This is a genomic window from gamma proteobacterium symbiont of Scutellera amethystina, assembly GCF_059730845.1.
Window position 1 is genome coordinate 453,104 of sequence record NZ_AP035935.1, and the last position, 113,024, is coordinate 566,127.

Consider the following 113,024-nt stretch of genomic DNA (forward strand, 5'->3'; position numbering starts at 1 on the left):
CGGAAGAAGCACAGCAGGCGCGCGACGGCTGGCTGGCGGCTGGCGGCGTGATTCATGCCGCCGACGCTGCCTGGCCGGAACACATCGACGTGATTGTTGATGCGCTGCTGGGCACCGGGCTGAATCGCGCGCCTGCCGCGCCTTATCAGTCGCTAATCGAACAGATCAATGCGCACGCCGCGCCGGTGTTTGCCGTCGATATCCCTTCCGGGCTGGTGGCGGCGACCGGCACCACGCCAGGGGCGGCGGTCGTGGCGGACTGTACGTTAAGTATGATTGCGCTGAAGCCCGGTCAGCTAACCGGCAAAGCGCGTGACCACGTCGGCGTGCTGCATTGCGCGACGCTTGGTCTGGACGCGTTTCTGGCTGGCGAGCCGGCGCCGATTCATCGCTACGCGGCAGCGGATTTACCGCGCTGGCTGAAGCCGCGTAAAGCCACCTCGCACAAAGGCGATCACGGCCGTTTGCTGGTGGTCGGCGGCGACAGCGGCACGGCCGGCGCGATCCGCATGACCGGCGAAGCGGCGCTGCGCAGCGGTGCCGGGCTTGTGCGGGTGTTAACGCATGAAGATAATATTGGTCCGATTCTCAGCGCACGACCGGAGCTAATGGTGGATGCCCTGAGCGACGCGCGGCTGGACGACGCGCTGGCGTGGGCGGATGTCATCGCCATCGGCCCCGGTCTTGGCCAGCGTGAATGGGCTCAGAAGGCACTGAAAAAGGTGGCACTGAGTGAAAAGCCGATGCTTTGGGATGCTGATGCGCTTAACCTGCTGGCAATCAATGCAGATAACCGTCAGAATCGCATCATTACGCCGCATCCCGGCGAGGCAGCACGCCTGCTCGGGGTGAAAACCGCAGAGATTGAGAGTGACCGCTTACACGCCGCGCAAACCCTGGCAAACCGCTATGGCGGCGTGGTGGTGCTGAAAGGTGCCGGTACGGTAATTGCCAGCGCGACGGGCGACATGGCGATTGCGGATGTCGGCAATGCAGGCATGGCGTCCGGCGGTATGGGCGATGTGCTGAGCGGTATTATCGCCGCCCTGCTGGGCCAGCAGGCCACCCTGTTTGACGCCGCCTGTGCGGGCTGTGTCGCGCACGGTGCCGCGGCGGATGCGGTAGCGCGACAGCGCGGGACGCGCGGCATGTTAGCCACTGATTTGTTCGCACTGCTGTGGCAGTTTGTTAATCCAGAGATGATCCAACAATAAAGCATGAAGACCTGTGTTATTCCTTTGCCCGATGAGGCGGCAACCCTGAATCTGGGTGCGCAACTGGCCCGCGTTTGCAGCAGCGCGGTGGTGATCTATCTGTATGGCGATCTGGGTGCCGGTAAAACCACCTTCAGCCGCGGTTTTTTGCAGGCGCTTGGCCATCAGGGCAACGTCAAAAGTCCAACCTATACGCTGGTTGAGCCCTATCAGCTGGGCGACCGTAGCCTGTACCATTTCGATCTCTATCGCCTCGCCGACCCGGAAGAGCTGGAGTTTATGGGCATCCGTGACTACTTCAGCGGCGACGCGCTGTGCCTGGTTGAGTGGCCGCAGCAGGGCGCAGGTGTGCTGCCAGAGCCGGATCTGGCACTGACGCTAAGCTACGTCGCCAGCGCGCGCGCAGCGGAAATCAGCGCGCATTCGCCGCTCGGCGACACGCTGCTGCAGCAGTTTCAGCAGGGCAGGGAACCGGCATGATGTCACGCGTTACCGGGATGATGCTCGCCCTGCTGTGTCTGTTCTCCTCGTCGGCGCTGGCCGCGACACTATCAGATATCAAAGTCGATAACGGCGACAGCCAGGCGACGGTGACCCTGAGCTTCAACGGTCAGCCGGTGTATGGCTTCTTTCCGCTACACAACCCGAACCGGGTGGTGCTGGATATTCGCCAGAGCGGCAATATTCAGGGGCTGCCGCTCAACTTTAGCGGCGAAAACATCGTTAAACGGATTCGTAACAGCCAGCCGAAGGATAAGCAGAGCATCCGGCTGGTGTTTGAGCTGACCCAGGCGGCGAAAACGCGCGCCAGTACGCAGCGCGACGGCAATCAGTACCGCGTGGTCTTCACCATCAGCGGCACCCAGCCTGCCAGACGCAGCACCGCGGCGGCACCGGTGACGCGTGCGCGCCAGAGCGACAGCGCTACGACCAGCCAGGGCAATCCGTTCAACGCCAATCCGGTGACGGCGGTGACCAGCAGCAACACCACGGTGCGTCCGGGCGGTGCTGTCAGCCGTAATGATGCAGTGATCGTGGCGATTGATGCCGGACACGGCGGTCAGGATCCTGGCGCGTCGGGCCAGCACGGCTTACATGAAAAGAATGTCACCATCGCCATCGCGCGGAAGCTCAAAGCGCTGATGGATCAGGACCCGATGTTTAAACCGGTGCTGACGCGTAACGGCGACTACTTTATTTCGGTGATGGGCCGTTCCGAGGTGGCGCGTAAAGAGAACGCTAACCTGCTGGTATCGATTCACGCCGACGCCGCACCGAATCACTCTGCTACCGGGGCTTCGGTTTGGGTGCTGTCCAACCGTCGCGCCAACAGCGAAATGGCTAACTGGCTGGAGCAGAAAGAGAAACAGTCTGAGCTGCTGGGCGGCGCGGGCGATCTGCTGGCGAACAGCCAGGCCGATCCCTACCTGAGCCAGGCGGTGCTGGATCTGCAGTTTGGCCATTCACAGCGCGTCGGCTATGACGTGGCGGTTAAAGTGCTGCAGCAGCTGCGCGGCGTGACGCCGTTGCACAAACGTCTGCCGGAACATGCCAGCCTCGGCGTGCTGCGTTCGCCGGACATCCCTTCTTTACTGGTTGAAACCGGCTTTATCAGTAACGCCGGGGAGGAGCGGCTGCTAGGCAGCAGCGCGTATCAGGAAAAGATTGCCCAGTCGATTTACAAAGGACTGCGTAACTATTTCCTCGCGCATCCGCTGCAATCGGTCCCAAAGGAGGAAAACCGGCCGCTGGATCGCGCACCAGCGGTTAGCGTCGCCAGCAACCCGGCGACCGGCACCGTGCAGTACACCGGTGCTACCCAGCGCCATACCGTGACGCGCGGCGAGACGCTGTCCGGCATTGCCGCGCGATACGGGGTCAGCATGGCGACGCTGCGCGAGCTGAATAACCTGAAGCGCGATGTAGTGTGGGTCGGCCAGCGGCTGAAAGTGCCGGCCGGTTCCGGCGTCAGCACCGCGGCCAGCCGTCCGGCGCGGCACAAAGTGGTGCGCGGTGATTCGCTGACGGCGATTGCCGCGAAGTACGGCGTCAGCCCGAAAGCCATCATGCAGGCGAATAACATGAAGTCGAGCAACGTGATGCTGGGGCAAAATTTAAAGATTCCACAATCCTGATGAGGGGCTGCGCGCAGCCCATACCTGATAAGGATCACCACCATGCCAATACAGATTTTACCGCCTCAGCTGGCGAACCAGATTGCCGCTGGCGAAGTGGTTGAGCGCCCGGCCTCGGTCGTAAAAGAGCTGGTGGAAAACAGCCTTGATGCCGGAGCGACGCGCATTGAGGTCGATATTGAGAAAGGCGGTGCAAAGCTGATCCGCATCCGCGACAACGGCTGCGGCATTGCCAGAGATGAACTGGCGATGGCGCTGGCCCGCCACGCCACCAGCAAAATTGCCTCGCTGGATGATCTGGAGGCGATTGTCAGCCTCGGCTTTCGCGGCGAAGCGCTGGCGAGTATCAGCTCGGTGTCGCGCCTGACGCTAACGTCGCGCACCGCCGATCAGCAGGAAGCCTGGCAGGCCTATGCCGAAGGGCGCGATATGGCGGTGACGGTCAAACCCGCCGCCCACCCGGTGGGAACCTCGCTGGAAGTGCTCGATCTGTTCTACAACACGCCTGCCCGCCGTAAATTCATGCGCACCGAAAAGACCGAGTTCACCCATATTGATGAGGTGATTCGCCGCATTGCGCTGGCGCGTTTCGACGTTGCCATTTCGCTGACGCACAACGGCAAGCTGGTGCGTCAGTATCGCGGCGTGACGCAGGAGGCGCAGCGCGAGCGGCGTCTTGGCGCCATCTGCGGGACACCTTTCATGCAGCACGCGCTGCGCATTGACTGGCAGCACGACGATCTGGCGCTGCGCGGCTGGGTGGCCGATCCGGCGGGGTCGCGTCAGGTTACCGACCTGCAGTACTGCTACGTTAACGGTCGCATGATGCGCGACAAGCTGATTAATCACGCCATCCGCCAGGCCTATCAAACCCAGCTCGGTGAAGATCAGCAGCCAGCCTACGTGCTGTATCTGGAGATTGACCCGCACCAGGTGGATGTCAACGTGCATCCCGCGAAGCATGAGGTGCGTTTTCATCAGTCGCGTCTGGTGCATGACTTTATCTGGCAGGGCGTGATGAGCGTGCTGCAGGCCAGTCGCAGCGCCGAATTGCCGCTGGCCCATGCCGAAGAGCCGCCGCCGCAGTGGCAGCCAGAGAACCGCCAGGCCGCCGGGGCGAATCACTTTGCCCAGCCGGCAACCGGTGCGCGCAGCGGTGGCAGCGCGGCATCCGGCGGCACGGGCGGCCAGTGGCAGCCGAAAGAGCCGGGCTATCGCGCGCGTGAAGGGGCGGTTTATCAGCAGCTGATAAAAACGCCGGCGGCGGAAGCGCCACGCGCACCGGCCGCTGAACCCGCGCCCGCGCCACGCCCGGCACCCGCGCGTGAAGCGCCGCTGGCCGCCCACACGCAAAGTTTTGGCCGGGTGCTCAGCGTGATACGCGAGCGCTATGCGCTGCTGGAGCGCGGGGAGACATTGCAGCTGCTGTCATTAAGCGTGGCGGCGCGCTGGCTCAAACAGGCCCAGTTGCAACCCGGCGATGAGGGGCTCAAACCGCAGCCGCTGCTGATCCCGGTACGGCTGAAAATCGCTCACGAAGAGTTAAGCGTGATTGACGCCCAGTCGGCGCTGTTAAGCCAGATGGGCATTGATTTACAACGGGAAGGACAGCATGTGACGCTGCGCGCTGTCCCTTTACCGTTACGAACACAAAATTTACAAATCTTGATTCCAGACCTGTTAGGCTATCTCGCCCGGCAGCAAGAGGTTTCTGCTTCCGCACTGGCCCAGTGGCTGGCGCGACGCGACGATGCGGCAGAACCTCACTGGAATCACTCGCAGGCGATCACGCTGCTGGCAGAGCTCGAACGGCTCTGTCCGCATCTGCTGAAATCGCCGCCTTCAGGTCTGTTACAGACCCTTGAGATTGAGAGCGCGCTAAACGCGTTGAAGCATGAGTGAACTGAACCAGGCTAGCCGGCCAAAGGCAATTTTTTTGATGGGGCCGACCGCCTCCGGTAAGACGGCATTAGCCATTGCGTTGCGTCAGCAACTTCCGGTGGAACTTATTAGCGTTGACTCTGCCTTAATCTATCGCGGGATGGATATTGGCACGGCGAAACCGTCGGCACAGGAGTTGGCGCAGGCACCCCATCGCTTGCTGGACATTCGCGACCCGGCGGAGAGCTATTCCGCTGCTGAGTTTCGTCGCGATGCGCTGGCAGAAATGGCGGAGATTACCCAAAAAGGTAAGATTCCGCTGCTTGTTGGTGGAACCATGCTTTACTTCAAAGCGTTGCTGGAAGGATTGTCGCCGCTGCCCTCGGCCGATCCGGAAGTGCGTCAGCGAATAGAGCAAATGGCGGCGGAAAAAGGCTGGGAAGCCCTGCACCGCCAGCTGTGTGAAATCGATCCGGTCGCCGGTAGTCGTATTCATCCGAATGATCCGCAGAGACTTTCGCGAGCACTGGAAGTTTTTTTTATTTCGGGTAAAACTTTAACGGAACTGACAAAAACGGCCGGTGAAGCGTTACCCTACGATGTGTACCAGTTTGCTATCGCTCCGGCGAGCCGTGAACTGTTACACCAGCGCATCGCGTTGCGTTACGACCAGATGTTAGCGTCAGGTTTTGAAGCGGAGGCTCGGGCACTGTTTGCACGAGGTGATTTGCATACGGACATGCCTTCCATTCGCTGTGTTGGTTACCGTCAGATGTGGTCTTATCTGTCTGGCGAAATCGATTACGACGAAATGGTTTATCGGGGAATTTGCGCCACCCGGCAGCTCGCTAAACGCCAGATGACCTGGTTACGTGGCTGGCCCGACGTCCACTGGTTAGACAGTGACGCGCCAGAATTAGCGCGTAATGCGGTGCTTCAGGTTGTTAGTGCGTAGCAGGGATGATTGTGTACAATTGGTCCGTTATCGTGCGCAAATTTTTACGCAGTTTTTCTGAACCACGGTTCACAAAGTAACAAACAACAAGCATATAAGGAAAAGATAGAATGGCTAAGGGGCAATCATTACAAGACCCGTTTTTGAACGCATTGCGTCGTGAACGTGTACCGGTTTCGATCTATTTGGTGAATGGTATTAAGCTGCAGGGACAAATTGAATCCTTTGATCAGTTCGTCATTCTGTTGAAAAACACGGTAAGCCAGATGGTGTATAAGCACGCCATCTCTACAGTGGTTCCTTCTCGTCCGGTTTCGCACCATAGCAACAACGCGGGCGGCAGCGGTGGCAGTAACTACCACCATGGCGGAAGCAACCAGGGCGCTCAGTCGCAGCCACAACAAGACGGCGATAACGCAGAGTAATTCTGCACGGCCGTAAAGCCAGGGCTGGGGAGCGAGTGCGTTTTCCCGTCCTGGTTATTTTATTTTAGCGAGGTTATAGCTTGTTTGACCGTTATGATGCCGGTGAGCAGGCCGTACTGGTACACATCTGGTTCTCCCAAGACAAAGAGCTGGAAGATTTGCAGGAGTTTGAAACTCTTGTCTCTTCTGCGGGCGTCGATGCGCTGCAAGTGATTACCGGCAGCCGTAAAGCGCCACATCCCAAATATTTTGTCGGTGAAGGAAAGGCAGTTGAAATTGCCGATGCGGTGAAAGCGAGTGGAGCATCGGTCGTTTTATTCGATCATGCCTTATCCCCTGCTCAGGAACGTAATCTTGAGCGGCTGTGCGAATGTCGCGTAATCGATCGCACCGGCTTAATTCTCGATATTTTTGCCCAGCGCGCCCGCACCCATGAAGGGAAATTGCAGGTCGAGCTGGCACAGTTACGCCATCTTGCCACCCGTCTGGTGCGCGGATGGACTCACCTTGAGCGGCAGAAAGGCGGTATCGGCCTGCGTGGACCGGGTGAAACCCAGCTGGAAACCGACCGGCGCTTACTGCGCGGCCGTATAAGCCAGATTCTGTCCCGCCTTGAACGCGTGGAAAAACAGCGTGAGCAGGGACGTCAGGCGCGTGCGAAAGCCGATGTGCCGACCGTCTCCCTGGTGGGCTACACCAACGCCGGCAAATCCACCCTGTTCAACGCCATCACTTCAGCCAACGTGTATGCTGCCGACCAGCTGTTCGCCACGCTGGACCCGACGCTGCGCCGCCTCAACGTGGCCGATGTCGGCGAAGTGGTGCTGGCGGATACGGTAGGCTTTATCCGTCACCTGCCGCATGACTTAGTGGCGGCGTTTAAAGCCACCCTGCAGGAAACCCGTCAGGCGTCGCTGCTGCTGCACGTGATTGACGCCGCGGATTTGCGCGTCAATGACAACATCGACGCCGTAAACGAAGTGCTGGCAGAGATTGAAGCCGATGAGATTCCGGTGCTGCTGGTGATGAACAAGATCGATATGCTGGATGGCTTTGAGCCGCGTATCGATCGCGACGAAGAGAACCGGCCGACGCGCGTGTGGCTGTCGGCGCAGAGCGGTGCCGGTTTGCCGCTGCTGTGGCAGGCGCTGTCCGAGCGCTTAGCCGGTGAAGTGGCGCAGTATGATTTACGTCTGCCGCCGGAAGCGGGCCGCCTGCGCAGCCGCTTCTATCAGCTGCAGGCGATTGAAAAAGAGTGGAATGAAGAAGATGGCTGCGTAGGTTTGCAGGTGCGAATGCCGATTGTTGACTGGCGCCGCTTGTGCAAGCAGGAACCGCAGCTCGCCAGTTATATTGTTTGACCGTTGCCCAACTCATTTACCCCAAGACGTGCCCGGCACGTGGCAGGGTAAACTTATATACAATAAATGGAGTAGAGACATGGCGTGGAATCAGCCCGGAAATAACGGACAGGACCGCGACCCGTGGGGAAGCAGCAATAACCAAGGCGGCAACTCTGGGGGAAATAAAGGAGGTCGCGATCAGGGACCTCCTGATCTGGATGATATCTTCCGTAAGCTGAGTAAAAAACTCGGCGGACTGGGCGGTGGCAAACAGAGCGATAACGGCCAGCGCAGCGGCGGCAGCGGTGGCAAACTGGTTGGCATTGTCGCCGTGGCGGCAGTGGTCATCTGGGCAGCCAGTGGTTTCTACACCATCAAAGAAGCGGAACGCGGGGTCGTGACGCGTTTCGGCAAATTCAGCCATCTGGTTGAGCCTGGCCTCAACTGGAAACCGACCTTTATCGATCAGGTGCGGGCCGTCAACGTCGAAGCGGTGCGTGAGCTGGCGGCGTCGGGCGTGATGCTGACTTCGGACGAGAACGTGGTGCGCGTGGAGATGAACGTGCAGTACCGCGTGACCGATCCGGAGCGCTACCTGTATGCGGTGACCAGTGCCGATGACAGCCTGCGTCAGGCCACTGACAGCGCGCTGCGCGGCGTGATTGGCCGCTCGACCATGGACCGTATCCTCACCGAAGGCCGTACCGTCGTGCGTAGCGATACCCAGCGTGAAATCGACGAAACCATTCGTCCTTACAACATGGGTATTACGCTGCTTGACGTCAACTTCCAGGCGGCGCGTCCACCGGAAGAGGTCAAAGCCGCGTTTGACGATGCGATTGCCGCCCGCGAAAACCGCGAGCAGTACGTGCGTGAAGCTGAAGCGTACGCCAACGAAGTGCAGCCGCGTGCTAACGGCCAGGCGCAGCGTATTCTTGAAGAGGCGCGAGCCTACAAAGAGCGTACTGTGCTGGAAGCGCAGGGTGAAGTGGCGCGGTTCGCGCGTCTGCTGCCGGAGTACAAAGCCGCACCGCAGATCACCAAAGAACGTCTTTATATTGAAAGCATGGAGCGCGTGCTCAGCCATACCCGCAAAGTGCTGGTTAACGACCGTGGCAACAGCCTGATGGTGCTGCCGCTGGATCAGCTGATGCGTGGCGGCCAGGCAGGCGGCCAGAGCGGTCAGAACAATGCCAATCTGATGAAGTTACCGTCGTCACCGGGCAGCAATGCCGGCCGCGGCGACACTTCATCCTACAGTCCGGACAGCATCATGGATCAGCGTCGCGCCAATGCGCTGCGTAACGATACCCAGCGCGAAGGGAGGGAGTAATCGATGCGTAAGCCAATCATCGCCGTAATTATTGTTGTTCTGGTGGTGCTGTACGCCTCACTGTTCGTGGTGCAGGAAGGCCAGCGCGGTATCGTGCTGCGCTTTGGTAAAGTGCTGCGTGATGATGAGAACAAGCCGCAGGTGTACGCACCGGGCCTGCACTTCAAGATTCCGTTTATCGAAACCGTGAAGTCGCTGGATGCGCGCATCCAGACCATGGATAACCAGGCCGATCGTTTCGTCACCAAAGAGAAGAAAGACCTGATTGTTGACTCTTACATCAAGTGGCGCATCAGCGATTTCAGCCGTTACTACCTCGCGACCGGCGGTGGCGATGTGTCTCAGGCGGAAGTGCTGCTGAAACGTAAATTCAGCGACCGTCTGCGTTCAGAAATGGGCCGTCTTGATGTGAAAGATATCGTCACCGACTCGCGTGGCCGTCTGACTACCGACGTACGCGATGCGCTGAACACCGGCAGTGCCGGCAATGACGACGAAGTGCAGACGCCAGCCGCTGACGATGCGATTGCCAGCGCGGCTGCCCGCGTTGAGCGCGAGACCAACAGCAATGAGCCAGCGCCAAACCCGAACAGTATGGCGGCGCTGGGTATTCAGGTGGTCGACGTGCGCATCAAGCAGATCAACCTGCCGACCGAAGTGTCGGACGCGATCTACAACCGTATGCGCGCCGAGCGTGAAGCGGTAGCACGTAGCCAGCGCTCACAGGGTCAGGAAGAGGCGGAAAAACTGCGCGCCCAGGCCGATTATCAGGTAACCCGTACGCTGGCAGAAGCGCAGCGTCAGGCGCTGATCAGCCGTGGTGAAGGGGATGGTGAAGCGGCCAAGCTGTTCGCTGACGCCTTCAGCCAGGATCCTGATTTCTATGCCTTTATCCGCAGCCTGCGTGCCTATGAGAACAGCTTCGCGGACAATCAGGACGTGATGGTGCTGAGCCCGGATAGCGATTTCTTCCGCTATATGAAGGCGCCAACTAACGTCTCGCGTTAATAACTGTTATAACCTTGAGGCCGACACTGATGTCGGCCTTTTTTTTGGGAAAACAGAATGAACACAACCGTCTGGATGGCGCTGGCTTTGGTGCTGGTGCTGGAGGGATTAGGACCGATGCTGCTGCCGCGCCTGTGGCGTCGCATGATTCTGGCGATGACGCAGTTACCTGACCGTATACTGCACCGTTTTGGCGGCGGGCTGGTGGTGGCGGGCGTGGTGATTTACGCCATGCTGAGCACGCACGCGAATGGCTGAGCAAAAATCTGCGCGCTGCCGCACGGCTAAATTGTGTCTGCTGCAGAGCATTGCCCCCAACATGTTGTAGTGATCAAAACTCAGGCAAAAAACAGCGCAATCGTATGCTAAAAGTGCTGAAAGAGTGAAAATCCGATGGTAGAATCCATTTTTAAGCAATCGGTGATTTTAGAAAATGGGTAAGAACGTCGTCGTACTGGGCACCCAATGGGGTGATGAAGGTAAAGGTAAGATCGTAGACCTTCTGACTGAACGCGCGAAATATGTTGTGCGTTACCAGGGTGGCCACAATGCAGGCCATACACTTGTCATCAACGGTGAGAAAACCGTCCTCCACTTAATTCCCTCTGGCATCCTGCGTGAAAACGTCACCAGCATCATTGGTAATGGTGTTGTGCTGTCGCCTGAAGCCCTGATGAAAGAGATGAACGGTCTGGAAGCGCGCGGTGTGCCGGTACGTGAACGTCTGCTGATCTCTGAAGCTTGTCCGCTGATTCTGCAATACCATGTGGCGATGGACCTGGCGCGTGAAAAAGCGCGCGGTGCCAAAGCTATCGGTACCACCGGTCGTGGTATCGGCCCAGCCTACGAAGATAAAGTTGCCCGTCGCGGTCTGCGCGTCAGCGACCTGTTCAACAAAGAAACCTTCGCCGTGAAGCTGAAAGAGATCGTTGATTTCTACAACTTCCAGCTGGTGAACTACTACAAAGAAGATGCAGTAGACTACGATAAAGTGCTGAGCGATGTACTGGCGGTGGCCGACATCCTGACCGGCATGGTCGTTGACGTGTCTGAACTGCTGGACGGCGCGCGTAAGCGTGGCGACCTGATCATGTTTGAAGGCGCACAGGGTACGCTGCTGGATATCGACCACGGTACATATCCGTACGTGACTTCGTCCAACACCACTGCTGGTGGCGTGGCGACCGGTTCAGGTATCGGTCCACGTTACGTGGATTACGTGCTGGGCATCGTCAAAGCTTACTCCACCCGCGTTGGTGCCGGTCCATTCCCGACCGAACTGTTTGATGAAACCGGCGAGTTCCTGTGTGAGAAAGGTCATGAGTTCGGTGCCACCACCGGCCGTCGTCGTCGTACCGGCTGGCTGGATGCGGTAGCTGTGCGCCGCGCGGTGCAGATCAACTCCCTGTCCGGCTTCTGCATGACCAAACTGGACGTGCTGGATGGCCTGAAAGAGGTGAAAATCTGCGTCGGTTACCGTATGCCGGATGGCCGCGAGATGACCACCACGCCGCTGGCGGCAGAAGGCTGGGAAGGCATCGAGCCGATTTATGAAACTCTGCCGGGCTGGAGTGAAAACACCTTTGGTGTTAAAACACTGGAAGGCCTGCCGCAGGCAGCACGTGATTACATCAAACGTGTTGAAGAAGTGACTGGCGTGCCGATTGATATTATTTCAACCGGTCCCGACCGTAGTGAGACCATGATTCTGCGCGATCCGTTCGACGCTTAATCACGTTTTGCAGGCCGGACACTGTCCGGCCTTCGTTTATCTGCTCTTTGACTCCGCTCACTTCATTTTTTCCTGCTGGTTTCGGGAGTTGCAGGAAAAAAGCGCTCCGGGTTTTCCACACTGGTTTATCATCAATGTTAATCGAAGCGCTCACGGGCGTTATAACAACAATATCGATGATTCACTGAGGTACATGTGCAGCTAACAAGTTTTACCGATTTCGGTCTGCGCGCCCTGATTTACATGGCGACATTGCCGCAAGGTCAGCAGACCAACATTACCGAAGTCACCGATACCTACGGGGTATCGCGTAACCATATGGTTAAAATCATCAATCAACTGAGCCGGGCCGGCTTTGTTGCCGCGACACGCGGTAAAAACGGCGGAATTCGTTTAGGCATGGACCCGGAAAAAATCGTCATTGGCGATGTCGTGAGAAAAATGGAGCCTTTGCAGCTGGTAAACTGTAAAGAGTGTGCGATAAATCCCGCCTGTCGCCTGCGTAGCGCGCTGAATAATGCGGTCCAGCTATTCCTGCAGGAACTGGATAAATATACGCTCGCCGACCTGGTGCAAAACAACGATTCGCTTTACCACATCTTATTGTCCGAACCGCCGGTGGCAATTCCACATAAATGACATCGGAGGAACCGTAATGTCAAAAGATCCCTTTCAGGATAGAGAAGCTGAAAAGTACGAAAATCCTATTCCCAGTCGGGAATTTATCCTCGCGCTATTAGAAAAGCGTGAAAAGCCGGCGAGCCGCGAAGAGATCGCCGAAGAGTTAAACATCACCAGCGAAGATCAGCTTGAAGCGCTGCGTCGCCGCCTGCGCGCCATGGAGCGTGACGGCCAGCTGGTGTTCACCCGTCGCCAGTGCTACGCCCTGCCGGAGCGTCTGGATTTACTGCGCGGCAAAGTGATTGGCCATCGCGATGGCTACGGCTTCCTGCGCGTTGATGGTCAGAAAGATGACTTCTACCTCTCGGCGGAGCAGATGAAGTTCTGCCTGCACGGTGATGTCATCCTCGCCCAGCCAGGCGGCTCCGACCGCAAAGGGCGGCGTGAAGCGCGCGTGGTTCGCGTGCTGGAACCGCGCAACAGCCAGATTGTTGGCCGCTACTTCACCGATGCCGGCACCGGCTTCGTGGTACCGGACGACAGCCGTCTGAGTTTTGACATTCTGATCCCGGCGGAAGAGACGCTGAATGCGCGCATGGGATCGGTGGTTGTGGTGGAGATCGTGCAGCGCGCGACGCGCCGCAGCAAAGCCATCGGCAAAATTACAGAAATTCTCGGCGACAACATGGGCACCGGTCTGGCCGTGGATATGGCGCTGCGCACCCATGAAATTCCCCACTCATGGCCGGAAGAAGTTGAGAAAGAGATTTCCAGGCTGAAAGAGCTGGTACCGGAATCGGCGAAAAAAGGCCGTGTCGACCTGCGTGAACTGCCGCTGGTGACCATCGACGGTGAAGACGCGCGTGACTTCGATGACGCCGTTTACTGCGAGAAAAAACGCGGCGGCGGCTGGCGCCTGTGGGTGGCGATTGCCGACGTCAGTTATTACGTGCGTCCCGGCACCGCGCTGGATAACGAAGCGCAGCAGCGCGGCACCTCGGTCTACTTCCCGTCGCAGGTGATACCGATGCTGCCGGAGATTCTCTCGAACGGCCTGTGCTCGCTCAATCCGCAGGTGGATCGCCTGTGCATGGTGTGCGAGATGACCATCTCGGCCAGCGGTAAACTCACCGGCTTCAAACATTACGAAGCGGTGATGAACTCACATGCGCGTCTGACCTACAACAAAGTGTGGAGCATTCTGCAGGGCAACCCGGAGCTGCGTGAACAGTATGCGGCGCAGGTGAAGCACCTCGAAGAGCTGCACCGCATGTATGAGGTGCTGGAAACCGCCCGCGAACAGCGCGGTGGCATCTCGTTTGAAACCGACGAAGCCAAATTCATCTTCAACGCTGAGCGTCGCATTGAGCGCGTGGAGCGCACTGTACGTAACGATGCGCACAAGCTGATTGAAGAGTGCATGATTCTGGCCAACATCGCCTCCGCGCGTTTCGTTGAGAAACATCAGGAGCCGGCGCTGTTCCGCGATCACGATCGCCCGAGCGAAGACAGCATCACCAGCTTCCGTACCGTGCTGGGCGAGCTGGGCCTCAGCCTGCCGGGTGGGTCGAAACCGCAGCCGATCGATTATGCCGATCTGCTGACGCAGATTGCCGACCGTCCGGATGCTGAAATGCTGCAAACCATGCTGCTGCGTTCGATGAAGCAGGCGGTGTACGATCCGGAAAACCGCGGTCACTTTGGCCTGGCGCTGGCGTCGTATGCGCACTTTACCTCGCCGATCCGTCGCTATCCGGATCTGCTGCTGCACCGTGCCATCAAGTACCTGCTGGCTAAAGAGCAGGGCACGGTAAAAGGCAACACCACGCCAACCGGTGGTTATCACTACGATATGCAGCAGATGCTGCAGCTGGGTCAGCACTGTTCGATGACCGAACGCCGTGCCGACGAAGCGACGCGCGATGTGGCCGACTGGCTGAAGTGCGACTTTATGCAGGATCAGGTGGGTAACGTATTCAACGGCGTGATCTCCAGCGTGACCGGCTTTGGCTTCTTTGTTCGCCTCAACGATCTGTTCATTGATGGCCTGGTGCACGTCTCCACGCTGGACAATGATTACTACCGCTTCGATCCGGTGGGCCAGCGTCTGATTGGCGAATCCGGCGGTCGCACTTACCGTCTGGGTGATGCGGTGGAAGTGCGCGTTGACGCGGTGCACATGGATGAGCGCAAGATCGATTTCGCGCTGATCTCCAGCAAACGCGTACCGCGCGGTGAAGGAAAAACCGCGCGCGAGCGTGAGAAGCGTGGCGGCAAGCCACCGGCGAAGCGGCGTCGCGATGCGGGTCGCAAGGGCAACTTTGAGCCGGACGCCGCTTTCCGCGGTGAGAAGCAGCCGGCTGCGGCGAATAAAAGCGAGAAAAAAAGCAAAAAAGTCTCCGAAAAAACCCGTAAAATCGCCGCCGCAACCAAGGCGAAGCGCGCAGTGAAGAAGAAGGCCAGCGAAGCCTGATGGCCTCTTCATCCGCCAGCGGCCAGGTGCGTCAGCGCTGACGCACCTTGCTCAACCCTGTTTCGCAGGCTGCGCCCCAACGCGCAGCCTGATTAATGTTCTGTATTCAACGATATACATCCAACCTTGAGCAAAGTAATGAGTGAAATAATTTTTGGCATTCACGCCGTGCAGGCGCTGCTGGAGCGTGATCCCCAGCGTTTTCAGGAAGTCTTTATCCTTAAAGGCCGCGATGATCGCCGCCTGCAGCCGCTGATCGCCGCACTGGAAGCTCAGGGAATTGTGATTCAGCTGGCCAACCGCCAGTGGCTCGACGGCCAGGTCGAAGGCGGCGTGCACCAGGGCATCGTGGCGCGCGTTAAGCCGGGTAAAAACTATCAGGAAGGCGATCTGCCGGATCTGCTGGCCTCACTGGATCAGCCGTTCCTGCTGATTCTGGATGGCGTCACCGATCCGCATAACCTGGGCGCCTGCCTGCGCAGCGCCGATGCGGCGGGTGTGCATGCGGTGATCGTACCGAAAGACCGTTCGGCACCACTCAACGCCACGGCGAAAAAAGTCGCCAGCGGGGCGGCGGAAAACGTGCCGCTGATTCGCGTCACCAATCTGGCGCGCACCATGCGTCTGCTGCAGGAGTACAACGTCTGGATCGTCGGCACGGCTGGTGAAGCAGACCACACGCTGTATCAGAGCAAAATGACCGGCGCGATGGCGCTGGTGATGGGTGCGGAAGGAGAAGGCATGCGCCGCCTGACGCGCGAACACTGCGATGAGCTGATCAGCATCCCGATGGCCGGCAGCGTCTCTTCCCTCAACGTTTCGGTGGCCACCGGCGTTTGTCTGTTCGAAGCGGTGCGTCAGCGCCAGGCGTGATCGCCGCCGCAAAACCTCAGCTGTACCCGGCATAACTGCACATCCTCTCCATACTTATAGCCACATCAGTACGGGCAACAGGAGAGGAGCGTGCCATGGCCTGGACCACTCACAGCGTATTCAATCAACCATCTCCGCTCAGCAACAGCAATCTCTTTACCGGCGACAGCGCGCTGTGCGAGGCGGTGGTGCGTGAAGGGGCCGGCTGGGACCGCGAATGGCTGGCGTCCGTTGGCCTGCAGCTCGGCAGCGCGGAGTCACTGGAATTAGGTCGCCTGGCCAATGCACAGCCGCCGGAGCTGCTGCGTTACGACGCGCGCGGTGAGCGACTCGACGAGGTGCGCTTTCATCCTGCCTGGCATCTGCTGATGCAGGGCGTGTGCGCCAGCCGGTTACATAACCTGAGCTGGCAGCCCGACGTGCAGGGTAGCGCCATGGTGGCACGCGCGGCGCGTTTCATTCTGCATGCGCAGGTGGAAGCCGGTTCACTCTGCCCGGTAACCATGACTCACGCCGCGATCCCGCTGCTGCAAACCCATCTGCCCGCTCCCTACGCCGACTGGCACGATCGACTGCTGAGCGATCGGTATGATGCGCATCATCTGCCCGGCAGCCAGAAGCGCGGCCTGCTGATTGGCATGGGCATGACGGAGAAGCAGGGCGGCACCGATGTGCTGAGCAACACCACACGCGCCGAACCGCCTGGCACGCGTGCGCCGGGCGAACCCTGGCGCATCACCGGCCACAAGTGGTTCTTCTCGGTGCCGCAAAGCGACGCGCACCTGATTCTGGCGCAGACCGCCGCCGGGCTGAGCTGCTTCTTCCTGCCGCGCCTGCTGCCGGACGGCACGCGCAACGCCATTCGTCTTGAACGCCTGAAAGACAAGCTGGGCAACCGCGCCAATGCCAGCGCCGAAGTAGAGTTTCAGGATGCCTTCGGCTGGTTGATGGGTGAGGAGGGCGATGGCGTGCGGCTGATCCTGAAAATGGGCGGCATGACGCGCTTTGACTGCGCGCTCGGCAGCCATGGCCAGATGCGACGCGCGCTGGCGATTGCGCTGCATCACGCCGGTCAGCGTCAGGTGATGGGCAAAAGCCTTAGCGATCAGCCGCTGATGCGTGCGGTGCTGGCGCAGCAGGCACTGCAGCTGGAGGGACAAACCGCACTGCTGCTGCGTCTGGCGCGCGCCTGGTCAACGCCGGCCAGCGCGCATGAACGACTGTATGCACGCCTGTTCACCCCGGCGGCCAAGTTCGTTATCTGCAAAGCCGGTATGCCATTTGTGGCTGAAGCCATGGAGGTGCTGGGCGGCATTGGCTACTGCGAAGAGAGTGAACTGCCGCGCCTGTATCGCGAGATGCCGGTGAACAGCATCTGGGAGGGCTCGGGTAACGTGATGTGCCTGGATGTGCTGCGTGTACTGGGACGGCATGCAGAGGTGCTTAGCATGTTGCAGGATGAGTTTGATGCGGTGAAGGGCAGCAATCGCCACTTCGATCGCTGCTGGCGTCAGCTGCGGCTGCAGCTCGGCAACCTGCGCGAAGAGCAGGGACGGCAGGTCAGCGACATGCTGATTCGGCTGGCGAGTGCCGCGGTGCTGCTGAAAGCGGCAGAACCGCCGCTGGCGGACAGCTGGTGCGCGCGTTATCTCTCATCGCGCCCGGCACAGGCGCTGAGTGATGATCTGAGCGCACGCTTACTGCAGCGTGCTACTGCCGCCTGAGGGCGCGCCGTACAGAATGGCGGTGGCATACCAGAAGCCAGGCATGGTGGTCTCATCGACCATCAGGATCTGATAGTAAACCGCACCGCTCTGATTGGCGCGTGCAGCGATTGCGCGCTGCACATCATCCGGCGAGCCGCGTGAATGGGCGCTGACGGTGCCAAGCTTCGGCAGGCCATAGCTTTGCGCGCGGGTGATCTCCTGCGCCTGAGTGGTGGGCGCTGGCGGGGGTTGTGGCGTGGTGTGCAGTGTGGCACAGCCGCTCAGCAGCAGGCCCAGCAGCAGAATAAGCGTACGCATGGTGGCTCCGGAAAACAGGCAGATGACTCAAGTGTAAGCCATCTGCCCCGGCTCATCAGTCGTTGAGACGGAAAATACTCACCAGCTGGGTCAGATGATGGCCTTTCTGACTCAGGTGCTGCGCCGTGTGCTCGGACTGGTTAATCATGTCGCTGCTCTGATGGGTCGCATGGCTGATGTGGTTCATTGCCAGATTGACCTGACCAATACCCGCAGCCTGCTCCTGGGCGGCGATATTGATTTCCCCCATCAGGGTTTTCACCTGTTCGATATGGCTGACAATATGGCTCATGGCGTCACGCGTTTGTTCCGAGAGCGCATGGCCGGCGGCCACTTTATCGATCGAACTGGCAATCAGCCCGTCAATCTCCTTCGCCGCATTGGCGCTGCGCTGCGCCAGCGCACGCACTTCCGCAGCGACGACCGCGAAGCCTTTGCCGTGCTCACCGGCGCGCGCTGCCTCAACCGCAGCGTTGAGCGCCAGAATATTGGTCTGGAAGGCAATCGACTCGATCACGTGGGTAATGTCGGCGATGCTCTGCGAGGCAATGCGAATCTCCGCCATGGTCTCTACCGAGCGCGCCACGGTGCTGCCGCCCTGGCTGACGGTGCTGGCGGCTTCACCGACCAGCGCCATCGCCTGACGCACGTTAGCGGCGGTTTGCGCCACGGTTGCGCCAAACTGCTCCATGCTGGCCGAGGTCTCTTCAACGCTGCTCGCCTGGCGGCCAATCTGCTCGCTGATGCTGGAACTACTGGCCGCAATGGTGTCGGTGCCGTCGCTGATCTCACGCGCGGCGGCGCGCACCTGGCCCACCACTTTCTCCAGGCCGTCGCCAATGCCGTTAATCGCGCTCACCAGCTGACCGATCTCGTCGCGGCGCGCTGAGTCGAGGTGCGCCTGCAGATTACCCGCCGCATACTGCTCGGCCAGATGGATCACCTGCTGCAGCGGCCGGGTAATGGCGCGCCGGCTATACAGCACAAAGCCAATGGCAAAGGCGAGCACCAGCGCCAGGCCAATCAGCATGAACAGATTGCGGCTGTGGGTGATCGGTGCCAGCAGGCTGGCGCGGCTGACTTCACCGGCGATAATCCAGTTCCAGCCCGGCAGTTGCTGCCACGCCAGCAGGCGGGTTTCGCCCTGATGCGCGATCTCCAGCAGGCCGTGCGGCTGCGTCAGGATCTGCTGCTGTACGCTGCGATCCCAGTCCGGCAGCTTGCCTTCTGACTGACGGGCAAACAGATACTGGCCCTGTGCGCTGCCCGGCGTGCCGTTCAGCACGAAGAAGCTGCCGCTGTCGCCGAGACGTCGCGCCAGCACTTTGTCCCGCATCAGCGCGTACTGTTTATCAATCTGCACGCCAACAAACAGAATGGCGATCACTGCGCCGCTGTCGTCCTGCACCGGCTGGTATTGGGTGATGTAGCGATGGCCGAACAGCGTCGCCAGGCCGCGATACACTTCGCCCTTATTCACGCTGCGCCACGCCGCACTGCTGCGATCAAGCTGGGTGCCCACCGCGCGGCTGCCATCCTCTTTCTTCAGTGAGGTCGCGATGCGAATGTAATCCTCGCCGTCGCGCACAAAAATGGTGGAAACTGCACCGGTACGATCGAGAAAATCGTCCACGGCGATCTGATCGAGGTTGAGGGTTTTCAGCCCGGCACGCAGCGTCGGCGTGCTGAACGATCCCACCTGAATGCGTGAGCTGTCGTCACGGCTGAATCGCTTAGGTAAAAAGCTCTGAAACAGCCGGGTATAGTTCGCCACTTCTTCCGATAAGGTCGCGTTAAACATCGTGGCCATTTCATTAATGCCGAGCACCTGGTTTTGCATATCGTCGACAGCCAGCTGCTCCAGCTGGCGCGCGGCGTTATGGCTGAGCGTTAACGTCAGGGCAAACAGCACGATTGCCACACTGAAAGACGTCAATACAGACAGCTTAATTCCGAGACTCATGGCGCTGAGAGAGAGACGCTTCATAAAGTACCTTTAATAAATAACTGGAGGGGTACAGGATCAACGGCAAAATGCGGCAAATGTTTAGGGCAGAAATTAATCGAAATAAATGTGATGTGGCTCGCGTTTTGGCCGGCAGCACGTACACTGAGACCAGTGATAATCATTCTCAACGGAGACGGTATGATTGAGTTGGCAACGGAGAACCTGGCTGGCATTGAGTGTATTCACGCGGCACCGGCCGGACAGCGGCTGGCGCGCTTACCCACCATCCTGTTTTATCACGGATTTACCTCGTCGAAAGAGGTGTACAGCTACTTTGCCGTGGCGCTGGCGCAGGCCGGTTTCCGTGTGGTGATGCCGGATGCAGAGATGCACGGCGCGCGCTACAACGGTGATACCGACGCGCGCATGACGCACTTCTGGGAGATTTTGCGCCAGAACATCGATGAAGTGCCGCTGCTGGAAGCGGTGCTGCGCGACAACGATTGGGTGGCAGATGAGCGTTTCGCTATTGCCGGCGCCTCAATGGGCGGGATGACCGCGCTGGGCGCGATGGCGCGCTATCCACACCTGCACAGCGTTGCCTGTCTGATGGGCTCCGGCTACTTCATGCAGCTCAGTCAGACGCTGTTCCCGCCGCTGGTAGCGCACACGCCAGAGCAAAAAGCGGCGTTACAGGCGCGACTGGCCCCGCTGGCGGCCTACGATCCCTGTCAGCAGCTGGCGCAGCTGGCTAACCGACCGCTGCTGTTATGGCACGGTGAAGCGGATGAAGTCGTACCGTTTGCCGAAACGGTACGGCTGGAGAAGGCGTTGCGCGAGGCGCAGCTCGACAGCCGGCTCACCTTTCTGGCGGAAAAGCAGATCGGGCACAAAATCACGCCGCCAGCGCTCACCGCGCTGGTCAGTTTCTTTAAACATCATTTGTAAAACGGAACGGGCTGGCGGTGCGGAGCACGCCAGCCCGGGATAACAGGCCGGACTACAGTTGTGACGACAAGCGGTCGGCGGCGCTGGTGTTCGCGCTGACCGGGTTACCGCCTGGCGCATCCAGCCGGTTAACGTAGACATAGCCTGAAGCCGCTTTGCTGCTGTTACTTCTCATCTGCAGCGCCTGGTCAGCGGAGCTGGCAAGAGCGGGGGTAGACAGGAAGAGACCCAGTAAAGTGGCGATAATGACAGCTTTCATAATCGACTCCTCACTCCAGGGATTTCACTCTCAGGCGCGCTGATTAAGCCAAACCGTTGCGCCTGTAGAGAGTTTAGTTCTTCACCAGTACGACGCCAGATCGTCGTGCTGAACGCCTCGTTCAGGGATTTTGAACAATCTCTGACTAACCTGCTGAATCTCAATCCTTAGCACAAAAGGTGTCCCCGCCTGGCACGACAGCGACAATTTGATGAATTGTGCGCTTGAGTTTCCCCGGCGAGGTCAGTATGATTACGCGTCAATTTTTCAGCTGCATTCAGAGGTGTGTTTCATCTTTTGGGTGATTCGCAACCTATAACGTTCCTTGCTTCCGTGGGCCGCAGCTGACCCTGACAGGAGGCTGAATAATCCGTAAGGAGCTATCGATGCGTCATTACGAAATCGTATTTATGGTCCATCCTGACCAGAGCGAGCAGGTTCCGGGCATGATCGAGCGTTACACTGGTGCTATCACTGGTGCACAGGGCACGATCCACCGTCTGGAAGACTGGGGTCGCCGTCAGCTGGCTTACCCGATCAACAAACTGCACAAAGCACACTACGTTCTGCTGAACGTAGAAGCACCGCAGGAAGTGATCGACGAGCTGGAAACTAACTTCCGCTTCAACGACGCCGTTATCCGCAGCATGGTTATGCGCGTTAAGCACGCGGTAACTGAAGCTTCTCCGATGGTTAAAGCGAAAGACGAGCGTCGTGAGCGCCGCGAAGACTTCGCTAACGAATCGGCAGAAGACTCAGATGCTGGGGATTCTGAAGAGTAATCCACGATGACGGCCAATCGGCTGCGCCTGTCTGGCACCGTGTGCAAGACGCCAGTTCGAAAAGTCAGTCCGTCAGGGATTCCTCACTGCCAGTTCGTGCTTGAGCATCGTTCTGTGCAGGAGGAAGCCGGGTTTCACCGGCAAGCCTGGTGTCAGATGCCGGTGATTATCAGCGGCAGCGCCCATCAGGCGATTACTCAACATATAACGGTCGGCACGCAACTCACACTCGAAGGTTTTATTAGCTGCCATCAGGCACGCAATGGCCAGAGCAAACTTGTGTTACATGCCGAGCAGATTGAATTGATAGATTCTGGAGACTAGCCAAATGGCACGTTATTTCCGTCGTCGCAAGTTCTGCCGTTTCACCGCGGAAGGCGTTCAAGAGATCGATTATAAAGATATCGCAACGCTGAAAAACTACATCACTGAAAGCGGCAAGATTGTTCCAAGCCGTATCACCGGTACTCGTGCAAAATACCAGCGTCAGCTGGCTCGTGCTATCAAGCGCGCGCGTTACCTGTCTCTGCTGCCGTACACTGATCGTCATCAGTAATCGGCAACTGTCCATTAACGACTTTAAGAGGATAAGGTAATGCAAGTTATTCTGCTTGATAAAGTAGCAAACCTGGGCAGCCTGGGTGATCAGGTTAACGTTAAAGCGGGCTACGCTCGTAACTTCCTGGTTCCACAGGGTAAAGCTGTTCCTGCTACAAAGAAAAACGTTGAGTTCTTCGAAGCGCGTCGCGCTGAACTGGAAGCCAAACTGGCTGACGTTCTGGCTGCTGCTAACGCACGTGCAGAGAAAATCAATGCACTGGGCACCGTTACTCTCGCGTCTAAAGCAGGCGACGAAGGTAAACTGTTCGGTTCCATCGGTACCCGCGACATCGCTGATGCAGTTACTGCAGCTGGCGTTGAAGTGGCGAAGAGCGAAGTTCGCCTGCCAAACGGCGTTCTGCGCACCACCGGTGAGCACGAAGTTGACTTCCAGGTTCACAGCGAAGTATTCGCGAAACTGGTTGTGAATGTAGTAGCTGAGTAATTTTTTACTTAGTTTGAAAGCGCCGGCCTTGTGCCGGCGTTTTTGTTTCTGTTGCTTACTGCGCGCGGATAAAGCTGCCGTCCGGCTGGCGGGTAAACAGCACCGGGCCGTTACTGCTCTCGACCGTTAAGCCGGTCACCACGCCCTGCGCGTTCTGACGAATCTTCACCTGCTGACCACTCTGCAGCGCGCTCAGCGGCTGCCCATCGCCTTCCACCCGCGCCATGGCAAACACATCATTGACCGGCAGATTGTTGTCACGGAACAGCTGTGCCAGCGTCTGGCCCGAGGCCACGGTATAGCTGTGCCATTCGCCCTGGGCATCACTTTTCGGCGTCGTATTCTGCGGCGGCTGCGCATTGTTATCGTAGATTTCCGCCTGCATCGGCACCTCTTTGCCGCTGCTCTCTGCCGGACGTTCCACCGGATACTGCGGCGTGCTGGCAGGCCAGAGAAACGCCAGCAGCATCACCAGCAGGGCAATAACGATACCGCGTCGGTGCAGCGGCGGCAGCGGATCCATCCAGCGTACGTTATCCAGCAGATGCCAGATGCGCTGCAGCACAGCGGGTATACGCGACGGGGTTTCAGAAGCCATTCTTTCCTCCTCCTCGCTGGCGGTCGTGACGCGCCTGTCAGGCAGCCAGCGTTGCAACCGGGAAAATAAGGTACGCGGTGCGCGCGTCCTGCGACGTCGTGGGGCGATTTGGCCCATGGATGCTCTCTTGTTCTATAGTATGGGCAAAGCGGGCGCGAAGTGCCTGCCAGCATTGAAAAATTTGACCTGCATATTGTTTCTCTTTCCCCGGGAAATGTCATCCGCGGCGCGCGAGATTTTACGCCAGCCGCCTGCGCTGTTATGCTGCCGGTTCTATTTTCTCCGGGATTAAGGAAACAAGATGACGACCCCTTCATTTGACAGCGTCGAATCACAAGCAAGTTACGGTATCGGTTTACAGGTTGGTCAGCAGCTGCAAGAGTCTGGACTGCAGGGTCTGCAGCCAGAAGCGCTGCTTGCGGGCCTGCGCGACGCGCTGGAAGGGAACTCACCGGCAGTTCCGGTTGACGTGGTACACCGTGCGCTGCGTGAAGTCCACGAGCGTGCCGAAGGCGTACGTCGTGAGCGCGTCGAAGCCATGGCGGCCGAAGGTCAGCAGTTCCTCGAGCAGAATGCACAGCGTGAAGGTGTGAGCAGCACCGAATCCGGCCTGCAGTTCAGCGTCATCACCCAGGGCGATGGTCCGATCCCATCACGTCAGGATCGCGTACGCGTGCACTACACCGGTAAGCTGATTGACGGCACCGTGTTTGATAGCTCCGTTGCCCGTGGCGAACCGGCTGAATTCCCGGTCAGCGGCGTGATTGCCGGCTGGATTGAAGCGCTGACCCTGATGCCGGTTGGTTCGAAGTGGGAGCTGGCCATTCCGCACAATCTCGCTTACGGCGAGCGCGGCGCGGGTGCCTCTATCCCGCCATTCAGCACCCTGATTTTCGAAGTCGAGCTGCTGGAAATCCTGTAATAAACAGCGGGCGCCATATCTGGCGCCCGCGGTCACTACTTCTTCTCTGCCTGCTTCTGTAGATCTACCTGCCAGATTGCAAAGCCCGTTTCATCACTGCCGACGGCTTTCATCGGATAATCAGCATACTTCTCAATAAACTGCGTGGCTTTTGCGCCCGGCGCGGTCTCAAAGCGAATATCCAGCGGCGTTGCGCTGGCGATCGGTGCCAGCCGCCAGTTGTGATCGGCCTGTGGCTGCACCGCGCCGTGGGCGCGGGTTTCGCTGCTGATGTAGGCGGCCACCACCGAGCGGTTCTCATCCGGCGAAGCAAACGCGACATACTGCTCGCCGGTACCGGCAAATTTGCCGCCCCAGGCACGGTAATTATTGGTGGCAACGAGGAAGGTCGCTTTGGGATCGATCGGTTTGCCCTGCCAGCGCAGATCCTGGATGCGTGATGCCGCCGGGTTAATCAGCTGGCATTCGGCGTCGTAGCGCGCCGGTTGCGTCACATCGATCTGATACTGCACGCCGTCGATCACATCAAAATTGTAGGTGCGGAAATCCCAGTTGATCAGTGACTGCGGCTGACGACGATGCACATCGATCTGATTAAACTGCGCCGCCGAGCACTCCAGCCACTCTTTCACCTGTGCGCCGCTGATTTTCATCACCACCAGCGTATTTGGATAGAGATAGAGATCGGCGGCATTACGGAAGGTGAGATCGCCTTTTTCCACTTCAACGTAGCTGGCCGGATCGTTCTTACGGCCGCCGGCCTTGAACGGGGCCGCCGCGGAAAGCACCGGTAAGCGGGCCAGATCCGGATCGCCCTGAATGAAGCGTTCGACGTAAGCACGCTGCGCATTATTGACGATCTGCACGGTGGGATCGTCCTGCACCAGCGACAGGTAGCTGTACATCACATCCGCCGACTTGCCGATCGGTTTTGCCACAAACTCACGCGTAGCGCGATGATCGTCGGCCAGCACTTTCACCAGATCGGCATCTTCCGCCGCCAGCGATTTTTTCGCCACCGCATCGTAAACTGGCCGCGCTTCGGCTTTACCCTGGCTCACCTGCCAGTTGCCGCCGTCATTTTTCAGCACCAGGTCAACCACGCCGAGATGATCGCCCCACATGCCGGGCATCACCGCCGGTACGCCGTTAAGCGTGCCCTGAGCGATATCCGCGCCTTTAATCGCCGCAAACTCTTTGCCGGGAAACACCGCGTGCGCATGGCCGAACATGATGGCATTGATACCTGGCACCTGACTGAGGTAATACACCGAGTTTTCCGCCATGGCATGGTACGGCTCACTGCTCAGACCGGAGTGCGGAATAGCGATGATTATTTCAGCACCTTTTGCGCGCATTTCCGGCACATAGCGCTTCGCTGTCTCGGTGATGTCATCAACGCGCACTTTACCCTGCAGATTGTTGCGATCCCACACCATAATCTGTGGGGGAACGAAGCCGATGTAACCGATTTTCAGCGTGTGCGGCTTGCCGTCGCGGTCTTTTACCGTGGTTTCTTTAATTAAATAGGGAGTAAACAGCGGTTTACCACTGGTTTCATCGATAACGTTGGCATTGATGTAGGGAAAACGTGCCCCGGCAATCGCCTGCTGCAGATAGGGCAGGCCGTAGTTAAATTCGTGGTTGCCGAGATTGCCTACCGCGTAATCCAGCGTATTAAGGGCTTTATATACCGGATGGACTTCACCGGGCTGCAGGCCTTTGGCCGCCATATAATCGCCCAGCGGGCTGCCCTGAATAATGTCGCCGTTATCCACCAGCACGCTGTTTGCTACTTCGCCGCGCGCCTGCTGGATGAGCGTGGCGGTGCGCACCAGACCAAACTTTTCGGTCGGCGTGTCTTTGTAGTAATCGAAATCCATCATGTTGCTGTGCAGATCGGTGGTTTCCAGAATGCGTAAATCCACCGTGGCAGCCTGTACCGTGGCGGCTGCAATGCACAGTGCCAGTAACGACATGCTCGCTTTGAACATGGCTTGCTCCTTGTTCGCTTTAATGGGCCTCTCAAAATAATGTAAAACCATGACGAATTATCATTTCAATTTGTGATGGGGCTCGGGATTTTGCCTCTTTTCTGCGCAAGCTGTCGGAGTGCCGGCCATTCAGCATTGCGCCATAGCCGCCACGACCGAACTATGATATTGATAATAAAAGCGAATACGCTTAGCTGCGGCTGTCACAGCGCACCTGCTAAAATATCTGGAGACGGGCTGCCGGGGTTTCAGCGGCAGCATCAGCCGAAATGAGGTGAACAATGTTAGATAAAATTTGCCAGCTGGCGCGCAGCGCGGGCGATGCCATTATGCAGGTCTACGATGGCGCACAACCGCTGGACGTGACGCGTAAATCGGATGATTCACCGGTCACGGCGGCCGATCTGGCGGCACATCAGGTTATCGTGCAGGGCTTAGCGGCGCTGACGCCTGACGTGCCGGTGCTGTCGGAAGAGGATCCACCCGGCTGGGATGTGCGTCAGCACTGGCAGCAATACTGGCTGGTCGATCCGCTCGACGGCACTAAAGAGTTCATCAAGCGTAACGGCGAGTTCACGGTCAATATCGCGCTGATTGAGCACGGCAAACCGGTGCTGGGCGTGGTGTACGCGCCGGCGCTGGGGGTGATGTATTCTGCGGCCGAAGGCAAAGCGTGGAAAGAAGAGGGCGGCCACACCACGCAGATCCACGTACGTGAAGCGCGACCGCTGCTGGTGGTAGTGAGCCGTTCGCACGCTGATAAAGACGAAGAGCTGAAAGAGTATCTGACCCAGCTGGGCGAGCATCAGACCACCGCTATCGGCTCCTCGCTCAAGTTCTGCCTGGTGGCAGAGGGCAAGGCGCAGCTCTATCCGCGCTTCGGGCCGACCAATATCTGGGATACCGGTGCCGGCCATGCGGTAGCCATTGCCGCTGGCGCGCACGTGCATGACTGGCAGGGCAAAACCCTCGACTACGCGCCGCGCGAGTCGTTCCTGAATCCGGGCTTCCGCGTCTCGCTGTTCTGATACGCTATGCGCGCCACCTGCTGTGGCGCGATCACGCCTGCAGCAGCTGATGGATCAGTTTCATCGCCTGCTGCACTTCATCCTGCGTCAGCGGACCGTCTTTGGCGTAACGCACATGGCCGGTCTTGTCCAGAATCACAATCGCCGAACCGCCTTTCTCCAGCTGCCACGCCTTGCGCGCGTTGCCGTTGCTGTCGACAATAAACTGTGACCACGGATACTGCTGTTTATTGCTCTCAATGCTGCTGCGCACAAACATCCCGGTGCCGGGAATGGCATCATCGGTATTAACCACCGTGGTGGTTTGATAGCGGTCGTGCGGCAGTAGGGCGGCTTTGATGGCTTCAATCAGCGCGGCGTTCTGTTCTTTGGCTGACGAGCGTCCGGCAATATGCAGGATGACCCGCACTTTGCCACTCAGCTGGGCGCTGTTCCAGGGCTGGTAGCGAAACTTCTCCTGCTGATACAGCAGTTCTCCTTTGTCGTTAACACCGACTGCCGGTACGCGCTCGCCAACCTTAAACGCGTGGGCTGAGGCAAGGCTGGGCAGCAGCAGCGCTAGGGCTATCACGGAATGTGCCAAACGCATGGTAATGCTCCTTAGTGATCCGACCAGTTATTCATGTTTTTGCAATATTAGGCGTGGATGATGCGCCTGTCGCGATGAGATAGCAGCTTTGTAACCCATGCCACAATTCCTTAACCAATGAAGGTTTATACTGGATTTTGTGATCGTTATGACAGAGTTCTCTGTAATGATGTGTCAATTCAGTAAAAAATCCATTTTTTCGGAACATCGGCAAGGAATCATGTTCTATAGTTATGCCTCATTTGCGCTTCAAGGGCTCGTACCGAATTTGGCAACGGCGAAGCGTATTACATCTGTTCAGGAGTTAAACAGCATGAAGATCTTCCAGCGCTATAATCCGCTGCAAATTGCGAAATATGTAAAGACGCTATTTAAAGGAAGGTTGTACATCAAGGATGTTGGCGCGTTTGAGTTCGACAAAGGCAAAGTCATGTTGCCGCGCGTCAAGGATAAACAGCACCTTAGCGTGATGTCAGAAATCAACCGCCAGGTGCTGCGGCTGCAAGCCGAGTACAACTAAGCAAAAGAAAGGGCGCCGTGGGCGCCCTGAATTTTTCTGTAACCGCACGATCACTGCTACGCGGCAGGCCCTTCAGACTCATCCAGCGAACTCTTCGACACATTCAGCACCGGCGGGCGATCGTCAATGCGCGTCACCAGCAGCTGGTCGATGCGGTAGCTGTCGATATCCACCACCTCAAATTTGTAGCCGGAGAATTTGACGAAATCGGTGCGTTTGGGGATCTTACGCAGCATATACATCATAAAGCCGCCGATGGTCTCGTAGTTGCCGGACTGTGGGAACTCGTCGATATCCAGCACGCGCATCACGTCATCAATCGGCGTACCGCCTTCCACCAGCCAGGAGTTCTCGTCGCGCGCCACAATCTGCTCTTCCAGCCCCTGACCGACCAGATCGCCCATCAGCGTGGTCATCACGTCGTTAAGCGTGATAATCCCGACCACCAGCGCATATTCGTTCATGATCACCGCGAAGTCTTCGCCGGCGGTTTTAAAGCTCTCCAGCGCCTCTGACAGCGTCAGCGTATCCGGCACAATCAGCGCCGAACGAATCTGCACGCCGCTGTTGAGCGTCATGCTCTGGTTGCCCAGCACGCGCAGCAGCAGCTCTTTGGAATCAACGTAACCGACGATATGGTCGATATCGCCGTCGCACACCAGAAACTTCGAATGCGGGTGTTGCGCGATTTTAGTTTTCAGGCTGGTTTCGTCTTCGTGCAGATCGAACCACACGATATTTTCACGCGAGGTCATGGACGAAGGCACGGTGCGTGATTCCAGCTCAAACACGTTCTCGATCAGCTCGTGCTCCTGCTTACGCAGCACGCCGGCCAGCGCGCCCGCTTCTACCACCGCGTAAATGTCATCCGAGGTGATGTCATCTTTACGCACCATCGGCAGCTTAAAGATGCGAAAGAACACGTTGGCCAGGCCATTGAACAGCCATACCAGCGGGCGGAAAACCAGCAGGCAGAAGCGCATCGGATTGATGATGCGCAGCGCGATGGCTTCCGGCGCGATCATGCCGACGCGTTTTGGCGTCAGGTCGGCAAACAGAATAAACAGGCTGGTGACGATGGTGAAGGAGCAGATAAAGCTGAGCTGATCCGCCAGTTCCGGCTCCATAAAGCGGTTGAACAGGCTGCTGAAGGCGGGCGAAAACGCCGCATCGCCGACGATACCGCCGAGAATCGCGACGGCGTTGAGGCCAATCTGTACCACGGTGAAGAACATGCCAGGCTGTTCCTGCATCTTCAGCACGCGCTGCGCGTTGATGTTGCCTTCATCGGCCAGCAGTTTCAGTTTGATCTTGCGGGCAGCCGCCAGCGAGATCTCCGACAGAGAAAAAAATGAACTGATTACGATCAGTAAAAGAATGACAAGCAGGCTATCAAGCATAAAAGATCCGTTGGGTTAATCACTTGTCATTTTTGGCCTGGGCAGCGCGAAGAGGCGTACATCCGGTACTTACCCGTCGAACAGGGCTATCCGTGCCAAAAATGTCTGCGCCAGTTCGACAAAGTCACGTTAACGTCGGGGCAGAAATGCGTGCAGGCGAGGCCTGCTGGTCGCTGATTATAGCAGCAGCGCTATTGCTGCCGCCAGCGGCGTGATTGGCCGGCTCGGATTAATCCGAGTGGCGGCTGGCGGTGCGCAGAAGCGCGGCTTCGTTGTTGTATCGGTACGCACATTTACCGACAATAGCAGTCGATTTGGCTTAGCGGCCGTTTTTACGCAGCCGCTCGCAAAAAAGAGCGGCTATGCTGATGGGTATGCAAGGTGTGGTGATACCCTTTCCACCAGAGTTAACGCCCCTGCGGAATAGGGGCAGGCATTATTAACAGGAGTACGCGTGCCGCGATTTCATGCTTATTGCTTGGCCAGCCTGCTGCTTGCCGCACCTGCTGTTGAGGCAGCCAAAGTGCGACTGCAGCTGGAAGGCCTGACCGGGGAGTTACAGAAAAACGTCAGGGCGCGCTTGTCCACTATCGGCAGTGACGAGGTGTCGAACGACGGCCGTTTCCAGGCGCGCGTGGCTGCCGCGATCAAAGAAGGTTTGCGCGCGCTGGGCTATTACGAGCCGCAGATCGACTTTGAATCACGCCCGGCGCCGCCGCAGGGTGGCCGTCCGGTGCTGATTGCCCGCGTCACCGCCGGTGAGCCGGTGAAGATTGGCGGCAGCACCATCGTGGTGGAAGGCGCCGCAAAAGACGATCCTGATTATCAGGCGTGGGTGAAGCAGGGCAGGCCGAAAGTCGGCAGCCAGCTCAATCACGGCGACTACGATAAATTCAAAAACGGCTTCTCCAGCCTGGCGCTGCGTAATGGTTACTTCGACGGTGACTTTAAGCAGAGCCAGCTTGGTGTCTCGGTCGAACGGCGCTTAGCGTTCTGGGATATCGACTACGACAGCGGCCCGCGCTATCGCTTCGGCGATGTCAGCTTTGAGGGCTCGCAAATCAATGAAGCCTATCTGCGCAATCTGGTGCCGTTCAAAAAGGGCGATCCCTATAGCTCACGCGATTTGGCCGAACTCAATCGTCGCCTCTCCGCCACCGGCTGGTTTAATTCTGTCGTCGTGGCACCCGAGTTCGATAAAGGGCGCCAGACCAAAGTGCTGCCGCTCAGCGCCGCCGTGTCGCCGCGCGTGGAGAACACCATCGAAGCTGGTGTCGGTTACTCGACGGACGTCGGACCGCGGCTGAAAGGCACGTGGAAAAAGCCGTGGATCAACGACAGCGGCCACAGCCTGACCTCCAGCGCCTATATCTCCGCGCCGGAGCAGCAGCTTGATCTCAGCTATAAAGTGCCGCTGCTGAAAAGTCCTCTGGAGCAGTACTACACCTTCTCCGGCGGCCTGAAACGCACCGATCTCAACGACACCAAATCGGACACCACCACGCTGGCGATGTCGCGTAACTGGGACAGCAGCTCCGGCTGGCAGCGCGCGGTTAACCTGCGCTGGAGCCTCGACCACTTTACTCAGGGCAGCGTCACCAACACCACCATGCTGCTCTATCCGGGCGTCAGCCTGAACCGCACCCGTTCGCGCGGCGGCCTGATGCCGACCTGGGGCGATTCACAGCGCTACTCGGTAGACGTGTCGGACACCACCTGGGGCTCGGACGTCGACTTCCTGATCCTGCAAGCGCAGAACGTGTGGATCCGCACGCTGGGCGAGAAGCATCGCTTTGTGGCGCGCGGTAACCTTGGCTGGATTGAAACCAACAATTTCGAAAAAGTGCCGCCCGATCTGCGCTTCTTCGCCGGCGGTGACCGCAGCATTCGCGGCTACAAATACAAAGATATCTCGCCGCGCGATGACGAAGGCAAACTCACCGGTGCCTCAAAGCTGGCCACCGGCTCGCTCGAGTATCAGTACAACGTCTCCGGCAAATGGTGGGGCGCGGTATTCGTCGACTCCGGCGAAGCGGTCAACGACATCAAGCAGAGTAATGTTAAAACCGGTGCAGGCTTCGGCGTGCGCTGGTCTTCTCCGGTAGGGCCGATCAAGTTTGATATCGCGCGCCCGATTGGTGACGACAAGGAGCATGGATTGCAATTTTATGTAGGACTGGGGCCTGAACTATGAAGCTATGGAAAAAGGTCCTGATCGGTATCGGTATTTTCGTGCTGGTGCTGTTGGCCAGCGTGGCGTTTCTGGTGGGCACCACGCCCGGATTGCATCTGTTGTTTAAAGGTGCCGATCGCTGGGTGCCGGGCCTGTCGATTAACAAGGTGGAAGGCGGCTGGCGCGATCTGACGCTGAGCGGTGTGAAATACCAGATGCCGGGCGTCAGCGTGGATGCCGGGCGCTTCCATCTGGCGCTCAACCTCAACTGCCTGCTGCACTCCTCGGTGTGCGTGAACGATATCGCGCTGCAGGATGTCAGCGTGGTGGTCGACAGCAAAAAAATGACGCCCGCCAGTGCGCCGCCGCCGGAAGAGGAGAGCGGCAGCAGCAATCTCAGCACGCCATACCCGATTACCCTGAGCCGGGTCAGCCTGCATAACATTAACGTCAAAGTCGATGACACCGCCATTTCACTGCTCGACTTCACCAGCGGCCTGCAGTGGCAGGATCGCGCGCTGACGCTCAATCCCACCCATATCCAGAGCCTGCTGATCGCGCTGCCGAAGGCGGCGAAAGTGGCTGACGAACAGGTGGTGCAGCCTAAAGTGCAGCAGCCGCAGCCGGATGAGAAACCGCTGGGCGAAACGCTGCAGGCGATGTTTGCCGAGCCGCTGCTGCCGGCACTGCCGGATTTCCAGCTGCCACTCGATATCAACGTGCAGCAGCTGTTGGGTGAGCAGTTGCGCATCACCGGCGATACGGATGTGGCGATTACGCGTCTGCTGCTGAAGGCCAAAACTACCGACCGGCATGTGCAGCTGGAGACCTTTGACGTCGACTCGCCGCAGGGACAGCTCAACGCCAGCGGCGATGCCCGGCTGGCGGATAACTGGCCGGTCAATTTTGTGCTCAACGGCTCGCTGAATCTCGATCCGATTAAAGGCGAGAAGATCAAACTGAACCTCGCCGGGGCAATGCGCGACGAGCTGAAGCTGGGCCTGAACCTCTCGGGGCCGGTGCGTGCTCAGCTGGACGCCGCCGCGCAGCCGGCGGTAGCCGGTCTGCCGCTGTCGCTCAAACTCACCAGCCCGCAGCTGCGCTGGCCGCTGACCGGTCCGGTGCAGTATCAGGCGGATAATCTCGACTACCAGTTCAGCGGCAAAGCCACCGACTATGTGATGTCGCTGCGCACCGCGGTGAAGGGCGAAGCGGTGCCGCCGGCCACCATTACACTGGACGGTAAAGGCAACGTGCAGCAGTTCAGCCTGGATAAACTTCGCGTGGCGGCGCTGCAGGGCAACATTGACCTTAGCGCGCTGGTGGACTGGAGCAAAGCCATCAGCTGGCGCAGCGAACTGACGCTGGCGGGCATCAATACCGCTAAACAGTATCCTGACTGGCCGGCAAAGCTCGACGGTAAAATCACCACGCGCGGCAGCCTGTACGGCGGTAGCTGGCAGCTTAGCGTGCCGCAGCTGGCGCTGAAGGGCAATGTGAAACAGAACGCGGTGAGCGCCGAAGGCTCGCTGACCGGCAACAGTTACAATCAGTGGAAAATCCCCGGCATTGACATCGCGCTGGGGCGCAACCATCTGGACGTGAAGGGCGAACTGGGCGACGCGCTAAATCTGGATGCCAGTGTCGATGCACCGCATCTGGATAACGCGCTGCCGGGCCTCGGCGGCGTAGCCAAAGGCACCATCAAAGCGCGCGGTACGCTGCAGGCGCCCCAGCTGCTGGCCGATCTTACCGCCAGCGGCCTGCGCTGGCAGCAGTTGCAGATCCGCCGTGTCACGCTGCAGAGCGATGTGAAATCCAGCGATCAGGTCGCCGGTAAACTGCAGCTGCGCGTGGAGCAGCTACAGCAGGACGCGCTTAAGATCGGCCTGCTGACGCTCAACGCCGACGGTAACGAGAAGCAGCATCAGCTGAAACTCAACGTGCAGGGCGAGCCGGTCTCCGGCCAGCTGGCGCTCAACGGCAGCTTTGACCGCCAGACGCAGCGCTGGCAGGGTAATCTCAACAATACGCGTTTTGACACGCCGGTGGGCGAATGGCGCCTGACGCGCGCGATGACGATTGACTACCTGAACAGCAAACAGAGCGCCACCATCGGGCCGCACTGCTGGCAAAACCCCAACGCGCAGCTGTGCGTGCCGGAGCCGATCGAGGCCGGTGCCAGCGGCCATGCGCACGTGGTGCTGAACCGCTTCGATCTGGCGATGATCAAGCCGTTCCTCACCGATGCCACCCAGCTGAACGGCGTATTCAGCGGTGATGCACGCGTGAACTGGACCGCCGACGGCGCGCTGCCGACCGGCACGGTATCGCTTAAAGGAAACGGCGTAAAAGTGGTGCAGGATGTGCAGGGGAATAACCTGCCGATCGCCTTCGACACGCTCAACCTGAATGCGGCGCTGCGTAATGGACGCGCGCAGCTCGACTGGCTGATTCACATCGTGAATAACGGTCAGCTGAGCGGCAACGTGCAGATCGCCGATCCGGAGAATCGCCGCCAGCTGTCAGGCAACATCGGCATCAGCAACATTTCGCTGGCGATGCTCAACCCGGCGCTGATGCAGGGCGAGAAGATCAAAGGCAACCTCAACAGCAATCTGCGTCTCGGCGGCACGTTGCAGCAGCCGCAGATCTTTGGTCAGCTGGGACTGAGCGATGTTGATGTGGACGGCAGCTTTATGCCAGTCGATCTCACCTCGGCCAATCTCAACCTGGTGTTTAACGGCATGAGTTCCACGCTCAACGGCCTGATCCAGACGCAGCAGGGTAACCTCAATCTGGGTGGCAACGCGGACTGGAGCCAGCTGGATAACTGGCGCGCGCGCGTTACTGCGCAGGGCAGCCGTATTCGCGTTACCGTTCCGCCGATGGTGCGGATGGACGTTTCGCCGGACCTGGCGTTTGAAGCCACACCGGCGGCGTTCAATCTTGACGGCAAGGTTGATATTCCGTGGGCGCGCATCACGGTGCAGGAAGTGCCGGAGAGCGCTACCGGCGTGTCGTCGGATGAGGTGATGCTGGATGAGAACCTCAAGCCGATTCAGCCGAAAACCGCCGCGATCCCGATCAACAGCAATCTGGTGATCCACGTCGGCAACGATGTGCGCCTCTCGGCCTTTGGCCTGAAAGCGCGCCTCAACGGCGATCTCAAACTGGTGCAGGATAAAACCGGCCTGGGCTTAAACGGACAAATCAATATTCCTTCCGGCCGTTTCCACGCGTATGGTCAGGATCTGATTGTGCGTAAAGGCGAGCTGCAGTTCGCCGGTCCGCCGGATCAGCCGTACGTCAACCTGGAGGCGATTCGTAACCCGGAAGCCACCGAAGATGATGTGACAGCCGGTCTGCGCGTCACCGGGCTGGCCGACGAGCCGAAGGTAGAGGTCTTCTCCGACCCGGCAATGTCGCAGCAGGAGGCGCTGTCTTACCTGTTACGCGGTCAGGGACTCAGCAGCGATGGCGACAGCAACGCCTTAACCTCGGCGCTGGTTGGACTGGGGGTTGCACAAAGTGGTCAGGTTATGGGTAAAATCGGCGAGACCTTCGGCGTCAGTAACCTTGCGCTTGATACCACCGGTGTCGGCGACAGCCAGCAGGTGCAGGTGAGTGGTTATGTGCTGCCGGGTCTGCAGGTAAAATACGGTGTTGGCATATTTGATTCACTGGCGACGCTCACTTTGCGTTATCGCCTGATGCCCAAACTCTATTTGGAAGCCGTGTCGGGTCTCGATCAGGCACTGGATTTGCTCTATCAGTTTGAGTTTTAGCAATGCGAATAATTGTCTACGGCAGTTTACGGCGCAAGCAGGGAAATAGTCATTGGATGACCAATGCGCAATGGCTCGGCGACCATCAGATTGAAGGGTTTGCGCTCTACAATCTCGGTCACTATCCGGGCGTGGTTGAGGGGGACGGCACGGTGTACTGCGAAGTGTATCGCATCGACGCCAGCACCCTCGGCGAGCTGGATGCCTTGCGCAGCAAGAACGGCGAGTATAAGCGCCAGCTGATCCAGACGCCCTACGGCAGCGCCTGGCTGTACGTGTATCAGCGTTCGATTGCCGGGCGCACCCGCATCGCGAGTGGCGACTGGTTACGGCGCGATGACGCCGCAGAAGCGTAAATAAAAACACCGCCCAGTGGGCGGTGTTTTTTTATCTGCCGATCGCCATACATAGCGATGCGGCAGCGCTGACAGAAAACTTATTTCTTCTGTGCGCGCTCGAAAGAGGAGATGATTTCAGCTTTAGCCGCTTCCGCGTTGTCCCAGCCGTCAACCTTCACCCATTTGCCTTTTTCCAGATCTTTGTAGTGCTCGAAGAAGTGGGTAATCTGCGCTTTCAGCAGTTCTGGCAGGTCGTTCACATCTTTAATGTGATCGTACTCTTTGCTCAGCTTGGTGTGCGGAACCGCTACCAGTTTGGCATCTTCACCTGATTCGTCGGTCATCTTCAGCACGCCCACCGGACGGCAGCGGATGACTGAACCTGGCTGCAGCGGATACGGGGTTGGCACCAGTACGTCAACCGGGTCACCATCCAGAGACAGCGTGTGGTTGATGTAACCGTAGTTGCACGGATAGAACATGGCGGTAGACATGAAACGGTCTACAAACAGGGCGCCAGACTCTTTGTCCACTTCATATTTGATCGGATCGGCGTTGGCCGGGATCTCGATGACGACATAGATATCTTCTGGCAGATCTTTACCTGCAGGCACCTGGTTCAAACTCATCTGGCTTTCCTTCATTAGTCGTAAGTTGAGTGACGGCTATTATAGCCAACTGACTCTGAAAGTATGCCCCCTTTTTGGCGTTTCGGAATGGTCCAGCAGGCTACTTCGTGGTGACAAACAGCGACACAATCCCTGCGGCGATTAGCGGCCCGACCGGCACGCCGCGAAAGAACGCCACACCAATCACCGTGCCAATCAGCAACCCGCCAATCACCGACGGCTGCACGCTCATTAAACTGACGCCGCGACCGCCGAGCCAGGCAACAAATACGCCAACGATAATCGCCACGATTGATTGCCAGTTAGCAAAGGATTTCAGCAGCGACGAGGCCGGCAGCGTGCCGCTTGCCAGCGGTGCCATGACGGCCACGGTGAGGATAATGATACCAATCTGAATGCCCTGCTTTTCGACGTAGGGAAAGAACTGTGCCAGCGGCGTGAGCTTAATCACCAGCAGGATGAGAATCGAAATGGTGACGGCGCTGTTGTGGACGAAGTAGCTCAGGATGGCGAGGCAGATAAGAATGAGGGTCGAGGCGTAGGCAGCCATGGTTTCTCCGTGAATAATGGGCGCGCTGACCGTGGCCAGCGCTAAGCGTGTTTAACGCCCCCATTTATCAACAATCATCGGGATTGGCGCAACTGCCTTTGTTGATTGATTGCAGCATCAGTGCCTGGTTGCGCACCAGACTGACGCCCTGCGCGCCCACTGACAGCGCCGCCATGGAGCCCTGACTGCTGAGGAAATAGCTGCGGCTGGCATCGGTCCAGCTATCACGGTAGGCCAGCCAGGCGCGCTGCGCATTGCGCAGTTTGTCTTTGGGCTCACCGGTTAATTTCTTCATCAGCTGACTATATTGCGCATTCATCTCTTTGTCCCACGCCTTATTGGCCGTGCTGTAGCACTGCGACATGCCGGTGGTGCTGGACTCTTTATTCAGGCATTGATTGAGCTGCTGATCGATAGGGTTTTGCTGTGCCATTGCCACGCTGGACGCGAACAGACAGGCAAGCGGAAGCCATTTTTTCATCGTTACATTCCTTGCTTTTAGCGCTACGAACTTCAGGAAATCTGAAGCGTAGATGATCGTAATCAGGTTGACCATCAATGAAGGATAAAGTTTCCCCCGGTCACTGCCGATAATCTCTCCGTTTTAGGGCTACTGGATTCTCCCTTTTTTAAAGCGCACGGGAATTATCATGATCACACAGCTATCTATACGCACGGCTTTACTCTCTCTTCTGGCCTTTATGACGCTGCTGCTGCTGGCAGTGAGCGCTATGGGCATCTACGCCATCAATTCCGGCAACCAGTCACTTGACGCCATCAACCGTATTCAGGGCATTGAACTCAACAGCCTGTATCAGAGCAACGCCGATTTGATGCGTGCCCGCGCCAGCGCCGCGCTGGCGGTGCGCAAAATCGAAATCGGCCTGCTGGACGAGGGTGCGACCGTCACCAAACAGGCGCAGGCGGATGTCGCCAGCTCGCAACGCCATCTCACCGCGTTTATTGATGCCGGTACCGTTACCGCGCAGGGCAAAAGCCTCGCCGATGCGGTCGCGGCCGCGTTCAGCGCGTATCAAAAAGGTGCCATGGCACCCATGATGGATGCGCTGCAAAAGCAGTATACCGATGAGTATTACCAGGTGCTGGAAGGCAATCTGTCGCAGCTGGCGGCTAACTATTCGAAGGCAGTGAATGACTTCAGCCTGTATGCCGACGAGGTCTCTGCCGCACGTCTGGCGGCAGCGGCGCACAACGAACTGCAGATGAAGATCATGATTGGCGTCGCCGTCGCGCTGACTCTGTTGCTGATTGCACTGGCCTGGCTGCTGCTGCGCCGCGCGCTATTGCGTCCGCTGGACGGGGCAATCCAGCATCTGGAGCAGATTGCAGCCGGCGATCTGTCGCAGCCGCTGCCGGCAGCGGCCAATAACGAAATCGGCCGTCTGAACCAGGCGCTGACGGGAATGCAGCTGGCGCTGCGCAACTCGGTCAGCCAGGTGCGTGAAGCCAGCCTGCAGATTGACGTCGGCAGCCGCGAGCTGTCCGCGGGCACGGTGCATCTGTCGCAGCGCACGGAAGAGTCGGCGGCTTCGCTGGAACAGACTGCCGCCAGCATGGAGCAGCTCACGGCTACCGTCCGGCTTAACGCCAGCAACGCGCAGCAGGCCAATCAGCTGGCAAGTAGCGTGTCCGATACCGCCGACCGCGGCGCGGAAGTGGTGTGCTACGTGATGGAGAAGATGCGTGAGATCACCCACAGCTCCGATCGGATCGCCGATATTCTCAGCGTGATCGACGGCATTGCGTTCCAGACCAACATCCTGGCGCTCAACGCTTCGGTGGAAGCGGCGCGTGCCGGTGAGCAGGGGCGCGGTTTTGCCGTGGTTGCCAACGAAGTGCGCACCCTGGCCGGGCGCAGCGCCAGCGCCGCCAAAGAGATTCGTGAGTTGATCAGCGAATCACAGACGCGGGTCAAAGAGGGCAGCGACATGGCCACGCGCGCCGGCGAAACCATGGATGAGATCTCCAGCGAAGTGATGCGGGTTACCGCGCTGATGAAGGAGATCTCCATCGCCTCGGAAGAGCAGAGCCGCGGTATTGAACAGGTTAACCAGGCGGTGACGCAGATGGATGAAGCCGCGCAGCAAAACGCCGCGCTGGTGGAGCAGGCCAGCGCCGCTACGCAGTCGCTGGAAGCGCAGTCGCAGCAGTTGCAGGCATCTATGGCACAGTTCCGCGTGGCGACAGCATAATCAGGGTGGGGTCAGTGATGACCGGTAACGTTGCCTGCGTTCGCCCTGATGGATGGCGACGCGGGAGAAGATAACGCGGTAATTTACGCGGTGCGTCTTATGGTGCACCGCTGTTCAGACCGGCGGGAAATGCCAGAATCATGGCTGCCAGCCGATCATCTTCCGCCAGGAAATAGGCTGCCGGCACTTCCAGCACCTGCGCCAGTAATTGCAGCGTTAATAAATCCGGTTTATGCACGCCCAGTTCATAGCGATTAATACGCGCGCTGGCAGAAAACTCTTCAATCCCTGCGGCAATACCCAATCCTTTCTGCGACAAACCTTTCGCCAGACGCGCTTGTTTCAGGCGTCGACAAAAAGTGTCTTGCAGCGAGGAGGTCGGTTTCATGACTACGAGAATCGTAGATTTAGCGCTTGTCAGATACTACGAGTAACGTAGTATCGTTACGGGAATGGATAAGCGAACTAAGGAGAGTTGCGTGAATAATGCGAAGTCAGACTGGCATCCGGCCGATATCATTGCGGCGCTGCGTAAAAAGGGAACCTCAATGGCGGCGTTATCCCGACAGGCGGGATTATGTTCCACCACGTTAGCCAATGCGCTGGCGCGTCCGTGGCCGAAAGGGGAATTAATTATTGCCGAAGCAATTGGTATTTCGCCGGCTGAGATCTGGCCGAGTCGTTATTATGCGGAGAATGGTGAATTAATTAATCGACAGGCAAGAATCAGAAATAAAAAATAAGTAAGCCTGGGCAACGGCGTAGTGCCGATTTAATTGCAATTAATCTCTGTATGCCGGTGCGCATAAATGCGCACCCAACATAAACCGTGCCATCAACCTGTAGGGTCGCCATTAATGGCGACCGAAAATCATTGACTGGCAGGCATCACACGCAGGCATTTTAAATGCCCGCTTACTTATGCCTGATGTTCGTCCGGGAACTCACGCATAAAGCGTTCCACGTCGTCGACCATCGCATCATTACCGCAGAAGAACGGGCAGCGCTGGTGCAGCGTTTCCGGCTGAATATCGAGGATACGGTTTTTACCGTCGCTGGCTTTACCGCCCGCCTGTTCGGCGAGGAAGGCCATCGGGTTGCATTCATACAGCAGGCGCAGCTTGCCTTTCGGGTGGCTGGCGGTGCTGGGATAGAGATAAATGCCGCCTTTCAGCAGGTTGCGGTGGAAATCCGCCACCAGTGAACCGATGTAGCGCGAGGTGTAAGGGCGCTTCGTTGAAACATCTTCTTCCTGGCAGAACTTCAGGTACTTTTTCACGCCCTGCGGGAAGCGGATGTAATTCCCTTCGTTGATCGAGTAGGTGTAGCCTTTTTCCGGGAAGGTCATGCGTTCGTGGCTCAGGCAGAACACGCCGAGCGACGGATCGTAAGTGAAGGCATGAACGCCCACGCCGGTGGTGTACACCATCATGGTTGAGGAACCGTACACCACGTAACCTGCGGCAACCTGCTTGTGGCCCGGTTGCATGAAATCGGCTTCAGTGATCGGCGTGCCTGGCTCGCTAATACGATGATAAATCGAGAAAATGGTGCCGACGGAAACGTTAACGTCGATGTTCGAAGAACCATCCAGCGGGTCCATTAATACTACGTACTTACCGTTCTCCGAACCTTCAAAGATGACAAACTCATCTTCTTCTTCGGAAGCAATCCCCGCGACCACACCGCGCGCCTTCAGTGCCGCTTTCAGCTTTTCGTTAGCGAACAGATCCAGCTTCATCTGCTGCTCACCCTGCACGTTCTCTACGCCGCTGGCACCGAGAATATCCACCAGACCCGCTTTGTTGATGTCGCGGTGGATGATTTTTGCGCCCAGCTTGATGGAGGAAATCAGCGCCGTCAGTTCACCTGTGGCGTGAGGAAAGTCGTGTTGCTTCTCGACGATGAATTCGCCTAACGTTTTCATAACACATTCCCTGAATCTACGATGGAGTGGCAGCAGCTGTAACAAGCTACCAACGTATGCGTACGCAGTTTAGCCGATTGAACTTCAAAAACCATAGTCCTAATCCGTTTCTTCCCTCCGGACTCGGCGTTACACTGTGCGCCGAACTTTTGAGTAATGGATCTTTTTATGCGCATTCACATCCTTGGGATTTGTGGCACTTTTATGGGCGGACTGGCGATGCTGGCCCGCTCGCTCGGACACGAAGTGACCGGTTCAGATGCCAATGTCTATCCGCCGATGAGCACGCTGCTGCAACAGCAAGGCATTGAATTAACTGAAGGTTACGACGCCTCGCAGCTGGAGCCGGCACCGGACCTGGTAATCATCGGCAACGCCATGACGCGCGGCAACCCGTGCGTGGAAGCGGTGCTGGAACGCAACATTCCTTACCTCTCCGGACCGCAATGGCTGCACGATTTCGTGCTGCGCGATCGCTGGGTGCTGGCGGTGGCCGGTACCCATGGCAAAACCACCACAGCCGGCATGGCAGCGTGGATTCTCGAGGCCTGCGGCCTGGAACCGGGCTTTATTATTGGTGGGGTGCCGGGTAACTTCGACGTATCGGCAAAATTAGGAAAAAGTCCATTCTTCGTCATTGAAGCAGATGAGTACGATTGCGCGTTTTTCGACAAGCGTTCCAAGTTTGTACACTACTGCCCGCGCACGCTGATCCTCAACAATCTTGAGTTCGATCATGCCGACATCTTCGACGATCTGCGGGCGATCCAGAAGCAGTTCCACCATCTGGTGCGCATCGTGCCGGGTCAGGGCAAGATCCTGCTGCCGGAACACGATCACAACATTAAGCAGGTGATGGCGATGGGCTGCTGGAGCGAGCAGGAGAGCGTGGGCGATAACGGTCGCTGGCAGGCGAAGAAGCTGGTGCCGGATGCCTCGCGCTGGGAAGCCTGGCTCGACGGCGAGAAAGTGGCGGAAGTGAACTGGGCGCTGGTCGGCGAACACAACATGCACAACGGCCTGATGGCGATTGCCGCCGCACGTCACGTTGGCGTGAAGCCGTGCGATGCCGGTGAGGCGCTGAACAGCTTTATTAACGCGCGTCGTCGCCTCGAGCTACGCGGCGAAGTGAACGCGATTAAGGTGTATGACGATTTTGCCCATCACCCAACGGCGATTCTCGCTACGCTGGCGGCGCTGCGCAGTAAAGTCGGCGGCACCGCACGCATTCTGGCGGTGCTTGAGCCGCGCTCTAATACCATGAAGATGGGCGTGAGCAAGAACGAACTGGCCCCTTCGTTAGGGCGTGCCGATGAGGTGTTCCTGTTCCAGCCGCACCACATTCCGTGGCAGGTTGCGGACGTTGCGGACGCCTGCATTCAGCCGGCGCACTGGAGCGCGGACATTGATACGCTGGTGGAGATGGTGGCTAAAGCGGCGCAGCCGGGTGATTCGATTCTGGTGATGAGCAACGGCGGCTTTGGCGGGATTCATCAGAAACTGCTGGAGCGGTTAGGTAAGTAATGCGTGGCCGGTTTAGGGCCGAGAGGCGATCTGCCCTCATCCCAGCCTTCTCCCGCAAGCGGGAGAAGGGGTCGCCCGGTGCGGACGTCACATCCAGCGCTCGTCCTCAGCTACCTCAGCACTCTGCTTCTAACCCGGCACTGTACTTTATATCCCCTCTCCCGCTTGCGGGAGAGGGTTAGGGTGAGGGCAGGGCAGCCGTCCGCAGCGGACTTACGCTTCAGCCAGCTCGCGCAGGTACTGGAAAATCTGGCGGGCGGCTTTTGGCGGCTTACTGGCGGCTTTCTCTTTCTGCGCGTTGCGGATCATACTGCGCAGCTGCTGACGGTCAGCGTGCGGATAGAGATTCAGCACTTCCGCCACCGCGTCATCACCCTGTTCAATCAGCCGATCGCGCAGCTGCTCCAGCTTATGGAACAGCGCAACCTGCTGGTTGTGGCGGTTCTTCAGCTTATCCAGCGCCAGGCGGATTGGCTCTTCGTCGCGCTGACGCAGCATTTTACCAATCAGCTGCAGCTGGCGGCGGCGGCCTTCCTTCTTAATGCGCTGCGCCAGTTCAATGGCGTCACGCAGCTGTTCATCAAGCGGGATCTTATCCAGGGAGTTTTTCCCTAAATCCACTAACTCGGCGCCCAGGCGTTTCAGCTCCTCGGCGTCGCGTTTAATTTCACTTTTACTGACCCAGATAATCTCTTCGTCTTCTTCTTCCTGATTATCCGGCACATCGTCGAGCCAGTCTTCGGGCTGCTTCGTCATCTGTTGGCTCCCTAAAAAAAGAGGCTAATCCTACCAGTTTATCGGGCGACTGCGAAATTGTTCTCTGAGTCTGATAGACTCAATAAATTCATACTTAAGATTAGACGGCAGGTCGATGAACGTATCTACTCAGGTTGCAGAACAACGTAAAGTGTTGGAACAGGCTGTCGCGCAGGCGCTGGAACTGGCGCAAGCCAGCACCGACGGAGCAGAAGTGGCGGTCACCAAAACCACCGGAATCGGTGTCAGTACCCGCTACGGCGAAGTGGAAAACGTCGAATTCAACAGCGATGGCGCGCTTGGCATCACCGTCTATCACCAAAACCGCAAAGGCAGTGCTTCCTCGACCGATCTCAGCCCGGACGCGATTAAGCGCACCGTGCAGGCGGCGATCGATATCGCGCGCTACACCTCGCCCGATCCCTGTGCTGCGCCGGCCGAGCGCGATCTGCTGGCGTTCGAGGCGCCGGATCTCGATCTCTATCACCCGTGGGAGATCGACGCCGATCGCGCCATTGAGCTGGCCGCGCAGGCCGAGCAGGCCGCGCTGCAGGCTGATAAGCGCATCACCAATACCGAAGGTGGCAGCTTTAACAGCCACGTCGGCATCAAAGTCTTTGGTAACAGCCACGGCATGCTGCAGAGCTACTGCTCGAGCCGGCATTCGCTGTCGAGCTGCGTCATTGCCGAGCACAATGGTGACATGGAGCGCGACTACGCCTATACCATTGGCCGCGCGATGGGCGATCTGCAAAGCGCCGACTGGGTGGGCGCGGAGTGCGCGCGCCGCGTGCTGGCACGTCTTTCGCCGCGTAAGCTGCCAACCATGAAAGCGCCGGTGCTGTTTGCGCCGGAAGTGGCCACTGGCCTGTTCGGCCATCTGGTGGGCATGATCAGCGGCAGCAGCGTTTACCGCAAATCCACCTTCCTGCTCGACGCGCTGGGCCAGCAGATTCTGCCGTCGTGGCTGACGATTGAAGAGAAGCCGCACCTGCTGAAAGGGCTGGCGTCGACGCCGTTCGACAGCGAAGGCGTACGCACCGAAGCGCGCGAAATCGTGAAAGATGGCGTGCTGCAGAACTGGCTGCTGACCAGCTATTCGGCGCGTAAGCTCGGCCTGCAAAGCACCGGCCACGCGGGCGGCATTCATAACTGGCGCATCGCCGGTCAGGGCCACAGCTTTGACGATCTGGTGAAGCAGATGGGACGCGGTTTGATCGTTACCGAGATGATGGGTTCCAGCGTCAGCGCCATGACCGGCGACTACTCGCGCGGTGCGGCGGGCTTCTGGGTTGAAAACGGTGAAATTCAATACCCTGTGAGCGAGATCACAATTGCGGGCAACCTCAAAGATATGTGGCTCAATATGGTAACGGTCGGTAACGACATTGAAACGCGCAGCAATATACAATGCGGATCGGTGCTGCTGCCGGAGATGAAAATCGCCGGACAATAAAGACATCGCTTGATGAAAGCAGCCCACAGCGGCTGCTTTTTTTTCGCCTGATAATAATTAAAGGAAAACGTTATGCGTAAGCATGTGATTGCTGTGTTGTCTTTGTCGTTGCTGTTCTCTTCAGCCAGCCTGTTCGCGGCTGACCTGGAGCAGGATATGGATACTCTGAAAGACGGGCTGAGTGTCGTTAAGAAAACCTCTGACGCGCAGGAAATGCACGCTGCACTGGGCAAGATGCGTGCCGCTGCGCAGGATGCAAAAAAATCCACGCCGGAAAAACTGGAAGGTCAGGGCGCTGACAGCGCACAGATCAAGGATTACCACGCCGGTCTGGACTCACTGATTGCCCAGATTGACGTTGTCGACCAGCTGGCGCAGGCTAACAAGCTGGACGAGGCGAAAACCGAAGCGAAGAAACTGGAAGATATCCGTAACGCCAACCATAAGAAATTCCGCTGATAAACCGGGCCAGCCTGCAGGCTGGCCTTATTCCTGCCGCGGCCTCGCGTCATTCCACCGTTTTTATCCCGCTCTTTACCTCATTTCACGCATTTCGTGAGCGATCTCGCATAGTTCGTGCATCGTGCGATCTGGCGCACAGTCGCCCGTGGGATTTCCACTTTGAGGTGGAAATGTTGCGTCTCCACACCGCCAGGCGGACAGCGTAATTTCTTCTCAACGCGAATTATCTGACATTGTCCGCTGTAAACAGGAGTAACAAGGTGAGGAGTGATGCTGTCCCGCTGAAACCGAGCACGCCGGAGGCAATCCAGGCGCTGGCGGATAAGGTGATGAATCAAATCGCGGCGCTGTATGCCGCGCACCACATTGCAGCCAATGCGGTGCAACAGCAAATGCTGGCCTCACATGTCCGCGCCATGGCGGCTCGCTCTCTCACCGGAGAGGCGCTGCCGGACGTCGAAGCCGAACTGTTTGAGGACATCTCGCCTGAGACCATGGCGCTGGCGCAGCAGGTGGTGGATCTGTTTGGCAATTTGCCTGTCGAAGAAGCCTGGCTGCTGTCGGTGCATATCGAAGTGGCGAAATCGAACGAAGCATGAATTGAGAGAGGAACAGAATATGGTAACGGTAGTGATTGGCGATCGTCTGGGTAAAGGACAGAAAGTGGCAGCGGGCGTGGAAAAAGCCGGCGGCCGGGCAGTAGTGGTGCCGGGCGTGGCGGCGGATATGAAACTGGGCGATGTGATGAAGGCGGAAAACGCTGATTTCGGCATCTCCTTCTGCGGCAGCGGCGGCGCCGGTGCCATCACCGCGCAGAACAAGTACGGCTACAAAGCCAAACACGGCATGCGTTCGGTTGACGAAGGGGTAACCGCCATCAACGAAGGCGCCACCGTGCTCGGTTTTGGCTTCATGGATAAAGAAGAGCTGGGTGAGCGTCTGGTTCAGGCCTGGAATAAAAAACACGGCAGCTAAGCATGAAACAACAGTATGAGACGCAGGTCACGGTGCAGGGCAAAGGCGACAGCAAAGCAAAAGCCTTCGCCGATGCGCTCAGCAAGGTGCAGCAGCAGGTGCTGCGCACCAGCCAGAAAATTCTGTTGCGCATTGAACCGCTCGATGTGCGGGTGCTGCGCGCGCAGGAGAGCGTGCGGAAGGAGAAATTTCTGTTCTTCTTCCTCGCGCGTGAACGGCGGAATTACAGCGTGGAGCTGGAAATTACCGTCAGCGTCACTGTGATCGACACCGAGAGCGTGACCTTCACAGCAACGTAAGAATAACGACAACAAGGGTAACAATATGTTTTTAATCATTTTGTTTAAGTCGTTGATCATAGGTGGATTAGTCGGCGTGGGCGTTGGAGCGGGCGCGGCGCGCATGTTCCACGCGCCCGTCACGCAGGGGATGGGTGCCTTCCGTACGCTGGGCGAGCTCAACTCCTGCGAGGGCGATCCGGCTTCGCACTTCTCCTTTGGTCTCGGCTTCTTCTTTAACGCCTGGGCATCCTCCGTTGCCGCGGGCTCCTTCACGCAGGATGTGGATCACCGCATTCTGCCGAACTGGGGCGCGGCCGCACTGATGGTAAAGAACCGCAACGTCGCGGAAACGCTGCATAACCCGAAACGCATGGCGATTGCCTGCGGCATCATCGGCATGATCGTGGTGGCCTTCCTGAACAGTACTGCTTCCGCCGTACCGGCTGCGCTGCAGGTGACCGCGGTAAAAGTGCTGGTGCCGGCGGCGAATCTGCTGGTGAACACGGTGATGCCGGTGATCTTCTGGCTGGCGGCGATAGATGCCGGTAAGAAATCGGGCTTCTGGGCAACCATTTTTGGTGGTCTGGCGCAGTTGATCATGGGTAACGCCGTGCCGGGTCTGGTGCTGGGCATTCTGATCGGTAAAGGCGTGGAAGAGAGCGGCTGGAACAAAGTCACCAAAGTGATGATGGCTGCGATTGTTCTGCTGTTTGTGCTGAGCGGCTTCTTCCGTGGCTTCGATGTGAAACTGCTGCAATCCTTCCAGCTCGGCATCCCTGGCTGGCTCGACATGATCCACAACAGCCTGAGCGGCAAATAAGGAGCCTTCAGCATGAACGAGAACGAAAACAAAGGGTTCTGGTACGCCGACTGGTCTTTCCCGCTGTTTGTCGGCCTGCTCTCCTCCGGCGTATTCGCCGGGACGCACATGTACTACCTGTACGGCATCGGTGCTTTTAACGAAGTGGCATTCGTTTCGATGCTGCGCTCCGGCATGGAAACCGGCGTGTACGGCGCGGTGGCGGCGTTTGGTGCCAGCTTCCTGTTTGCGCGCATCATTGAAGGCTCGCTGGTAGGGATTCTGGATATCGGCGGCGCGATTCAGACCGGCGTCGGCCTCGGTGTGCCAGCGCTGCTGCTGGGAGCCGGTATCGTGTTTCCGGTGGCGAACTTTGCCGCCTCGCTGGCAACCGGGCTGGTGATTGGCGTGGCGATTGGCTACGTAATTATCCTCGCGCGTAAATTCACCATCAACCAGAGCGATTCCACCTACGGCGCGGACGTAATGATGGGCGCCGGGAATGCGTCCGGTCGCTTCCTTGGTCCACTGATTATTCTGTCCGCTATGGCGGCGTCAATTCCGATCGGCCTCGGTTCGCTGGTCGGTGCGCTGCTGTTCTACCTGTGGAACAAGCCGATTACCGGCGGCGCAATTCTCGGTGCCATGGTGCTCGGCGCTATCTTCCCGGTTTCGCTGTAAGTGCGAAATGGCTGCACAATCCCGTAGCGGCGCGATTTATCGCGCAATAAATTGCGCCGCTACGGCATGTGCGCTCTGTAAATGGGGGTTTTATGTTTGATCTGATTCTGCGCCGCGCGCGTCTGTGTGATGAACAGCTGGTGGATATCGCGATTCGCGCCGGCAAAATCGCGGCGGTCGGTAAGGTGGACGGCGCAGCGCAACAGGAGCGCGATCTCGGCGGCCGCTACTACGTCAGCGCCGGCTGGATTGACAGCCACGTACACTGCTATCCCAAATCACCGATTTACCACGACGAAGCCGACGCGATTGGCGTGGCGCAGGGCGTCACCACCGTGGTGGATGCGGGCAGCACCGGTGCCGATCACATCGACGACTTTTATCAGCTGACGCGCAGCGCGAAGACCGAAGTGCGCGCACTGATCAACATCTCGCGCACCGGCATCGTCACGCAGAACGAGCTGGCCGACATGGCGCAGATTGATGGCGAAGCGGTGGTGCAGGCGGTACAGCGTCGCCCGGACTTTATCGTCGGCCTGAAGGCACGCATGAGCAGCAGCGTGGTCGGCGACAACGGCATTCAGCCGCTGGTGCGCGCCAAAGCCATTCAGCAGGCGGCGGGCAATCTGCCACTGATGGTGCACATCGGTAACAACCCGCCAGTGCTGGAGGAGATCGCCGCGCTGCTCACTTCCGGCGACATCATCACTCACTGCTTCAACGGCAAGCCGAACCGCATTCTGTCACCGCAGGGCGAGCTGAAAGCGGCGGTAAAGCAGGCGATCGCGCGCGGCGTGAAGCTGGATATCGGCCACGGCAGCGCCAGCTTCAGTTTTGCGGTGGCGCGCGAGGCGATTGCCCAGGGCATTCTGCCGGACACCATCAGCTCCGATATCTATTGTCGCAACCGCATCAACGGCCCGGTGCACAGCCTGGCGCACGTGATGTCGAAATTTTTCTCCATCGGCATGACGCTGCCGCAGGTGATCGCCTGCGTCACCGTTAATGCCGCAGCGGGTCTGCGTCTGGCCGGTAAAGGGCATCTGACCGCCGGTTATGACGCCGATCTGACCATTTTTACCGTCAAAGAGGAAGCCCGCCCGTTCGTCGATGCTGAAGGCGAACGGGTCACGGGTGAGCAACATTTGCTGCCGCTGGCCGTGGTGATCGCGGGCCAGTGGCATCTGACTGAGGAAGGGAAAGCGCATCATGTCTTCGATTTATGAGAAATATGACCTGAAACAGGTGATCAACGCCTCCGGCCGTATGACCATTCTTGGCGTGTCGACGCCGTCCGCCGACGTGGTGGATACCGTCAGCTACGGCCTCAATCACTACTTTGAGATCAAAGATCTGGTCAACAAAACCGGTGCCTACATCGCGCGCCTGCTGGAAGTCGAAAACGCGGTGGTGGTGTCCTGCGCCTCGGCCGGTATTGCCCAGTGCGTAGCGGCGGTGATCGTTAAAGATAACGACTGGCTGCTGGATAACCTGCACGCCGCGCCGCTCAGCGTGCCGCACGACATTGTGGTGCCGAAAGGCCATAACGTGAACTACGGCGCGCCGGTGGGCAGCATGGTGGCGCTGGGCGGCGGACGCCTGATTGAGGCCGGCTACAGCAACGAGTGCTCGCCAGAACAGCTGGCGGCGGCCATCACGCCGACCACCGCGGCGCTGCTGTACGTCAAGTCGCATCACTGTGTGCAGAAAAGCCATCTCAGCGTCGAACAGGCGGCAGTAGTCGCGCGCAAACACGGTATTCCGCTGATTGTCGATGCGGCGGCCGAAGAGGATTTGCAGTGCTATTACCAGATGGGGGCCGACCTGGTGATCTACAGCGGTGCCAAAGCGATTGAAGGGCCAACCAGCGGCCTGGTGATTGGCCGCAGCCAGTACGTCGAGTGGGTGAAACGCCAGAGCAACGGCATTGGCCGCGCGATGAAAGTTGGCAAAGAGGGCATTCTCGGTCTGACTCAGGCGATTGAAAACTATCTGCTGCAGAGCAAAACCAGCGGTGCCGACATGGTGGCGAAGATGACGCCCTTTATCGATAACCTCAACACGCTGAACGGCGTCAGCGCGCGCGTGGTGTGGGATGCGGCCGGTCGTGATATCGCCCGCGCTGAGATCAAATTTGATGAAGCGGTGACGGGCTGGCCGACCGGCGAGCTGGTGCAGGCGCTGAAAAACGGCGACATCGCCATCTATTTCCGCGGCTATAAAGCCAACGAAGGCATTATCGAAGCGGATGTGCGCAGCGTCAGCGCGGAACAGCTGCACATCATCTTTAGCCGCATCCAGGCGCTGCTCAGCGGAGGAAAACGCGCATGAATCTTAACCCCAATTTCTATCAGGGCCGTCTGTGCCTCAACGTGCTGGCCGGTTCAAAGCAGAATGCGCAGGCGATCTGGCAGGCGGCAGAAGGGCATGTGCTGGTCGGCGTTTTGTCGAAGAACTATGCCTCGAATGAGGCCGCGATTGCCGATATGCGCGAGTATGCGGCGCTGATTGATAATGCGCTGTCGGTCGGGCTGGGCGCGGGCGACCCGAATCAGTCGGCGATGGTCAGTGAAATCTCGGCAGAACTGCAGCCGCAGCACGTTAATCAGGTCTTTACCGGCGTGGCCACCAGCCGCGCGCTGCTCGGACAGCCACACACCATCGTGAACGGTCTGGTTTCACCAACCGGCACGCCGGGCAAGGTGAAAATCTCCACCGGTCCGCGCAGTTCGCAGGCGGCGGACGGCATTGTGCCGATCGCCACAGCGATCGCCATGCTGCAGGATATGGGCGGCAGTTCGGTAAAGTATTTCCCGATGGGCGGCCTGAACGCGGTGGAGGAGTATCGCGCGGTGGCGGACGCCTGTGCGCGCCATGATTTCTGGCTGGAGCCGACCGGCGGTATCGATCTCAGTAATTTCGAAGAGATTGTGCGGATTGCTCTGGAGGCCGGGGTCAGTAAAGTCATCCCGCACGTTTACAGCTCAATTATTGATAGCGCCAGCGGCGACACGCGCATTGACGATGTGCGTCAGCTTCTGGCAACGTGCAAGAAACTGCTGTAACAAATGAGTAACAGGTGAGGCTCCGTGAGATTTCCCAATCAGCGTTTAGCTCAACTCTTCGCGGCGCTGCAAAGCGAAACGCTGCCACAGGATGAGCTGGCGCGGCGTTTTTCCGTTTCAACGCGCACGGTGCGCACCGACATCACCGCGCTCAATGCGCTGCTGGAACAGCACGGCGCTCAGTTCGTGCTGGCGCGCGGCGCGGGCTATCAGCTAAAAATCGACGACGCGGTGCGCTTCGGCCGCCTGCAGCAGGAGAGTGCGGCACCGCTGCGGGTGCCGCGCACCTCGCAGGATCGGGTGCGCTATTTGCTGAGCCGCTTTCTCACCGCCGCGTATTCGCTCAAGCTGGAAGATCTGTCGGAAGAGTGGTTCGTCAGCCGCGCCACGCTGCAGAGCGATATGGCGGAAGTGCGCGAGTGGCTGGGCCGCTATCATCTCAATATCGAAACCAAGCCGCGCTACGGTATGAAACTGTTTGGCAGCGAGGCGGCGATTCGCACCTGCCTGACCGATCTGCTGTGGCAAATCGACCAGCAGACGCCGGACAGCCCGCTGCTGACGGTCGAGGCGCTGCACAGCGGCATGCTGGCGCAGCTGCAGCCGCTGCTGGCGCAGTGCTTCACGCAGCACGCCATCCGGCTGAGCGATGAAGGCGAGCGCTATCTGCTGATTTACTGCGCGGTGGCGGTGCGCCGCATCAGCGAAGGCTTCCCGCTCAGCGATCCCGGCGCGGAGGATGTCGGCGAGGAGATACGCGAGGCGGCGCACGATCTGGTTAATCTGATGCGTCCGCTGGTGGGCAAAGGCATCTCGCAGGCCGAAGAGAACTGGCTGCGCGTTAATATTGCGGCGCGGCAGATTCAGGCGCTGGCCCCCAGCACCATCAACGCCGATGACGCGGATGCGCTGGTGGATTACCTGCTTAACTACATCAACACCCATTACAACTACCGGCTGCAGCAGGATGAGCAGCTGCGCGCCGATCTGCTCACGCACATCAAAACCATGATCACCCGTGTGCGCTATCAAATTCACATTCCCAATCCGCTGCTGAGTAACATCAAACAGCACTATCCGATGGCCTACGATGTAACGCTGGCGGCCGTCACCAGCTGGGGCAAATACACGCCGTATACCATCAGCGAAAACGAAATTGGCTTTCTGGTACTGCACATCGGCGTCGGGCTGGAGCGACATTACGATGTCGGCTACCAGCGACACCCGCAGGTGTTGCTGGTCTGCGACAGCGGCAACTCCACGCTGCGCATGATCGAGGCGCTGCTGCTGCGCAAATATCCGCAGCTGGTGGTGACGGCGCGGCTGTCGCAGCGCGACTACGAAGTGCGTGCGCACATTGATGAAGATTTTGTTATTTCAACCGCGCGGCTCAGCGAGAAGAACAAGCCGGTAGTGATGATGTCGCCATTCCCTACGGAGTTTCAGCTGGAACAGCTCGGCAAGCTGGTGCTGGTGGATCGCACCCGGCCTTACATGCTGGAGAAGTACTTCGACGCGCAGCATTTCATGGTGCTCGACCGGCCAATGAGCCAGTCGGCGCTGTTCCGCCTGCTGTGCGATCGGCTCGAAGCGGAGGGCTATGTCGATGCTGATTTTTATCCTTCGGTTGAAGAGCGTGAAGCGATTGTCAGTACCATGCTGGGCGAAGGGATTGCGCTACCACACTCGCTGGGATTACTGGCTAAAAAAACCGTGGTTTATACCGTGCTGGCACCGCACGGCGTGAGCTGGGGCGATGAGACGGCTTCGGTAATTTTTATGCTGGCGATCAGTAAGAGCGAATACGAAGAGGCGATGGCGATTTACGATCTGTTTGTCACCTTCCTGCGCGAAAGGGCGGTGACAAGACTGCGCGACTGCGCTGATTTCGTCAGCTTTAAAGCGGTGGCAATGGATTGTCTGAGCCGGTTGTGATGGGGATGGGTGCGGTTTGTCCCTCACCCTAACCCTCTCCCGCAAGCGGGCGAGGGGACCGATCCAGCGGCGTGTGAGTTCAGTTGCTGATCCTTAGCGCCCGGTGGATTGACTGAATTCTGGCCCTCAAACCACGTTCGGGCGGCTCCCTCTCCCGCGTGCGGGAGAGGGCTGGGGTGAGGGCGAAGTGCCGCCAGCCCACAAAATCAGCCGCGTTTCGCCAGCAGTTTTGGAATCTCACGCAGGCACCAGGCTTTGGCTTCACCCATGCTATCGCGGCGCCACGCCATAATAATATCCACCTCACGGGTATACTCGGCGCTGACGACGCGCAGGCGGCCTTCGGCGATATCTTTCTCTACCATCGGATAGGGCATGGTCGCTACGCCGAGACCGGCCAGCAGCGCGCGGCGTTTATCATCCATGCTGCTTACCGTCAGGCGCTGCTGTTTGTCCAGCAGCTGCACCGTCAATACCGGACGTTCGCGCGCGGTGTCCGCCACGGCGATGCCGCGATACTTAACGCGCGTGACCTCGGACAGCGGCTCGGCTTCCTGATGAATCGGGTGATCCGGACTGGCAACATACACGCTCATAATGCTGTACAGCTTGCGCGTGTTGATTTCGGTGGAGGCGCGAAAATGCAAATCCGGCGCGATCACGATGTCGGCGCGCCCCTGTTCCAGTCGCTCCCACGCGCCCGCCAGCACTTCGGTGACCAGCGAAATCTGCGTATTGGCTTTCTCGGCCAGCTTCTCTACCAGCGGGAACAGCAGCTCGGTCGGGATCAGCGCTTCGGCCACGATAGTCAGATGGGTTTCCCAGCCGCGCGCCAGCGCTTCGGCATCGGTGGTGAGTTTATCGGCGGCTTCCAGCAGCACGCGGCCGCGTTCCAGCAGCATTCGCCCGACGTTGGTGAATTTGGTGCGATGGCCGGAGCGGTCAAACAGCACCACATCCAGCTCCTCTTCCAGCTTCTGCATGGTGTAGCTCAGCGCCGATGGCACGCGTCCCAGCTCGTCGGCCGCCGCGGCGAAGCTGCCGCGCCGGTCAATCGCATCCATCACACGTAAAGCTTCCAGGGTTAACGCGCGCTCTTTAGCCATGCCGACTCTCTGTCAGTAAATTTGAATATGCCAGGCAGATTAACTGGCTAACAATCCGGCGTCCAGCCTTTTACCATTGACGTATAAAGCCTGTGGTGGATTCTCACCGCAGTGCGTCGGAGGTAAAGCATGATGACAACCCGCTGCGCGTCCGCATGTGGCCAGGCCGATTTCGGTTGGTTGCAGGCGCGCTATAGCTTCTCATTTGGCCACTATTTTGATCCCCAACTGATGGGCTACGCCTCGCTGCGCGTGCTGAATCAGGAAGTGCTGGCACCCGGTGCGGCATTTCAGCCGCGCACCTATCCGCAGGTAGATGTGCTCAACCTGGTGCTGCAGGGTGAAGCCGAATACCGCGACAGCGAAGGCAATCACCTGGTGGCGCGCGAGGGCGAAGCGATGCTGCTGTCGGCCCGCCAGGGCGTCAATTACAGCGAACACAATATCAGCAAGGATCGCCCACTGACGCGCATGCAGCTGTGGCTGGCCGCCTGTCCGGAACGGGAAAATCCGCTGCTGCAAAAACGCGCGCTGCCGCAGCAAACCCATGTGCTGATTGCGTCACCGGATGGCGCGGACGGCAGTTTGCAGCTGCGCCAGCAGGTGTGGGTACATCAGGTCACGCTGGCACCGGGCGAGCAGTACAGTCTGGCGCTGCACGGACCGCGCGCCTATTTGCAGTCGATTCACGGTGCGCTTGAGGTACGGGCCAGCAGTGCGCATCAGGAGCAGCTGCGCTGTGGCGATGGGGCGTTTGTCAGTGAAGAGGCGCAGATTACGCTGCAGGCGGAAACGCCGCTGCGTGCGCTGGTGATTGATATTCCGGTGTAAAAAAGGCGGCCCTGCTGGCCGCCTGTGGCATTATTTCAGAATGGTAAAGGCGGTGGTGACGTGCTTCACACCGCTGACACGGCTGGCGATATCCGCTGCTGCCTTGGCTTCTTCCTGCGTTACCAGACCCAGCAGGAACACTTCCCCGTTCTCAGTGGTGACTTTAACGTTGGACGATTTCACCTGATCGCTACCCAGCAGCTGCGAGCGGATTTTGGTGGTGATCCACGTATCCGACGAAGACGTGCCGAGGCTCACTTTCTGCCCGGTGCGAATCTCGTTATACACCTCTGTCGCGCCATCAACGCCCATGGCGATCTGTTTCGCCCGGCTGGCGAGATCGGCTGACGGTGCCTGACCGGTCAGCAGTACTTTGCCCTGATACGCGGTCACGACCACGCGCGCCTGATTTTTGATCTGCTCATCTTTTGCCAGCGCGTTAGTGACGCGCAGCTCCAGCGTGCCGTCATCAACCTGCGTGCCCACGGTACGCGGGTCGGTGGCGGTTTTGGTGGCGACCGCAGCGCCGCCGGCGACAACCGCCACGCAGCCCTGCAGCAGCATGGCGGTTAACAGAATGGCGATAGCGTTCAATGCTTTCATTTGAGCTCCTTCAGTCATTCCTGGTGTGGGAACAAGGTGTTATCAATCAAATCGCACAGGCAGTTCAGCGTCAGCATATGCATCTCCTGAATGCGTGCGCTGCGATGTGACGGAATGCGAATTTCCACATCGTGCGGACCGAGCAGGCCCGCCAGCTCACCGCCGTCATGGCCGGTCAGCGCGACGATAGTCATATCGCGGGTAACCGCAGCTTCCACCGCTTTAACAATATCGCGGGTGTTGCCACGGGTGGAGATGGCCAGCAGAACGTCGCCGGCCTGTCCAAGCGCACGAACCTGCTTGGCATAAATTTCGTCGTGCAGACGGTCGTTACCGATTGCCGTCAGCATCACATTGTCCGCACTCAGCGCCAGCGCCGGCAGGCTGGGACGCTCAGTCTCAAAACGGTTAATCATGCTGGCGGCAAAATGCTGGGCGTTAGCCGCCGAAGCGCCGTTACCGCAGCTGAGGATTTTGTTGCCGTTAAGCAATGACTGCACCAGCGTCATCGCGGCGCGGGAAATCGCATCTGGCAGCGCTTCGGCTGCGGCGATTTGCGTCTGAATACTTTCGGTAAAACACGCTTTAATTCTGTCCTGCACAAGACCACCTGGTTCTATCCATCCGCACGAAAGGCATCGGCCAGCCACACCAGTTCGCGCCCGGTGATGGCGATGATGTCAAAACGGCAATTCACCGTATCAAAACTGCCGCCGCGTGCCAGCAACCACAGCGCAGCGGTACGCAGCAGCTTTTGTTGTTTCTGGCGCGTCACGCTGGCAGCCGCGCCGCCAAAACGTGCATCGCGCCGATAGCGCACTTCAACAAACACCCAGCAATCCGCGTCGCGCATAATCAGGTCGATTTCCCCGCTGCGGCAGCGCACATTGCTGGCTTCCCACTGCAGTCCGGCGCGCTCAAGGTAGCGACGCGCCTGCTGCTCCTGCTCAGCGCCGAGGCGCTGGCGGTTTACTGCACCGGAACGATTTGTCCCTGACGATACTGGTTCCATGCCAACTTCCTGTTGATCACGCAATCCGTGTCGGCGCTCAGCTTGCCGGTATTGCCATCAATGGCGAAGCCCGGTACCTGACGCATCTGGTTAAACTGGTTCGCCAGCGTCCAGGCATCAATGCCCATCGCATAGAGGCGTACCAGCGAATAGTCGTTGTTGAAACTGCGCGCTGCCTGCTGCATCAGGCCTGGATTGGCGCCGGACAGCAGCGGAATATCGCTGAATTGCAGGCCATCCATCTCCAGCCGGAAGTCCGGACCGGCACCGGCCTGCGCACTGCGCGAGCTGGCATACAGGGCGATGTTATTGCGGCTGCTGGTGCGCATGGCAATCATCGGCTTGATCAGCTGCAGTTCGTCCTGAGTGGCAATAATGTAAACCGCATCAACGCTGCCGCTGCTGCTGGCGCTCTCAGGTGCCGGAGCGCTGGTCTGCGGTGCCGGAATCGTCAGACCGGCGACCGCCACGCCCTGCGGCTGGTCCGGCTGTACCGTCAATGGCGTGCCGCTCAGTGCAATACCGGCGCCGCTGTTGATGCCCTGTTTCAGCTCGCCCACGCCGCCGAAACGCTGTTGCAGCACGGTTGCGCCGCCCAGCTTCTGCCACTCCTGCGCAAACGCTTTGCCCACGCGGTCGCCATAGCTGCTGCGCGGCATCAGCAGCAACGGCTGGCGTTTGCCCTGATCCCAGATATGGTGCGCGGCATCGCGCGCTTCGTCTTCAGGAGAAAGCGCAAAATAGCAAATATTCGGATGGTTCTGGATCTGCTCTGGCTCGTTGAGCGCCAGCACGTTCAGCGGTGTCTGACTGTTGGCGACCTGTTCCACGTTATTTTTCAGCAGCGGACCGACCACCAGGGTGGCACCATCCTGCTGCGCCTGCTGCATCACCTGAGCAATCGGCTGGCTGCTGGTGTCATACACTTTCACCTGGGCGCTGCTGGCGGGCTGCGCGACGGCTGGCTGTGCGCTGTCTGACGGCGTGATGGCCGCGGCCGACGGACTGACTACCGCGTTGGCATCGCCATTGGCTGGCGTTGCCGTGCTGGCGGGCTGTTGCGTGGAGGCGCTGGCATCGCTGCTGGCCGGTGCGGCAGGGGCTGCCGGCACAGTCAGCACACCGTTTTTTGCATCGTTAAAGCCTTTCTGGATGGCACTGGCGAACACCTGCGCCTGACCATTAAGCGGCAGCAGCAGCGCGATTGTGCTGGTCGAGGCTTTAGTGAAGTTCTGCACCTGGCTGAGCTGGGTCGGCAGGGTTTTCGCGCCAGGGTTTTGCGGATAGCGCGTCTGCCAGTCGCTAATGGCGGCTTTCAGCATCTGGGCATCCTGGCTGTTGGCGTGCCAGGTATTCAGCAGGTCGAGCCAGCCCTGCAGCGTATTTTCGTCGGCGTTGATCACCACGCTGTTGAGCTGATCCTGGGTAAGCTGGGTCAGCGCCTGCCAGGTGGCGTCAATATTGCTCTGGTGATCGGCGCCTTTCAGCAGCGGTTCCTGAGCAATATAGGCGCGCAGCAGCGCGAGCGACGGACGATTTTGCGCAGCGGCAATCTGCAGCGCGTAGTAGCGCACCTGCTGATCCTGCGACAGATCAGCGGCTTTTATCTGTCCCAGCAGCTGCTGAGCACCGTTGAAATCCTGCTGGGCAATTTGCAGCTGGGCGCGCAGCAGCAGCAGTTCCTGCTGTTGTACGTCAGAGAGCTGCTGTGGCAGCTGGCCGAGCTGATTTTGCGCCTGCGGATACTTTCCTTCCTTCAGCAGGGCACGGATGGCAAGTAATTGCCAGTCGGTCTTGCTATCATCGCTGCTTTGCTGCACCTGCTGCAGATAATAGTCAGAGCGGCCCGTGGCAGGACTCTGCACGTTTACGCTTGAGGTTTGCTGCGGTCCCTGGCCGCTACAGGCGGCCAGAATCAGGCCCGCGAGCAAAACAGGGACCAGGCGTCCTGCTTTATGACGTACGACTTTCGAAGGAAGCATACTGTATCCAGTGATGTTTTTTTCAAGATGCTCAATATTAAATCGGCAATTCGGATGAAACAATGAAACAACTCGATCGGGCAGAGATTTCTGCCAGCACGCTCTATATCGTTCCTACCCCGATCGGTAACCTGGGTGATATCACGCAGCGTGCGCTGACGGTGCTTGCGAGCGTCGATCTGGTCGCTGCGGAAGATACACGTCATACCGGGCTGTTGCTACAACATTTCGCCATCAATGCGCGACTGTTCGCACTTCACGACCATAACGAACAGCAGAAGGCCGACGTGCTGTTAGCGAAGCTGCAGGAGGGCCAGAGCATTGCGCTGGTTTCCGATGCGGGCACGCCGTTAATCAACGATCCGGGCTACCATCTGGTGCGTCGTTGCCGCGAGGCCGGGGTGCGTGTGGTGCCGTTGCCCGGTGCCTGCGCGGCGATCACAGCATTGAGCGCGGCGGGATTACCGTCCGATCGTTTCTGTTACGAAGGGTTTCTGCCGGCCAAAAGTAAAGGACGTTGCGATGCGCTGCGTGCACTGAGTGACGAGCCGCGCACGCTGATTTTCTACGAATCGACCCATCGCGTGCTGGATACGCTACAGGATATGGTCAGCGTATGGGGCGCGGCGCGCTACGTGGTGCTGGCACGGGAGCTGACCAAAACCTGGGAGTCATTGTACGGTGCGCCGGTGGGTGAATTGCTGGCGTGGGTGCAGGCGGATGAGAATCGCCGCAAGGGCGAGATGGTGCTGATTGTCGAAGGCCATAAAGCGGATGAAGAGACGCTGCCGGCAGAGGCGTTGCGCACGCTGGCGCTGCTGCAGGCCGAGCTGCCGCTGAAAAAGGCGGCGGCGCTGACGGCGGAAATTCATGGGGTTAAGAAAAACGCCCTGTACAAGTATGCGCTGGAGCAGCAAGAGGCGTGACAAACGCGGGCGGATCGCCTATTATCCCGCGCCGAAGCTGACCAGACAGTCGCCGCTTTGTCGTCGTCCCTTTCGGGGGAGACGGGCAGAGGGGAGGAAAGTCCGGGCTCCATAGGGCAGGGTGCCAGGTAACGCCTGGGGGGCGTAAGCCTACGACCAGTGCAACAGAGAGCAAACCGCCGATGGCCCAGTAATGGGATCAGGTAAGGGTGAAAGGGTGCGGTAAGAGCGCACCGCGCGGCTGGCAACAGTCCGTGGCACGGTAAACTCCACCCGGAGCAAGGCCAAATAGGGGTTCACATGGTACGGCCCGTACTGAACCCGGGTAGGCTGCTTGAGCCAGTGAGCGATTGCTGGCCTAGATGAATGACTGTCCACGACAGAACCCGGCTTATCGGTCAGTTTCGACTTTTTTAATGAGCGCCCGCAGGTGAAAATCTGCGGGCGTTTTGTTTTTTGGTAAGGTGCGTGCTGTCCCTCATCCTAACCTTCTCCCGCAGGCGGGAGAAGGGACCGATTGTGCGTGTGGCAAGTCGAGTGCTCGCCCTGCCAGACCGCATCTGACTATTCCCTCATGTGGCACGAGGTCAGAAAACCGCAGCAGACTATTCCCTCTCCCCATGGGAGAGGGTTAGGGTGAGGGCAGAAAACCGCACGAAGCCAGATAAAACCGCACAAAAACCCCTTTCCCTGCGTAAAGAAAAGCAAATCCGCAAAAACATTCTTTTTCCTGTGCCAGAATAGGCGCGAGTTCAACTACTGAGGACAATTTTTCATCCACACCGGGAAAAGCAACAACGTGGATAAGTTGTAAAATTATGGATAACCATTTCGTTACACTTTACGTATTAACCTCTTCACCCACCTGCGTTTTCTGCTGCTCACTGAGCGATCGGCACTGGCGCTTCGCGCTGTAGTTTTTTCTCTCCTTCTTAGCTTTTTATCTTTTTCAGCTATCACGCTGCTGTTTGCGCGTGGATGGCGTTTATTTCTCACAGGAGAGAAATCATGCTGTACTGGATTTTATTAGCGTTAGCGATTGCTGCCGAAATTACAGGCACCGTGTCAATGAAATGGGCCAGCGTCAATGGCGGCAGCGCCGGCTATATTTTTATGCTGTTGATGATCGCCCTGTCATACATCTTCCTCACCTTTGCCGTTAAACGTATTGCCCTTGGCGTGGCTTATGCCATGTGGGAAGGCGTCGGTATTCTGTTTATCACCCTGTTCAGCGTGATGCTGTTTGACGAGGCGCTGTCAGTGATGAAGGCGGCGGGTTTGATCACGCTGATCGCGGGTATCGCGCTGATCAAAGCAGGGACATTCAGCCGTAAGGAGCTGCGTCATGACCACGCTTAACGTCGTGCATCTGGCCTGGCTGGCACTGGCCATCGTGCTGGAAATTGTGGCGAACATCGCGCTGAAATACGCCAACGGCTTCCGCCGTCCGCTGTATGGCGTGATATCGCTGGTGGCTGTCCTGGCGGCATTCAGTGCCCTGTCGCAGGCAGTGAAGGGGATCGATCTCTCGGTGGCCTACGCCTTATGGGGCGGTTTCGGTCTGGTGGCTACCGTAGCGGCAGGCTGGATCCTGTTCGGACAACGCCTGAACACCCGCGGCTGGCTGGGCGTGGCACTGCTGCTGACCGGGATGGTGTTGATCAAATTTGCCTGAGGCAGCGCAATACTGCCTGCCTTCCTTTCCCAATGGTGGGAGAGAAGGGCAGGCATGCGTAAGCCAGCCGTTAACCGCGGCCGTGCGGCTCATCCCAGTCAAAAGCCGGTCCCAGCGAAATAACGCCGTTCGGATTGATGGTCTTGTGGCTGCAGTAGTAGTGATGGCGGATGTGCGGCAGGTTTACCGTATCGGCAATGCCCGGCATCTGATAAATATCGCGCAGGAAGCCATTCAGGTTACGGTAATCACTGATGCGATGACGATCGCACTTAAAGTGGGTCACGTAGACCGGGTCAAAGCGCACCAGCGTGGTCCACAGGCGCAGATCGGCTTCGGTGAGGCGATCGCCGGTCAGATAGCGATGCTGACCCAGAATCTGCTCCAGCCGTGCCAGCGAATGGAACAGCGCGGTTACGGCTTCATCATAGGCCGACTGTGATGTGGCAAATCCACTTTTGTAGACGCCGTTATTGACGGTGTCATAAATCCAGCCGTTGAGTTCGTCGATCTTGTCACGCAACTCGGGCGGGTAGTAATCGCCGGCGCGAGCGCCCTGCGCGTCGAAGGCGCTGTTGAACATACGGATGATATCGGCGGATTCATTACTGACAATAGTGTGCTGCTTTTTATCCCACAGCACCGGCACGGTCACGCGCCCGCTGTACTGCGGATCGGCATGCAGATAGAGCTGATAGAGGAATTCGTTCTGATACAGCGAATCGCCGGTCGCGGCGGGGAAATCATCGTCGAAGGTCCAGCCGTTCTCCAGCATCAGCGGGTGCACCACTGACACCGAAATCATCTCTTCTAACCCTTTCAGCTGACGCATCAGCAGGGTGCGATGCGCCCACGGGCAGGCCAGCGAAACGTATAAATGATAACGATCGCGCTCGGCGGCAAAGCCGGCTTTCCCGGTTGGCCCGGCGCTGCCGTCTGCCGTGATCCAGTTACGCCAGACTGCTTCTGTGCGTTTGAAGCGGCCACCGGTTGACTTCGTATCGTACCAGGTGTCATGCCAGACACCGTCAATCAGTTGTCCCATAAGCCCTCCATAAAAAAAACGGGGCGAGGAAAATCCCCGCCCCTGCTATTCAGTATATGTGCTGTTGCACGGCTTGTGTGCTTAGCGTGCGGTTGCTGGCATAAAGCGCTGACGAATCAGGCGGTCAATGCTGTAAGCGCCCGGACCCACCAGACCCAGCACCAGGAAACCACCGGCGATGGACAGGTTTTTCATGAACATCAGCTGGTTAACGCCTTCCGCAAAGTTGCTGTGGAACAGGAACGCGGTAAGCAGCGTGAAGCCGGCGGTGAACAGCGCGGTGAAGCGCGTCAGGAAGCCGAACAGAATCGCCAGGCCGCCGCCCAGTTCCAGCAAAATTACCAGCGGCAGCAGGAAGCCGGGCACGCCCATCGCCTGCATGTACTGTGCGGTGCCCGCATAGGCGGTGATTTTGCCCCAGCCGGCAGTAATAAACAGGATGGTCATTAATACGCGTGCCAGCAGCAGGCCTGAGTCTTCGAATTTTTTCATCATTTACTCCAACAAGGTTTTTGGCGCAGGTTGTTGGCCTGCCGGGTTATTTTCCCGCTAAACCGCGTTAAACAGTTCGTCGGGCTGATGGAGGGAGATGATAGTCGCGCGCAGCAATAGTTGTAAGCGAGATAAACTGTCGATGTTATTCAGGAATTCTGAAGGAGGAAAACCGAACCTTTTCGATCCGGTTTAAAGTGGGAAAATTAGCGTGGCGGCATCGCCGATTTGATCATGCGCCAGGTGCTCCACAGGCCGAGTCCGCGTTTGGCCCAGCGCATGATGCGGTTGGGGCTGCGGATCGACCAGATGGCGAGCGCGCTGCTGCCAATCGCCAGATAGCGGCGCAGGCTGAGAAACGTCAGCCAGCCGCGATCGTACTGCGCGGTGCTTTCCAGCCAGTCGCGGCGCGCAGCGCTGAGATCCAGCCGCTGCTGCTGTACCTGATTAAGCAATTCATGAATGCGTGCTTCACGTTCACGCTGACTCATGAGCGATGCTCCTCGAGTAAGGTGCGATCGGTGTCCAGCTCTTTGCGCGTATGGCGCAGCAGCGTGGACTGCCGGGATTTACGCAACGTCCATAAACCAAAAATCAGCGCCAGCGCGAATAGCACGCCGGTGGTGATGGCAATCGCCATCAGCCGGTACTGCGCATCCACCGCCCAGATAATCAGCACCATCAGGCTCATCAATCCGAAAGCGGTAAACAGCATGGTCAGGCCTATCATGATCAACATCTGGATCAGATTGGCTTTTTCCTCTTCCAGCTCGGCAACGGCCAGCCGCACGCGTGTCTCGACCATGCCAACCAGCGTTGTCACCACGCGCTGACCTACATTGAAGACCCCTTTGCCTGGGCCGTGGCTCTGATTCTCGCTCATATCAACGACGTGAAATCAGGATGCCGATCAGCACGCCGACTGCTGCGCCGATACCCACGCCGTGCCACGGATTTTCACGCACGTAGACGTCCGCTTTCTCCGCCGCTTCACGCGTGGTCTGCGCGATGCGTTCGCCGGATTCGCCCAGCCGCTCGCGTGAACTCTCAATGGCACCGCGTGCTTTGTGACGCAGTTTATCCAGCTCGCTTTTCGACTTATCAGCCGAGCTGCTCAGCACTTCTTCCAGGGTGTCGGCAAGGTTTTTCAGTTCCGCACGCAGATGTTCAGATGTGGTGTCTTTAGCCATGGTGTTCTCCATTACATCATTTATTTAAGTCCGATTAATAAGGCTCGGCCTGCAGCTTTTTCAGCTCCTGGCGTGCCTCTTCCAGCTTCCGTTCGCGCTTACCGATCTTCTCCTGGTCTTTGCCTTCCTGGCGATCCTGCTGCAGTTCGCGCTCGCGCTCAGCCACTTTATGCTGCTGGGCTTCAATGCGTTCAGCGTGGGCGGATTTCAGTTTCTCGTCAGTGCAGTTGGCGCGGACTTCAGTCAGCGCGCGTTCCAGTCCGGTGACCCGGCGCTGGTTGTCGTGCTGTTTCGCCATCTCAATTTCGCGCTGAATATCCTGCTGTTTTTGCTGACACAGCGATTCCGCTGCCAGCAGTGAACCCGAGAGAGAGAAAAGAATCGCACCCAGCAGTAGTTGTTGTTTCATCAGGTTTTTACCTTCCATTGTTGACGACCTGTCGCAAACCGGACAGGAGGGGCATCCCAGCTTGTCGTCTGCTCGCGCTTACTTAAGAATAGACAGCAGACGAAAAAATTCAAAAAACACGCGGGGATAGCGAGGATTGAGGTGCCGCCGGGCGGTGAACCCGACGGCGGGGATCAGCTATAGGTGGGGCGATTAGCGTCCACCACCTGCTGTGACGCCTGCGGACCCGCCGCCACGACAAAGCCCTGTGGCAGCAGGCGGCGCAGTACTTTCTGCGCGGCCAGGCTCTGCTCTTCATTCTCAAAATGAATGACCAGCGCATCGCCTGCCGAGGTAATACTTTTAATCCGCACGCCCTGCGCCGAAAGCTGCTGATAGAGATAAAAGCCGTCCGGCAGATTGGTGCCGCTGTGTGCCACGCGGATCTTCACCACCGTTTCATGCTGCATCAGTTTGGGCACAATGCCGATAGCCAGCAGCGCCAGCACGCCAGCGCACAGCCAGGGGAGTAAACGCCTGGGAAAATTACGCAACCCTGTCATTACTGTGACTTCCCGTTCTGACCCGCCTGACGTTTACGCCACAGCACCACCAGTGAACCCACCAGACCGATGACCAGTAGCACCAGCGGCAGCAGCATCAGGCAGAACATCAGCTCATCTTCATAGCGGCGGAAAATGGGGGTTTTCCCCAGCGCAAAGCCGAGCACGGTAAGAATCAGCACCCACAGGAAGCCGCTCATCCAGTTAAAGAACTGGAAGCGGGCATTGCTCAGGCCAGAGAGGCCGGCAATGGTCGGCAGCAGGGTACGGACAAAGGCGATAAAGCGGCCAATCAGCAGCGCAGACAAGCCGTGGCGATGGAACAGACTGTGGGCGCGCTGATGATACTGCGCGGGCAGATGGGAGAGCCATTTCTGCACCGTCGGCGTATTGCCAAGCCAGCGGCCCTGAATGTAACTGACCCAGCAGCCAAGGCTGGCGCCGGTGGTCAGCACCAGCAGGGTAAGCGGGAAGCTCATGGTGCCTTTCGCGATCAGCACGCCGACCAGAATCAGCAGACTATCACCGGGCAGAAACGCGGCGGGCAGCAGGCCATTTTCGAGAAACAGAATCATGAACAACACGCCATAAATCGCCCACACCAGCGTGGGGTCGGAGAGCATTTCGTAATCCTGCTGCCACAGGGCATGCAACAATGCTTGCAAAATATCCATCAATCATTCCTGAACATCATTGTTAAACGTGCCCGTGAGGGGCTTAGGCGCAGGCGGGTTAAGTTATACATTTTAGGTATGCCACCTGAGCAGGATTTCCGGATCCATCCAGAATTGATTGTTAAATCAGCGACTTTTTATAGCCCTGTCGCAAAGGGTAAGAAAAGGGCGATAACTGTAACAAAAATCGCGGGATTCAGACAGTGTAAAGTCGCGGTCGCACAGGAGTTTTACCTTTTGACGCAGATGGTCAAAAGGAGCTTTACACGAGCTGACACTATTGCAGATTAACTGACTTTTTAGCCTGAAAATGCAGCGTTTCTGCCATTGCGGCTTCAGGGCAGGATCACCGGATTTTCTGCGAACATGTAGCGGTCGACGTTGAATTCGAAATCATCGGCGGTGGCGTCGAACAGCATCTGTTTAGTATTTTCCAGATGCTGCCACATCGCCAGTTTGCTGGCGGTGGGATCTTTGCGCATCAGCGCTTTTAAAATCTGGTCGTGATCGTCACACCAGCTGGTGATATGGCGTGCGTCAATGTGCTCGTGCAGCTTGAGCCAGTAAGGATTATGCAGCCGGTGCCGCCACATTTTCTCTACGATGGCGGCCAGCGCGCTGTTTTGGGTGGACTGCGCAATGCGCACGTGAAACTCCATATCCCATGTCGAATCGCGCGCGTGATCTTCCTGCCGGGCTTTTTCCTGAATTGCCAGCAGCGCCACGATGTCCTGTGGACGGATCTGCGTGGCGGCAAATTCGGCGACATTGCTCTCAATCAGCTGGCGCGCCTGCAGCAGTTCAAAGGGGCCATAGCTGGCAAAGTCCAGCTGATCGGCGGCGCTGTCGCGCGGTTGTGGCTGGTCGCTGATCACATGAATGCCCGACCCTTTGCGCACCTCGACGTAGCCTTCCACCTCCAGCATGATGATCGCTTCCCTTACCACGGTACGGCTCACCTGGTGCGCCTCCGCAATCATCCGCTCTGCCGGTAACTTTGCCCCCACGGCATAACTGCCCGCTTCGATGCGCTGCTTGAGTTCGCTGGCGAGTTGCTGGTAGAGGCGGCGGGATTCGTTCAGGTCCATGATTTTTCGGTTCTGTGAAAGACGGTAAGTTGTTATACCACTTACCCTGCGATGTCGCAAAGCGATGAAGCTGTTATACCATCTGGCAAGTTAAGAACCTGCGCGCCTGCTCAGGTTTGATGTTTAATTTATAGAATATACATATAGTTAATCTGATGGGAATAAGAGGTACGCCGGCTTTCGCCGTATGGCAATGATGGATAATGTGACGCAGTTGGCAAACAAATCTCCCTGTCGCTGAAATTGGTATGATAACTTTTGCGCATTAGCTGACCGATTTCATCTTCAAGGAAGCGACATGTTGCGACTCAACCGCCGCGATTTCCCCGGCGCACGCTATAGCGAACGCGTGATCCAGTTCGGCGAAGGCAACTTTTTGCGTGCCTTTATCGACTGGCAGCTCGACTGGCTCAATGAACATCAGGGCACCGATGCCGGCGTAGTGGTGGTGCGACCGCGCAACCGGATGCAGACGGAGACGCTCAATCAGCAGGATGGCCTCTACACCACGCTGCTGCGCGGGCTGAATGATGCCGGGGAAGCGCTCAGTGAAACCCGGCTGATCCGCAGCCTTAATCGTGAAATTCAGCCTTATCAGCAGTTCGAAGAATTCCTGGCTCTGGCACGCGCGCCGCAGATGCGTTTTGTGTTCTCCAACACCACCGAGGCCGGCATCGCGTATGCCGAACAGGATCGGCTGGAAGATCAACCTGCGTCGTCTTTTCCCGGCAAACTGACGCAGCTCTTGTGGGCGCGTTATCAGCACTTTGCCGGTGCCGCCGATAAAGGCTGGCTGATCGTGCCGTGTGAACTGATCGACCATAACGGCGACACGCTGCGCGCGTTAGTGCTGCGTTATTGCCAGCAGTGGCAGCTGCAAGCGACCTTTGCGCAGTGGGTGACGCAGCACTGCGCCTTTTACAACACGCTGGTGGATCGCATTGTCAGCGGCTATCCGCCGGATGGCGCACAGATCGCAGCGCAACTGGGCTATGACGACCGTTATCTGGTGGCCGGGGAGCGCTATTACCAGCTGGTGCTTCAGGGACCGGATGCGCTGATGCATGAGCTGCAGCTGACGGCGCTGGCGCCTGCCGTCAGGCGGGTGGATGACATCACGCCTTACAAGGCGCAGAAGGTGGCGATCCTCAACGGGGCGCACACTGCGCTGGTGCCGGTGGCGTTTCAGGCCGGGCTGGCGAGCGTGGGCGAGGCAATGAACGATGCGCAGCTGGCCGCTTTTGTCGACGCCCTGCTGCGCGAAGAGGTGATCCCGACGCTGGATTTGACGCGCGCCGAGCTGCACGCCTTTGCCGATGCGGTGCAGCGCCGCTTTCGCAATCCGTTTATTCACCATGCGCTGCTGGCGATTGCGCTCAACGGCATGACCAAATTCCGCACGCGCCTGCTGCCGGCGCTGTTACAGGCGCAGCAGCAGTGCGGCGACTGGCCACCGCGGCTCACCTTTGCCTTTGCCGCGCTGCTGGCGTTTTATCGCGGCCAGCAGGATGACCGGCAGTGGCCGCTGCAGGATGACGCGCACTGGCTGCAGCGTTTTGCCCGGCTGTGGCCGGCGGTCCTCACCGATGAACTCACCCCGCAGCAGCTGGTGAGCGACGTACTGAGCGACGCGCAGCACTGGGGCGAAGATTTAACCCAGCGGCCCGGCCTGGTTACGGCGGTCAGCCAGCAACTGCACAACATTCTCGTCCACGGCATGCGGACGGCCCTTAGCCAACTGAGATAACGCGATGCAACAGGCAATCAAAATACATTCACGCGACAACGTCGCCGTCGCGCTGCAGGATCTGGCGGCCGGCACCGAGGTTATCGTCACAGAACAGCGGATTACGCTGCAGCAGGATATCGGGCGTGGCCACAAGTTTGCGCTGCAACCGCTCAACAGTGGCGAGCAGGTGATTAAGTATGGGTTGCCGATTGCCCATGCCACTCAGCCGATCGCCGTCGGCGAGCTGATTCACTCCAGCAACGCGCGCACCAATCTGAGCGATGTCGATGACTATCACTATCAGCCGGAACACCTCACGCTGCCACCGCAGGCGGCGGATCGTGAGGTGCAGATTTATCGTCGCGCCACGGGCGAGGTTGGCATTCGTAACGAGCTGTGGATTTTACCGACCGTCGGCTGCGTGAACGGCATCGCCCGGCAGATTGTGTCACGCTTTCTCCGGGAGAGTGACGACGCGGCCGGCATCGACGGCGTGCACCTGTTCAGCCATCCCTTCGGCTGTTCACAGCTGGGGCAGGATCACGAAAATACCCGCACCATGCTGCAAAATATGGTGCGTCATCCCAATGCTGGCGCGGTGCTGGTGATTGGACTCGGCTGCGAAAACAATCAGGTCGATATCTTTCGCGACACGCTGGGCGGCTTTGACAGCGAACGTGTGCAGTTTATGGAGTGTCAGAAGCAGGATGATGAAGTGGAAGCCGGCCTGCAGCGGTTGCATGCGCTGTACAACGTGATGCGTCACGACCGCCGCCAGCCGGGCAAACTGAGCGAGCTGAAGTTTGGTCTCGAATGCGGTGGCTCGGACGGCTTTTCCGGCATCACCGCCAATCCGCTGCTCGGCTGTTTCTCTGACCAGATGATCGCCAACGGCGGCACCACGGTGCTGACCGAAGTACCGGAGATGTTTGGTGCCGAGCGCATCCTGATGAGCCGCTGCCGTGATGCGGCGATTTTCGACAAAACGGTGGCGATGATTAACGACTTCAAGCGCTACTTTATCGATCATCAGCAGCCGATTTATGAAAATCCATCGCCGGGCAACAAGGCGGGCGGCATCACCACGCTGGAGGAGAAGTCGCTGGGCTGTACGCAAAAAGCCGGGCAGAGTCAGGTGGTGGATGTGCTGAAATACGGTGAGCGGCTGCGCACGCCGGGGCTCAATTTGCTCAGCGCGCCCGGTAATGATGCGGTCGCCACCAGCGCGCTGGCCGGAGCCGGCTGCCATATGGTGCTGTTTACCACCGGGCGCGGCACGCCGTATGGCGGCTTTGTGCCCACCGTGAAAATCGCCACCAACACGCCGCTGGCGGAGAAAAAGCCGCACTGGATTGATTTCAATGCCGGACGACTGCTGGAGGGCACCAGCATGGAGACGCTGCTGGCGGAGTTTGTTGAGACTATTGTGGCAATTGCGAACGGCCAGCCGGCGCGCAATGAAGCTAATGATTTCCGCGAGCTGGCGATCTTCAAGAGTGGCGTGACGCTTTAAAGCGGCAGCGGTTAAAGCGCGGCACCGGTGGGTGCCGCGAAACGGGTTAACCGGCGGTACGTGGCTGACGTTCCGCTTCTGCCTGACATACGGCGGCGGTAAACAGAATGTCGGTCGAGGAGTTGAGTGCGGTTTCGGCGGAATCCTGCAGTACGCCGATGATAAAACCGACCGCAACCACCTGCATCGCCAGATCGTTAGGAATGCCAAACATGTTGCAGGCAACCGGAATCAGCAGCAGTGAACCGCCCGCCACGCCGGACGCGCCACAGGCACACAGCGAGGCGACAAGGCTCAGCAGAATAGCGGTGGGCACGTCCACGGCAATGCCCAGCGTGTGCACCGCAGCCAGCGTCAGTACGGTAATGGTGATTGACGCACCCGCCATGCTGATGGTCGCACCCAGCGGAATCGATACCGAATAAGTGTCTTCATCCAGATTCAGGCGTTTGGCCAGCGCCATGTTGACCGGAATATTCGCCGCCGAGCTGCGGGTAAAGAACGCCGTTACGCCGCTTTCGCGCAGGCAGGTAAACACCAGCGGATAAGGATTGCGGCGGATTTTCTGAAACACCAGCATCGGGTTGACCACCAGCGCCATAATCAGCATGCAGCCAATCAGCAGCGTCAGCAGGTGAGCATACTGCCACAGCGCGCCGAAGCCGGTTGAGGCCAGAATCGATGCCACCAGGCCAAAAATGCCCAGCGGCGCGCAGCGAATCACACAGCGCACCACCCAGGTTGCGGCATTCGACGCGTCATTCAGAAAGGCTTTGCTGCTCGGGCTGGCATGACGAAACGCCAGGCCAAGACCAACCGCCCACACCAGAATGCCAATGTAGTTGGCGTTCATCAGCGCTTCAATCGGATTGGCGACCATGCTCATCAGCAGGCCGTGCAGCACTTCGGTGATGCCGGACGGCGGGGTAATTTCGGTCGCGCCGACGTCCATCGACAGCGTCTGCGGGAACAGATGGCTGAAAATCACCGCGACCACCGCCGCGAAGAAGGTACTCAGCAGGTACAGCATAATGATCGGGCGAATTCTGGTTTTTTGCCCCTGCTGATGGTTGGCAATCGAAGAGATCACCAGCACCAGCACCAGCAGCGGTGCCACAGCTTTCAGCGCGCGCACGAACAGTTCGCCCAGCAGACCGACGGCTAACGCGGCATCGCGTGAAAGCCACGCCAGCGCCACGCCGGCAACCAGGCCAATCATGATTTGTTTTACCAGACTGCCTGAGAACAGGACGCCCAGCGGTCGAAGAAGATTATTTAGCATATTACGGTCTTTTTATCGCGGTATGAGTGTTGTGCGCGGTTGCTCCGCGCCAAACGGTTTGCCCGGCGGAGTATAAGGAAAAGTCCTGGCGAGAAAAGAGATAATTCTGTCGGTGCGCGCCAGATCGGTTTTTTGATCTGCTGATGACGGGAAGTGTGACAGAGATATGAAACGCGAAGGTTGGCACTGGCGAAACAAAGCAGGGGCGATTAGCGCCCCTGCAGAAGATTATCGTGAGATGCCTTTCTGGTCGTTTCTGTGGTTTACCCAGGCGTTAATCAGCAGCGTACCGCCGAGAATCACGCCGACCACCGTCAGCGAGATCGCCACCGGAATGTGATAGAACTCGACAATCAGCATCTTGATACCGATAAACACCAGCACGATCGCCAGACCGTACTTCAGCATCGAGAAGCGCTCTGCCACGTTGGCCAGCAGGAAGTACATAGCGCGCAGGCCAAGGATGGCGAACAGGTTAGAGGTCAGCACGATGAACGGGTCGGTAGTGACGGCAAAAATAGCCGGAATACTGTCGACTGCGAAAATAACATCGCTCAGCTCCACCATAATCAGCACCAGCAGCAGCGGTGTGGCAAACAGCACGCCGTTTTTGCGGGTGAAGAAATTTTCTCCGTGCAGTTCATCGGTCATGCGCAGATGCTTACGCAGCCAGCGCACCACCGGCTTATCGCCGACGGCAGCGTCATCGCCCTCTTTAGCGAAGGCCATTTTGATGCCGGTAAACAGCAGGAAAGCGCCGAAGATGTAGAGGATCCAGCTGAACTGTGTGACCAGCCAGCTGCCGGCAAAGATCATGATGGTACGCAGCACAATCGCGCCCAGCACGCCGTAAATCAGCACGCGGCGCTGCAAATTAGACGGAATGGCGAAGTAGCTGAACAGCATCAGCCAGACGAAGACGTTATCGACCGCCAGCGCCTTTTCCAGTACGTAACCCGTCAGGAAAGCCAGGGTTTGCGCGGTTGCGACTTGGCGCCCGGCACTGCCGTCGAGATACCACCAGAACGCGGCGGCAAACAGCAGAGAAACGGAGATCCACACCAGTGACCAGACGGCAGCCTGTTTGAATGACATGGTTTGTGCGCCGCGTCGTCCCTGTAAGAAGAGATCGATCGCCAGCATGATGAGCACGACGACAGCGAAGCTGCCCCAGAGTAACGGTGTGCCTACAGAGTGCATAGTCGTATCCTGTCCTGAAAATGAAAAAACGGCTGAGTCAGAAGACGTCAGCCGCTTTATAGAGCTGCAAGCAAACCTCGCCTTCCGGCAAGGTCTCACTTACAACACAGAATCAATTCCGGGTTGCCTGACGACCGGATGCGCTACGCATCGTAATGACGATCGGTCAGCTTACAAGTTACTCCCCTTTGCTGCGGCCAACATACGTGCAACCGCGAGCAGATTCAATGGGGGAGCTGTAATATTTTGCAATATTTACACTTCTTTCCGATCCGCCGGAAACACCACGCCGGTCTGGCGACGAATCTCTGTCAGCAACCGGGCGGTTATGCGTGACACCTCCAGCGCAGGGTGCTCCACCTGGCGCGTTTCCACCAGCCGGGCAAAGGTGTCTGCTTCATACAGCATAGTATTGATGTGCTGTGGCTGCGTCAGGTTCTGGCTCTCGCCGCCGCGCGGAATCAGGCGCAGCTGCTGGCACTCAGAAATTTTCTCTATCACCAGCGAGCCGGCTTCGCCCTGGATTTCGCTGGGAATCAGGGAATCACTGACTTTTGAGTGCAGCAGCGTGACGTCGAAATCGCCGTAGTCCATCACTACCACGCCGTGCGCATCGACGCCGCTTGCCAGCAGCGACGCCTCAGCTTTCACCTGCTGCGGCGCGCCCCACAGGGTAACGGCAGCGGCGAGGCAGTAATAGCCGATATCCATGATCGAACCGTTGGACCAGCGCGGGTTGAAGGTATTCGGGTTCTCACCGTCGAGATAGCGCTGATAGCGTGATGAGTACTGACAGTAGTTGAACAGCGCTTTGCGCGGCGTGCCCAGCTGCGGCAGCGCCTGTTGCAGGCGCAGGAACGTCGGCAGACTGGCGGTTTTGAACGCCTCAAACAGCACCACCTGATGCTGACGCGCACAGGCAATCATCGCCTCAGCTTCACGCAGGTTAGAGGCCAGCGGTTTTTCGCAGATGACGTGTTTGCCGTGCGACATGAACAGCAGTGCCTGCTCACAGTGCAGCGCATTGGGGCTGGCGATATACACCGCGTCGATTTCCGCACTTGCCGCCAGCGCCTCCAGTGAGGTAAAGGTCAGCGGACAGGGATAATCCGCGACAAAGGCGTCGGCCTGCTGCTGACTGCGTGAATAGACGGCGCTCAGTTTCATTTTGCCGCTCTCATGCGCGGCGTCGATAAACTGGCGGGTGATCCAGTTGGTTCCCACAATGGCAAAACGTATCACGGCTGGTTCTCCTGCACTCTGAAAGCGGCAGAGTAGCATGTTCCCTGGCGGCGCAGGCAGGCGAAATTTGATCCTGCGATCCGCATTCCAATATGATGATGCTAAACCCTTTTTTAACCGACATGCGGGGACGCCGGGTGAGCGGAAGCAAACACGCACTGAACTGGACCACACTGCTGATCGCCATTCCGGTGGGCCTGGTGGCCTCGCTGGTCACGCTGGCGTTTCGCGGCATCATCGATCTCATCAATCATTTGCTGTTTCACAGCGACAGCGAAATCACGGTCGCGATGCACGTCTGGCCGTGGATCTTCTGGCCGCTGCTGGTGGGGGCGGGCGGGCTGCTGGCCGGCTGGTTCCTGCGCTACGCGGTGGCGATTGAGCAGCAGGAGACGGTGAAAACCGATTACCTTGAAGTGATTAACGCGCGGCTGGATGCGGTGCCCACCAAAACCTCGCTGTTTCGCGCGCTGTCGTCGATTGCCAGTATCGGCAGCGGGGCGTCGATTGGTAAAGAGGGGCCGATGGTGCAGCTGTCGGCGCTGAGCGGCAGCCTGCTGGGGCGCTGGCTGCCAGCGTCCCTCAATATGCGCAACAGCGACATCGTCGCGATGGCGGCCGCCGCCGGTCTGTCGTCGGTGTATCACGCCCCGCTGGCGTCGGCGATTTTTGTCGCGGAAATTGCGTTTGGTATCTCTGCGCTACAGCGGCTGATTCCGCTGATTATCGCCTCGGCTGTGGCGGTAATGACCATGTGGTCACTGGGCTTTCGCAGCGCACTCTATCCGCTCTCCGACACGCTGTTTCAAATGGATCTCACCAGCCTGCTGATGACGGTAATCATTGGTTTTGCTGCGGGTGTGGCGGGCTGGCTGTTAATCAAGCTGATTGCGCGCAGCAAAGCGTTGTTCAGCCACGTGCGCTCGCTGCCGCTCAGGCTGGGCGCAGGCGGCTTTGCGGTTGGCTTACTGGCGCTGATCTCCACCGATATTCTTGGTAACGGCTATGAAGTGATCGTGAAAATCATTGAAGGCAACTATCTGCTGGCGGGTTTGCTCGGCCTGCTGGTGCTGAAAATGCTGGCGACCACGCTCTCGGTCGGCTCCAACGCGGTAGGCGGCCTGTTCACACCCTCATTATTGATTGGTGCGTTGCTCGGCGTGGCGCTGGCGCAGACTGGCGTGCTGCTGCATCTGCCGGTGGGCAATACGCTGCTGTATGCGGCGGTGGGCATGGCGGCGGTGCTGGCGGCGGTCAGTCAGGCGCCGCTGATGGCGATGCTGATGGTGCTGGAGATGACGCTCAACAGCAGCCTGCTGTTCCCACTGATGATCGCCTCGGTGCTGGCGTCAATGCTGGTCTACCGGCTGCAGTCCGCCAGCACCTATCCGGTGGTAAGCCATCACCTTAATCGTTCAGAAGCGAAATATGATTTTGATAATATGCGGGTTGATCAGCTGATCATCCCCGGCGCGGCGCTGCAGCCGGCGGAATCGGTCGGGCAGGCGCTGGCGGTGAGTTCGCTCAAGCGCGAGCGCTACGTCTACGTCATTAATCAGGCCGGTCAGTTTCTTGGCGTAGTATCAATTCATGATATTTCGCGCAAAGTGCTGGCACAGGAGATCACGCTGGATTCGCCGGTCAGCAGCGTGATGGATGATAATTTCCCCTGCATTTACCAGCACCAGAGCATGCGTGAAGGCTGGGAGGCGTTTGCACGCGTGACGCTGGAGCGTTTACCGGTGCTGAATAATGCGCAGGAGCGTCGCTTCCTTGGCGCATTGACCAAAACCAGTCTGATCCAGAAAGCGCAGGAGTTTCTTTAGGCCGCGTTGCCGCGCAGCGCCTGTTCGGTCATCCACAGGCGCGCGTCGAACTCCAGCTGGTGGTAGTCCGGTTCCATGTGGCAGCACAGCTGATAAAACGCTTTGCTGTGATCTTTCTCTTTCAGGTGCGCCAGTTCGTGTACCACGATCATGCGCAGAAAGGGTTCCGGCGCGAGGCGGAAAAAGGTCGAGATGCGAATTTCGGCCTTGGCTTTCAGGTTACCGCCCTGCACGCGGGAAATGGCGGTGTGCAGGCCAAGCGCATGCTTCATCACTTTGATTTTATTATCCCAGATGACCTTGCTCACCGGCGGCGCGCTGCGCATATAGCGGTTTTTCAGCGCCTGCGTGTAGTCATAGAGCGCCCGGTCGCTGACGACGTCGTGTGTATCGGGATAGCGCTGCTGCAAAAAGGCGGCTAATCGCTGATTATCAATCAGCAATTGCACCTGTTCGAGGATGTTTTCAGGGTAACCCTGCAGATAGATTAATGACATTGGGATTCCCGACGAAAGACAGTATACTGCGCCCCCTTTTCAGGGCGAAAATCGCGCAAAGTGTACCACGCCGGAGATTCCATGAGCCAACTTGAACTGACCGATCGCACGCTGACGCTTCAGCGCTTCCCGCCGATGCGCGAAGAGAGCCCGCTACAGGCGTGGGACGCCGCAGATGAATATTTGCTGCAGCAGGCGCTGCCGGCAGGCCCGGTGCTGGTATTCAATGACAGCTTTGGCGCGCTGACCTGCGGGCTGAACGATCGGGAAATCTGGCACGTCAGCGACTCGTGGCTCAGCCAGCAGGCCGCCCGGCAGAATCTGCGTCTCAACGGTCTGGATGAAGCGTCGGTACACTTTCTTGATAGCCTGGCGCCGTTGCCGGCTGCTCCGGCGGCGGTACTGATTAAGCTGCCCAAAGCGCTGGCGCTGCTTGAGCACCAGCTGCGCGCACTGCGGACGGTCGTCACGCCGGATACCCTGATTCTGGCGGCCGGCAAAGCCAAAGATATCCATAATTCCACGCTGCAGCTGTTTGAACGCATTCTCGGTGAGAGCAAAACCTCGCTGGCGTGGAAAAAAGCGCGTCTGATTTACAGCCATTTCAGCGCCCCGGCGCTGGCGGACGTGCCGGCGACCACCGTGTGGCCGCTCGACGAGACGCTGTATCACATCCACAATCACGCCAATGTGTTCGCCCGCGCCGCGCTGGATATTGGCGCGCGCTTCTTTCTGCAACATCTGCCGCACGATATTGAGGGCGAAATCGTCGATCTCGGCTGCGGTAACGGCGTGATCGGCCTGCAGGCACTGGAACAGAATCCGCAGGCCGAGGTGCTGTTCGTCGATGAATCTTACATGGCGGTGGCTTCCAGCCAGCTTAACGTTGAGCTCAACCGGCCACAGGATCTGGCGCGCTGCCAGTTTCGGGTTAACAACGTGCTGAGCGGTTTTCCGTCGGACCGGCTGCATGCGGTGCTGTGCAATCCGCCGTTCCATCAGCAGCACGCGGTGACCGACCACCTGGCGTGGCAGATGCTGCGTGACGCCAAACGCTGCCTGCAGTATGGCGGCGAGCTGCGCATCGTCGGCAACCGCCACCTTGGCTATCATCAGAAAATGAAGAAGCTGTTTGGCAACTGCGAGCTGGTGGCCTCTAACGCCAAATTTGTGGTGCTGCGTTCGGTCAAGCTGCGTTAATCACAGGCTGAGCGCCAGCTCAGTGGCCTGAGCAATGGCGCGCCGTGCGTCCAGCTCCTGCGCGACGTCGGCACCGCCGATCAGCCGCACGGCTTTGCCGCGTGCGGCCAGCGCCTGCGCCAGCGTACGCAGCGGTTCCTGACCGGCGCAAATCACGATGTTATCTACCGCCAGCGTCAGCGCTTCCCCCTGATGGCGCAGGTGCAGCCCGTCATCATCAATCTTCAGATACTCCACATCACCCCACATCTGCACGCCGTGCGCCTGCAGGCTGGCGCGATGGATCCAGCCGGTGGTTTTCGCCAGCCCGGCGCCCGGTTTGCCGGATTTACGCTGCAGCAGCCAGATCTGGCGGTCGGCAGGAGCCGGCTGTGGACGCATTAAACCGCCGCGCGCCTGAAGGCTGCGATCGATGCCCCAGTTTTGGTAGAAGTCTTCCTCGCGACCGGCGTGCTGCAGCAGAAACTCCGCGGTGTCGAAACCAATGCCGCCGGCACCGATAATCGCCACGCGCCGGCCAACCGGTTTTTTGTCGCGTATCACCTCGAGATAGCTCAGCACGCTGGGGTGATCGATGCCCGGAATCGCCAGCTGGCGCGGTGTGATGCCGGTCGCGATGATGACTTCATCCGCCTGTTCCAGTTCGTCGGCGCTGACGCGATGATTCAGGCACAGCGCAACGCCTGCGGCTGCCAGCTGATGGCGGAAATAGCGCAGCGTTTCGCTGAACTCCGCCTTGCCGGGGATCTGGCGGGCGATATTAAACTGGCCGCCAATCTGCGCATCGGCTTCATACAGGGTGACGTGATGGCCGCGCTGCGCCGCCTGCAGCGCGAACGCCATACCGGCCGGACCGGCACCTACCACCGCCAGGCGTTTTGGCTGCGCGGCGGCGATGACCGGCATCAGCGTTTCATGACAGGCGCGCGGATTGACCAGGCAGGAAGTGACCTTGCCGGCAAAGATTTGATCGAGACAGGCCTGATTACAGGCGATGCAGGTATTGATGGCGTCGGGCTGGCCCGCCTGCGCTTTGCTGACAAACGCGGCATCGGCAAGAAATGGCCGCGCCATCGACACCATGTCGGCAATACCGTCGCGCACAATCTCCTCCGCTACCTGGGGATGATTAATACGGTTGGTAGCGATAACCGGTACGCTGACGTGCTGGCGCAGATGCTGCGTGACCCAGGCGAAACCGGCACGCGGCACGCAGGTGGCAATGGTGGGAATGCGTGCTTCATGCCAGCCAATGCCGCTGTTGAACAGCGTCACGCCGCGCTGCTCCAGCGCCGTGGCAAGCTGCAGCGTCTCCTGCAGCGAGCTGCCGTTATTCACCAGGTCGAGCATCGACAGGCGAAAAATAATAATAAAGGCATCACCGACGGCGGCGCGCACCGCCTGTGTTACTTCCAGCGCAAAGCGCTGCCGGCGCGCCACATCACCGCCCCAGCCGTCGTCGCGCTGATTGGTATGGGCGACCAGGAACTGATTAATCAGGTAGCCTTCCGAACCCATGATTTCGACACCGTCGTAACCGGCCTGCTGCGCCAGCCGGGCGCAGCGCGCGAAATCCGCGATGGTTTGTTCAATCTGCGCTTCGCTCAGTACCTGCGGTGTAAACGGGTTGATGGGCGCCTGTAACGCCGAGGGCGCCACCAGATCGCGCTGATAGCTGTAACGTCCGGCATGCAGGATCTGCAGCGCAATTTTGCCCCCCTGTGCATGTACTGCATCGGTTATCTGGCGGTGCCAGCCGCACTGCGTTTCGTCCGTCAGCATGGCTCCGCCCTGCGCCACCACGCCCTGCGCATTGGGCGCGATGCCGCCGGTCACAATCAGCGCAACGCCTTCCCGGGCGCGCTCGGCGTAAAAGGCGGCGAGGCGCTGTGCGCCATCGGCATGCTCTTCCAGACCGGTGTGCATTGAGCCCATCAGGAAACGATTTTTCAGTTGCGTAAAGCCCAGATCCAGCGGGGCAAACAGATGCGGATAACGCTCAGTCATGATCACTTACTCAGTGAGTGGTCGGATGAGTGAATTCTAGCGGGAAAAGTGCGGGCTGGAAATTTGCGGCGCTCAGCCTGTGAGAAACATCAAAAAAAAGCAGGGCGGCAAGTCGCAGACGAAAGTATCGGACCACTTTCGCCAGGCACGGGAAGAAACCTGCGCGCCCTGTAATGGCATGAAGATTGGGCTAATAAATTAGCTCTGTGGTTATAAATTCCTGTATGACTCAATCTCTATAACAATCCCGGGTGAGGACGAGGTGATGATGCCATGCCTCAGTCGGATTAATCCGCAAGACTGGTCTTGATTTTGGCATCAGCAGGCACCATTTCGCCGTGCCAGTTCGATAATATCGACCAGATTCTTTGATTCGAGCTTTTGAAAAATTTTAGTTTTATAAGTACTGATAGTTTTGTTATTTAATCCTAATTCACAGGCAATGATTTTATTGGATTTTCCCTGCGCCAGCTGACGTAAAATAAGCGTTTCCCGCTCGGTCAGGCGCGACAGCATATCCTGTTCATTAACATAGCGCTGGCGCCGGTCAAGAATATCGCCGGGCAGATAATTTACATTGTTAAATACGCAGCCAATGGCGGCGATCAGCGTCTGAATTGGATCGTATTTCGACACGAAGCCGTTAGCGCCCTGACTAAGCGATTGTATAAGCAGGTGATTGTTACTGCTCTGACTGAGCAGAATGACTTTCATCCAGGTTTTAGATTTTACGATATCGCGTAAAAAGGCGATGCCATTTTTCTCTTTGAAATCAGGATCTAAAATCAGGATGTCGATGTGCTGATGAATAACATCGTCAATACCATCATTAATTGTGTTTGCTGTAGTGACACAATTAAAGCCATTCATTAATAATAAAGCCTGCACCCCAGCCGCAACAAGGCGATGCTCATCAACGATGAGAATTTTTGCATTAAACATAGATCTCCCTTTTACGACACCGATATGATGGCGCTGGCGGACATTATGTCTGGCGGCTTATCCCGGCGAACCGAGAAATGTCTTGATAAGATTATGTTTTTATAAAACCTGCTGATTTTTCAGCCGATATTGTTCAAAGATAATTAATGTTTCATTGACGGTGTTAATTTCGCACGCGATGGCGGCAATCAGTTGCGCGACATCGTGTCCTTCCTGCTGGTGTTTCTCCAGCTTGCGCCCCAGCTCCATCAGCGCGCTGGCGTTAAGAATGCTGGCACCGCCTTTCAGCTTATGGCCAAGCTGTGACAGCGCGTGAGTATCAGTGGTTTGCTGCAGTGCTGCCAGCAATTCATCGTGGCTGGTGCGAATGCTTTCCAGCAGGGTGATGCAGCTGGCAGGATCGCGCTCAGCCAGCTGCATCAGCAGCGGCGCAAAAGTCGGAACCGCCACAGGGCCCGGCAGCGCGGCGACGGCGGTATCAGCAACAGGTTGCCCGGTCACGGCTGCTGCCTCGTTGTCAGGCGCGTTTGGCGTGCGGCGCGGACAGTGGGTGATTTGCGCCAGCAACGTATCCAGATTCAGCGGCTTGAACAGACAGTCGTTCATGCCAGCCTGCAGGCAGCGCTGCATGATGTGCTGCTCGGCGGAGGCGGTCAGGCCGTATAGCGTGATCGGCGGCAGATGATGGTGGCGTTCATGCTGGCGCAGCGCCTGGGCAAATTCAAACCCGTTCATGCCGGGCATATTGCAGTCGGTAATGATTAAGTCAAAGCGCAGCGGATCCTGCTGCCACAGCTTCAGCGCTTCGACGGCGCTCTCGCTCACCACCACCTGGTGGCCCGCCAGCTCCAGCTGTTTGCCCAGCAGCAGACGATTAGGCGCATGATCATCAATCACCAGTACCGACAGCTTGTCGGTGACCAGCGGCTGTGACAGATGCGGTTGGGTTTGATCGCGCGGTTCGCCGGCCGGCGCGCGGAAGTAGAAGGAGAACACCGATCCTTCACCTGGCGTACTCTCCACAATCAGTTCGCCATCCAGCAACTCTGCCAGATTGCGGCAGATGCTCAGGCCAAGACCGGTGCCAATCTGCTGCTGCTGACGTTCCCCGACCTGGACAAATGGCTCAAAGATCGCCTGTTGCTGCTCCTCGGTCATGCCGCAGCCGTCATCGCTCACTTCTATGACGAACTCACAACCTTCCTCTTCCTGGCCAATCCCCTGCATCAGCACCACGGTTACGCTGCCGCGATCGGTAAATTTAATAGCGTTACTCAACAGGTTAGACAGGATCTGGTTGATCATCAGCGGATCGGTCTGTACCCAATAGGCCGCGATGTCCATCTCTACGCGCAGATCGATCCCTTTGCTTTCGGCTTTGTTGCGAAACAGCGTCACCGCCTGATCGATAACATCCGGCAGGTAAACGGTTTCCGGCGTGGGTTGATACTGGCCAGATTCGATCTTCGACAGATCGAGAATATCGCCAATCAGCGACAGCAGCGCGCGCGCCGAGCTGTAGGCGACGCGAATATTCTCTGACAGCGTCTCACACGGCTGCGAGCGGGTTTCCAGCTCCAGCAAACCAATGATGGCGTGCAGCGGCGTGCGGATCTCATGGCTCATGCTGGCGAGAAACTCACTTTTGGAGCGGTTGGCTTTGTCTGCGGTGTCCTTGGCCAGCTGCAGCTCCTGCAGCAGCGCGTTACGTTCGGTGACATCGACCCAGCCGCCGATCACCCCGGCAACTTCCCCCAGCCGATCGCGAAACGGCAGCGTCCAGTGATACAGATGGAAGGCCTGCTGGCCAAACATCAGCTGGACGTCGCGCATTACCGCTTCTCCATCCAGCAGCGTCTGCTGGTAACCATCTTCAATGGTATGAATGCTGGCGTTATTGGTGTTGAACACGTCCGACAGTCGTTTACCGATTACCTCGTCGCGTTTGATGTGCAAAAAGCGCAGATAGGCATTGTTACAGTCCACCAGCCGCGTTTGCTTATCGCGGATGTACATTGCCACCGGCGAGTCATTAAACAGCGTGTGGGTAAAATTGAGCTGATTTTTCAGCGCATTCTCTGCCTGCATACGCTGCTGAATCACTTTGCGCAGATGGTGGTTCCACAGCAGGATCAACAGAATCAATCCCAGCGATACCGAAACGATCAGCAGAATCGTTTGCTTGTAATTCTGCCACGAGCTGCTGAGAAACGGCGGTTCCGCCTGACGCCACTGCGCCATTAGCTTAAACAGCGTTTCCGGCGGGATGGCCAGCAACGCTTTATCGAGAATGCTGATCAGCGTCTCATTGCCGGGCTCTACGCGCATCACAAAGCGTGCGGGATCGGCGCCCAGCGTACCCTCGACGATCAGCCCGCTGCCAAAATGGTTGCGCAGATGGTAGTCGGCAAAAATTTTCGGCACGATCACCGCATCGACCTTGCGCGCCAGCAGCTGGCGCAGCGCATCCAGCGGACGATCGGTATCGCTGACCGACAGGTGCGGATAGTGCTCCTGCAGCCAGCTTTTCATCAGCGGATTTTTTAGCATCAGCGCCGAACCAAACGGAAAGGTGTCGCGCGCCATAATGTTTCCCGGCTGCTGATTGCGGATGATCACCCAATGCGAAACCAGCCACGGACGCGTAATCAGAGCCGGTTGTGCTTCGAACTGTGGCTCCAGAATTTCCAGCGGAAACAGCTTTGGCAAAGGACGTCCGCCGGGGTGTTCATGACTGGCGTGCGCTACAAAATTCAGGCCGGTCTGGCTGGTGATCAGCTCCAGCACGTCCGGCGCCATGCCGCGAAACTGCTCTGCCGGCGTCCGGCTACTGAGCGGTGCCTGCGCCAGCGGCAAGGTGGTCTCGATGTGAATGTTGTTTTGCAGCCACTGCTCTTCGTCGGCGGTGAGCGCCAGCGGATTGCGTTGCAGTACATGATGGGGATCGAGCTGCCAGCGTTTGGCAATCTGCATGCGGATAGACAGCGGAATCTGCGGCAGCGCCTGGTTGATGGCGTCGGCCAGCGCAGGATATAGCGGACTGATGCCGAAACCGACGTTAAGCGGAATTGTATGCTCGTCGGCCAGAATAGTGAGCGCGTTGGCAAACAGATAGCGATTGAGGTGCGTCAGCGTCGCCGCATTTCCCCAGACGCGCGCCGTCTGACCATAAACGGTGGCGGCGACGGCATCATAGTAGCCCGGGAAACGCACCAGCTGCGCGTTTTCGTACGTCTCTTCCAGATACTGGCGCTGCAGCGGCGTGCCTGACCAGGCAATTTGCTCGGGCATGCCGTTATTGAGAAAAAGGTCGCTGTCGGTCTTCAGCCCCATCACGCTGTAATCCAGCATCCACGGGGCGCTGGCCAGCAGCGGCTGCGACGGTGACGACGGCTGGGCGACGTAAATCGCCAGCATATGCATTTCGCCTTTCAGCACCGCCTGCTGCGCGGCGCTATGACTGGGGAAGTGATAAAGCTCAATGCTGGTCTCCAGCATGCTTTGAATCAGCGACAGGTAGTCGGCGCTCAGGCCTTCGAAGCGGCGCGTATCGGTATCCATATATATCGGTGGCTGTGATTTACCGGCCACTGCGACTTTAATCACTTTATTTCGAAAGGCAGAAGAGATGGGCTCAGCCAGCTGCAGAGCGGGCTGTGCGGTATCGTAACGCGCTAAAAGCTGCAAAGGTTTGACCTGCGCCTGCAGCGCGCCGCAAAAAAAAATAAACAGGACCACGCCCGCCAGACGGATGAAATTAACAGGATTAAACACCGTGCGTTCCTGAAGAAAATAAAGTCATTAATGCCGATAAGGGAAAAGGAGTATAAAGAGATTTTTCCCGCCTGCCTGATCTAATGCCGCATTAAGGATATTTTGCGACCATTCTCGAATGTTTAACTTATTATTAACATTCTCGGTTTTTTTTAGATATTGCTTTTACTTTGATTTCAAAAATTTCAACGGTTTATCCATAAAATGACCTTTCAAGACAATTCTTATGTGGTCCATTCGCAGAGTTACGTCAGAATTTTCGCAGTTTTTCCGGGGCCGCTAACCGCTGCTGTCCATTCATCCGGTAAAACTACCTTTTAATTAGCGGTAATAAGTTAAACGCGTAAGCAAAATTCTAATTTTTGTTAACCTGGTGACGTTTGGTTTAAACCGTTGCAAGCGATTTTCCCGGCAGCGGTCAGCGCATACTTTCAGGTCATTTTCACTGGTGTGGTTATCAGTACTGGACAAAATTGAGACTGTAATAAAGGAATAAAAGAATGGTATATGCACATAATAAACAGGTGCGTGTCGCTGTCCTTGATGATCACCCGATGGTTCGTACCGTTTTCGAGTTATGCCTGAAACACGAACCCGATATTCATCTGGTCGGGACCTGGTCTTCAAGTAATGAATTGTTTAGTCAGCTGCGCAGCACCACGGTGGATGTGCTGGTGCTGGACTTTTTGCTGGGCGAGCGTGAACTGGATGGCCTGGCCCTGGTGAAACAGCTGCGAAATCACTATCCGCAGCAAAAGATTTTGATCTCATCGTCCATGGAGAGTCCGGCGATTGTCAAAATGGTGCTGAGCGCCGGCGTTAAGGGCTTTATTGGAAAAAGCCACAATATGCAGGAGATCGTCCAGGCGATTCGTCAGGTGGCGCAGGGGCGGCTATTCCTGTCACAGGAAGTGGCGTACGAGGTGGAAAACCTCTACGTGATGAATGAAGACGCCATCAACGAAAACCTCGATCTCCCCAGCAAAGGCAATATGTACGAGAAGGTCAAAACCCTCAGCCCGCGCGAAGTAGAAGTGGTGCGCTGTTTTCTGGATGGGCTCAGCGTGTCGCAAATTGCCGTGAAGTTTAAACGCAGCCGCAAAACCGTGAGCGGACAAAAGCAGTCGGCGCTGAAAAAGCTCGGCCTGCGCTCAGATTCGGAATTGTTCAAATACAGTCACGACCTGATGTCGGGTAGCTAATCCCTGTTTAAGGCGGTCAGGAATGGCCGCCGTCTGCTTTTCCGCCTCTCTGCATCACGTTCCCGGTAACAGCCGTTTTGTAACATCGCTTTGAGTGATGTTCGTCACAGTTTCGCCGGCCGTATCCCGCTGTGATAGCCCCCATTGCTACAGCACTGAAGGGGCTACGATGAACATTGAAACGCAATCCTGCGTCATTACCGGCAAAAAACAGGTCAGCGTCGCACAGCAGCAGGTGCAGTGGGACGGCACCGGCACGCTGGTGCGCATCACGCGCGGCGGCATCTGCGGGTCCGATCTGCACTACTATCAGGAAGGTAAAGTCGGCAGCTTCGAAGTGAAGATGCCGATGATCCTCGGCCATGAAGTGATCGGCTACGTGGTGGAGAGCGACGATCCGCAGCTCCAGCCCAATCAAAAAGTGGCGGTCAATCCCTCAAAGCCGTGCGGCAGCTGTAAATACTGTCTGCGCGAGCAGCAAAATCAGTGCACCTCAATGCGCTTTTTCGGCAGCGCCATGTATCTGCCGCACGTGGATGGCGGCTTCACGCAATACAAAGTGGTCGATAGCGCGCAGTGCGTGCCGTTCCCGCAGGAGGCCGATGACAGCGTAATGGTGTTTGCTGAACCGCTGGCCGTGTGCATCCATGCCACGCAGCAGGCGGGCGATCTGAGCGGCAAAACCGTGTTCATTTCCGGCGTCGGGCCGATTGGCTGTCTGATTGCCGCCGCTGCCAAAGCCCGCGGAGCCGCGGAGATTATTTGCAGCGATATCAGCGAACGCTCACTCAGCCTGGCGCAGCAGATGGGCGCGACCGGGGTGCTCCACGCTGCTGACGGTGATTTCACGCCTTACCTTGCAGATAAAGGCTTCTTCGATGTCGCTTTCGAGGCTTCCGGCCATCCGTCTTCGCTGCAGCGCTGTCTCGACGTGGTATGCGCCAAAGGCACGCTGGTGCAGGTTGGCATGGGCGGCACCATTCCGGATTTCCCGCTGATGACGCTGATCGCCAAAGAGATCAATCTGGTCGGCTCTTTCCGTTTCACCCACGAATTCAATACTGCCGTTGACTGGCTGGCACGCGGCGTGGTCAATCCGCTGCCGCTGTTCAGCGGGGAATATGACTTACAGGATATCGACGCGGCGCTGCAGTTTGCCGGTGATAAAACCCGGGCGGCGAAAGTCCAGTTAACGTTTTAAGGAGTCAGTATGAGTCAGCTATTTTCCCTGGCGGGCAAGCGTGTGCTGCTCACCGGTTCGGCGCGCGGCATCGGTTTTCTGCTGGCGCGCGGTCTGGCGGAGGCGGGTGCGGAAGTGATCATCAACGCCACCACCGGGGACGGCGCAGAGCAGGGCGCGGCGAAACTGCGCGAGCTGGGTTATCTCGCGCGGGCGAAGGCCTTTGACGTCACGCAGTTGGCGCAGGTTCAGCAGGCGGTGGAGGAGATTGAAAGTCAGTGGGGCGCGATTGATATCCTGGTGAACAATGCCGGCATTCAGCGCCGCCGGCCGTTTCTCGAGTTTCCCGAGCAGGACTGGAACGACGTGATTGCCGTCAACCAGACAGCGGTGTTTCTGGTGTCACAAACCGTGGCGAAAAGAATGGTGCAGCGTCAGCGCGGAAAAATCATCAACATCGGCTCGATGCAGAGCGAACTGGGGCGCGACACCATCACGCCGTATGCCGCCTCCAAGGGCGCGGTCACTATGCTGACGCGCGGCATGTGCGTGGAGCTGGCGCGCCACAATATTCAGGTTAACGCCATTGCGCCGGGCTATTTCGTCACCGAGATGACCCAGACGCTGGCTGACGATCCGGCCTTCACCGGCTGGCTGACCAAACGTACACCGGCCGCACGCTGGGGCAAGCCGGAAGAGCTGATTGGCGCGGCGGTGTTCCTGGCGTCGGGCGCATCTGATTTCGTCAATGGCCATCTGCTGTTTGTTGATGGCGGTATGCGCGTCGCCGTGTAATGCCGTGGCGCGGCTGGCGTAATTGCCGGCGCGCGCCTAAACCTTAAACACCCCTCTGTATTCCTAAGGATAATAAAAAATGCCAATAACCATAATTGTGCTGGGTGTGATACTGCTGCTGGTTCTGATGATTGTCTTCAAGGTCAACGGCTTCATTGCGTTGGTGTTTGTCTCGGCGGTGGTAGGTATCGCCGAAGGCATGACGCCGCTCAATGTGATGGCCTCGATTCAGAAAGGTATTGGTTCCACGCTTGGCGGCCTGGCGATGATCCTCGGCTTTGGTGCCATGCTCGGGCGGCTGGTGTCCGATACCGGCGCTGCCCAGCGGGTGGCCACCACGCTGATTGCCGCGTTCGGTAAACAGCGGCTGCAGTGGGCGCTGGTGGTCACCGGGCTGATCGTCGGCCTGGCGATGTTTTACGAAGTCGGCTTTGTGCTGTTGCTGCCGCTGGTGTTCACCATCGTTGCGGCGGCCGGACTGCCACTGCTGTACGTCGGCGTGCCGATGGTGGCAGCGCTGTCGGTGACGCACTGCTTCCTGCCACCGCATCCCGGTCCAACCGCCATTGCCACCATCTTTGGTGCTAATCTCGGCACCACGCTGCTGTACGGCTTAATCATTACCATCCCGACGGTGATCATTGCCGGCCCGATTTTCTCAAAATTCCTCAAAAGCTTCGAAAAGTCGCCGCCGGAAGGGCTGTATAACCCTAAAATCTTCACCGAAGAGGAGATGCCAGGCTTCTTTATCAGCATCTTTGCCGCGGTGATTCCGGTAGTGCTGATGGCGATTGCGGCAGTCTGCGAACTGACGATGCCGAAAGAGAATGCGCTGCGCCAGTTCTTTGAATTTATCGGCAACCCGGCGGTGGCGCTGTTTATCGCCGTGGTGATTGCGGTGTTTACCTTGGGTCTGCGCAACGGGCGCAAAATGGAGCAGGTGATGGATATGTGTGGCGATTCGATTGCCGCTATCGCCATGATCGTCTTTATCATTGCCGGCGGCGGTGCCTTTAAGCAGGTGCTGGTGGATAGCGGTGTCGGTAATTACATCGCCGATCTGATGAAAGGATCGTCGCTGTCACCGCTGCTGATGTGCTGGACGGTGGCGGCAATGCTGCGCATCGCGCTGGGATCGGCCACCGTCGCGGCGATCACCACCGCCGGCATCGTGACGCCGATCATTGCCGCCACCCATACCGATCCGGCGCTGATGGTGCTGGCCGTTGGTTCGGGTAGCGTGATCGCCTCGCACGTGAACGATCCGGGTTTCTGGCTGTTCAAAGGCTATTTCAACCTGAGCGTGGTTGAAACGCTGAAAACCTGGACGGTAATGGAAACGCTGATCTCCATCCTCGGCCTCGCCGGTGTGCTGGCGCTCAACGCCATCATTCACTAAGGCCCGCGCTTCACAGGGAGGTGAAGCGTGCTTACGCGCGGCGGCGAATCCACGAGAAACGTGACTGATAGCCGCTGTCAAAATGGGTGTTATAACGATAGCTCGATCCCGCCTCCGCCATGCAATAAGTACACACCGCCACGCGATCAATCTGCGCCGCCGGGATGCCGCGCTGTAACAGCAGGTCCTGCGCCAGTTGAGGCAAATCAAACCATACTCCCTGATGATGCGCCTGTGCCTGAGGTCGGATTGCCTGCGGATTATGCGGCTGTTGCTGTGACCAGCTTAACGCCGGCAGATCCGGGCGCTGCTGCATCTGTGCGATGCGATCAACGCCCAGCTCATAGCAGCACGGGCCGATCGCCGGACCGATCGCCACCAGCAGGGATGCCGGCGTCGCGCCACCCGCCAGCAGCTGATCGAGGGCACTGCTCAGCACGCCGCCGAGCGTACCCTGCAAGCCGGCATGCACCGCCGCCACCTGATGCGTTTTCACATCGGCAAACAGCACCGGCAGACAGTCAGCGGTGTAAACCGCAACCGGCCGATGATCGTCACCGATCACCCCATCGGATTCACAACTTTTCGGCGGCCGGTTTTGTCCGGCCAACACCACTTTTGCGCTGTGCCGCTGCTGTCCGTACGCCGCAGCGGCCGGTGCCGGCTGACCGGCAGGCTGAAAGGCATACTCCAGCCAGCGTTGACTCTCCAGCAGCGCCGAGCGCGGCCCGCGATTATCCATAAGTGTCTCCTGTGACCTGACCCCGGTTTTCCTCTGCCCACAGCTTACGTTAACTGCTACATTTTTAAAGCTTTACAAAAACTGACCATAATCACTTAAGGACGACATGATGAAAAACACCTCCTGGCTGGCCGCGGCGGGCCTGATTGCCCTGACGCTTACCGGCTGTGCCCAACCGCAAAAACAGCAGGCTCAGCAGCAACTCGGTCAGCAGTCGGTGCTGGCAGTCAACTGGTTCCAGCAGTCTGGCGAATATCAGGCGCTGAGCTGGCAGGCGTTCAACACGGCACGCATGGCGTTTGATAACGCTCCTTCGCTCACCGGCAAACCCAAAGCGGTGATTGTTGATCTGGATGAAACCATGATCGATAACAGCGCCTACAGCGCGTGGCAGGCAAAAAACGGCCAGCCGTTCTCCGGTAAAACCTGGTCAGCGTGGACGCAGGCGCGCCAGGCGACCGCAGTGCCCGGTGCCGTCGAATTTGCCAATTACGTGAATAGCCACGGCGGCACCATGTTCTACGTCTCGAACCGCGATCAGAAAGACTACGCGGCCACGGTCGATAACCTCAACAAGCTGGGCTTCAGCGGCGTAAGCGACAAAACCGTGCGTCTCAGTACCGGCAATTCCAATAAACAGGCGCGTTTCGACGCAATTAAAAATGCCGGCTACAACGTGGTGCTGTATATCGGCGATAACCTGAATGACTTCGGCGGCGCCACCTGGCATCAGGGTAACGCGCAGCGCCAGCAGTTTGTCACGCTCAACCATCAGCGTTTTGGCACCCAGTTCATTGTGCTGCCCAATCCACTGTACGGCGACTGGGAGAGCGGCATGGCTGAAAACTACAATAAGTTAACCCCGGAACAGCAGCTGCAGGTGCGTGAATCCCGCATGAAAGCCTGGAACGGTAAATAATTCGTCAAGCGAAATAGCGCCTGCCCTGGCGGGCGCTTATCGCAGGCGGTTAGCGCCAGTGATATTTACGTTTCTTTGTAATTATTATTCTGCTTATCATTTTCCCGATCTCTTACTTAATCCTTCCGCCGCCTTCAGTGAAATATCATCGCGAATAACGTTAAAACCAGCGAATATCACTATTCATAAATTTAGTAATTAGGATTTTTCTCAGCGAGCAGAGTGTAATCCACCATACCAGCGTAAAGGCGCAAAAGTTTTACGTGTATATATTTGTCAGTGCATCCGAAATGCGTTTTAAAAAATATTATTAATAGACTGATTATATTTATTTTTAATGAAATTCCTGCTGATTGCGTCACTTGCATTAACTTACTTTTTCATGACATTTGCTGACACTTATTTTACATAAGGTCGCTTCTTCTGCCGGGCTGAAATATTCCTGGTGCAAATCAATTCATAAGCGTCTATAACCAATTTCTGTGAGAAAGCGCCGTATTCACCTGCCACAGAACGCTAAAACCGTGCTGCGCCATGCATTTATTTGCCCGGAAGCGCTATTTGCGGATACAGAGAGAAGATAATTGTGACGACCCTTAAACCCTTATTAGCGAAAAATCGCAGTTGGGCACTCCAGCGCCGCGAGCGTAATCCAGATTACTTTGAACAATATCTGCATCAGCAGAAACCCCACTCCTTATGGATTGGCTGTTCCGACAGTCGCGTACCGGCAGAAGTGCTGACCGGCTCGCATCCGGGCGAGCTATTCGTGCACCGCAATATCGCCAATATGGTACTACCCGATGATGACAACTTTATCAGCGTGCTGCAGTACGCGATTTTTTATCTCGGCGTCGAGCGCATTGTGCTGTGCGGTCACTACGGCTGCGGCGGCGTGCAGGCGGCGCTGGGTCTGCCTGCCAGCCCGTTAGCGCAGGAGGATTCGGCGCTCGCCAGGCGCATTGCCGCGCTGCGGCGCGCATTGCAGCACGGGCTGGTGGCCTATCACGCCAGTCCCGCGCAGGAAGAGGAGAGCAGCAAGCTTAACCGGCTGATTGAAGCCAATGTCATCGCCCAGTTTAGCCAGCTGGTGCGCTGCGAGCCGGTGCAACAGGCCTGGCAGGCCGGACAGCAGCTGGATGTATTTGGCTGCGTTTATGACCTGCAGTCCGGCCATCTGAAAGAGTTAATACAGCAATCGTCAGAGGAACCCTCATCATGAATCTGCAAACGCTTCGTCAGGATATTCCTGCTGGTCTGGTGGTGTTTCTGGTGGCGCTGCCACTGTGTCTGGGCATCGCGCAGGCCAGCGGTCTGCCGCCCTTTGCCGGTCTGCTCACCGGGGTGATCGGCGGTCTGCTGGTTACCGCGCTCAGTCCCTCGCGCTTTGCCGTGAGCGGCCCGGCGGCGGGGCTGGTGACCATTGTTGTGGCCTCAATCCAGACGCTCGGCAGCTTTTCCGCGTTTCTCACTGCGCTGATTCTGGCTGGCGTGCTGCAGTGCATGCTCGGCCTGCTGCGCGCCGGTCGTTTTATCTCGCTGGTGCCGGGCAGTGTCATCAAAGGGATGCTGGCGGCCATTGGCCTGCTGTTGATTATGCAGCAGATTCCGGTAGCGCTGGGCGCCGCGAGCGATGCCGGTCTGCAGTCGCTGGTCAGCGGGGAGTTTGCGTTTTCGCTCAGCGCGATGCTGGTGGCCGGTAGCGGGCTGCTGATTCTGTGGCTGTGGACCACGCCCGCGATCAAAGCGGTTAAAGCGCTGAGCTGGATCCCCGGCCCGCTGGTGGCGGTGCTGTTTGGCTGCCTCGCCACGGTGTTAGGCGATCGCCTGTTTCCCAGCCTCGGCGAAGGCCTGCCGCGTATCGTACTGCCGGCGTTTGACAGTATGTCGGCGCTGGTGGCGGAGCTGGAAACTCCTGACTGGCTGGCGTGGCAGAATCCGTCGGTGTGGGTGGTAGCGATTACGCTGGCGCTGGTGGCCAGCCTTGAAACGCTGCTCAGCCAGGAGGCGCTGAAAAAACTGCGTCCGCAGCACCCGGCGCCGTCACCGAATAAAGAGATGTTCGCGCAGGGCATCGGTAACCTGACCGCCGGCTTGCTCGGGGCGATGCCCATTACCGCGGTGATTGTGCGCAGTTCGGTCAACGTCAGCGTGGGTGCCCAAACCAAACTGTCGATTCTGCTGCACGGCGTGCTGCTGCTGATTTGTGGCTTGTGGTTCAGCGCTCTGCTTAACGCGATTCCGCTCGCCAGCCTGGCGGCGGTGCTGCTGTATACCGGCTATAAGCTGGCAACGCCGCGCCTGTTCGTCGAACAGATTCGCATGGGCGCGCAGCAGTACGTGCCGTTTCTTGCCACCATCGGCGGTATCATTGTGTTTGGCATGCTGGCCGGGATTGGTATCGGTATCGCGACGCAGATTCTGTGCAGCATCTACCAAAGCCATCGCAACGCGCTGCAACTTACCCGCTATGACGACCATTACGTGCTGCGCTTTCAGCAAAACCTGACCTTTATGCACAACCCGAAGTTGCAGGGGCTGCTGGCGGAGATCCCGGAAAATAGCGTGGTGATTGTCGATCACGATAACGCCGAGTATATGGATCCGGACGTGAAAGCGGTGCTGCAGGATTTCGGGGATAGCGCCGGTGAGCGCGGCATCCGGCTGAGCCAGTGGCCGGTGGCGGTGAAATAACGTTTCCGCGCGCAGTCATGCAGTTTTTTTCGCCAGAATCGGATATCCCGGATATCCGATTTTTTTATTTATACGGCATAATTGCCGCTCACTGCGCCTGCCTGTTTCACATGCTGCCGGCGGGGCCGGTAGCTCGTCTCTGGCTTTCATGGCAGAGTGAGCGCCGCTCAGTCGCAGAGCAGGGCGACGAACACCGGTTTAATTAGCGAATTATCGCACGGATTTTTCAGGTTAAATGATTGCTGATGCCAGCGACGGATGGCAGCGATTTCAGGTTACAGGGTTCAGACGTATGCGCGTTAAGCTGTTTGAAGAGAATAATGTTAAAAAGAATGCTCTTTCGCTGTGTCTTATTACGCTGTTCTTCTGCTTTATTGGCAGCCACCTGCGTATTCCCGAAGAGTTTTCCCTGTTCTGGCCAGTGAATGCCCTTATCGCCGGGTTGATGGTGCGCAACCCGTTTTTACACACCACCTCCAGTTATCTGGTGTGTTTTGCCGCCATGATTTTCAACGATACGGTTTTTTCCGGCTGGGCACTGCCAGCGGTGACGATTAATTTTGCCAATATCCTGTTTATTCTGGTGTCAGTCAGCATGCTGATTAAGCATCTGCAATCGCCAACCGCAAACAGCCAGGTGTTCAACGCCATGCGCATCTTTCCGGCGTGCCTGCTCGGCGCGGCAGCCTGCGCCACCTGGGGGGCGTGGGCGCAGGATATCGACTTCAACGCGCGCTTTGTGGTGGCGTGGGCCGACTGGTTCAGCGAGCAGTTCTCCACCTCGCTGATGCTGCTGCCGGTGATGCTGACGCGTCCGCTGCGCAGCGTGCCGCTGCGGACGCTGATTCATCCGGCCAGGCTGCTGCCGCTGCTCGCCGTGGCGCTGTCGCTCACGGTGGGGGCGCTGATTGGTGGCGCGGGCAGTCTGACCTTCCCGGTACCGGCGCTGATCTGGTGCGCCATTGTTCTGCCGATTCCGATCACCAGCCTGGTGATTCTGTTCACCGGCATCACCGAGATTGTGCTGGTCTCGCACGGCGTGATGAATATTCAGGGCGATGATTCGCTGCTGCCCATCAGCCATCTCACTTCTGCACGGCTCGGCGTGGCCACCGTGGCGCTCAGCCCGCTGCTGGTGGCAGTGAGCATGGACGCCATTCGCCAGCTTAACCATCGGCTGGCATTGCGCGCCAATTACGATTTCCTCACCCAGCTACTGTCGCGCTCCGGCCTGTATGAAAACCTGCGCCAGCAGCCGTTTTCCCTGCAGCGTGAAGCCGGCGTGATTATGCTGGATGTCGACTACTTCAAAGCCATTAATGACAATTTCGGCCATGATGCCGGCGATGGCGTGCTTGAGGAGATTGCGCGTCGTATTCAGCACGTGGTCGGCAGTCGTGGCCTGGTGTGCCGCTTTGGCGGCGAAGAATTCGTGGTGGTGGTGTTTGATTACACCCACAGCCAGCTGTTTCAGCTGGCTGAAGTGATTCGTCAGGCAATGGTGAAAGAGAAGTTCTGGATTCAGGGCAACACCGTGACCGTGACGGTCAGCCTCGGCCTGGCGCGCGGCGGTGCGGTTAACGAACGTGAATGGCCGGGGGTAATCAACCGGCTGGTGTCAGCGGCTGATAAACACCTTTACGTTGCCAAGCGCAACGGCCGCAATCAGACCTCACCGGCAATCGCGCCGCGCAGCATGGCGCATGACGTGGCCTGAGCCACGCCATCGCAGGTTACACGCTGCTTTTCAGCTGGCTGGATTGCTGATGCCGCTGCTGCGCCAGCTCAATCAGGCGGGTAATCAGATCGCTGTAGCTCAGGCCGGCCGCCTGCCACAGTTTGGGATACATGCTGATGTTGGTGAAGCCGGGTAAAGTATTCACTTCGTTGACAATAATGTCGCCCGTTTCGGTGAGGAACACATCGACGCGCGCCATGCCAAAGCACTCCAGCGCCTGGAACGCGGTAATCGCTACAGCCCGAATGGCCTCGCTGGCTTCCGCACTGATGTCAGCCGGGACAACCACCTGCGCGCCGCTCTCGCTGATATATTTGGTGTCATACGAGTAGAAGGCGTCGTGCACCACAATTTCACCGCACGGGCTGGCTTCTGGCGCCTCGTTACCCAGCACCGCGCACTCAATCTCACGGCCGCTGATGCCCTGTTCAATCAGCACCTTGCGGTCAAAGCGGAACGCCAGATCCAGCGCTGCGTCGAATTCGTCCGGCTGCGTCACTTTGCTCACCCCAACGGATGATCCCTGATTGGCTGGCTTGATAAACAGCGGCAGGCCAAAGCGCGCGATCACCGCCTGCACATCCAGCGTCGCGCGCTGCGTCTGGGTGACGCTTAGCCACGGCGCCACTTTCAGGCCGGCATCGCGCAGCAGGCGTTTGGTGAAATCTTTGTCCATGCTGACCGCGGAACCCAGCACATCCGACCCGACAAACGGCAGATTGGCCATGCGCAGCAGTCCCTGCAGCGAGCCATCTTCGCCCAGCGTGCCGTGCACAATCGGGAAGATGACATCCAGCTGCGACAGCGGCTGCGCCTGCTGCCGCGTAATCAGCTGTTCCGCGCGGCTGCCGGGCACCAGCGCCACGTTTTCACCGGAGCGGTTCAGGGCAATCAGCGCCGGATTGTCGGCGTTGAGCAGAAAGCCTGAAGCGTCATTGAGATGCCACTCGCCCTGTTTGTCGATCCCCAGCAGAACCACGTCGTATTTGTTTTTATCGATCGCCTCAAGAATATTTTTGGCCGACTGTAACGACACTTCATGTTCAGCCGACTTGCCGCCAAATACGATACCTACCCGCTGTTTTGCCATTGCTCTTTGTCCGGTTGCAGTAAAGCGAGCAGCTAAGATAACACGCCCAGGACAGCGCTCAACAGCGCCGCGATTATTCTGCAATCGATCGGTCGCCAGACCGCATTCAATCGGGCTTTGCCCACTTTATTCATAAATATTCTCCACCGTTTGAGACAAGTCTTGGACGGCCTGAAAGCTGCCTTCTGTCAGAATTTTCCCAATTCAAAGAAAAGTCTGCGGTGGACGATGCGTCCACCGTTTTTTGTCAGGTTTACAGGAGTCGGGAAATGATGGACCAGAAGCAGAATGCCGTGGAGCAGGATGCGCGTTCTGTTGCTCGTATCGAAACCACCGTGGATGACACGCTGTTAAAAAGCGTGGCGTGGATTTGCAAACACTACAAACGCGAGAAGAGTGAAGAGGCGCTGGTCGCCGGCCTGCCGAAAGCGACGCTGCTGTCGCCGTCACAGGCCATGACCGCCCTGGAGAACGCTGGCATTACCGGCGGCATGGTCGAACGCCGCCTGCAGGATCTGCCGGAGCAGCTGATGCCGATGATACTGCTGCGGCAGAACGGCGGCGGCTGCATTGTGCTGTCGCGGCGCATTCACACCAATGAGGAGAATCAGCGCGAGCTGCGCTTCCAGCTGATCATGCCGGAGGTGAGTGATAAAGCGGTGGAGATGAGCCTGGCGGAGCTCAACGAGATTTACGCCGGCTTTGCGGTGATGGCGAAACCGGCGGCGGTACTGGATGAGCGCGCCAGCGAAATGCTGCCGGAGGTCAAAGGCCACTGGCTGTTCAGCACCCTGTGGCGCTACCGCCGTTACTACCGCAGCGCCGCCATCGCCGCCGTGCTGATCAACGTACTGGCACTTTCCAGCATCTTCTTCACCATGAACGTCTACGATCGCGTGGTGCCGAACCAGGCGTTTGTTACGCTGTGGTCGCTGGCGATTGGCGTCACCATCGCCATGATCTTCGAAGCCATTACCCGCTTTGTGCGGGCGCATCTGCTGGACATGGCGGGCAAAAAGGCCGACCTGGTGCTGGGCAGCATGCTGTTCCGTCAGGCGTTGTCGATCCAGATGGAGCACAAGCCGGCCTCATCAGGCACTTTCGCCAACCAGATCCGTGAATACGAATCGGTGCGCGATTTTGTTGCTTCGGCGACGCTGGCGGCGATTTCGGATCTGCCGTTTATCCTGATGTTCGTCGGCGTGATCTTCTTTATCAGCGGTCCGCTGGCGATTATTCCGTTGATGATGATCCCGCTGATCATCATCGTCAGCGCCGCGATCCAGTGGCCGCTGGCGCGCATCATGAAAGAGAATCTGCGCGATGCGTCGCTGAAACAGGGCGTGCTGATTGAGTCGGTTGAAGGCATGGAAACGCTGAAAGCCGTGGGCGGTGAAGCGCATATGCAGCGCCGCTGGGAGAACTTCAGCGCGCTGCAGTCGGCTAACTCAATGAAGTCAAAACGCTATTCGACGCTGGCAACCGGCGTGGTGACCTTTCTGCAGCAGTTTCAGACCGTGATGCTGGTGGTGGCCGGGGTTTATCTGATCAACGCTGGCACCTTCACCATGGGTGCGATGATCGCCACCGTGATGCTGGCCAGCCGCGCCACTGGCCCGCTGGGTCAGGTGATTGGTCTGGCGGTGCGTTATCAGCAGGCCAAAGCGGCGCTGACCTCGCTGAATAAGCTGATGGAGATGCCGGTCGATCGCGACAGCAGCAAAACCTACCTGACCGATCCGCCGCTGACCGGCGAGATCTCGCTGAGCAATGTCAGCTTCTCCTATCCGGCACCGCCGATGAAGCCCAATCCGGAAATCCTCAAAGATATCTCGCTGACCATTAAGGCCGGTGAGCGCGTGGCGATTCTTGGCCGCATCGGTAGCGGTAAATCGACGCTGTTACGCGTGATGGCGCGTCTGTATCAGCCGGTGAAAGGGCAGATCTCCGCCGACGGACTCGATGTTAACCAGATCGATCCGGCCGACTGGCGCAAAGCAGTGGGCTTCGTCAGCCAGGATGCGCGCCTGTTCTACGGCACGCTGCGCGAGAACGTGATGATTGGCCGGCCGGATGCCACCGCGAATGAACTGCTGCGTGTGCTGAATCTGACCGGTCTCGATCACGTGGCGGCGCGCCATCCGAGCGGCATCAACCTGTCGGTCGGTGAGGGCGGTGAAGGGCTGTCGGGCGGTCAGCGTCAGTTAGTGTCGCTGGCGCGAACCCTGCTGACGCGGCCCAAAGTGCTGCTGATGGATGAACCGACCAGCGCCATGGACAGCATGACCGAAAGCCAGTTCCTTGCGCATCTGCGTCGCGCCAGCGAAGGCCACACGCTGATCGTCGTGACGCATCGTCCGTCAATTCTGGCGCTGGTCGACCGCATCATCGTGGTTGAGGAAGGAAAAATTGTCGCGGATGGCCCGAAAGAGCAGGTGCTGGCCGCGCTGGAAGGTAAAGGTAAAACCCGCCAGCCGCCGCGTCAGGCGGTAGAGCAGGCGGCGCGCGCACCCGCGCCGGCTAACGATGCTTCGGCAACGTCAGAGCCCGCCGTCGCCGCGGCAGAGGAGGCCGCAGTATGATCAAGTTAATGCCATGGCGCAGCCGCAGCAAAAATCTCTCAGCTGCGGATGCCGAATTCATGAATGACGTGCAGGCGTCCCTGCTGTCGCAAACCACGCCGGGATCGAAACTGGTGATGTGGATCATCATCGCGGTGATTGGCATCGGTCTCACCTGGGCAAACTATGCGCGGGTAGAGGAGATCACCAAAGGCGACGGAAAAGTGATTTCCCGCAGCCGCGAGCAGGTGATTCAGAGTCTGGAAGGTGGCATTCTCGCCGAAATGAACGTGCGTGAAGGCACGGTGGTCAACCGGGGCGACGTCCTGCTGAAAATCGATCCGACGCGTGCGCAATCAAGCTATCGTGAGGCGCTGAGCAAGGTGATTGGCCTGAAGGGCAGCATTGCGCGTCTGCGTGCCGAAGCCTACGCGCAGCCGCTGACGTTTGACGAGCAAGTGCAGAGCGATCCCGCCGTGGTTGCGCAGGAGACCAAAGCCTATGAATCACGCAAGCGCGCGCTGAACGACAGCATTAACTCACTGCAGCGCAGCTATGCCCTGTCGATGCGTGAAATTCGCCTGGCGGAGCCGCTGGCGGCGAAAGGATTACTGTCTGAGGTTGAACTGCTGCGCATGCAGCGCCAGGCGAACGACATCCAGGCGCAGATTGTCGAGCGGCGTAACCGTTACCAGTCTGATGCCAACACCGAACTGGCGCGGCTGGAGCTGGAGCTCAGCCAGGTAAGCGAAAACCTGATTGGCCGCGCGGACGTGGTCGAGCGCACCACCATTACCGCACCGGTGCGCGGCACGGTGAAAAACGTGCGCGTCAACACCATCGGCGGCGTCATTCAGCCCGGTGAGCACATCCTGGAAATCGTGCCGCTGGAAGAGCAACTGCTGGTGGAGGGGAAAATCCGTCCTTCTGATGTCGCCTTCCTGCGTCCGGGGCTGCCGGCCAAAGTGAAAATCACCGCCTACGACTTCGCCATCTACGGTGGACTGGATGGCCATGTGGAATACATCAGTCCGGATACGCTGAAAGACGATCAGAAAGCCGCTTCCGGCCGCCCGGATGACACTTATTACCGCGTGTTGATCCTCACCGATAAAAGCACGCTGCACGCAGGCAATAAAGATCTGCCGATCATTCCCGGCATGGTGGCCACGGTGGAAATCCGCACCGGCGAGAAAACCATCCTTGATTACCTGCTGAAGCCGGTACTTAAGGCGAAAGATGCCTTCCGCGAGCGTTAATAACCATGAAAAATAATAATATGCACCGTCGCGCAGCGGCGCGGCGCCTCTCTTTGCTTGCCGGTTGCATTACGGTCATGATGGCTCCGGCCATCAGCGTAATGGCCGATTCGACCAGTGAACTGATGATGTTTGCCGAGATGAGCGGACATCGCCCGGCCGCCCCCGCTGCGGCACCGGTACGCAGCGTGCCGGTACAGCGCGTGCCCGTTGCGCCAGCCCAGCGCTTTGCAACCGCGCCGGCACCGCAACCGATGTTTACGCAACCTCAGGCCGCGCCGGTTGCACCACCGGTCGCCGCGCCACGCGCTCAGCCGGCACCAGCGCCGGCACCTTCACCGGCCCCAGCGCCAGCAGCGCCGATTGCACCACCGCCAGTGCAGCCGGTACAGGGCGGCGGTTTTCTGACGGAGGAGCAGCGCCAGCCGGAACCCAGGCAGACGAATCCGCTGCTGAAATCGGTACGCACTTTCAACCCACAGCAGCCTGCGCCGGTGCCGGTGAATGAAGCAGAAGTAAAAGCACAGAGCGAGTTCAGTTATGTCAGTCCGCCAGTAGCGGAAACCAGAACCACTGCCGCCGATGCCGCCGTGGCGCGTTCACCGGTCAGCCTGAGCGGCGCGGTGGATGAAACCGTGGCTGAATCCGAGCTGCGGCAGAAATTCCTCTCGGCCGCGCGCATCACCTGGCGCATCAGCCCGGCGCTGAAATCGTCCGTGGCGCAGACCGATGCCGCCGCCGCCAGCGTGGATGAGGCGAAAGGGCAGCGCTGGCCGCAGCTGGATGTCAGCGCCAGCTCGGCGACCAAAGAGTTTGGTGGCGGGGTAAAAAGCGACGGTAGTCAGAGCAACGTGCCGGCGCTCGGCGTGTCGATGGCGACCAACCTGATTGATTTCGGTCAGACCAGCCGCACCATCGAGAGCCGCGAAGAGCGCGTGACCTCGGCGCAGCAGGCGGCGCAGGCGCAGCGTGAAGAGCTGGCGATGCAGGTCAGCAACGCGCTGATTGAGTGGAACAAGCAGCAGCGGATCATTGCCATCAGCCAGCAGTACGTGGCGCGCATGACCGAACTGACTACCATGCTGAGCGGCATTGTGCAGTCGGATACAGGCCGCCGCAGCGAGCTGACGCAGGCCAAAGGCCGATTGCTGCAGGCGCAGAGCTATCTGGAGAATGCCGAGTCGCGCGCGCGCGATGTCGAGATCACGCTGAACCGCCTGATGGGCAACAGTCGCGTGACGCTGCCAGCCAGCGATCGCTGGGCGATGAATTTTGGCGATCTCAATCGTCAGCTGGCCAGCCTGGATTATCATCCGCTGATCCTGCGCGCCAGCGCGGAAACGCGAGCGGGGTTTAAAGAAGCGGAGGCGATTAAAGCTTCCGGCCTGCCAAAACTCAACTGGACGGTAACCAAAAGCACGCGTGAGGATCAGCTCGGTCGCCAGCAGGCGTGGCAAACCGGCATCAACGTTAGCTGGGGCCTGTTCCGCGGTGGTTCAACCAACGCGCAGGAGATTGCGGCGATTAAACGCGCCGAAGCCAGCCGTCAGCAGGTACAGGAGCAGCGACGTGATCTGGAAAATCGCGTGCGCGCCGCCAGCCAGGATGCACACTCCATGGCCGATCGCGCCGCGCTGTATAAGAGTCTGATTGTCGAGTCTGACCGCATCCGCAAAGACTTTTTCGATCAGTGGTATCACCTCGGACGCCGCTCGCTGCTGGATGTCCTGAGCGCCGAGAGCGATCTGTATAACAACCAGGTGAGCGAAGTGAGCAATCGCTTTGACAGCTACGCGGCGATCATTCGCGGCTACTCCAGTGCCGGCATCCTCAGCCGCTGGCTCACCACCGGACGTTAAGCGTCAGCGCGCTGTGGCGGGTTAGCCGGTATCAGAAACAACAGCGCAACCGGGATGGCAGCGAACGGCAGCAGGGCTGTGGCGGCGCTGCTGCTGTAGATCTGCGCAAAGAGTATCGCCCCGACAATTTGCCCAATCGCCAGCGTCAGAAACGCCGCCGCCACGCCAGAGGCCGCATTCTGTGGCGTGGCGGCGGCACCCGCAACCAGCAGAATACCCGACAGCGTGACATATCCCGCGCCGCACAGTGCCGCCGCCGGTACCAGCCAGTAGCTAAAGTGGGTGAGTGCCGCCAGCAATAGCAGCGGAACGGCCATCGCCAGCTGCGCCAGCCAGTATACCTGACGCATACCGATGCAGCGTGCCAGCGGGCCGGTCAGCGCGCCGAGAATGCCGGCCGCGCCGCTAACCAGCCACAGCATACTGGCGTGGCCTTCGTTCAGGTGGCTGTGCTGGCGTAACACATCCGGTCCAAAACACCACCACGCCGCGCTGGCGACACCGCTAAGAAAAGCGATGATAATCACCCGCTGCAGCGCATGATTGTGCAGCCGATCGCGCCAGCCAACCGGCGATCCCGGTGGATCGGCACGACCGGCGGGCAGGCAATAGCGTGCCAGCAACAGGCTGATTAACGCCAGCGCGGCAAAACAGCAGCAGGCCGCGCGCCAGCCGCCGGGCATCAGCATAAAAATGGGCACTGACACAATAATGCCCGCGCCGGTGCCGGCGTTGATGAGCGTATTAGCGGCGGTTTGCCGCGACGCGTCAATTTGCCGGCTCACGGCACTGGCGAGCGCCGGCGAAGCCAGTCCGGCACCGAGACCGGCGATAAGCAGCCCACCGGCAATCAGCCATGCGCTGCTGGCAGCGGCCAGCAGCAGTAAGCCGAACATAGCCGTCAGCGCTGCCAGTATGGCGGTGCTGCGCACGCCCCAGCGCGCCAGCAGCAGCGTGGCGCCGGGCGTGGCCAGGCAGTAAGCCAGATAGCTGCAGGCGGCCAGCATGCCCGATGCGCGCGGGCTGAAGCTGATCTGCTGCGCCACCTGCGGCATCATCATTCCCCAGGCAAAACGTGCCAGTCCGTAGGTCACGGCGATCAGCATAAAGCCGCTTAGCGTCAGGCGGAGTGAAGCTTTCATGGCGTATTCGCCATCAGTTGCTCAGCCGCCAGACGCGCAGTGACCGCGGCCTGCGGACCGTCAACCAACCCGGCCATAATCGCCCCTTCAAACAGTATCCAGATGGCATCGGCCAGCGCTGACGGCGAATTTCTGTGCGAGTGCGCCACGCAGGCACGGATGTAGCCGCGCTGCCAGTAGCGATAATCCAGCGCCTGCGCCGCCAGCTCAGCATCCTGCTCCGCATACTCACCGTACGCTTTGGCAAAAAAGCAGCCGAGCGATCCTTCCGCCTGCATCCACTGTTCCAGCACCGAAAACAGCTGGCTGATGGCTACCGGATCGTCTGGCTCTGACAATAAATCGGCAAAGCGCTGCCGGCGCGCGGTCATCACCGCGGCAGTTAACCGCTCGCGCGACGGAAAGTGCTGATAGAGCGTACGCGTGGAGACCTTCGCCTCACGGCAAATGTAATCGGTGCTGGTGGCATGAAAACCGTTGTTGTAGAACAGCCGCTCGGCAGCGTTCAGGATGTGTTGTTTTTTACGCATACCTTAAAAAGTAAACCGATCGTTTTACTTTTGCAAAGTTGCGGGAGCGAAAAACGGGTGCGAGGCGGTTAATCACCGCCTGTTTCGAGGATGCAGCTTTGAAGAAATTATCAATCAGGAAACGCGCTTAGCCCAGTCGGGCGATGCGCGATCGGGCCTCATCCAGATGCTGTTGTAACGCGGCTAGGCAGGGCACAAAATGATCGGAGAAGCCATCGCAACTGTTCGCCAGAGACAAAAATTCCTCCGCCAAAGCTAGCGCTTCCCGCCATGTATCGCTGCTGACCACTTCCGGCAGGGACGCAGGCCGCAGCGTATTCACGATGGCGCCGCCCGCTCTGGGCGCAAAGCCCATCGGCAGAATGTCATAAGCCGGCGCGAGGTGGTATGGACGGCCATGGCGACTGATGAATGACAGGTTACCGGCGTGCATGTCGGTATTGCCGATCAGCATGCCGAATGCCCAAAGCCGGGTCGTGCTATTAGCGGCCTCACGCACCCGTCTACCGGGCAGCCAACCAACAGTGCCGCAATCGGACAGTGTGCCACGTAGGCCACGGCGCTGGCCGCGAAATACTCGCCCGTCATAGGTTAATCACCATCACTTTTAGCCCGCTAACTCAGCGGGTTTTTTTATGCCTGTCACCAGACCGCACAGAACGCCTTCAGAGAGCCGCACAGACGCAACCATTCGACGTATTACCCTCAAATGGATCACCCGCACAGCGTGGCGCTGGTGCAGCCACAGCCCGACAAAATAAACGTCTCACCGACAAAAACGGCGCTACACCGCACCCGCCTGCGGGTTTTGCATCAGGAAAATTTTTCAGTTTTATTTTTCTTCAAACCGCCGTGCCGGGCCGCGCTGCTGCTGGCTTCCTGCCGGATTCTGCGAACTGAAATCGTTGAAAAGATTTTCAGTAATTTTCAGTTTTCTAGATCGAATGAAGATCGTGGTGGCTCGTCAGTTATATGATTTTTATATAAATTTAGGATTTTACGTCATCTGCAGGATCTAGCGGAGATCGACCGGCCTGAATAAGACTTTTAGCGGGAACACAGGCGGCACTTGGGCTGAAGAAGCATTGCTGTTGATGCTTCGACTGAAAAACTCTGTCCGGCATGATCTGCGATTATGTACTGTGATTGGGTAATATGAGAGCAATAAAGTGGAACAGATATCTTCAAACGAAGCGCTTTTGTGTTCATGCAGTGCGACGAAAAACGGACGAAAGATGTTATCTCGAATGGAATAGCAACTACTTCAAAGGACTAAAAAAGAAAAACCCCGCAGGGCGGGGTCTTATGCTGCTTTAGGTTGAGGTGGCTGACCAGATTGGTCCATCGCAGAACAACTTAAAGCTTCAACATCTTGTGCATCAAACGCTTGCCAAAAAGATGTTGCTTCAGCTATCAACGAGAGAGTTTCAGTAACATCGAAGCTAATCTCTTGAGTGTTCATAACTTACCTTAGTATTTTAACCCGAACAGGGAGTAAGTAGTGATGTAAGGGATTCAAATGAATGCCTGACGATGTCGTCACTATAAGGTAATAGTACTCTATGATCAAATTTATGTGCGTCTTGATGTTCTTAAAGCGAAGATTGCACCTCTGATACTCTCTTCGACAGTTTCTAAAGATGCAGAAAGGTGGGGCATGCAAGTAACATCTTCATAGAACCCATAACGGTGATACCGAGACAAATTGTCTTCTGTCGGGTTAAGTATGTAAATCTCTTCCATCTTAGTTGCTTTAGCAAGGGTATGAGCATAGATCATCGCTGATAGCCAAACCTTACCTGATAAATGACTTTGGGTGTGCTTAAGGAAGTTTTCCATCATGCAAACATTGAGCCTTGTTCTGCGCAGATCAAGCTGGCATAGAATCACACCTCCCAGAGGCGCCTCAGGGGCATCAACAATTTTCATAGATACATCTAAGACCCCATTGCTTGCATCAAGTAATGGTTCTCCATAAGTGGCAAGCGCCCATTTCCAATTCAAGGAACCGTAGGCTCCACTCTTGAGCAATGCAACATCATGATCATTAAGGCGGCCATATCCGATCGGCCATTTAAAACCGTCAGCTACAGCTTGGACTGCATTGACAGCAAAAGTGTGGACGTTACTGAGTGAAAGCATACTGTTTTCTTTTTTAATTTCTCATTGCTGAGCATGTTATATGGGGGTAAATCAGGTTTCAACTAAACGCATGTCCAATATTGAGGGGACAAAAAGGGGACAGTAAGCAAAAAGGAAAAAAGAAAAACAGCTGCTTTTGTAGGTAACTGAATGATTTTAAAGTGTTAATTTGGTGGCCCCTGCTGGGTTTGAACCAGCGACCAAGCGATTATGAGTCGCCTGCTCTAACCACTGAGCTAAGGGGCCAGCGGAGCGGGGATTATAAAGTATCTCGGTGGGGCGATCCAGCGTTGCTCAATCGGTTGGTGAAAATTCCCGCAATCACTGAGTCCTTGATCTCACAGCAAAAAATCCCGCAACCCCGGCAGAAGCGGGCGATAAGCGCCCAGCGATGTCGCGTTTTTGAGACAAGGCTTGCTGCTGCCTTGTCTCCGGATGCGCAGGTTCAGCGATAGCGAGAGGCAGGCTTATTCAGCGAGATAAACGGCAGGATGGCGCCGCGCGCCTGCTCAAAGCTTTGCCACAGGCCCATATCTTCTACCGAAGGAATGGTGATCGCTTCGCCGTCATCCAGACCGCGCAGCGCAGCGGCGACTAAGTCATCGACCTCCATCACCATCTCTGCCGGCAGGTCATCCACCGAGCGCCCGGTGCGCTGGAAAATCTCGGTGCGCGTCAGGCCCGGCAGCAGCGCCTGCACGCGTACGTTGTGGCCCGCCAGCTCACGCTGTATGTTACGCGTCAGCGAGAGCACAAAAGCTTTCGTCGCATTGTAGGCCCCGTTTGCCTGCTCGTTGACCAGCGCCAGTACCGACGCCACGTTCACGATGGTGCCCGCGTTGCGGCTGCGGAAAACCTGTGCGGCCGTGTGCGAGAGCTGCGTCAGCGCCACCACGTTCAGTGCCAGCATGGTTTGCGTCTGGTTGATGCTGGCGTCGATAAACTCGCCTTCCACCGTCATGCCCGCATTGTTGATCAGTGTGGTAATACGCGTATTGTCCCGCAGCTCGCTATCAATACGCGCCAGATCCTCATGGCGCGTCAGATCCGCGGCCAGCACGCTGACTTCCACGTCGTGCGCCTCACGCAGCGACTGCGCCAGTGCGCTCAGACGTGCAGCATCGCGCGCCACCAGAATCAGGTCGTTGCCGCGTGCAGCCAGCTGTTTAGCGTAAGTTGCGCCGATACCGCTGGAAGCGCCGGTGATTAAAGCCAGTTGATGTGACATGGGAAAAGCCCTCTGTATGATGGTCGTCATATTTGTGTGCTGATAATATGACGACCATCATATCTATCGTCAAGCTGGAATATGACGATCGTAATAATTACACTGATTGCCATTAACGATGAGCAGGGTAAAAACCGATGGAAAAGCTAAGCCATAAGGCGCGCACGCGGCAGCGCATTCTGGAAGAAGCGGCGGTGGTGATGCGCGAATGCGGCACCGAAGGCATTGGCGTGGCAGCGCTGATGAAGCGCGTCGGCCTGACGCACGGCGGGTTTTATGCGCACTTTGCCTCGCGTGAAGCGCTGGTCGAAGCGGTGATTAGCGAGATGTTTGCCGACTCGGCGCAGCGTTTTGCCGCCGTGCTGGCGGTTGAGGATCCGGCTGAACGGCTGAACCAGTGGATCGATCGCTATCTGTCGGACCAGCATTGTGGCGCGCCGGGCGAGGGCTGTCCGATACCGGCGCTGGTCAGCGAAGTGGCGCATTTACCGCCGGATGCGCGGGCGCTGTTTTCGGCGAAGCGCGAAGCGGTGCGGCGCCAGCTGGTGCAGGCGCTGGAGCAGCTGGGACATGCGCAGGCGGAGAGCATCGCCAGCAGCATGCAGGCCGAAATGGTCGGTGCGCTGGCGCTGGCGCGCGCCTGCACTGACGAGGCGGAAGCGCGCCAGATGCTGGAGATGACGCGTCAGGCAGTCAAACTGCGCGCCGGGCTGGTGACAGCATGAGCGATCACGACATCCGCGACATCATCGCGCCCGATTTGCAGGTGCTGTTTTGCGGCATCAATCCGGGCAAATCCTCGGCGCATACCGGTTTTCACTTTGCGCATCCCGGCAACCGCTTCTGGAAGGTGATTCATCAGGCCGGATTTACCCGCGAACAGCTGCTGCCGGAGCAGGAACAGCGGCTGCTGGAGACCGGCTGCGGCATCACCATGCTGGTAGAGCGCCCCACCATTCAGGCCAGCGAGCTGGCGGGCGCGGAGCTGCGTGACGGCGGCGCGCGTCTGCAGGAAAAGGTGCTGCGCTATCAGCCGCGCGCGCTGGCGGTGCTGGGTAAGGATGCGTTTCAAAAGGCATTTCGTCAGCGCAACGTGGCGTGGGGCGAGCAGCCGCAGCTGCTGGGCGAAACCCGCTTATGGGTGTTGCCCAATCCCAGCGGATTAAACCGCGCTTCGCTGGAGGAGATGGTCGCCGCTTATCGCCAGCTTCATGATTGGTTACAGAATAAGGCGTGAGCTGGCTCTGTTTCATCAGGTAATAACGTTGTTCATCGTTTTGTTTCTGGCTACACCGGATGCTCCACGCAAAAAAAGGAGCAGGGAGATGAAGCAACGCACCATGGTTCTGGCGGCACTGCTACTGGCGGCGCAACCGGGCGTCCAGGCCGCAACGCTGAAGGTATTCAGTTCCGGCGGTATGTACCCGGTGATTGAAAGCCTGAAGCAGGATTATCAGCAGCAGAGCGGTGACAGCATTGAGCTGGAAGCGGCGCCGTCGATGGGTGATACGCCGCAGGCGATTCCTAATCGCCTTAAACGCCATGAAAGCGCCGATGTGCTGGTAATGGTGGATTACGCCATCAAGCCGCTGGAGCAGGCGAAATGGGTGGATAGCGCCAGCCATCAGGTGCTGGCGCACTCGTACATTGCCATGGCGGTGAAGCAGGGCACCACGCCGCCGGATATCAGTACCGTCGCGAAGTTCAAACAGGTGCTGACCTCCGCCTCAAGTATCGCTGTGTCTGACAGCGCCAGCGGCAAATATATTCAGAGCAAGATGCTGGATAAGCTGCAGCTGGGCCCGAAAACGGCGGCGAAGATCACCGTGATTCCGGCCACGCCGGTGGGTGAGGCGGTCGCGCAGGGCAAAGCCGAGCTGGGCTTCCAGCAGAACAGCGAGCTGAAGGCGGTGAAAGGCATTACTATCGTGGGACTGATTCCGCCGGCGGCACAGCAGGATACGCTGTACGGTGCGGTGATCACGCGCAGCAGCCAGCAGCAGCAGGCCGCGGCGAAGTTCGTGAAATACCTGCAGAGCGACAAGGCGCGCAGCGTGATGCAGGAGAAAGGGCTGACGCCATACTGAAGACAATAAAAAACCCCGGCAAGCCGGGGTTTTTACTGACAGGACGATTAATCATCGAGGAAGCTACGCAGCACTTCCGAGCGGCTCGGATGGCGCAGTTTACGCAGCGCTTTGGCTTCAATCTGACGGATACGCTCACGCGTTACGTCAAACTGTTTACCCACCTCTTCCAGCGTGTGGTCGGTATTCATATCGATACCGAAACGCATACGCAGGACTTTGGCTTCACGCGCGGTCAGGCCAGCCAGCACATCGTGGGTGGCAGAACGCAGGCTTTCCGAGGTTGCGGAATCCAGCGGCAGTTCCAGCGTGGTGTCTTCGATAAAGTCGCCCAGATGCGAATCTTCATCATCACCAATCGGCGTCTCCATCGAGATCGGCTCTTTAGCGATTTTCAGCACCTTACGGATTTTATCTTCCGGCATCAGCATGCGCTCAGCCAGCTCTTCCGGCGTTGGCTCGCGGCCCATCTCCTGCAGCATCTGGCGCGAAATACGGTTGAGTTTGTTAATGGTCTCAATCATATGCACCGGAATACGGATGGTACGCGCCTGGTCGGCGATGGAACGGGTGATCGCCTGACGGATCCACCAGGTGGCGTAAGTTGAGAACTTATAGCCACGGCGATATTCAAACTTATCCACCGCTTTCATCAGACCGATGTTGCCTTCCTGAATCAGGTCGAGGAACTGCAGGCCACGGTTGGTGTACTTCTTGGCGATGGAGATCACCAGACGCAGGTTAGCCTCAACCATCTCTTTCTTCGCACGACGCGCTTTGGCTTCGCCGATCGACATACGACGGTTGATGTCTTTCACCTGCTCAATGGTCAGGCCGGTCTCTTCTTCAATCTGCAGCAGTTTCTGCAGCGAACGCATGACATCTTCTTCCACTTCCTGCAGTTTTTCTGACCACGGTTTGTTCATGGCCAGTGCCGCTTTGAACCAGCTCTCACTGGTTTCATTACCGGTAAACAGGGTGATGAAGTTTTTCTTCGGCATTTTGCACAGTTCAACACACAGCTTCATGATCAGGCGCTCTTGGGTGCGCACGCGCTCCATCATTTCACGCATGTTGTTCACCAGGTAATCGAACTGCTTCGGTACCAGGCGGAACTGTTTAAACACTTCAGAGAGATTGTTGATCTCGGCCACGGCGTCCGCATGGCTGCGGCCTTTGGCTTTGATCACGTTGCGCGTAGTTTCGTACTGCGTACGCAGGTCGTTAAACTTCTCGCGCGCCAGTTCCGGATCGATAGAGTTATCGTCGTCGGAGCTGTCATCGTCGCTCTCTTCGTCTTCCTCTTCGTCGTCGTCGCGGTCTTCTTCTGACAGCTCAGAACCAACGTGGGTCGCGGTCGGTGCCAGATCTTCCTCGGCGTTCGGATCGACGAAACCGGTGATCAGGTCAGACAGGCGTGACTCGCCCGCTTCAACGCGATCGTACTGATCGAGCAGGTAGGTGATTGCTTCCGGGTATTCGGCGACAGAGCATTGCACCTGGTTGATACCGTCTTCGATACGCTTGGCGATGTCGATTTCGCCTTCGCGCGTCAGCAGTTCAACGGTACCCATTTCACGCATATACATGCGTACCGGGTCGGTGGTACGGCCAATTTCAGATTCAACGCTGGATAATACCTGAGCGGCAGCTTCCGCGGCATCTTCGTCAGTATCGGTGCTGTTTTCATTCAGCATCAGATCATCGGCATCCGGGGCTTCTTCCACCACCTGAATACCCATATCGTTGATCATTTGGATGATGTCTTCGATCTGATCGGAGTCGACGATATCTTCCGGCAGATGGTCATTGACCTCAGCATAGGTCAGATAGCCCTGCTCCTTACCACGGGTGACAAGCAGCTTAAGCTGTGACTGCGGGTTTTGCTCCATAAGACGGTATCCACACTTCTGTTAATTAGATTGGTGTCGGTCGGCAGCGAGCCAACTATAACAGTGAAGGCGTTGTATTTTTGCCGCTGCCTTCAACGCGGCCAGGGCTTTGGCCCATCGTAAATCGGCACTTAAGCCGCTTAATATTCTGTCCGGCGCTAACTCACTTGCCATTTTCAATTCTGGTAGTGCTTCCAATCCTCACGTACGCCAGTACGCTCCGGTTGCTGCGCGCTGGCAGCCTTGAAACTGACAGCGATGTTAACGCCTCTGGTATGTATGCATTGCTTCCGGCTTCGCTTACAGCGTCCATAAACCAGAAACATCAGGCAAGAACGGCGGCGTTATCAGCCTTCATCATTCTGACCCGGTAAAATCTTATTTTTTGGCTAATGCCTGGCTTAATGCCCAGAATTCACGGCGTTCGGCGGCGCTCAGGCCTTCAGTCCGGTCGCGCGCAATCAGTGCTTCGAGGCGCTGCTCCAGCGCAGCATCATAGATGCTTGCCAGCGAGTCCTGGAACACCTCTTCCGCTTCGTCATCTACGATCATGTGGTTCCAGGTGGCCAGTGTTTCAAGGGGCTGGCTAAATTCTGTCCCGCGATATAACTCTAGTAGCTGTCCGGTGGTCAGGCCAGGATTCTCAGTACAACGGCGGACTAACTCCACAAACAGCGGCAATCCCGCTAATTTAGACTGCTCCAGCCCGTCCAGCGCAGGCACGATGGCGGCAAATTGCGGATTCTGCACCAGCAACGCAATCAGCACGCGCATGGTGGTGCGTTTCATCGGCGGCGCCACCGGCGCGGTACCGCTTTCCGCCTGCTTCGGCATCAGCTTGTCTAACTGGTTATCGTCCAGAATGCCGAGTTTATTACCCAGCGTCTGACGCATATAAATCCGCAGCGTTTCGCCCGGAATCTGGCTAATCAGCGGCAGCGCCAGCGTCGCCAGCTTGGTACGGCCGTCGCGCGTACTCAGATCCACCTGCGGCATCAGGCTGTCGAACAGAAACGTGGAGAGCGGCATAGCCTGCTCCATCCGCGCTTCGAACGCTGCTTTGCCCTCTTTACGCACCAGGGTATCCGGGTCTTCGCCGTCGGGCAAAAACATAAAGCGTAGCTGACGACCGTCATTCATGTAAGGCAATGCGGTTTCCAGTGCACGCCATGCAGCTTCACGACCGGCGCGGTCGCCGTCGTAGCAGCAGATCACGTTATCGGTCGAGCGGAACAAAAGCTGGATATGTTCCGCCGTGGTCGAGGTGCCCAGCGAGGCGACAGCATAATCAATGCCGAACTGCGCCAGCGCCACTACGTCCATATAGCCTTCCACCACCAGCAGACGCGCCGGTTGCGGATGATTTTTTTGCGCTTCATACAGGCCGTATAACTGGCGGCCTTTATGGAAAATCGGTGTTTCCGGTGAGTTCAGGTACTTGGGCGTATCGTTGCCCAGCACGCGGCCACCAAAACCAATCACGCGTCCGCGCTTGTCGCGAATCGGAAACATCACGCGATCGCGGAAACGATCGTAGGTGCGGCCGCTGTCATTGCTGACCAGCATGCCCGCTTCCATCAGCGATTCACGATCTTCTTTCTGCTGACCGAAACGCTTCAGCACGTTGTCCCAGCCGGCTGGCGCATAGCCAATGGCAAAGTGATCGATCACCTGCTGGCTCAGACCGCGTGTGGCGAGATACTGTTGTGCTGATTTCGCCTGCGGATTACGCAGGCTCTGCTGATAAAAGCTGTCTAAACCTTCCAGCAGCTGATACAAGCTCTGGCGCTGATGGCGCTCCATCGGGCTCGGACCGTTGCCCGCTTCGTACGGCACTTCTAAGCCGTGCTGCGTGGCAAGTTCCTCTACGCTCTCGACGAAATCCAGACGATCGTGATTCATCAGGAAGTCGATGGCGTTGCCTTTGGCACCACAGCCAAAGCAGTAGTAGAACTGCTTTTCACCGCTTACGGTGAAAGAGGGGGTTTTTTCGTTATGGAACGGACAGCACGCGTGATAGTTCTTACCCTGCTTTTTCAGCTTAACGCGGGCATCGATAAGATCCACGATGTCCGTGCGGGCAAGTAAATCATTGATAAATACGCGTGGAATTCGTCCAGCCATAAGCCCCGGTTTTTCAGCTCATAAACGGCAACAAGCCGCGCTTCCTTTCGGA

General features: G+C 58.0%; 107 protein-coding genes, 1 tRNA gene and 1 other RNA gene (1 of these 109 cut by a window edge). 64 read left to right on the top strand and 45 right to left on the bottom strand.

Annotation, left to right across the window (positions count from 1 at the left end):
• The 15 genes from nnr to AC6I79_RS02245 form a co-directional block, all read left to right on the top strand.
• Positions 1-1,214, top strand: partial view of a bifunctional ADP-dependent NAD(P)H-hydrate dehydratase/NAD(P)H-hydrate epimerase gene (gene nnr / locus AC6I79_RS02175; RefSeq protein ID WP_072217103.1) — the 3' portion only. The gene continues 304 nt to the left of window position 1, outside the view; only the last 1,214 of its 1,518 coding nucleotides appear in the window; its start codon lies beyond the left edge, outside the window; its stop codon occupies positions 1,212-1,214.
• Between the two features lie 3 nt (positions 1,215-1,217).
• Entirely contained in the window at positions 1,218-1,694 is a 477-nt protein-coding gene (tsaE, locus tag AC6I79_RS02180; protein WP_059012451.1) for a tRNA (adenosine(37)-N6)-threonylcarbamoyltransferase complex ATPase subunit type 1 TsaE, read from the top strand.
• The gene (gene amiB / locus AC6I79_RS02185) at positions 1,691-3,349 is read left to right on the top strand and encodes an N-acetylmuramoyl-L-alanine amidase AmiB (RefSeq protein WP_159377421.1); all 1,659 of its coding nucleotides are present in this window, start codon (positions 1,691-1,693) and stop codon (positions 3,347-3,349) included. The genes tsaE and amiB overlap by 4 nt, the downstream gene beginning before the upstream one ends.
• Positions 3,350-3,391: 42 nt before the next feature.
• Positions 3,392-5,251, top strand: coding sequence for a DNA mismatch repair endonuclease MutL (gene mutL / locus AC6I79_RS02190; protein WP_264441923.1), 1,860 nt, complete (start codon positions 3,392-3,394; stop codon positions 5,249-5,251).
• Positions 5,244-6,185 (top strand): tRNA (adenosine(37)-N6)-dimethylallyltransferase MiaA, encoded by a 942-nt coding sequence (miaA, locus tag AC6I79_RS02195; RefSeq protein ID WP_031280158.1) that lies wholly within the window; start codon positions 5,244-5,246, stop codon positions 6,183-6,185. Before mutL ends, miaA begins: the two co-directional genes overlap by 8 nt.
• 110 nt (positions 6,186-6,295) lie before the next feature.
• Positions 6,296-6,610 (top strand): RNA chaperone Hfq, encoded by a 315-nt coding sequence (hfq, locus tag AC6I79_RS02200; RefSeq protein WP_010618006.1) that lies wholly within the window; start codon positions 6,296-6,298, stop codon positions 6,608-6,610.
• 80 nt (positions 6,611-6,690) lie between these two features.
• Positions 6,691-7,971 (top strand): ribosome rescue GTPase HflX, encoded by a 1,281-nt coding sequence (gene hflX / locus AC6I79_RS02205; RefSeq protein ID WP_021509763.1) that lies wholly within the window; start codon positions 6,691-6,693, stop codon positions 7,969-7,971.
• Between the two features lie 79 nt (positions 7,972-8,050).
• A complete protein-coding gene (gene hflK, locus AC6I79_RS02210; protein ID WP_021509762.1) occupies positions 8,051-9,286 on the top strand; it encodes an FtsH protease activity modulator HflK in 1,236 nt (411 codons plus the stop codon).
• Positions 9,287-9,289: 3 nt separating this feature from the next.
• Positions 9,290-10,294, top strand: coding sequence for a protease modulator HflC (gene hflC / locus AC6I79_RS02215; protein ID WP_021509761.1), 1,005 nt, complete (start codon positions 9,290-9,292; stop codon positions 10,292-10,294).
• A 57-nt stretch (positions 10,295-10,351) separates the two neighbouring features.
• The gene (locus AC6I79_RS02220; RefSeq protein WP_031280157.1) at positions 10,352-10,552 is read left to right on the top strand and encodes a DUF2065 domain-containing protein; all 201 of its coding nucleotides are present in this window, start codon (positions 10,352-10,354) and stop codon (positions 10,550-10,552) included.
• A 175-nt stretch (positions 10,553-10,727) separates the two neighbouring features.
• On the top strand, positions 10,728-12,026 hold the full coding sequence (locus AC6I79_RS02225) for an adenylosuccinate synthase (RefSeq protein ID WP_125309934.1): 1,299 nt from the start codon (positions 10,728-10,730) through the stop codon (positions 12,024-12,026).
• A 195-nt stretch (positions 12,027-12,221) separates the two neighbouring features.
• Entirely contained in the window at positions 12,222-12,665 is a 444-nt protein-coding gene (gene nsrR, locus AC6I79_RS02230) for a nitric oxide-sensing transcriptional repressor NsrR (RefSeq protein ID WP_021509758.1), read from the top strand.
• Between the two features lie 16 nt (positions 12,666-12,681).
• Positions 12,682-15,120, top strand: a complete 2,439-nt coding sequence (rnr, locus tag AC6I79_RS02235) for a ribonuclease R (protein WP_159378464.1) — start codon at positions 12,682-12,684, stop codon at positions 15,118-15,120.
• A gap of 138 nt (positions 15,121-15,258) precedes the next feature.
• Positions 15,259-15,993: a 23S rRNA (guanosine(2251)-2'-O)-methyltransferase RlmB gene (rlmB, locus tag AC6I79_RS02240; protein WP_021509756.1), complete on the top strand. Its 735-nt coding sequence runs from the start codon at positions 15,259-15,261 to the stop codon at positions 15,991-15,993.
• Positions 15,994-16,088: 95 nt separating this feature from the next.
• Positions 16,089-17,717 carry an isovaleryl-CoA dehydrogenase gene (locus tag AC6I79_RS02245; RefSeq protein ID WP_058771338.1) on the top strand — a complete coding sequence of 543 codons (1,629 nt, stop codon included), beginning with the start codon at positions 16,089-16,091 and terminating at the stop codon, positions 17,715-17,717.
• Here the strand turns inward: AC6I79_RS02245 and bsmA are convergent.
• Complete coding sequence (gene bsmA, locus AC6I79_RS02250) at positions 17,691-18,017, bottom strand: biofilm peroxide resistance protein BsmA (protein WP_159378463.1); 327 nt, start codon at positions 18,015-18,017, stop codon at positions 17,691-17,693. The genes AC6I79_RS02245 and bsmA overlap by 27 nt on opposite strands.
• Before the next feature lie 55 nt (positions 18,018-18,072).
• Complete coding sequence (locus tag AC6I79_RS02255; RefSeq protein WP_104093863.1) at positions 18,073-20,004, bottom strand: methyl-accepting chemotaxis protein; 1,932 nt, start codon at positions 20,002-20,004, stop codon at positions 18,073-18,075.
• A 159-nt stretch (positions 20,005-20,163) separates the two neighbouring features.
• Here AC6I79_RS02255 and yjfP point away from each other — a divergent pair, with 159 nt between their 5' ends.
• Positions 20,164-20,913, top strand: coding sequence for an esterase (gene yjfP / locus AC6I79_RS02260; protein WP_058759864.1), 750 nt, complete (start codon positions 20,164-20,166; stop codon positions 20,911-20,913).
• A gap of 52 nt (positions 20,914-20,965) precedes the next feature.
• Here yjfP and AC6I79_RS02265 read toward each other — a convergent pair whose 3' ends face one another.
• Positions 20,966-21,172 (bottom strand): hypothetical protein, encoded by a 207-nt coding sequence (locus AC6I79_RS02265; protein WP_021509751.1) that lies wholly within the window; start codon positions 21,170-21,172, stop codon positions 20,966-20,968.
• Between the two features lie 386 nt (positions 21,173-21,558).
• Between AC6I79_RS02265 and rpsF the strand changes: the two genes are divergently transcribed.
• Genes rpsF through rplI form a run of 4 tightly spaced genes read left to right on the top strand, consistent with a single transcriptional unit; the run spans position 21,559 to position 22,999 of the window.
• Positions 21,559-21,954 (top strand): 30S ribosomal protein S6, encoded by a 396-nt coding sequence (gene rpsF, locus AC6I79_RS02270; RefSeq protein ID WP_021509750.1) that lies wholly within the window; start codon positions 21,559-21,561, stop codon positions 21,952-21,954.
• A 6-nt stretch (positions 21,955-21,960) separates the two neighbouring features.
• Positions 21,961-22,278, top strand: a complete 318-nt coding sequence (priB, locus tag AC6I79_RS02275; protein ID WP_031280155.1) for a primosomal replication protein N — start codon at positions 21,961-21,963, stop codon at positions 22,276-22,278.
• 4 nt (positions 22,279-22,282) lie between these two features.
• Positions 22,283-22,510: a 30S ribosomal protein S18 gene (gene rpsR / locus AC6I79_RS02280; protein ID WP_000135199.1), complete on the top strand. Its 228-nt coding sequence runs from the start codon at positions 22,283-22,285 to the stop codon at positions 22,508-22,510.
• A 39-nt stretch (positions 22,511-22,549) separates the two neighbouring features.
• Positions 22,550-22,999, top strand: coding sequence for a 50S ribosomal protein L9 (gene rplI / locus AC6I79_RS02285; RefSeq protein ID WP_021509748.1), 450 nt, complete (start codon positions 22,550-22,552; stop codon positions 22,997-22,999).
• A 55-nt stretch (positions 23,000-23,054) separates the two neighbouring features.
• Here rplI and AC6I79_RS02290 read toward each other — a convergent pair whose 3' ends face one another.
• A complete protein-coding gene (locus AC6I79_RS02290; protein ID WP_150360361.1) occupies positions 23,055-23,714 on the bottom strand; it encodes an OapA family protein in 660 nt (219 codons plus the stop codon).
• Between the two features lie 184 nt (positions 23,715-23,898).
• On the opposite strand from AC6I79_RS02290, the gene bamJ reads away from it, so the two are divergent.
• Positions 23,899-24,519 carry a BamJ family beta-barrel-assembly machinery protein gene (bamJ, locus tag AC6I79_RS02295; RefSeq protein ID WP_021509746.1) on the top strand — a complete coding sequence of 207 codons (621 nt, stop codon included), beginning with the start codon at positions 23,899-23,901 and terminating at the stop codon, positions 24,517-24,519.
• Between the two features lie 35 nt (positions 24,520-24,554).
• Here the strand turns inward: bamJ and AC6I79_RS02300 are convergent, their stop codons facing one another.
• Positions 24,555-26,513, bottom strand: a complete 1,959-nt coding sequence (locus AC6I79_RS02300) for a bifunctional 2',3'-cyclic-nucleotide 2'-phosphodiesterase/3'-nucleotidase (RefSeq protein WP_159378462.1) — start codon at positions 26,511-26,513, stop codon at positions 24,555-24,557.
• Positions 26,514-26,794: 281 nt separating this feature from the next.
• Between AC6I79_RS02300 and cysQ the strand changes: the two genes are divergently transcribed.
• Positions 26,795-27,541 (top strand): 3'(2'),5'-bisphosphate nucleotidase CysQ, encoded by a 747-nt coding sequence (cysQ, locus tag AC6I79_RS02305; protein ID WP_021509744.1) that lies wholly within the window; start codon positions 26,795-26,797, stop codon positions 27,539-27,541.
• Positions 27,542-27,572: 31 nt separating this feature from the next.
• Here cysQ and AC6I79_RS02310 read toward each other — a convergent pair whose 3' ends face one another.
• Positions 27,573-28,130, bottom strand: coding sequence for a YtfJ family protein (locus tag AC6I79_RS02310; RefSeq protein WP_159378461.1), 558 nt, complete (start codon positions 28,128-28,130; stop codon positions 27,573-27,575).
• Between the two features lie 313 nt (positions 28,131-28,443).
• Between AC6I79_RS02310 and AC6I79_RS02315 the strand changes: the two genes are divergently transcribed.
• Positions 28,444-28,650 carry a DUF1107 domain-containing protein gene (locus tag AC6I79_RS02315; protein WP_031280153.1) on the top strand — a complete coding sequence of 69 codons (207 nt, stop codon included), beginning with the start codon at positions 28,444-28,446 and terminating at the stop codon, positions 28,648-28,650.
• 56 nt (positions 28,651-28,706) lie between these two features.
• Here AC6I79_RS02315 and paeA read toward each other — a convergent pair whose 3' ends face one another.
• Positions 28,707-30,050 carry a polyamine export protein PaeA gene (gene paeA / locus AC6I79_RS02320; protein ID WP_159378460.1) on the bottom strand — a complete coding sequence of 448 codons (1,344 nt, stop codon included), beginning with the start codon at positions 30,048-30,050 and terminating at the stop codon, positions 28,707-28,709.
• A 454-nt stretch (positions 30,051-30,504) separates the two neighbouring features.
• On the opposite strand from paeA, the gene tamA reads away from it, so the two are divergent.
• Genes tamA through AC6I79_RS02335 form a run of 3 tightly spaced genes read left to right on the top strand, consistent with a single transcriptional unit; the run spans position 30,505 to position 36,367 of the window.
• Positions 30,505-32,244, top strand: a complete 1,740-nt coding sequence (gene tamA, locus AC6I79_RS02325) for an autotransporter assembly complex protein TamA (RefSeq protein ID WP_058781125.1) — start codon at positions 30,505-30,507, stop codon at positions 32,242-32,244.
• A complete protein-coding gene (gene tamB / locus AC6I79_RS02330; RefSeq protein WP_104188205.1) occupies positions 32,241-36,011 on the top strand; it encodes an autotransporter assembly complex protein TamB in 3,771 nt (1,256 codons plus the stop codon). The genes tamA and tamB overlap by 4 nt, the downstream gene beginning before the upstream one ends.
• A gap of 2 nt (positions 36,012-36,013) precedes the next feature.
• Complete coding sequence (locus AC6I79_RS02335; protein ID WP_031280151.1) at positions 36,014-36,367, top strand: gamma-glutamylcyclotransferase family protein; 354 nt, start codon at positions 36,014-36,016, stop codon at positions 36,365-36,367.
• A gap of 80 nt (positions 36,368-36,447) precedes the next feature.
• Here the strand turns inward: AC6I79_RS02335 and ppa are convergent, their stop codons facing one another.
• The 3 genes from ppa to AC6I79_RS02350 form a co-directional block, all read right to left on the bottom strand.
• The gene (gene ppa, locus AC6I79_RS02340) at positions 36,448-36,978 is read right to left on the bottom strand and encodes an inorganic diphosphatase (RefSeq protein WP_021509737.1); all 531 of its coding nucleotides are present in this window, start codon (positions 36,976-36,978) and stop codon (positions 36,448-36,450) included.
• Positions 36,979-37,078: 100 nt separating this feature from the next.
• A complete protein-coding gene (locus AC6I79_RS02345; protein WP_021509736.1) occupies positions 37,079-37,528 on the bottom strand; it encodes a DUF441 domain-containing protein in 450 nt (149 codons plus the stop codon).
• A gap of 67 nt (positions 37,529-37,595) precedes the next feature.
• Positions 37,596-38,009 (bottom strand): lysozyme inhibitor LprI family protein, encoded by a 414-nt coding sequence (locus AC6I79_RS02350; protein ID WP_059012325.1) that lies wholly within the window; start codon positions 38,007-38,009, stop codon positions 37,596-37,598.
• Positions 38,010-38,181: 172 nt separating this feature from the next.
• Between AC6I79_RS02350 and AC6I79_RS02355 the strand changes: the two genes are divergently transcribed.
• Positions 38,182-39,741, top strand: a complete 1,560-nt coding sequence (locus AC6I79_RS02355) for a methyl-accepting chemotaxis protein (RefSeq protein WP_059012338.1) — start codon at positions 38,182-38,184, stop codon at positions 39,739-39,741.
• 97 nt (positions 39,742-39,838) lie between these two features.
• Here the strand turns inward: AC6I79_RS02355 and AC6I79_RS02360 are convergent, their stop codons facing one another.
• Positions 39,839-40,129, bottom strand: coding sequence for a helix-turn-helix domain-containing protein (locus AC6I79_RS02360; protein ID WP_021509733.1), 291 nt, complete (start codon positions 40,127-40,129; stop codon positions 39,839-39,841).
• A gap of 91 nt (positions 40,130-40,220) precedes the next feature.
• On the opposite strand from AC6I79_RS02360, the gene AC6I79_RS02365 reads away from it, so the two are divergent.
• Positions 40,221-40,484, top strand: coding sequence for a helix-turn-helix domain-containing protein (locus AC6I79_RS02365; protein ID WP_021509732.1), 264 nt, complete (start codon positions 40,221-40,223; stop codon positions 40,482-40,484).
• Between the two features lie 176 nt (positions 40,485-40,660).
• Here AC6I79_RS02365 and fbp read toward each other — a convergent pair whose 3' ends face one another.
• The gene (gene fbp, locus AC6I79_RS02370) at positions 40,661-41,668 is read right to left on the bottom strand and encodes a class 1 fructose-bisphosphatase (protein ID WP_021509731.1); all 1,008 of its coding nucleotides are present in this window, start codon (positions 41,666-41,668) and stop codon (positions 40,661-40,663) included.
• A 168-nt stretch (positions 41,669-41,836) separates the two neighbouring features.
• On the opposite strand from fbp, the gene mpl reads away from it, so the two are divergent.
• Entirely contained in the window at positions 41,837-43,192 is a 1,356-nt protein-coding gene (mpl, locus tag AC6I79_RS02375) for a UDP-N-acetylmuramate:L-alanyl-gamma-D-glutamyl-meso-diaminopimelate ligase (protein WP_058759858.1), read from the top strand.
• Positions 43,193-43,405: 213 nt separating this feature from the next.
• Here mpl and yjgA read toward each other — a convergent pair whose 3' ends face one another.
• Positions 43,406-43,948: a ribosome biogenesis factor YjgA gene (yjgA, locus tag AC6I79_RS02380; RefSeq protein WP_058759857.1), complete on the bottom strand. Its 543-nt coding sequence runs from the start codon at positions 43,946-43,948 to the stop codon at positions 43,406-43,408.
• A 115-nt stretch (positions 43,949-44,063) separates the two neighbouring features.
• Between yjgA and pmbA the strand changes: the two genes are divergently transcribed.
• The 11 genes from pmbA to AC6I79_RS02435 all read left to right on the top strand — a co-directional run bounded on the left by pmbA (position 44,064) and on the right by AC6I79_RS02435 (position 53,602).
• On the top strand, positions 44,064-45,404 hold the full coding sequence (pmbA, locus tag AC6I79_RS02385) for a metalloprotease PmbA (protein ID WP_058775743.1): 1,341 nt from the start codon (positions 44,064-44,066) through the stop codon (positions 45,402-45,404).
• Positions 45,405-45,476: 72 nt separating this feature from the next.
• Positions 45,477-45,863, top strand: coding sequence for a cytochrome b562 (cybC, locus tag AC6I79_RS02390; RefSeq protein WP_104093859.1), 387 nt, complete (start codon positions 45,477-45,479; stop codon positions 45,861-45,863).
• Positions 45,864-46,126: 263 nt separating this feature from the next.
• The gene (locus tag AC6I79_RS02395) at positions 46,127-46,465 is read left to right on the top strand and encodes a glycine dehydrogenase (RefSeq protein ID WP_010617110.1); all 339 of its coding nucleotides are present in this window, start codon (positions 46,127-46,129) and stop codon (positions 46,463-46,465) included.
• A 19-nt stretch (positions 46,466-46,484) separates the two neighbouring features.
• Positions 46,485-46,841, top strand: a complete 357-nt coding sequence (locus AC6I79_RS02400; protein ID WP_021509727.1) for an SFCGS family glycine-rich protein — start codon at positions 46,485-46,487, stop codon at positions 46,839-46,841.
• 2 nt (positions 46,842-46,843) lie between these two features.
• A complete protein-coding gene (locus tag AC6I79_RS02405; protein ID WP_021509726.1) occupies positions 46,844-47,140 on the top strand; it encodes a DUF4312 family protein in 297 nt (98 codons plus the stop codon).
• Between the two features lie 25 nt (positions 47,141-47,165).
• Positions 47,166-47,942 (top strand): DUF4311 domain-containing protein, encoded by a 777-nt coding sequence (locus tag AC6I79_RS02410; protein WP_021509725.1) that lies wholly within the window; start codon positions 47,166-47,168, stop codon positions 47,940-47,942.
• Between the two features lie 12 nt (positions 47,943-47,954).
• On the top strand, positions 47,955-48,602 hold the full coding sequence (locus AC6I79_RS02415; protein ID WP_021509724.1) for a DUF4310 family protein: 648 nt from the start codon (positions 47,955-47,957) through the stop codon (positions 48,600-48,602).
• 92 nt (positions 48,603-48,694) lie between these two features.
• Positions 48,695-49,828: an amidohydrolase/deacetylase family metallohydrolase gene (locus tag AC6I79_RS02420; protein WP_021509723.1), complete on the top strand. Its 1,134-nt coding sequence runs from the start codon at positions 48,695-48,697 to the stop codon at positions 49,826-49,828.
• Positions 49,812-50,933 carry a DgaE family pyridoxal phosphate-dependent ammonia lyase gene (locus tag AC6I79_RS02425; RefSeq protein ID WP_058759854.1) on the top strand — a complete coding sequence of 374 codons (1,122 nt, stop codon included), beginning with the start codon at positions 49,812-49,814 and terminating at the stop codon, positions 50,931-50,933. The genes AC6I79_RS02420 and AC6I79_RS02425 overlap by 17 nt, the downstream gene beginning before the upstream one ends.
• Positions 50,930-51,667 (top strand): 2-dehydro-3-deoxy-phosphogluconate aldolase, encoded by a 738-nt coding sequence (dagF, locus tag AC6I79_RS02430; protein ID WP_159378459.1) that lies wholly within the window; start codon positions 50,930-50,932, stop codon positions 51,665-51,667. The genes AC6I79_RS02425 and dagF overlap by 4 nt, the downstream gene beginning before the upstream one ends.
• A 24-nt stretch (positions 51,668-51,691) precedes the next feature.
• Positions 51,692-53,602 (top strand): BglG family transcription antiterminator, encoded by a 1,911-nt coding sequence (locus AC6I79_RS02435; protein WP_498027527.1) that lies wholly within the window; start codon positions 51,692-51,694, stop codon positions 53,600-53,602.
• Positions 53,603-53,808: 206 nt separating this feature from the next.
• Here AC6I79_RS02435 and AC6I79_RS02440 read toward each other — a convergent pair whose 3' ends face one another.
• Positions 53,809-54,708 (bottom strand): LysR family transcriptional regulator, encoded by a 900-nt coding sequence (locus AC6I79_RS02440; RefSeq protein ID WP_021509719.1) that lies wholly within the window; start codon positions 54,706-54,708, stop codon positions 53,809-53,811.
• Positions 54,709-54,837: 129 nt separating this feature from the next.
• Here AC6I79_RS02440 and AC6I79_RS02445 point away from each other — a divergent pair, with 129 nt between their 5' ends.
• Positions 54,838-55,539, top strand: a complete 702-nt coding sequence (locus AC6I79_RS02445; RefSeq protein WP_031280148.1) for a pirin family protein — start codon at positions 54,838-54,840, stop codon at positions 55,537-55,539.
• Between the two features lie 30 nt (positions 55,540-55,569).
• On the opposite strand, the gene dolP is transcribed toward AC6I79_RS02445, so the two are convergent.
• From dolP to AC6I79_RS02465, 4 genes are read right to left on the bottom strand one after another with little or no spacing between them, the layout of a single operon-like run.
• Positions 55,570-56,142 (bottom strand): division/outer membrane stress-associated lipid-binding lipoprotein, encoded by a 573-nt coding sequence (gene dolP, locus AC6I79_RS02450; RefSeq protein ID WP_021509717.1) that lies wholly within the window; start codon positions 56,140-56,142, stop codon positions 55,570-55,572.
• Between the two features lie 14 nt (positions 56,143-56,156).
• On the bottom strand, positions 56,157-56,744 hold the full coding sequence (gene diaA, locus AC6I79_RS02455) for a DnaA initiator-associating protein DiaA (protein ID WP_021509716.1): 588 nt from the start codon (positions 56,742-56,744) through the stop codon (positions 56,157-56,159).
• Between the two features lie 14 nt (positions 56,745-56,758).
• A complete protein-coding gene (locus AC6I79_RS02460; protein WP_021509715.1) occupies positions 56,759-57,154 on the bottom strand; it encodes a YraN family protein in 396 nt (131 codons plus the stop codon).
• A complete protein-coding gene (locus tag AC6I79_RS02465; RefSeq protein ID WP_498027528.1) occupies positions 57,112-59,136 on the bottom strand; it encodes a penicillin-binding protein activator in 2,025 nt (674 codons plus the stop codon). Before AC6I79_RS02465 ends, AC6I79_RS02460 begins: the two co-directional genes overlap by 43 nt.
• Positions 59,137-59,198: 62 nt before the next feature.
• Here AC6I79_RS02465 and rsmI point away from each other — a divergent pair, with 62 nt between their 5' ends.
• The 4 genes from rsmI to mdtI all read left to right on the top strand — a co-directional run bounded on the left by rsmI (position 59,199) and on the right by mdtI (position 61,737).
• Positions 59,199-60,062, top strand: a complete 864-nt coding sequence (gene rsmI / locus AC6I79_RS02470; RefSeq protein WP_058759850.1) for a 16S rRNA (cytidine(1402)-2'-O)-methyltransferase — start codon at positions 59,199-59,201, stop codon at positions 60,060-60,062.
• A gap of 33 nt (positions 60,063-60,095) precedes the next feature.
• Positions 60,096-60,472: RNase P RNA component class A (gene rnpB / locus AC6I79_RS02475), an RNA gene on the top strand.
• 598 nt (positions 60,473-61,070) lie between these two features.
• Positions 61,071-61,421 (top strand): multidrug/spermidine efflux SMR transporter subunit MdtJ, encoded by a 351-nt coding sequence (mdtJ, locus tag AC6I79_RS02480; protein ID WP_058759849.1) that lies wholly within the window; start codon positions 61,071-61,073, stop codon positions 61,419-61,421.
• Positions 61,408-61,737, top strand: a complete 330-nt coding sequence (mdtI, locus tag AC6I79_RS02485; RefSeq protein ID WP_238561451.1) for a multidrug/spermidine efflux SMR transporter subunit MdtI — start codon at positions 61,408-61,410, stop codon at positions 61,735-61,737. The genes mdtJ and mdtI overlap by 14 nt, the downstream gene beginning before the upstream one ends.
• Before the next feature lie 70 nt (positions 61,738-61,807).
• Here the strand turns inward: mdtI and AC6I79_RS02490 are convergent, their stop codons facing one another.
• The 9 genes from AC6I79_RS02490 to exuR form a co-directional block, all read right to left on the bottom strand.
• Positions 61,808-62,782, bottom strand: coding sequence for a glutathione S-transferase family protein (locus AC6I79_RS02490; RefSeq protein WP_021509710.1), 975 nt, complete (start codon positions 62,780-62,782; stop codon positions 61,808-61,810).
• A gap of 81 nt (positions 62,783-62,863) precedes the next feature.
• Positions 62,864-63,274: a DoxX family protein gene (locus AC6I79_RS02495; RefSeq protein ID WP_010618799.1), complete on the bottom strand. Its 411-nt coding sequence runs from the start codon at positions 63,272-63,274 to the stop codon at positions 62,864-62,866.
• Positions 63,275-63,480: 206 nt separating this feature from the next.
• The gene (locus AC6I79_RS02500; protein ID WP_010618800.1) at positions 63,481-63,765 is read right to left on the bottom strand and encodes a YqjK-like family protein; all 285 of its coding nucleotides are present in this window, start codon (positions 63,763-63,765) and stop codon (positions 63,481-63,483) included.
• Positions 63,762-64,157: a phage holin family protein gene (locus AC6I79_RS02505; protein WP_021312955.1), complete on the bottom strand. Its 396-nt coding sequence runs from the start codon at positions 64,155-64,157 to the stop codon at positions 63,762-63,764. The genes AC6I79_RS02500 and AC6I79_RS02505 overlap by 4 nt, the downstream gene beginning before the upstream one ends.
• A gap of 1 nt (position 64,158) precedes the next feature.
• On the bottom strand, positions 64,159-64,464 hold the full coding sequence (locus AC6I79_RS02510) for an ElaB/YgaM/YqjD family protein (protein WP_021509708.1): 306 nt from the start codon (positions 64,462-64,464) through the stop codon (positions 64,159-64,161).
• Positions 64,465-64,498: 34 nt separating this feature from the next.
• A complete protein-coding gene (locus AC6I79_RS02515) occupies positions 64,499-64,873 on the bottom strand; it encodes a DUF1090 domain-containing protein (RefSeq protein WP_136546454.1) in 375 nt (124 codons plus the stop codon).
• 173 nt (positions 64,874-65,046) lie between these two features.
• Positions 65,047-65,415: an EnvZ/OmpR regulon moderator MzrA gene (gene mzrA / locus AC6I79_RS02520; RefSeq protein WP_031280145.1), complete on the bottom strand. Its 369-nt coding sequence runs from the start codon at positions 65,413-65,415 to the stop codon at positions 65,047-65,049.
• Positions 65,415-66,089 carry a DedA family protein gene (locus AC6I79_RS02525; protein WP_021509705.1) on the bottom strand — a complete coding sequence of 225 codons (675 nt, stop codon included), beginning with the start codon at positions 66,087-66,089 and terminating at the stop codon, positions 65,415-65,417. The genes mzrA and AC6I79_RS02525 overlap by 1 nt, the downstream gene beginning before the upstream one ends.
• A gap of 335 nt (positions 66,090-66,424) precedes the next feature.
• A complete protein-coding gene (exuR, locus tag AC6I79_RS02530; RefSeq protein ID WP_498027529.1) occupies positions 66,425-67,177 on the bottom strand; it encodes a transcriptional regulator ExuR in 753 nt (250 codons plus the stop codon).
• Positions 67,178-67,475: 298 nt separating this feature from the next.
• Between exuR and AC6I79_RS02535 the strand changes: the two genes are divergently transcribed.
• Positions 67,476-68,924 carry a tagaturonate reductase gene (locus AC6I79_RS02535; protein WP_498027530.1) on the top strand — a complete coding sequence of 483 codons (1,449 nt, stop codon included), beginning with the start codon at positions 67,476-67,478 and terminating at the stop codon, positions 68,922-68,924.
• Positions 68,925-68,928: 4 nt separating this feature from the next.
• Positions 68,929-70,419, top strand: coding sequence for a UxaA family hydrolase (locus AC6I79_RS02540; protein ID WP_421039851.1), 1,491 nt, complete (start codon positions 68,929-68,931; stop codon positions 70,417-70,419).
• Between the two features lie 46 nt (positions 70,420-70,465).
• On the opposite strand, the gene sstT is transcribed toward AC6I79_RS02540, so the two are convergent.
• From sstT to AC6I79_RS02555, 3 genes are all read right to left on the bottom strand, one after another.
• Positions 70,466-71,701 carry a serine/threonine transporter SstT gene (gene sstT / locus AC6I79_RS02545; protein ID WP_058771322.1) on the bottom strand — a complete coding sequence of 412 codons (1,236 nt, stop codon included), beginning with the start codon at positions 71,699-71,701 and terminating at the stop codon, positions 70,466-70,468.
• 228 nt (positions 71,702-71,929) lie between these two features.
• Positions 71,930-72,901: a TerC family protein gene (locus AC6I79_RS02550; RefSeq protein ID WP_498027531.1), complete on the bottom strand. Its 972-nt coding sequence runs from the start codon at positions 72,899-72,901 to the stop codon at positions 71,930-71,932.
• 255 nt (positions 72,902-73,156) lie between these two features.
• Positions 73,157-74,143 carry a Gfo/Idh/MocA family protein gene (locus AC6I79_RS02555; protein WP_498027532.1) on the bottom strand — a complete coding sequence of 329 codons (987 nt, stop codon included), beginning with the start codon at positions 74,141-74,143 and terminating at the stop codon, positions 73,157-73,159.
• A 137-nt stretch (positions 74,144-74,280) separates the two neighbouring features.
• Between AC6I79_RS02555 and AC6I79_RS02560 the strand changes: the two genes are divergently transcribed.
• Positions 74,281-75,969, top strand: coding sequence for a chloride channel protein (locus AC6I79_RS02560; protein WP_215481603.1), 1,689 nt, complete (start codon positions 74,281-74,283; stop codon positions 75,967-75,969).
• Here the strand turns inward: AC6I79_RS02560 and AC6I79_RS02565 are convergent.
• A complete protein-coding gene (locus AC6I79_RS02565; RefSeq protein WP_325969632.1) occupies positions 75,966-76,466 on the bottom strand; it encodes a M48 family metallopeptidase in 501 nt (166 codons plus the stop codon). The two genes, AC6I79_RS02560 and AC6I79_RS02565, sit on opposite strands and share 4 nt — an antisense overlap.
• Positions 76,467-76,547: 81 nt before the next feature.
• Between AC6I79_RS02565 and rlmG the strand changes: the two genes are divergently transcribed.
• On the top strand, positions 76,548-77,666 hold the full coding sequence (rlmG, locus tag AC6I79_RS02570; protein WP_498027533.1) for a 23S rRNA (guanine(1835)-N(2))-methyltransferase RlmG: 1,119 nt from the start codon (positions 76,548-76,550) through the stop codon (positions 77,664-77,666).
• On the opposite strand, the gene AC6I79_RS02575 is transcribed toward rlmG, so the two are convergent.
• The 3 genes from AC6I79_RS02575 to AC6I79_RS02585 form a co-directional block, all read right to left on the bottom strand.
• Complete coding sequence (locus tag AC6I79_RS02575) at positions 77,667-79,673, bottom strand: 2,4-dienoyl-CoA reductase FMN-binding domain-containing protein (RefSeq protein ID WP_498027534.1); 2,007 nt, start codon at positions 79,671-79,673, stop codon at positions 77,667-77,669.
• A gap of 318 nt (positions 79,674-79,991) precedes the next feature.
• The gene (locus AC6I79_RS02580) at positions 79,992-80,615 is read right to left on the bottom strand and encodes a response regulator transcription factor (RefSeq protein WP_021509694.1); all 624 of its coding nucleotides are present in this window, start codon (positions 80,613-80,615) and stop codon (positions 79,992-79,994) included.
• 99 nt (positions 80,616-80,714) lie between these two features.
• Complete coding sequence (locus tag AC6I79_RS02585) at positions 80,715-84,389, bottom strand: ATP-binding protein (RefSeq protein WP_159378450.1); 3,675 nt, start codon at positions 84,387-84,389, stop codon at positions 80,715-80,717.
• A 500-nt stretch (positions 84,390-84,889) separates the two neighbouring features.
• On the opposite strand from AC6I79_RS02585, the gene AC6I79_RS02590 reads away from it, so the two are divergent.
• The 4 genes from AC6I79_RS02590 (at position 84,890) to AC6I79_RS02605 (ending at position 88,965) form a co-directional block, all read left to right on the top strand.
• Entirely contained in the window at positions 84,890-85,591 is a 702-nt protein-coding gene (locus AC6I79_RS02590; RefSeq protein WP_498027535.1) for a response regulator, read from the top strand.
• Between the two features lie 169 nt (positions 85,592-85,760).
• Entirely contained in the window at positions 85,761-86,792 is a 1,032-nt protein-coding gene (gene idnD, locus AC6I79_RS02595) for an L-idonate 5-dehydrogenase (RefSeq protein WP_159378449.1), read from the top strand.
• 9 nt (positions 86,793-86,801) lie between these two features.
• Entirely contained in the window at positions 86,802-87,566 is a 765-nt protein-coding gene (idnO, locus tag AC6I79_RS02600; protein WP_159378448.1) for a gluconate 5-dehydrogenase, read from the top strand.
• Between the two features lie 79 nt (positions 87,567-87,645).
• Positions 87,646-88,965 (top strand): gluconate:H+ symporter, encoded by a 1,320-nt coding sequence (locus AC6I79_RS02605; protein ID WP_058771315.1) that lies wholly within the window; start codon positions 87,646-87,648, stop codon positions 88,963-88,965.
• A 31-nt stretch (positions 88,966-88,996) separates the two neighbouring features.
• Here AC6I79_RS02605 and AC6I79_RS02610 read toward each other — a convergent pair whose 3' ends face one another.
• Positions 88,997-89,707: a purine nucleoside phosphorylase YfiH/LACC1 family protein gene (locus tag AC6I79_RS02610; protein WP_104093850.1), complete on the bottom strand. Its 711-nt coding sequence runs from the start codon at positions 89,705-89,707 to the stop codon at positions 88,997-88,999.
• A gap of 109 nt (positions 89,708-89,816) precedes the next feature.
• Between AC6I79_RS02610 and AC6I79_RS02615 the strand changes: the two genes are divergently transcribed.
• The 4 genes from AC6I79_RS02615 to AC6I79_RS02630 all read left to right on the top strand — a co-directional run bounded on the left by AC6I79_RS02615 (position 89,817) and on the right by AC6I79_RS02630 (position 95,037).
• On the top strand, positions 89,817-90,626 hold the full coding sequence (locus AC6I79_RS02615) for a 5'-nucleotidase, lipoprotein e(P4) family (protein ID WP_058771313.1): 810 nt from the start codon (positions 89,817-89,819) through the stop codon (positions 90,624-90,626).
• A 580-nt stretch (positions 90,627-91,206) separates the two neighbouring features.
• A complete protein-coding gene (locus tag AC6I79_RS02620) occupies positions 91,207-91,848 on the top strand; it encodes a carbonic anhydrase (protein ID WP_104188443.1) in 642 nt (213 codons plus the stop codon).
• Between the two features lie 2 nt (positions 91,849-91,850).
• Complete coding sequence (locus AC6I79_RS02625; RefSeq protein ID WP_104188445.1) at positions 91,851-93,320, top strand: SulP family inorganic anion transporter; 1,470 nt, start codon at positions 91,851-91,853, stop codon at positions 93,318-93,320.
• Between the two features lie 292 nt (positions 93,321-93,612).
• Positions 93,613-95,037, top strand: coding sequence for a GGDEF domain-containing protein (locus tag AC6I79_RS02630; protein WP_058771312.1), 1,425 nt, complete (start codon positions 93,613-93,615; stop codon positions 95,035-95,037).
• Between the two features lie 16 nt (positions 95,038-95,053).
• Here the strand turns inward: AC6I79_RS02630 and ddlA are convergent, their stop codons facing one another.
• On the bottom strand, positions 95,054-96,148 hold the full coding sequence (gene ddlA, locus AC6I79_RS02635) for a D-alanine--D-alanine ligase (RefSeq protein ID WP_282955096.1): 1,095 nt from the start codon (positions 96,146-96,148) through the stop codon (positions 95,054-95,056).
• 269 nt (positions 96,149-96,417) lie between these two features.
• Between ddlA and AC6I79_RS02640 the strand changes: the two genes are divergently transcribed.
• From AC6I79_RS02640 to AC6I79_RS02650, 3 genes are read left to right on the top strand one after another with little or no spacing between them, the layout of a single operon-like run.
• Positions 96,418-98,730, top strand: a complete 2,313-nt coding sequence (locus AC6I79_RS02640; RefSeq protein ID WP_021509682.1) for a type I secretion system permease/ATPase — start codon at positions 96,418-96,420, stop codon at positions 98,728-98,730.
• A complete protein-coding gene (locus AC6I79_RS02645) occupies positions 98,727-99,968 on the top strand; it encodes an HlyD family type I secretion periplasmic adaptor subunit (protein ID WP_498027536.1) in 1,242 nt (413 codons plus the stop codon). Before AC6I79_RS02640 ends, AC6I79_RS02645 begins: the two co-directional genes overlap by 4 nt.
• 5 nt (positions 99,969-99,973) lie before the next feature.
• Positions 99,974-101,827, top strand: coding sequence for a TolC family protein (locus AC6I79_RS02650; RefSeq protein WP_264441945.1), 1,854 nt, complete (start codon positions 99,974-99,976; stop codon positions 101,825-101,827).
• On the opposite strand, the gene AC6I79_RS02655 is transcribed toward AC6I79_RS02650, so the two are convergent.
• The 3 genes from AC6I79_RS02655 to AC6I79_RS02665 form a co-directional block, all read right to left on the bottom strand.
• Positions 101,824-102,969 (bottom strand): MFS transporter, encoded by a 1,146-nt coding sequence (locus tag AC6I79_RS02655; protein ID WP_498027537.1) that lies wholly within the window; start codon positions 102,967-102,969, stop codon positions 101,824-101,826. The two genes, AC6I79_RS02650 and AC6I79_RS02655, sit on opposite strands and share 4 nt — an antisense overlap.
• Positions 102,966-103,499, bottom strand: a complete 534-nt coding sequence (locus AC6I79_RS02660; RefSeq protein ID WP_104188237.1) for a TetR/AcrR family transcriptional regulator — start codon at positions 103,497-103,499, stop codon at positions 102,966-102,968. Before AC6I79_RS02660 ends, AC6I79_RS02655 begins: the two co-directional genes overlap by 4 nt.
• Before the next feature lie 127 nt (positions 103,500-103,626).
• A complete protein-coding gene (locus AC6I79_RS02665) occupies positions 103,627-103,998 on the bottom strand; it encodes a HipA domain-containing protein (RefSeq protein WP_498027538.1) in 372 nt (123 codons plus the stop codon).
• A 210-nt stretch (positions 103,999-104,208) separates the two neighbouring features.
• Here AC6I79_RS02665 and AC6I79_RS02670 point away from each other — a divergent pair, with 210 nt between their 5' ends.
• Complete coding sequence (locus AC6I79_RS02670; protein WP_159378442.1) at positions 104,209-104,475, top strand: hypothetical protein; 267 nt, start codon at positions 104,209-104,211, stop codon at positions 104,473-104,475.
• Positions 104,476-104,802: 327 nt separating this feature from the next.
• Here AC6I79_RS02670 and AC6I79_RS02675 read toward each other — a convergent pair whose 3' ends face one another.
• The 4 genes from AC6I79_RS02675 to AC6I79_RS02690 form a co-directional block, all read right to left on the bottom strand.
• On the bottom strand, positions 104,803-104,961 hold the full coding sequence (locus tag AC6I79_RS02675) for a hypothetical protein (protein WP_159378441.1): 159 nt from the start codon (positions 104,959-104,961) through the stop codon (positions 104,803-104,805).
• A 110-nt stretch (positions 104,962-105,071) separates the two neighbouring features.
• Positions 105,072-105,641, bottom strand: coding sequence for a hypothetical protein (locus AC6I79_RS02680; protein ID WP_136548017.1), 570 nt, complete (start codon positions 105,639-105,641; stop codon positions 105,072-105,074).
• A 170-nt stretch (positions 105,642-105,811) separates the two neighbouring features.
• Positions 105,812-105,887 (bottom strand) — tRNA-Ile (locus AC6I79_RS02685).
• Between the two features lie 199 nt (positions 105,888-106,086).
• Positions 106,087-106,869 (bottom strand): SDR family NAD(P)-dependent oxidoreductase, encoded by a 783-nt coding sequence (locus AC6I79_RS02690; protein ID WP_159377962.1) that lies wholly within the window; start codon positions 106,867-106,869, stop codon positions 106,087-106,089.
• Positions 106,870-107,006: 137 nt separating this feature from the next.
• Between AC6I79_RS02690 and AC6I79_RS02695 the strand changes: the two genes are divergently transcribed.
• The 3 genes from AC6I79_RS02695 to AC6I79_RS02705 all read left to right on the top strand — a co-directional run bounded on the left by AC6I79_RS02695 (position 107,007) and on the right by AC6I79_RS02705 (position 108,956).
• Positions 107,007-107,594, top strand: coding sequence for a TetR/AcrR family transcriptional regulator (locus tag AC6I79_RS02695; protein WP_498027539.1), 588 nt, complete (start codon positions 107,007-107,009; stop codon positions 107,592-107,594).
• On the top strand, positions 107,591-108,106 hold the full coding sequence (gene mug / locus AC6I79_RS02700) for a G/U mismatch-specific DNA glycosylase (RefSeq protein ID WP_152390417.1): 516 nt from the start codon (positions 107,591-107,593) through the stop codon (positions 108,104-108,106). The genes AC6I79_RS02695 and mug overlap by 4 nt, the downstream gene beginning before the upstream one ends.
• An 88-nt stretch (positions 108,107-108,194) precedes the next feature.
• The gene (locus AC6I79_RS02705; RefSeq protein ID WP_058759768.1) at positions 108,195-108,956 is read left to right on the top strand and encodes a substrate-binding domain-containing protein; all 762 of its coding nucleotides are present in this window, start codon (positions 108,195-108,197) and stop codon (positions 108,954-108,956) included.
• Positions 108,957-109,003: 47 nt separating this feature from the next.
• Here AC6I79_RS02705 and rpoD read toward each other — a convergent pair whose 3' ends face one another.
• On the bottom strand, positions 109,004-110,848 hold the full coding sequence (gene rpoD / locus AC6I79_RS02710; RefSeq protein ID WP_058759769.1) for an RNA polymerase sigma factor RpoD: 1,845 nt from the start codon (positions 110,846-110,848) through the stop codon (positions 109,004-109,006).
• Between the two features lie 378 nt (positions 110,849-111,226).
• Positions 111,227-112,972, bottom strand: a complete 1,746-nt coding sequence (gene dnaG, locus AC6I79_RS02715) for a DNA primase (RefSeq protein WP_021509629.1) — start codon at positions 112,970-112,972, stop codon at positions 111,227-111,229.
• Positions 112,973-113,024: the final 52 nt, after the last annotated feature.

Coding starts and splice junctions, on each gene's coding strand:
- ddlA (WP_282955096.1), bottom strand. CDS start 96,148: ATGGCAAAACAGCGGGTAGGTATCGTATTTGGCGGCAAGTCGGCTGAA.
- AC6I79_RS02315 (WP_031280153.1), top strand. CDS start 28,444: ATGAAGATCTTCCAGCGCTATAATCCGCTGCAAATTGCGAAATATGTA.
- idnO (WP_159378448.1), top strand. CDS start 86,802: ATGAGTCAGCTATTTTCCCTGGCGGGCAAGCGTGTGCTGCTCACCGGT.
- AC6I79_RS02300 (WP_159378462.1), bottom strand. CDS start 26,513: ATGTTCAAAGCGAGCATGTCGTTACTGGCACTGTGCATTGCAGCCGCC.
- AC6I79_RS02660 (WP_104188237.1), bottom strand. CDS start 103,499: ATGCGTAAAAAACAACACATCCTGAACGCTGCCGAGCGGCTGTTCTAC.
- amiB (WP_159377421.1), top strand. CDS start 1,691: ATGATGTCACGCGTTACCGGGATGATGCTCGCCCTGCTGTGTCTGTTC.
- AC6I79_RS02445 (WP_031280148.1), top strand. CDS start 54,838: ATGATGACAACCCGCTGCGCGTCCGCATGTGGCCAGGCCGATTTCGGT.
- mutL (WP_264441923.1), top strand. CDS start 3,392: ATGCCAATACAGATTTTACCGCCTCAGCTGGCGAACCAGATTGCCGCT.
- AC6I79_RS02525 (WP_021509705.1), bottom strand. CDS start 66,089: ATGGATATTTTGCAAGCATTGTTGCATGCCCTGTGGCAGCAGGATTAC.
- AC6I79_RS02460 (WP_021509715.1), bottom strand. CDS start 57,154: ATGGAACCAGTATCGTCAGGGACAAATCGTTCCGGTGCAGTAAACCGC.
- mdtI (WP_238561451.1), top strand. CDS start 61,408: ATGACCACGCTTAACGTCGTGCATCTGGCCTGGCTGGCACTGGCCATC.
- AC6I79_RS02420 (WP_021509723.1), top strand. CDS start 48,695: ATGTTTGATCTGATTCTGCGCCGCGCGCGTCTGTGTGATGAACAGCTG.
- cybC (WP_104093859.1), top strand. CDS start 45,477: ATGCGTAAGCATGTGATTGCTGTGTTGTCTTTGTCGTTGCTGTTCTCT.
- AC6I79_RS02495 (WP_010618799.1), bottom strand. CDS start 63,274: ATGAAAAAATTCGAAGACTCAGGCCTGCTGCTGGCACGCGTATTAATG.
- rpsR (WP_000135199.1), top strand. CDS start 22,283: ATGGCACGTTATTTCCGTCGTCGCAAGTTCTGCCGTTTCACCGCGGAA.
- sstT (WP_058771322.1), bottom strand. CDS start 71,701: ATGCTAAATAATCTTCTTCGACCGCTGGGCGTCCTGTTCTCAGGCAGT.
- AC6I79_RS02610 (WP_104093850.1), bottom strand. CDS start 89,707: ATGGATAATCGCGGGCCGCGCTCGGCGCTGCTGGAGAGTCAACGCTGG.
- AC6I79_RS02650 (WP_264441945.1), top strand. CDS start 99,974: ATGAAAAATAATAATATGCACCGTCGCGCAGCGGCGCGGCGCCTCTCT.
- rlmB (WP_021509756.1), top strand. CDS start 15,259: ATGAGTGAAATAATTTTTGGCATTCACGCCGTGCAGGCGCTGCTGGAG.
- bsmA (WP_159378463.1), bottom strand. CDS start 18,017: ATGCGTACGCTTATTCTGCTGCTGGGCCTGCTGCTGAGCGGCTGTGCC.
- AC6I79_RS02310 (WP_159378461.1), bottom strand. CDS start 28,130: ATGCGTTTGGCACATTCCGTGATAGCCCTAGCGCTGCTGCTGCCCAGC.
- AC6I79_RS02680 (WP_136548017.1), bottom strand. CDS start 105,641: ATGCTTTCACTCAGTAACGTCCACACTTTTGCTGTCAATGCAGTCCAA.
- dagF (WP_159378459.1), top strand. CDS start 50,930: ATGAATCTTAACCCCAATTTCTATCAGGGCCGTCTGTGCCTCAACGTG.
- mdtJ (WP_058759849.1), top strand. CDS start 61,071: ATGCTGTACTGGATTTTATTAGCGTTAGCGATTGCTGCCGAAATTACA.
- ppa (WP_021509737.1), bottom strand. CDS start 36,978: ATGAGTTTGAACCAGGTGCCTGCAGGTAAAGATCTGCCAGAAGATATC.
- AC6I79_RS02265 (WP_021509751.1), bottom strand. CDS start 21,172: ATGAAAGCTGTCATTATCGCCACTTTACTGGGTCTCTTCCTGTCTACC.
- AC6I79_RS02345 (WP_021509736.1), bottom strand. CDS start 37,528: ATGGCTGCCTACGCCTCGACCCTCATTCTTATCTGCCTCGCCATCCTG.
- AC6I79_RS02590 (WP_498027535.1), top strand. CDS start 84,890: ATGGTATATGCACATAATAAACAGGTGCGTGTCGCTGTCCTTGATGAT.
- exuR (WP_498027529.1), bottom strand. CDS start 67,177: ATGGACCTGAACGAATCCCGCCGCCTCTACCAGCAACTCGCCAGCGAA.
- yjfP (WP_058759864.1), top strand. CDS start 20,164: ATGATTGAGTTGGCAACGGAGAACCTGGCTGGCATTGAGTGTATTCAC.
- AC6I79_RS02510 (WP_021509708.1), bottom strand. CDS start 64,464: ATGGCTAAAGACACCACATCTGAACATCTGCGTGCGGAACTGAAAAAC.
- pmbA (WP_058775743.1), top strand. CDS start 44,064: ATGAACGTATCTACTCAGGTTGCAGAACAACGTAAAGTGTTGGAACAG.
- mug (WP_152390417.1), top strand. CDS start 107,591: ATGAGCGATCACGACATCCGCGACATCATCGCGCCCGATTTGCAGGTG.
- rlmG (WP_498027533.1), top strand. CDS start 76,548: ATGAGCCAACTTGAACTGACCGATCGCACGCTGACGCTTCAGCGCTTC.
- AC6I79_RS02690 (WP_159377962.1), bottom strand. CDS start 106,869: ATGTCACATCAACTGGCTTTAATCACCGGCGCTTCCAGCGGTATCGGC.
- AC6I79_RS02565 (WP_325969632.1), bottom strand. CDS start 76,466: ATGTCATTAATCTATCTGCAGGGTTACCCTGAAAACATCCTCGAACAG.
- rplI (WP_021509748.1), top strand. CDS start 22,550: ATGCAAGTTATTCTGCTTGATAAAGTAGCAAACCTGGGCAGCCTGGGT.
- AC6I79_RS02405 (WP_021509726.1), top strand. CDS start 46,844: ATGAAACAACAGTATGAGACGCAGGTCACGGTGCAGGGCAAAGGCGAC.
- fbp (WP_021509731.1), bottom strand. CDS start 41,668: ATGAAAACGTTAGGCGAATTCATCGTCGAGAAGCAACACGACTTTCCT.
- dnaG (WP_021509629.1), bottom strand. CDS start 112,972: ATGGCTGGACGAATTCCACGCGTATTTATCAATGATTTACTTGCCCGC.
- AC6I79_RS02500 (WP_010618800.1), bottom strand. CDS start 63,765: ATGAGTCAGCGTGAACGTGAAGCACGCATTCATGAATTGCTTAATCAG.
- hflC (WP_021509761.1), top strand. CDS start 9,290: ATGCGTAAGCCAATCATCGCCGTAATTATTGTTGTTCTGGTGGTGCTG.
- AC6I79_RS02465 (WP_498027528.1), bottom strand. CDS start 59,136: ATGCTTCCTTCGAAAGTCGTACGTCATAAAGCAGGACGCCTGGTCCCT.
- rpsF (WP_021509750.1), top strand. CDS start 21,559: ATGCGTCATTACGAAATCGTATTTATGGTCCATCCTGACCAGAGCGAG.
- AC6I79_RS02440 (WP_021509719.1), bottom strand. CDS start 54,708: ATGGCTAAAGAGCGCGCGTTAACCCTGGAAGCTTTACGTGTGATGGAT.
- dolP (WP_021509717.1), bottom strand. CDS start 56,142: ATGAAAGCATTGAACGCTATCGCCATTCTGTTAACCGCCATGCTGCTG.
- AC6I79_RS02575 (WP_498027534.1), bottom strand. CDS start 79,673: ATGACTGAGCGTTATCCGCATCTGTTTGCCCCGCTGGATCTGGGCTTT.
- AC6I79_RS02640 (WP_021509682.1), top strand. CDS start 96,418: ATGATGGACCAGAAGCAGAATGCCGTGGAGCAGGATGCGCGTTCTGTT.
- AC6I79_RS02670 (WP_159378442.1), top strand. CDS start 104,209: ATGGATCACCCGCACAGCGTGGCGCTGGTGCAGCCACAGCCCGACAAA.
- AC6I79_RS02630 (WP_058771312.1), top strand. CDS start 93,613: ATGCGCGTTAAGCTGTTTGAAGAGAATAATGTTAAAAAGAATGCTCTT.
- AC6I79_RS02645 (WP_498027536.1), top strand. CDS start 98,727: ATGATCAAGTTAATGCCATGGCGCAGCCGCAGCAAAAATCTCTCAGCT.
- idnD (WP_159378449.1), top strand. CDS start 85,761: ATGAACATTGAAACGCAATCCTGCGTCATTACCGGCAAAAAACAGGTC.
- AC6I79_RS02415 (WP_021509724.1), top strand. CDS start 47,955: ATGAACGAGAACGAAAACAAAGGGTTCTGGTACGCCGACTGGTCTTTC.
- AC6I79_RS02695 (WP_498027539.1), top strand. CDS start 107,007: ATGGAAAAGCTAAGCCATAAGGCGCGCACGCGGCAGCGCATTCTGGAA.
- rsmI (WP_058759850.1), top strand. CDS start 59,199: ATGAAACAACTCGATCGGGCAGAGATTTCTGCCAGCACGCTCTATATC.
- AC6I79_RS02505 (WP_021312955.1), bottom strand. CDS start 64,157: ATGAGCGAGAATCAGAGCCACGGCCCAGGCAAAGGGGTCTTCAATGTA.
- cysQ (WP_021509744.1), top strand. CDS start 26,795: ATGTTAGATAAAATTTGCCAGCTGGCGCGCAGCGCGGGCGATGCCATT.
- AC6I79_RS02255 (WP_104093863.1), bottom strand. CDS start 20,004: ATGAAGCGTCTCTCTCTCAGCGCCATGAGTCTCGGAATTAAGCTGTCT.
- AC6I79_RS02580 (WP_021509694.1), bottom strand. CDS start 80,615: ATGTTTAATGCAAAAATTCTCATCGTTGATGAGCATCGCCTTGTTGCG.
- miaA (WP_031280158.1), top strand. CDS start 5,244: ATGAGTGAACTGAACCAGGCTAGCCGGCCAAAGGCAATTTTTTTGATG.
- paeA (WP_159378460.1), bottom strand. CDS start 30,050: ATGCTTGATAGCCTGCTTGTCATTCTTTTACTGATCGTAATCAGTTCA.
- tsaE (WP_059012451.1), top strand. CDS start 1,218: ATGAAGACCTGTGTTATTCCTTTGCCCGATGAGGCGGCAACCCTGAAT.
- priB (WP_031280155.1), top strand. CDS start 21,961: ATGACGGCCAATCGGCTGCGCCTGTCTGGCACCGTGTGCAAGACGCCA.
- AC6I79_RS02515 (WP_136546454.1), bottom strand. CDS start 64,873: ATGAAACAACAACTACTGCTGGGTGCGATTCTTTTCTCTCTCTCGGGT.
- AC6I79_RS02490 (WP_021509710.1), bottom strand. CDS start 62,782: ATGGGACAACTGATTGACGGTGTCTGGCATGACACCTGGTACGATACG.
- AC6I79_RS02410 (WP_021509725.1), top strand. CDS start 47,166: ATGTTTTTAATCATTTTGTTTAAGTCGTTGATCATAGGTGGATTAGTC.
- tamB (WP_104188205.1), top strand. CDS start 32,241: ATGAAGCTATGGAAAAAGGTCCTGATCGGTATCGGTATTTTCGTGCTG.
- AC6I79_RS02550 (WP_498027531.1), bottom strand. CDS start 72,901: ATGCACTCTGTAGGCACACCGTTACTCTGGGGCAGCTTCGCTGTCGTC.
- AC6I79_RS02540 (WP_421039851.1), top strand. CDS start 68,929: ATGCAACAGGCAATCAAAATACATTCACGCGACAACGTCGCCGTCGCG.
- AC6I79_RS02615 (WP_058771313.1), top strand. CDS start 89,817: ATGAAAAACACCTCCTGGCTGGCCGCGGCGGGCCTGATTGCCCTGACG.
- AC6I79_RS02225 (WP_125309934.1), top strand. CDS start 10,728: ATGGGTAAGAACGTCGTCGTACTGGGCACCCAATGGGGTGATGAAGGT.
- hfq (WP_010618006.1), top strand. CDS start 6,296: ATGGCTAAGGGGCAATCATTACAAGACCCGTTTTTGAACGCATTGCGT.
- AC6I79_RS02350 (WP_059012325.1), bottom strand. CDS start 38,009: ATGAAAAAATGGCTTCCGCTTGCCTGTCTGTTCGCGTCCAGCGTGGCA.
- AC6I79_RS02655 (WP_498027537.1), bottom strand. CDS start 102,969: ATGAAAGCTTCACTCCGCCTGACGCTAAGCGGCTTTATGCTGATCGCC.
- AC6I79_RS02425 (WP_058759854.1), top strand. CDS start 49,812: ATGTCTTCGATTTATGAGAAATATGACCTGAAACAGGTGATCAACGCC.
- AC6I79_RS02335 (WP_031280151.1), top strand. CDS start 36,014: ATGCGAATAATTGTCTACGGCAGTTTACGGCGCAAGCAGGGAAATAGT.
- AC6I79_RS02245 (WP_058771338.1), top strand. CDS start 16,089: ATGGCCTGGACCACTCACAGCGTATTCAATCAACCATCTCCGCTCAGC.
- mzrA (WP_031280145.1), bottom strand. CDS start 65,415: ATGACAGGGTTGCGTAATTTTCCCAGGCGTTTACTCCCCTGGCTGTGC.
- mpl (WP_058759858.1), top strand. CDS start 41,837: ATGCGCATTCACATCCTTGGGATTTGTGGCACTTTTATGGGCGGACTG.
- AC6I79_RS02220 (WP_031280157.1), top strand. CDS start 10,352: ATGAACACAACCGTCTGGATGGCGCTGGCTTTGGTGCTGGTGCTGGAG.
- AC6I79_RS02360 (WP_021509733.1), bottom strand. CDS start 40,129: ATGAAACCGACCTCCTCGCTGCAAGACACTTTTTGTCGACGCCTGAAA.
- bamJ (WP_021509746.1), top strand. CDS start 23,899: ATGACGACCCCTTCATTTGACAGCGTCGAATCACAAGCAAGTTACGGT.
- rpoD (WP_058759769.1), bottom strand. CDS start 110,848: ATGGAGCAAAACCCGCAGTCACAGCTTAAGCTGCTTGTCACCCGTGGT.
- AC6I79_RS02705 (WP_058759768.1), top strand. CDS start 108,195: ATGAAGCAACGCACCATGGTTCTGGCGGCACTGCTACTGGCGGCGCAA.
- yjgA (WP_058759857.1), bottom strand. CDS start 43,948: ATGACGAAGCAGCCCGAAGACTGGCTCGACGATGTGCCGGATAATCAG.
- rnr (WP_159378464.1), top strand. CDS start 12,682: ATGTCAAAAGATCCCTTTCAGGATAGAGAAGCTGAAAAGTACGAAAAT.
- AC6I79_RS02675 (WP_159378441.1), bottom strand. CDS start 104,961: ATGAACACTCAAGAGATTAGCTTCGATGTTACTGAAACTCTCTCGTTG.
- AC6I79_RS02605 (WP_058771315.1), top strand. CDS start 87,646: ATGCCAATAACCATAATTGTGCTGGGTGTGATACTGCTGCTGGTTCTG.
- AC6I79_RS02535 (WP_498027530.1), top strand. CDS start 67,476: ATGTTGCGACTCAACCGCCGCGATTTCCCCGGCGCACGCTATAGCGAA.
- AC6I79_RS02400 (WP_021509727.1), top strand. CDS start 46,485: ATGGTAACGGTAGTGATTGGCGATCGTCTGGGTAAAGGACAGAAAGTG.
- hflK (WP_021509762.1), top strand. CDS start 8,051: ATGGCGTGGAATCAGCCCGGAAATAACGGACAGGACCGCGACCCGTGG.
- AC6I79_RS02290 (WP_150360361.1), bottom strand. CDS start 23,714: ATGGGCCAAATCGCCCCACGACGTCGCAGGACGCGCGCACCGCGTACC.